The sequence below is a fragment of the Pseudomonas sp. HS6 genome (assembly GCF_023375815.1).
Taxonomy (GTDB): Bacteria; Pseudomonadota; Gammaproteobacteria; order Pseudomonadales; family Pseudomonadaceae; genus Aquipseudomonas.
This window is the reverse complement of record NZ_CP067412.1, coordinates 2796914-2910115: the sequence shown is the minus strand read 5'-3', so window position 1 is coordinate 2910115 and position 113202 is coordinate 2796914. Positions and strand designations below refer to the sequence as shown.

The window sequence follows — 113202 nt, the reverse complement described above, 5'->3', positions numbered from 1 at the left end:
ATGGTCTGCATGCCGTAGCAGATACCGAAAACCGGTACGCCCAGGTCGAACACCGCTTGCGGGCAGCGCGGGCTGTTGGCTTCGTGCACGGACTCGGGGCCGCCGGCGAGGATCACGCCTTTTGGCGCGAATTGGCGAATGGCTTCCTCGTCCATGTCGAACGGATGCAGTTCGCAGTACACGCCGATCTCGCGCACGCGGCGGGCGATCAGTTGTGTGTATTGCGAACCGAAGTCGAGGATCAGGATGCGGTGAGCGTGAATGTCGAGGGCCATGATTCAGTCTCGTCTAAGTAATTCAGAAACAGTCTTGATTCAGAAACGACTCGGGGCTGAATAAAACAGCCCCGGTCATTTAACGTTTTGCTTGAAGCCTCAACCTACGCGGTAGTTTGGCGCTTCTTTGGTGATCTGCACGTCGTGAACGTGGGATTCGGCCATACCGGCACCGGTGATCCGCACGAACTCAGGCTTGGTGCGCATTTCTTCGATGTTGGCGCTGCCGGTGTAACCCATCGAGGAACGCAGACCGCCCATCAACTGGTGAATGATCGCGCTCAGGGTGCCCTTGTAAGGAACACGGCCTTCGATACCTTCCGGAACCAGTTTCTCGGCGCCTGCCGAGGAGTCCTGGAAGTAACGGTCGGAGGAGCCTTGAGCCTGGGACATGGCGCCCAGCGAACCCATGCCGCGATAAGCCTTGTACGAACGGCCCTGGAACAGTTCGATCTCGCCCGGCGCTTCTTCGGTACCGGCGAACATCGAGCCCATCATCACGCAGGAAGCACCGGCAACGATGGCCTTGGACAGGTCACCGGAGAAACGGATGCCGCCGTCGGCGATCAACGGAACGCCGGTGCCTTCGAGGGCAGCGGCAACGTTGGCGATGGCACTGATTTGCGGAACGCCGACACCGGCGACGATACGGGTGGTGCAGATCGAGCCAGGGCCGATACCGACCTTGACGGCGTCGGCGCCGGCTTCGGCCAGGGCCTTGGCGGCTGCGCCGGTGGCGATGTTGCCGCCGATCACCTGCACTTCAGGGAAATTCTCTTTGACCCAGCGAACGCGGTCGATCACGCCTTTGGAGTGACCGTGAGCGGTGTCGACCACCACCACGTCCACACCAGCGTTAACCAGAGCGGCAACGCGGTCACCGGTGTCTTTACCGGTACCGACTGCAGCACCAACACGCAGACGACCTTGGTCGTCCTTGCTGGCCAGCGGGTAGGCCTTGGCTTTTTCGATGTCTTTGACGGTCATCATGCCTTTGAGGGCAAACTTGTCGTCGACGATCAGGACTTTTTCCAGACGGTGCTTGTGCAGCAACTCGCGGACTTCGTTCTTGTTGGCGCCTTCGCGAACAGTGACCAGACGCTCTTTCGGCGTCATCACTTCACGAACGGTGGCTTCCAGACGAGTTTCGAAACGCACGTCACGGGAAGTGACGATGCCGACCAGGTCGCCATCGTGCAGCACCGGAACGCCGGAAATGTTGTGCATGCGGGTCAGTTCGAACAGATCACGTACCGTGGCGTCAGCCTCGATGGTGATTGGGTCCTTGACCACACCGGCTTCGAACTTCTTGACCTTGCGGACTTCGGCAGCTTGCTGCTCGATGGTCATGTTCTTGTGGATAATGCCGATGCCACCTTCCTGAGCCATGGCGATTGCCAGACGGGCTTCAGTGACGGTGTCCATGGCGGCAGAAACCAGAGGAATATTCAGTTCGATGCCACGGGTGAGGCGGGTCTTGAGACTGACTTCGTTAGGAAGCACCTCGGAATAACCAGGCACTAAAAGAATGTCGTCGAAGGTCAGAGCTTCTTGGCTGATACGCAGCATCGCGGGGGCTCCCGAGCGGGAAAATGGAAGCGCGCCATTATAGTCAGACACCCCTTCGGGTTCAATGTAAAACTTGTCTTATATCAATGTTGCTGATGTACGGGAAAAGCAGCCCCTACAACTCGACCTTGACCCAGCTCACCGGTTGATCCAGCCAGTCGGCGAATTCGTCGATGAAACTCTGCTTGAACCCCGCCTCCAGCCAGTTGTTGAAGATGAAACCGAGGTTGGAAAATCCGCACTCCTGCAAATACAAAAAACCGTTGATGTCGTCTTCATGTCCGCATTCAGGGCAGGTGAAATTATCGGTACGCCCCGGCATCCAGTCCTCCAGGCTTTCGAACAGCACTTCGCCGATCTCCTGGCGACACTCGGCGCAACCGGCCTCTTCGAGAAAGCCTTTGGCCGGCGTGTAAATGCAGCGCTTGGTGACGACCTCCAGACCATTGATCGGCTCACCGAACGGCAGCGCCTCGGGGTGCAGCACTACCGCGCGGGCGCCATCGGCGATCGCGTAGGCCATGCGATTGCCGGTGCGCCCACAGGTGCTCAGCTCTTCCTTGACGATGTTCTTGCGCACCAGCCAGCGCAGGATCGCCCGGGCCCGGGGTTCGTGCACCGGCAGGTTGGAGATTTTCGGGACGATGATGCTTTGGGAGTTCATGGTGCAAGCCTGCTGCGTCAAAGGATGTTCTGCGACGAACGCGGCCGGCAGCTTAATCCCTGAGACAATCCGGTCAAGTGCTTAAATAGCGGCCGATCAGCGCCAGACCGCTCGCCAGCACCAGCCAGGTCACCAGCCGCACGAAGGCCTCGCGGGACAAACGCATGCTCAACCGCCGCCCGACCCACAGTCCCAGCGCCATGGCCGGCAACAGGCACAGTGCAAGCATCAACAAGGGTAGCTCGGCATACACCCCGGCGATGGCGAACAGACTCAAACGCACCACCGTGCTGCAACTGATCAGCGCACTTTGCGTGGCCCGGGCCGCATCCTTGGGCAGTCGGCTGTTGAGGTAGATCGCATAAAGAAAGCCGCCGCTGCCAAACAATGCGCCGAACAGTCCGCCCACCGTGCCCATCGGCAAAGCCCACACGGCAGACAACTGCGCCGGTCGCGCCTTGATCCACAAGCTGTAGACCGCGTAGGCACTGATGAACAGCCCCATCAGCAGCAACAACAGATCGGACTTGAGGTTGAGCAGAAAGATCACCCCCAGCGTGCACCCCACCGCCATGCACGGCAGCAGCCGCAGCAACTCCGGCTTCGCCACATCACGCCGCGACGGCAGCAGATTGCCGAACGCCGCGACGAAATCCATCAGCACCAGCAACGGCACGATCTTCGACAATGGCATGAACAGAATCAGGATCGGCCCCGCCACCAGCGCCGTGCCGAAACCGGCAATGCCGAACACGATGTAGGCCAGCGCGATGGCCAGCCCGATCACCACCCAGCCCTGCGCGCCCCACGACCATTCGCTCAACAACCCCGCCACGCTCATTCGCTCGCTTCCTTTATAAGCCTGCGATGACTTTAGCCAGCGCCGAGGGTTGCGACTAATATCTTCGAAAACGCCAAGCCATCTCGAAAAGGCATGCCTCGTGCTTTCAACCCGTCAACTGCGCTACTTCGTCGAAATCGCCGAGAGCGGCAGCTTTAGTGCTGCGGCCGAACGCCTGTTCATTGCCCAATCGGCACTGAGCCGGCAGATCAAGGACATGGAAGACCGACTGCAAACGCCATTGTTCGAACGCACCGCGCGCCAGCCCCGGCTCACTGCCGCTGGCGAAGCGTTCCTGCCCCGGGCGAGAAACCTGCTCAACGAGTTGAACAAGGCCAGCACCCTGGCCACGGAAATCGGCCAGGGCCAGCGCGGCACCTTGCGCCTGAGCCACTCCAGCACCGTACCGATCAGCGGCCGATTGTTGCGCGACATGAGCGCTTACCTGGAGCAACAGCCCGGTGTTTCGCTGGACATCGGCACGTTGTCTTCGGAGGCACAGCTTGAAGAACTGGCCGAGGGCCGGCTCGATATCGGCCTTCTACGCCTGCCGGTTTTGCGTCAGCGCGAGGGCGTTCAGGTTGTTCCGCTCTACACCGAACGCTTGCTGCTTGCCGTGCCGGCGGAGCATCGACTGGCTTTGGCGGAGGCAGTCGATCTGGCGCAATTGAAGGACGAAGCGTTCATTTCCATTCCGCACCCGCAGCGCGGCGGACTGAGTTATTTGTGCGCGGACCTGTGCATGCGTCACGGCTTCTTCCCTCAGGCTGCGCGAGTGATGTCGCGCAAGACCACACAGCTGCAATTGATCCAGGCCGGTTTCGGCATCGCTCTGCTGCCGGAATCGATGCAGGACATCGCGCCTACCGGTGTGAGATTTCTACCGCTGACGGGCGATTGCCAGAGCACCGTCGCCCTCGCCTATCGGCAGAATCCCACACCCTTGGTGCAACACTTCCTCCAGACATTCACCGGCGAAAGCCTTTAAACTGCGCCCCATGATTAAAGATCCCTTTGCAAGACTCGGCCTCGACCGCGAAGTCCTGACCGTCAGCCAGCTCAACGGCCGCGCGCGGGTGTTGCTCGAAGACGTGTTCAGCAACATCTGGGTCGAAGGCGAAATCTCCAACCTCGCCCGCCCGGCGTCCGGCCACGTGTATTTCACGCTCAAGGACAGCGGTGCGCAGGTACGTTGTGCGCTGTTCCGGCAGAACGCTGCCCGAGTGCGTCAGGCGCTGAAGGATGGCCTGGCGGTCAAGGTGCGTGGCAAGGTCTCGCTGTTCGAAGGGCGTGGCGACTATCAGTTGATCCTCGACACCGTGGAGCCGGCCGGTGACGGCGCCCTGCGTCTGGCCTTCGATGCCTTGAAGGAAAAACTCAGCGCCGAAGGCCTGTTCAGTGCCGAGCGCAAAGTGCCGCTGCCGGCCCATCCGCAGCACGTCGGCATCATCAGCTCGCCGACCGGCGCGGTGATCCGCGACATCATCAGCGTGTTCCGCCGCCGTGCGCCGCAGGTCAAACTGACACTGATCCCCACTGCCGTGCAGGGCCGCGAAGCCACGGCGCAGATCGTCCGCGCTCTGAAACTGGCGGACGCCCGGGGCTTCGACGCGCTGATTCTTGCCCGTGGCGGCGGCTCGCTGGAAGACCTCTGGTGCTTCAACGAAGAGGCCGTGGCACGGGCGGTGGATGCCTGTGTGACGCCGATCGTCAGCGCGGTCGGGCATGAAACCGATGTGTCGATCAGTGATTTTGTGGCCGACGTACGTGCGCCGACGCCATCTGCTGCGGCTGAATTGCTCGCCCCGGATTCCAGCCACCTGATCCGTCAGGTCGAAAGCCTGCATCGCCGACTGGTGATGCGCATGCGCGACCGTTTGATGCGTGATCGTCTGCGACTTGAAGGGATGGCCCGTCGTCTGCGCCATCCCGGCGAACGTCTGCGCCAGCAGGCACAGCGTCTGGATGACCTTGACATGCGCATGCGCCGCGCTTTCGAGCGCCAGCTCAATACTCGCCGCGAACGTCTGATCCGCCTGGAAACCCGCCTCGCCGGGCAGCATCCGGGACGCCAACTGGCCCTGTTGCGCCAGCGCCTCGACAGCCTCGCCGAACGCCTGCCACGCGCCATGAACGAAGGCCTGAAACGGCGCCGTTTACAGTTGCAAAGCCAGATGCAGACCCTGCACGTGGTCAGCCCGCTGGCGACCCTTGGCCGGGGCTACAGCATTCTGCTCGACGAACGCGGCAACGCGATCCGCGATGCGGCGCAAACCCACACCGGCCAGCGTCTGAAGGCCAAACTGGGCGAAGGCGAACTGCAAGTGCGCGTCGAGGACAATCACCTGACGCCTGTCACCCTCTCTTTACTGGACTGATCCATGCCGCGTTTTCTCGCTCCGCTGCTGTTGCTGTGCCTGACCTTCAACGCCCACGCCGACAGTTACATCACCCGGCTGCTGAACAAACCGGTGCCAGGCGGCGTCGCGGTCGTCGATCTGGGGACCGCTGTGCAAGCGCCGAAGGCCACGTATCAGGGCAAACCGGTGCTAGTAGTCAAGGAACAGAACAACTGGCTGGCGATTGTCGGCGTTCCGTTGACCGTCAAACCCGGCACCCAGCAGATCAGCAGTGGCGGCAAGAATCTGAACTTCGCCGTCGGCAACAAGAAATACCCGGAACAGCACATCACGCTGAAGAATACTCAGCAGGTCAATCCGAACCCGGCGAACCTGAAGCGCATCGAGGGCGAACTGGCCGAGCAGATCAAGGCCTATCGCAGCTTCAGCCCGAACACGCCGAGCAACCTGCTGCTGGACAAACCGGTCAACGGGCCGTTGTCGAGCAAATTTGGCGTGCGCCGTTTCTTCAACGGTGAAGAGCGCAATCCTCACGCAGGCCTCGACTTCGCAGTACCGGCCGGCACACCGATCAAGACCCCGGCGGCGGGCAAGGTGATCCTGATCGGCAACTACTTCTTCAATGGCAACACCGTGTTCGTCGATCACGGCCAGGGCTTCATAAGCATGTTCTGCCACATGTCGAAGATCGATGTGCAGAACGGTCAGCAACTGGCCCGCGGCGCGGTTGTGGGCAAGGTCGGCGCTACAGGGCGCGCGACCGGGCCACACATGCACTGGAACGTCAGCTTGAATGATGCGCGGGTGGATCCGGCGATCTTTATCGGCGCATTTCAGCCTTGATTCCAGGCTGACCCCCAGCCAGCAGGGATTGCGCACGACCAATGGTCTGCGCAATCTCCGCCAACAATTACCGCCATCTCAAGAATAAAATCTCGGAAAAACCCGCTTTCCGGGTATTCCTCTCAATTTTTTTCGACTGCTTGCCATACTCAGCCCCCGCGGTTAGGGTTGAAGGCATGAAAACCTCTCACACCCTTATTCAGCTTCGCCAGCACCGCAGCCTGTGCCTCGTCAGCGCACGACTGCCGGGCTGAATCGCTGCGCCTCGTCCCAAGCTTTTCCCCGAACATTCGTTCCACCGGCAGGCCGCCTCTTTTCGGCCCAGACAATAAGGAATTTCCCGATGAGCATGCTCAAAGACCCGTCTTCGAAATACCGCGCGTTTCCTGTGATCAACCTGCCGGATCGCACCTGGCCGTCGAAAACCATCGATGCCGCGCCGATCTGGTGCAGCTCCGACCTGCGTGACGGCAACCAGTCGCTGATCGAGCCGATGGACGCGGTGAAAAAGCTGCGCTTCTGGAAAACCCTGGTGCAAGTGGGCGTGAAAGAAATCGAAGCGTCGTTCCCGGCCGCATCGCAAACCGACTTCGACTTTGTACGTACCCTGATCGAAGAAGGCCACATCCCGGACGACACCACCATCCAGGTGCTGACCCAGGGCCGTGAAGACCTGATCGAACGCACTTTCGAATCGCTGCGCGGGGCGAAGAAGGCGATTGTTCACCTGTACAACGCCACCTCCCCTTCTTTCCGTCGCATCGTGTTCAACCAGGACAAGGACGGGATCAAGGCCATCGCCGTGAACGCCGCCAAGCTGTTCGTCAAATATGCCGCGATGCAACCGAACACCGAGTGGACCTTCGAGTACTCGCCGGAAACCTTCAGCGCCACCGAGCTGGAGTTCGCGAAGGAAGTCTGTGACGCCGTGATCGAGGTCTGGAACCCGACGCCTGAGCACAAGATCATCCTCAACCTGCCGGCCACCGTTGAATGCGCGACCCCGAACGTCTACGCCGACCAGATCGAGTGGTTCCACCGCAACATCAACCGTCGTGACAGCGTGATCATCAGCCTGCACACCCACAACGACCGTGGCACTGGCGTGGCCGCCACCGAGCTGGGCCTGATGGCCGGCGCCGACCGCGTCGAAGGTTGCCTGTTCGGCAACGGCGAGCGTACCGGTAACGTCGACCTCGTCACCGTGGCACTGAACATGTACACCCAGGGCCTCGACCCGCAACTGGACTTCTCCGACATCGACGGCGTGCGCAAAGTCGTCGAAGAGTGCAACCAGATTCAAGTTCACCCGCGTCACCCATACGTTGGCGACCTGGTACACACCGCGTTCTCCGGCTCCCACCAGGACGCAATCCGCAAGGGTTTCTCCCAGCAGAAACCGGACACCCTGTGGGAAGTACCGTACCTGCCGATCGACCCGGCCGACATCGGTCGCAGCTACGAGGCGGTGATCCGCGTCAACAGCCAGTCGGGCAAGGGCGGCATCGCCTACTTGCTGGAACAGGAATACGGCATCAGCCTGCCACGTCGCATGCAGATCGAATTCAGCCAGGTCGTGCAGCGTGAAACCGATCGCCTGGGCCTGGAGATGACCGCCAAGCAGATTCACTCGCTGTTGATCAGCGAGTACCTGCAAGCCAACACCCCGTACGCACTGGTCAGCCATCGCCTGCAGGAAGAAAACGGCAACAGCGCCGTCGAAGTGGAAGTGGCGAGCAAAGGTCAGGGCGAAACCAACCTGCACTGGCGCGGCAAGGGCAACGGCGCGCTGGAAGCACTGGTGGCCGGTCTGCCGATTCCGGTGGAGATCATGGACTACAACGAACACGCCATCGGCGCGGGCACCAACGCCAAGGCAGCGGCTTATATCGAGCTGCGTGTGAATGGCGAACGTGCCGTACACGGCGTGGGCATCGATGAAAACATCACCACGGCCAGCTTCAAGGCACTGTTCAGCGCGCTGAACCGCTCGCTGAGCCAGCCGGAAGCGAAAGCGGCGTAACTCACCGCTGAAATACAAAAGGCCCCGGGGTTTGCACCTCGGGGCCTTTTTCGTTCTGATCGCGATTATCAGGTGAATTCGAAGGTGTCTGCGTCCAGATTCGCCGGGAACCGCTCTCGGTAAGCAGCAAGCGATGCCGCCTCCAGCACCACCTTGAACACCCCGTCCGCCTCCCCCGCTGCAAGCAACGTTTCGCCCTGGAAGTCCAGCACCTGACTGTCGCCGGTGTAGGCAAAGCCCTTGCCGTCGGTACCGACCCGGTTGACCGCCGCCACATAGCAAAGATTTTCGATCGCCCGGGCCGGCAGCAGCCGGTTCCAGTGCTGACGCCGCGCACCCGGCCAGTTGGCGGTGTACAGCAACAGGTCGGTGTCTTGCGCATCACGGCTCCACACCGGAAAGCGCAAGTCGTAACAGATCAGCGGACGCACCCGCCAGCCCTTGAGTTCGAACTGCACCTGGCGCTCGCCGGGCGTGTAGTGATTATGCTCGCCGGCCATGCGGAACAGATGACGCTTGTCGTAATGCAGTACTTCGCCGTCCGGTCGCGCCCACAGCAAGCGGTTGCGGTGGCTGCCGTCGGCGGCCTGGATGATCACGCTGCCAGTGACGACCGCATTCAGTTTCGCCGCCTGGACCCGCAGCCATTTACTGGTCGGGCCGTTTTCGGCTTCGGCCAGGGTTTCGGATTCCATGGAGAATCCGGTGGTGAACATTTCCGGCAGGATGATCAGATCCGCACCGCGCGCCTGCTCCAGCAAAGCGTCGAAATGCTCAAGGTTGGCCTGACGATCATGCCAGGCCAGGCTGGTCTGGATCAGCGCCAGATTGAGATCGGGTAAAGCACTCAGATCACGCATAGTTTTGCCGCCGCTTCCCGCAGCGTCTCCTCGCGTTTGGCGAAGCACAGGCGCACCAGGCGCTGGCCTTCGGGTGGATTCTGGTAGAACACCGACACAGGAATACTGGCCACGCCGTGCTCGCGGGTCATCCACATCGCCATCTCGACATCGTTCAGGTCAGGACGGATCTGCGAGTAATCGACCAGTTGGAAATAGGTGCCGGTGACTCTGGTGAAGCTGAATCGCGACGACTCCAGCAAATCGCAGAACAGATCGCGCTTGGCCTGATAGAAACCCGGCAGTTCTTCGACGTGTTCCGGATGCTCGGCCATGTAATCGGCCAGGGCGTACTGCAGCGGTGTCACACCACAGAAGCTCACATACTGGTGCACTTTGCGCAGCTCCGCCGTCAGGGCCGGAGGTGCCACGACGTAACCGGTTTTCCAGCCGGTGACGTGATAGGTCTTGCCGAACGAACTGACGACGAACGCGCGCTGATAAAGCTCTTCATGGGCCAGGACGCTGACGTGCGGCACACCGTCGAACACCAGGTGTTCGTAGACTTCGTCGCTGATCACATAGATATCACGGTCACGGATCAACGCCGCCAACTGGTCGAGCTCGGCACGACTGATCAGCGCGCCACTCGGGTTGTGCGGGGTGTTGAGGATGATCATCCGCGTGCGCGGGCTCAGGGCTGCACTGAGCTTGTCGAAGTCGATGGAGAAATCATTCAGGCCCAACTGCACATGCACGCAGCGCCCACCGGCCAGTTCCACCGACGGCTCGTAGCTGTCGTAGGCCGGGTCGAACACGATGACTTCATCGCCGCTGTGGATAACCGCCTGGATTGCACAGAAGATCGCCTGGGTCGCGCCGGGGGTCACGGTCACTTCAGTGTCGGCATTGACGCTTGCGCCATAGCTGCGAGCGATTTTGGCCGCGATCTGCTGACGCAACGCCGGCAAACCGGTCATTGGCGAATACTGGTTATGGCCACTGGCAATGTGCCGACCGACCGAATCGCGCAGCGACTGCGGGCCGTCGAAATCGGGAAAACCCTGGGACAGGTTGATGGCTCCGGTCTGTGCCGCGAGCTGAGACATCTGCGTGAAAATAGTGATGCCGACATTCGGCAGCTTGCTGGTAATCATCGGGGTTCCCTGCTCTGCCCCGGCACTGACGACGGCGCGGGAGAGCCCGAGGATAGCCCATCCGGCGCCCATAAAAAAAGGGCGCCAAACGGCGCCCCTTCTCTCTCGATGATCGTTCCTGTGCTCTGCATGGAAACGATCAACGGGCAGCGACCTTACTTCTTGTCGCGGCGCTTCTTGCTGGCCTTCTTGTTGTGCGACATCAAACGACGCTTCTTGTTGACCTGACGGTCGGTCAGCGTGTTCTTGTTGCCTTCGTACGGGTTCTCGCCACCCTTGAACTCGATACGGATCGGCGTACCGACCAGTTTGAGCACACGGCGGTAAGTGTTTTCCAGATAGCGCACGTACGACTTCGGCACTTTCTCGATCTGGTTACCGTGGATCACGATGATCGGCGGGTTCGCGCCACCCAGGTGAGCGTAACGCAGCTTGATCCGGCGGCTGTTGACCATCGGCGGCTGGTGCTCGCTGACTGCGTCTTCGAGGATCTGGGTCAGGCGGCTGGTTGGCCAGCGAGTGACCGCGGACTTGAACGAGTTCTGCACCGAAGCGTAGAGGTTGCCCACGCCAGTACCGTGCAGTGCCGAGATGAAGTGGATGTCGGCGAACTCGACGAAGAACAAGCGACGTTGCAGCTCGATCTTCACGAAGTCGCGCTCGCTCGGCGTCATGCCGTCCCACTTGTTGATCGCGATCACCAGCGCACGACCCGCTTCAAGGGCGAAGCCCAGCAGGTTGAGGTCGTGATCGACCACGCCTTCGCGAGCGTCCATCACGAAGATCACGACGTTGGCGTCTTTGATCGCCTGCAGGGTTTTGACCACGGAGAACTTTTCGACTTCTTCGTGAATCTTGCCGCGCTTGCGCACACCAGCGGTGTCGATCAGCGTGTACTTTTCTTCGTTACGCTCGAACGGGATGTAGATACTGTCGCGAGTCGTGCCGGGTTGGTCATAGACGATTACCCGATCTTCACCGAGCATGCGGTTGACCAAGGTCGACTTGCCGACGTTCGGACGGCCGATGATGGCAATCTTGATGCCGTCTTTTTCGCTCGGGCCAGGAATGCGCTTGGCTTCCTCGCCTTCGGCAACGATCTCTTCCTCTTCGCCTTCCGCAGGTTCGTCATCATCGCGCGGGAAATCGCTCAGAGCGGCTTCCAGCAATTGAGTGATGCCGCGACCGTGGGCGCCAGCGATCGGAATCGCGTGACCCATGCCCAGCGGGGCGAATTCGGCGCGGGCCATTTCCGGGTCGATGTTGTCGACCTTGTTGGCGACCACGTGGGAACGCTTGTTACGTTTGCGCAAGTGTTCGGCGATCATCTGGTCGGCGGCGGTGAAACCGGCCTTGGCATCTACCAGGAACAGAACGACATCCGCTTCTTCAATGGCCAGCAGCGACTGCTCGGCCATTTTTTCGTCCATACCATGCTCGTCACCGGAGATACCGCCGGTGTCGATCAGAATGTAGGAACGCCCTTGCCACTTGGCCTCACCGTACTGGCGATCACGGGTCAGACCGGACAAGTCGCCGACGATGGCGTCGCGAGTCCTGGTCAGGCGGTTGAACAAGGTGGACTTGCCGACGTTCGGTCGGCCCACCAGGGCGATTACGGGAACCATGCGGCTCTCCACTTCGTTATTTCAGAAAATACAAAAGCCGCTGCGAGGCAGCGGCTGGTGCTCGGGGCAACGCCCAAAAGCGCTGCAAGCCCTGCAAATGCAAGGCCGCTTGGGGATTAACCCCAAGCATAGTTGTTACTTGATGGTCAGGGCTTCCAGTTTGCCGCTGTTGCCATACACATAAATCGTGTCACCCACCACCAGCGGACGGGCACGCAGGCCGTCGCTGTCGATGCGCTCGCGGCCGACGAAACGACCGTCCACCTGACTCAGCAGATGCAGGTAACCTTCCAGGTCACCGACTGCAACGTAGCTGGAGAACACTTCCGGCGCCGACAGTTGACGGCGGGCCAGCGAATCATTGGTCCACAGTGCAGTGGTCGAACGCTCGTCGACGCCTTCAACGGTGCCCGAAGACAGGCTCACGTAGACGTTGCCGAAGCCCTGGGCGATACCGGCGTAGCTCGACGCATCGCGCTGCCACAGTTGACGGCCGCTTTCCAGGTCCAGTGCCGCAACGCGACCCTGATAGCTGGCGACGTACAATGTGCCACCGGACAGCAGCAGACCGCCGTCGATGTCGACCACACGCTCCAGCTCCGAACGACCTTGCGGAATCGCGATCCGTTGTTCCCAGACCGGCACGCCGTTGGAAATGTCCAGAGCGATCACTTTACCGGTCGACAGGCCAGCCACCGCGAGGCGGTTGGTCACGAGCGGTGCGCTGGTGCCGCGCAGGGTCAGCACCGCTGGCGTGCTGTCGTACACCCAACGCTGTTGACCAGTGGAGGCATCCAGACCGATCAGGCGATCGTCCTGGGTCTGCACGACCACGATGTCGCCGTTGTTGGCAGGTGGCGCCAGCACTTCACTGGTCACGCGAGCGCGCCACTTCTCTTCACCGTTGATGGTGTCGAGTGCAATGACTTCGCCTCGCAGGGTGCCGACCAGCACCAGACCGTAACCCACGCCGACGGCGCCGGAGACAGGCAGGTCAAGTTCCTTTTTCCACTTCACGTCGCCGTTGCTGCGATCCATGGCCATCACGATGCCGGTAACGTCGGCCGCGTAGATGGTGTCGCCATCTACTGCCGGTACCAGCATGTTGTAGGTTTCGCCCTGACCGTCACCGATCGAGCGGCTCCACTGCTTGTGCAGAACCACTTCTTCCTTGAAATCGGTCAGTTCGGCCGGTGGCAGTTCTTTTTTGCTGTTGCTGCTGCAACCCGCGGCCAGAAGGGCCAGAGCCAGCAATGCTGCATGCTTCCAACGGATCACGTCACGCATCCCCTTTGGCCAGGTCGTCCAGCTTGATTTGAAGGCCACCGACCGCCGCTTCATCCGACAGTGCCGCCTTGGCTTTTTGATACGCCGTGTTCGCTTCATCAGTGCGGCCCAGCTGTACCAGCAGGTCGCCCTTGAGTTCTTCGCGAGTGGCCAGGAACGACTTGTCGGCATCGCCTTCAAGCAGTTTCAGAGCTTCATCAGCCTTGTTTTGTGCACCCAGCACCTGCGCCAGACGCTGACGGGCGATTTCGCCCAGTGCTGCGTTGGCCGGTTTGGCAACGATGGCTTTCAGCTCGGTCGCCGCGTCGTCCAGCTTGCCGCTGTCGACCGCTACCTTGGCCACGAACAGGCTGCCGTACTGCGCGTAGGCAGAACCACCGAATTCGCTGTTGAGCTTGCCGGCCAGATCCGCAACGCGCGCGGCATCAGGCTTGCCATCCGGGGTCAGCGTGGTTTCCAGCAATTGCTGATAGAGCACCGAGGCGCCTTGCGACTGGTTGCTCTGATATTTGTGAAAAGCCTGCCAGCCGAACACGATGACCAGCGCCAACAGGCCGCCAGTGACCAGAGGTTTGCCGTTGCGTGTCCACCAGTCCTTCAAATCCGCCAACTGTTCGTCTTCGGTACTCGACACCCCAATACTCCTTAATCGCTAAATCGGCTGTTTAGACAGCTTCAACCCTGCACGACGCAGGTGGCCAGGTGTGCAGCGAGCGCATCCCAGGCAATGCTTTGTTGTTCGCCCTGGCCACGCAGGGGTTTGAAACCTACCACTTGCTGGGCCATTTCGTCGTCACCGAGGATCAGTGCGTACAGCGCACCGCTCTTGTCGGCTTTCTTGAACTGGCTCTTGAAGCTGCCGGCGCCGGCATTGACTTGCAGGCGCAGGTTGGGCAGTTGGTCGCGTACACGCTCGGCCAGGGCCAGACCGGCCAGCTCTGCTTCTTCCCCGAAGGCACAGAGATAGACGTCGACCTGACGGGAGATTTCTTCCGGGATCTGCTCCAGGGTTTCCAGCAGCAACACCAGACGCTCGATACCCATGGCAAAACCGACGCCCGGGGTCGGCTTGCCCCCCATCTGCTCGACCAGACCATCGTAACGGCCGCCCGCGCACACGGTGCCTTGGGCGCCGAGCTTGTCGGTGACCCATTCGAATACGGTTTTGCTGTAGTAATCGAGGCCGCGTACCAGCTTCGGGTTGAGTACGTAAGGAATGCCGACGGCATCCAGACGGGCCTTCAGGCCTTCGAAGTGGGCACGGGACTCGTCATCCAGGTAGTCGGCCATCTTCGGCGCATCAACCAGGACGGCTTGTGTGTCGGCGTTCTTGGTGTCGAGCACACGCAGCGGGTTGGTCTTCAGGCGACGCTGGCTGTCTTCGTCCAGTTTGTCGTGGTGCGCCGAGAGATACTCGACCAGCGCTTCACGATAACGGCCACGGGACTCGCTGGTGCCCAGGCTGTTGAGTTCGAGCTTGACCGCATCGCGGATGCCCAGCTCGCCCCACAGACGCCAGGTCAGCACGATCAGTTCGGCGTCGATGTCCGGGCCGTCGAGGTTGAAGACTTCCAGACCGATCTGGTGGAACTGGCGATAACGGCCTTTCTGCGGACGCTCGTGACGGAACATCGGGCCGATGTACCACAGTTTCTGCACCTGGCCACCGCCGGTGATGCCGTGTTCGAGTACTGCACGCACGCACGCGGCGGTGCCTTCCGGGCGCAGGGTCAGGGAGTCGCCGTTGCGGTCGTCGAAGGTGTACATCTCTTTTTCGACGATGTCGGTCACTTCACCGATGGAGCGTTTGAACAGCTCGGTGAACTCGACGATCGGCATACGGATCTGCTTGTAACCGTAGTTATCCAGCAAACGCGAAACAGTGCCTTCGAAGTAGCGCCATACCGGCGTCTGTTCCGGCAGGATGTCGTTCATGCCACGAATGGCTTGTAGAGACTTGCTCACAGAAATTCCTTAATTCGTTCGATCAGCCGCGCGCGATAACCGCTGCGTCAGCTTCGACCTTCTCGGCCGCTTTCTGGCGGATCAGCCTTTCGAGCTCGTCCACCAGATTGTCATTCGTCAGTTTCTGCGACGGCTTGCCGTCGATGTAAATCAGGTTCGGCGTGCCGCCGGTCAAGCCGATATGGGCTTCCTTGGCTTCGCCGGGGCCGTTGACCACGCAACCGATCACCGCGACATCCAGCGGCACCAGCAGATCTTCAAGGCGCCCTTCCAGCTCGTTCATGGTCTTGACCACATCGAAGTTCTGCCGCGAGCAGCTCGGGCAGGCGATGAAGTTGATACCACGGGAACGCAGATGCAAAGACTTGAGAATGTCGTAACCGACCTTCACTTCCTCGACCGGATCGGCCGCCAGCGAGATGCGGATAGTATCGCCAATCCCCTCGGCGAGCAGCATACCTAGGCCCACGGCGGATTTCACTGTACCGGAGCGCAATCCACCGGCTTCGGTGATGCCCAGGTGCAGCGGCTGGACGATTTCCTTGGCCAGCAGACGGTAGGCTTCGACGGCCATGAACACGTCGGAGGCCTTCACGCTGACCTTGAAGTCCTGGAAATTCAGGCGTTCGAGGTGCTCGACATGGCGCAACGCGGACTCGACCAGTGCGGCCGGGGTCGGTTCGCCGTATTTCTTTTGCAGGTCTTTTTCCAGGGAACCGGCGTTGACGCCGATGCGGATCGGAATCCCCCGATCACGAGCGGCATCGACCACCGCACGCACGCGGTCTTCACGACCAATGTTGCCCGGGTTGATGCGCAGGCAATCGACACCCAACTCAGCCACGCGCAAAGCGATCCGGTAATCGAAGTGGATGTCGGCAACCAACGGCACCTTGACCAGTTGCTTGATCTTGCCGAATGCCTCGGCGGCGTCCATGTCCGGCACCGAAACCCGCACGATGTCGACACCGGCGGCTTCAAGGCGATTGATCTGGGCGACGGTGGCAGCGACGTCATTGGTGTCGCTGTTGGTCATGCTCTGCACAGCGATAGGCGCATCGCCGCCGACAGGCACGTTACCGACCCAGATCTTGCGTGATTCGCGACGTTTGATTGGAGATTCGCCGTGCATGACTTATTGACCCAACTTCAGGCGAGCAGTCTCGCCACTGGTGAACGGAGCGATATCGACCGGCTGGCCGTTGTAGCTGACTTGCGCGGCACGGGCAACGCCCAGACGAACAGCCAGCGGTGGCTTGCCAGCCACGGAGACGCTGTCGCCCTTGTGCTTGAGACCGCTGAACAACACTTTACCGCTGCCGTCAGTGACCTGAGCCCAGCAATCGGCGGTGAATTGCAATTGAACCTGGCCTTGACCGGCAACCGGAGCTACCGGGGCCACTGGCGCAGGAGCCGGCGCAACAACAACCGGCGCGACCGGAGCCGTGACGACAGGTGCTGGTGTAGCCGGAACGTTTGGCGCAGGCGTGGCCGGAGCAGCCACCACCGGAGCCGGCGTGTGAACCGGTGCAGCAGCGGTTACAGCTGGAGCAGGCGTCACCGGAGCTGTTGCTGGAGCAGCAGCCTCGGCACCGGTCGACTCGGCAGCGGTTTCCGCTTGTGGCAGTGCCAGAGCGGTTGCGCCCTCGGCCTCGCCTTCCGCGACGGCCTGGTCTTCCGGCTCGTCCAGTGGATGAATCTGGGTGGTGCCGTCAGCGCCTTCGACTTCGACGTGCTCAGGCGCCAATGTGGTCAGATCCTTGGTCCGCTGTGAAGTCTGATCCTGCCACCAGACGAAACCGCCGCCGATGACCGCGATCAGCAACAGCAGGCTGACGATCCGCAAAATGGTGTGGGAAACCCGGACCGGCTCTTCGATCCGACCCAGGGCGTGGACGTTGCTGCCCTGGGAATCGGTGCCGGTGGACTGGTCGAACTGCTGGACCAGAACCGCCTGATCCATGCCGAGCAATTTGGCATAGGCGCGAATATAACCGCGGGCGAAGGTATGCCCCGGCAGCTTGTCGAACGCACCGGCTTCGAGGTTGGTCAGGGAAGTCACGGTGAGGTTGAGCTTGAGGGCCACTTCGGCCAGCGACCAGCCATTGCTTTCGCGGGCCTGGCGCAAGGTCTCACCGGGGTTAACGCGATTCGCTGCTACAACTTCGGGATGCGCCGCTTTCATCATTGCTCCGACAGGTATTGCTGATATTCCGGCGTACCGGGATAGAGTCGTTTTAATTGCAGGCCCGCACTGGCGGCCTTGTCGCGATCTTCAAACACTTTTGCCAGCCGAACCGCGAGCAACAGACTACGTGCATTTTGCTCGGACAGCTGGCTGAAACGGTCGTAATAGTCACGCGCGGGCACATAATGCCTGTCTTCGAATGACAACTCAGCCATTTCGAGCAATGCCCGTGGTTGCTGACGGTTCAAACGCAATGCTTTTTCCAGTTGCTGCTGGGCAAGATCACGCTGGCCAAGCTTGAACGCCGTCATGCCGAGGTTCTCGAACACACGCGAACGCTCAGGATACAGGGTATCGGCGGCGGCCTGTTCAAAACGCTCGTAGGCTTCCTTGTAACGCTGTTCTTCGTAGAGAAAACTGCCGTAATTGTTGAGGATGCGGGCATCGGCGGGACGGGAGGACAGCGCCTTGCGAAAGTGCTCATCCGCCAGTGCAGGTTCCACTTCGGACTGGAAAACCAGTCCGAGGGCCGCGTTGGCGTCAGGATCCGAACTGTCCAGCTCCAAGGCCTTTTTCAACGGCACCTTGGCCCGCTCGGTCATGCCTTGCTGCAAGTATCCCAATCCCAGCTGCACGTAGGCAGCCCGCGCTTCATCACGGCCCTTGCTGGTCTTCATCGGGTTGTAATCACCCGAAAGGACACAGCCAGCACACAGGCTGGCCAACAGCAACAGCAGCGCAAAGCGCAGGGACATAGAGATCCTCTCTTAATTAGTGTTCGCGGCGTTCTGTGCCAGATCGCTGTCGGCGCTCAATTCGCGCACGGCGATGTAACGTTCGCTGCGACGGGTGCGATCCAGCACCTGCCCTACCAATTGACCGCAAGCCGCGTCGATGTCTTCACCACGGGTGGTGCGCACAGTCACGTTATAGCCTGCCTGGTGAAGCTGATCCTGGAACCGGCGGATAGCGTTGTTGCTCGGCCGCTCGTACCCGGAATGCGGGAACGGGTTGAACGGAATCAGGTTGATCTTGCAGGGAATATCCTTGAGCAGCTCGATCATTTCCACAGCGTGCTCAAGCTTGTCGTTGACGTCCTTGAGCAAGGTGTACTCGATGGTCAGCACGCGCTTCTCGCCCAGTTCGGACATGTAGCGCTGGCACGACTCGAGGAGCATCTTAAGCGGATATTTCTTGTTGATCGGCACCAATTGGTTACGCAATGCGTCATTCGGTGCGTGCAGGGACAACGCCAGGGATACGTCGATGTGCTTGGCCAGCTCATCGATCATCGGCACCACACCCGACGTGGACAGGGTCACGCGGCGCTTGGAGATCCCGTAGCCCAGGTCATCCATCATCAGATGCATGGCCGCCACGACGTTGTCGAAGTTCAGCAGCGGTTCGCCCATGCCCATCATCACCACGTTGGTGATGGCGCGGTCGATGGTAGCCGGAACACTGCCGAAGGATTTGTTGGCAATCCACACCTGACCGATGACTTCGGCGGCGGTGAGGTTGCTGTTGAAGCCTTGCTTGCCGGTGGAGCAGAAACTGCAGTCCAGGGCACAGCCTGCCTGGGACGAAACGCACAAAGTGCCGCGTTTGCCCTGGGGAATGTAAACGGTCTCGACACAGCTGCCGGACGCCACGCGCACCACCCACTTACGGGTGCCGTCGCTGGAGATATCCTCGCTGACCACTTCGGGACCACGGACTTCAGCAATAGCCTTGAGCTTGTCGCGCAAGGCCTTGCTGACGTTCGTCATGGCGTCGAAATCATCCACGCCAAAGTGGTGAATCCATTTCATTACCTGACCGGCACGGAAACGCTTCTCCCCGATTGAGTCGAAGAATTTTTCCATTTCCGGCTGGGTCAGACCCAGCAGGTTGGTTTTAACAGTCGATGTAGTCATGGATTCACCTTCACTCATAAGCCAATGCTTAGCGAGTGGTTACTTCAGTAGCTGCGAAGAAGTACGAGATTTCACGAGCAGCAGCGGCTTCGGAGTCCGAACCGTGTACAGCGTTGGCGTCGATGGAATCAGCGAAGTCAGCACGGATGGTGCCGGCAGCAGCTTCTTTAGGGTTGGTAGCGCCCATCAGCTCACGGTTCAGAGCGATAGCGTTTTCGCCTTCCAGAACCTGAACAACAACAGGACCGGAGATCATGAAGGCAACCAGGTCGCCGAAGAAGCCACGAGCGCTGTGCTCAGCGTAGAAGCCTTCAGCTTCGGCTTTGGACAGTTGCTTCAGTTTCGAAGCTACAACGCGCAGGCCGGCTTTTTCGAAACGAGTGGTGATTTCGCCGATGACGTTTTTTGCAACAGCGTCAGGCTTGATGATGGAGAAAGTGCGTTGAACAGCCATGGTGTAACTCCAGAAACAGTAATTTGCGAAAAATTAAACCCGCGAATTATACGCGGGTTCTTGGGTATTGCCTAACCTGCAAGGACGATCAGTCTACTTCTTCGATCCAGAGAGCCTGGACCGCTTCCAACACCTTCTCGCCGACACGGCCAGAGGTGTTGTCGAAATCCGGCAGTTCCATGATCCATCGCTGCAAGTCGACGAAATTGACAGAGAGCGGATCGACGTCCGGCTTGGCTTCGGCCAGCTCTTCTGCAATACGTTGAACATCATTCCAACCGTAGCTCATGACAGTCTTACCAGTCAGTGCGGCGCTTCGGCCGCATGGTTAAGCGAATATTTCGGAATTTCGACGGTGATGTCTTCGTCACCCACGATCGCCTGACAGGCCAGGCGCGACTGCGCCTCCAGACCCCAGGCACGATCAAGGAAATCCTCCTCCAACTCGTCAGCTTCTTCCAGCGAGTCAAAACCCTCGCGAATGATGCAGTGACAAGTGGTGCAAGCGCAGACACCGCCGCACGCGCTTTCCATCTCGATATGGTGTTCGTGAGCCAGTTCGAGGATCGACGTGCCAGGTGCAGCGTCAACAACCATGCCTTCAGGGCAGAACTTCTCGTGTGGCAGAAAAATGACCTGCGGCATCAGATATCCTCGATTTCATTCAGGTTGCGCCCGGACAGAGCGGCTTTCACCGTCTGATCCATACGACGGGCAGCAAAAGCATCGGTCACTTGCGACAGACGCTTGGTCTGCTGCTCGATGGCGTAACCATCGGTGCCTTTCATCAGTTCGGTCAGTTCCTGTACCTGCAGATCGATGACCATGCGCTCTTCGGCGTCGAGCAAACGCTCGCCATCCGCCTCCAGAGCGCCCTGCACCGCTTCGATCAGACGCTGGGCATCGACTTGCTGCTCGCGAAGTACGCGGGCGACCTTGTCGTCATTGGCGTGCTGGAACGAATCTTTCAGCATCTTGGCGATTTCGCCGTCGGTCAAACCATAGGACGGCTTGACCTGGATGCTGGCTTCAACGCCCGAACCCAATTCACGGGCGGAAACGCTGAGCAGGCCGTCGGCGTCGACCTGGAAGGTCACGCGAATTTTCGCCGCGCCCGCCACCATCGCCGGAATGCCGCGTAATTCAAAGCGCGCCAGTGAGCGGCAATCGCTGATCAATTCGCGCTCGCCCTGCAACACGTGGATCGCCATGGCCGACTGGCCGTCTTTATAAGTCGTGAAGTCCTGGGCGCGAGCAACGGGAATGGTGGTATTGCGCGGAATCACCTTCTCCATCAGTCCGCCCATGGTTTCCAGCCCCAGGGACAATGGAATCACGTCGAGCAGCAGCAGTTCGCCGCCATCACGCTTGTTGCCAGCCAGTGTATCTGCCTGGATCGCGGCCCCGATGGCCACCACTTGATCCGGGTCGATTTCAGTCAGCGGCTGACGACCGAAGGCTTCGGCGACAGCTTCGCGAACGCGTGGAACGCGAGTCGAACCACCCACCATGACCACCGCGTGCACGTCTTCCAGCTCGACGCCGGAATCGCGGACGGCGCGGCGGCAGGCTTTCAGGCTGCGGGCGACCATTGGTTCGATCAGTGCATCGAAAGCTTCGCGGGTCAGTTGTGCTTTCCAGTCGCCGTAGGCCACTTCAACACTGTCGGCATCCGTCAGGGCTTCTTTGGCTGCGCAAGCGGCTTGTAGCAAGCTTCGTTGCGCGCCCGGATCGAGGTCGGCAGACAAACCGGCGCTCTCGATAATCCAGCCAGCAATCGCGTGATCGAAGTCATCGCCACCCAGCGCGCTGTCGCCGCCGGTTGCCAAGACTTCGAAGACACCGCCGGTCAGGCGCAGAATCGAAATATCGAATGTGCCGCCACCCAGGTCGTAAATGGCGACCAGGCCTTCGGCATGCTGATCCAGACCGTACGCCACCGCCGCCGCAGTCGGCTCGTTAAGTAGACGCAGCACGTTCAGACCGGCGAGTTTCGCCGCATCTTTAGTGGCCTGGCGCTGAGCGTCGTCGAAATATGCTGGAACGGTGATCACCGCGCCCACCAGCTCACCGCCAAGGGTCGCTTCAGCACGCTGACGCAACACCTTGAGGATATCGGCAGACACTTCGACCGGGCTTTTCGGCCCCTGCACGGTGTCGATGAACGGCATGTGCGATTCACCGCCGACAAAGCGGTACGGCAGTTGATCGCCCAATTGCTTGACGTCGGACAGACCACGACCCATCAGGCGTTTGACCGACAGCACGGTATTCAGGGGATCTGAGGACGCAGCCAGCTTGGCCGACTCGCCAACTTCGACGCGATCGGCGTGATAACGCACGGCGGAAGGCAGGATGACCCGCCCTTCGGCGTCGGCCAGCGGCTCGGAAAGACCACTGCGCAACGCAGCGACCAGCGAATTGGTAGTACCCAAGTCGATCCCCACAGCCAGACGACGCTGGTGCGGTTGAGGACTTTGGCCGGGTTCGGCGATCTGCAGTAGGGCCATCGTGATCAGGACTTATCTGTATATCAGGCGTGCGACCGGAGCGGCACTGGGTTAATCGTCGAGGCGCTCTTCTAACTGGCGCACTTCGTAGGTGAGCTTGTCGAGGAACTGCATGCGCCGCATCAGGCGTTCGGCCTGCTCGCGTTGCGCTGCATCATCCCAACAGGCTGCGAAGCTTTCGTTGAGCTCTTCCTGGGCGGTTTTCAGGCGACGCTTGAAGGCCGCGACACCGTCCAGGTCGGCACTGTCCTGCAGATCTTCGAGCTCTTCGCGCCATTGCATCTGCTGCAGAAGAAACTCGGGATCGTGGACGGTGACTTCCATCGGCACTTCATGCCCGCTGATGGTCAGCAGGTAGCGCGCACGCTGGGCTGGACTCTTGAGCGTCTGATAGGCGTCGTTGAGCCGTGCAGACTGCTCAAGCGCCGAACGCTGCTCGCGCTCGGAGGCGTCGGCGAAGCGATCAGGATGAACGCCGCGCGCCAGCTCGCGATAGCGCGTGGCCAACTGTTCAAGATCCAGACGAAAGCCTGGTTGCAGCTCGAATAAAGCGAAATGACAAGGAATACCCACGACAAGCCTCAGATGTTGAAGCTTTCGCCGCAGCCACATTCACCGCGCACGTTGGGGTTGTTGAACTTGAAGCCTTCGTTCAACCCTTCCTTGACGAAATCGAGCTCGGTGCCGTCGAGGTAGGCCAGGCTTTTCGGATCGATAATCACTTTTTCGCCGTGACTTTCGAACACCTGATCTTCTGCAACCACCTCGTCGACAAACTCCAGCACGTAGGCAAGGCCGGAACAGCCCGTGGTGCGAACACCCAGACGAATCCCTTCACCCTTGCCGCGCCCGTCGAGGGAGCGTCGCACGTGTCGAGCAGCCGCTTCTGTCATGCTGATAGCCATCGGTGACTCCTTACTCGTCGCCAAATCTTGAAAGTCAGATCAAGCCTTTCTTCTGCTTGTAATCGCGAACGGCCGCCTTGATGGCGTCTTCAGCGAGCACGGAGCAGTGAATTTTCACTGGCGGCAGGGCCAGTTCTTCGGCCAGCTGAGTGTTCTTGATGGTTTCCGCTTCATCCAGGGTCTTGCCCTTCATCCACTCGGTGGCGAGGGAGCTGGAGGCGATAGCCGAACCGCAGCCGTAGGTCTTGAACTTGGCGTCTTCGATAACGCCCTGATCGTTGACCTTGATCTGCAGACGCATCACGTCGCCGCATGCCGGGGCGCCGACCATGCCGGTGCCGACGTCCGGGTCTTCGGCATTCATCTTGCCGACGTTACGCGGGTTTTCGTAGTGGTCGATGACCTTTTCGCTATAAGCCATGATTCTCAATCCTCACTCATCAGGGCCGCTCTTGAGACCCTGCAACTGCGCTGCGTAAACCGCCGCGTCGCTACAGGATCTGTATCCGGCGGCTTCTATATTTAGTGTGCCGCCCACTCGATCTTCGAGATATCGACGCCGTCTTTGTACATGTCCCACAGCGGCGACAGAGCGCGCAGCTTGGTAACGGCCTCGCAGACTTTCTGCGCGGCGTAGTCGATTTCTTCTTCGGTGGTGAAACGGCCGAAGGTGAAACGGATCGAGCTGTGTGCCAGCTCGTCGTTGCGGCCCAGGGCGCGCAATACGTACGAAGGCTCAAGCGACGCCGAGGTGCACGCCGAACCGGACGAAACCGCCAGATCCTTGAGCGCCATGATCAGCGACTCGCCTTCAACGTAGTTGAAGCTCAGGTTCAGGTTATGCGGAACGCGGGCGGTCAGGCTGCCGTTGACGTACAGCTCTTCCAGATGCTCGACTTGCTTGTAGAAACGGTCGCTCAACGCTTTGATACGAACGTTTTCGGCAGCCATGTCTTCTTTGGCCACACGGAACGCTTCGCCCATGCCGACGATCTGGTGGGTCGCCAGGGTGCCGGAACGCATGCCACGCTCGTGACCGCCGCCGTGCATGGTCGCTTCGATGCGCACACGCGGCTTGCGGCTGACGTACAGCGCGCCGATGCCTTTAGGGCCGTAGGTCTTGTGAGCAGAGAACGACATCATGTCGACTTTCAGCTTCTGCAGGTCGATCTCGACCTTGCCGGTGGACTGAGCGGCGTCGACGTGGAACAGGATGCCTTTCGAACGAAGCATCTCGCCGATGGCGGCGATGTCGTTGACGGTGCCGATTTCGTTGTTCACATGCATCACCGACACCAGGATGGTGTCTTCGCGCAGCGCGGCTTCGATCATGGCCGGCGTGATCAGACCGTCTTCGGTCGGCTCAAGGTAGGTCACTTCGAAACCTTCGCGCTCCAGTTGGCGCATGGTGTCGAGGACAGCCTTGTGCTCAATCTTGGAGGTGATCAGGTGCTTGCCCTTGGAGGCGTAGAAATGTGCCGCACCCTTGATTGCCAGGTTGTCGGACTCGGTGGCACCGGAGGTCCAGACGATTTCGCGCGGGTCGGCGTTGACCAGATCGGCCACCTGACGACGGGCGTTTTCGACGGACTCTTCGGCCTTCCAGCCGAACACGTGGGAACGGGACGCCGGGTTACCGAAGTTTCCGTCGACCAGCAGGCATTCACTCATTTTTTGCGCAACGCGCGGATCGACCGGGGTGGTCGCAGAGTAATCAAGGTAAATCGGCAATTTCATGGACTATCTCCTAAATCAGGCTGGCTGGCGTGCCGCTAGCTCTCTGGCTGTCATTCGACGGCGGACGCTTCAATCTTGTCCAGGCGCGGCGCCTTGCCATTGCAACGACGCTGATCCTGACGCTGGGCCACTTCCTGCACCTCACGGCGAGTTACAAGGTCGGCCAAGCTGATACCGCTGAGAAATTCGTGAATCTGCAGGCTCAGGTCGCACCACAGGTGATGGGTCAGGCAGGTGTCGCCGGAATGGCAGTCGCCCTGGCCCTGGCATTTTGTTGCATCGACCGATTCGTTCACCGCATCGATCACCTGAGCGACCTGGATGCCCTGCATGTCGCGGGACAACTGGTAGCCACCGCCCGGACCGCGAACACTGGAAACCAGGTTACTACGGCGCAGCTTGGCGAAAAGCTGTTCGAGATAGGACAGGGAGATGCCTTGGCGCTCGGAGATATCGGCCAGGGACACCGGCCCGTGCTGCGCGTGCAACGCCAGGTCAAGCATGGCGGTCACGGCGTATCGGCCTTTTGTAGTCAGTCGCATGGACAATTACCACGGAGTTCGGAATGGGCGGGAGTATGCAATTCCCGAGCATTTAAGTCAACTATAAGACCTAGTGCTTTAGTCGGGTTTACCCGCAAAAGAGCGCGCGAATGATAGCAGGGTCTGCGGCTTAATGGCACACCGGTCGGCAGCAGCCCTGCAAGGGCGTCAGTGAAGCTTGGATTCGTCTTTGCCTTTGACACAGGCGAAGTCTTCTTCACGCAGCTCGGGCAGATCTTTCGCACAATAATTGCTGCCCAGATCCTTCAATGCACCGCACATGCCTTCCAGTCGACCATCGACCGCCTGCAGGTGATCGAGCAGTTGACCAATGGCACGCGCAACAGGGTCCGGCATATCTTCGCTCACACCGTAGGCATCGAAACCGATCTTCTCGGCCATCGCCTTGCGCTTGGCGTCGGCCTCATCATCGGACTTGACGATTATCCGGCCCGGAATCCCCACTACGGTGGCGCCCGGAGGCACTTCCTTGGTGACCACGGCATTGGAACCGACCTTGGCGCCGGCACCAACAGTGAACGGACCTAGCACCTTCGCACCCGCCCCCACTACTACGCCATCACCCAGCGTCGGGTGGCGCTTGCCTTTGTTCCAGCTGGTGCCGCCGAGGGTCACCCCTTGATAGATCGTGACGTCATCACCAATTTCAGCGGTTTCGCCAATCACGATGCCCATGCCATGGTCGATGAAGAAGCGTCGACCGACCTTGGCGCCCGGATGAATTTCGATACCGGTCAACCAGCGACCGAAGTTCGACACCAGTCGCGCCAGCCATTTCAGATCGTTGCGCCAGAGCATGCCGGCCAGTCGATGAATCCAGATTGCATGCATGCCGGGGTAGCAAGTCAGGACTTCAAAAGCGTTACGCGCCGCCGGGTCTCGGTGGAATACGCTCTGGATATCTTCACGCAAACGCTCGAACATCATTAATCCTTCCGCTTAAGGAGCTCGCCACGGGCCGCTTTCTGGGTTTCCGTGAGGATGCCACGCAAAATATTCATTTCCGCCCGGCTGACCGAGCTGCGTCCGTACAACCGGCGCAGGCGCGCCATCAAGTGCCGCGGCTTTTCCGGATCGAGGAATTCGATGGCCACCAGGGTTTGCTCCAGGTGCTCATAGAACCGCTCCAGCTCATCCATGGTCGCCAGCTCTGCGCTTTTCACGGAGGCCACTTCTTCTTTCTCGATCTTGGTCGGCTGCCCTTGGGCGGCCAGCCAGGCCATGCGCACTTCATAACTCAACACCTGCACCGCCGCCCCGAGATTCAGCGAACTGAATTCAGGATCGGAGGGGATGTGCACGTGATAGTGACATCGCTGCAGCTCGTCATTGGTCAGGCCGGAGTCTTCACGACCGAACACCAGCGCGATTTCCGCGCCCTGCCCGGCCTCCTCGACCACTTTGGTTCCGCAATCGCGCGGATCCAGCAGCGGCCAGGGGATGCGTCGGTCACGGGCACTGGTGCCGAGCACCAGATTGCAGCCGACCAGGGCGTCTTCCAAGGTGGCGACGACTTGTGCGTTTTCAAGGATGTCACCGGCACCCGAAGCGCGGGCGTCGGCTTCGTGATGCGGGAAGACTCGCGGATCAACCAGCACCAGACGCGACAGGCCCATGTTTTTCATGGCGCGCGCGGTCCCGCCGATGTTTCCCGGATGGCTGGTATTGACCAGGACGACACGAATATTTTGCAGCACGGCGGGCGCTCTCGGACTCGGCAAAGGGGTGCAAATCTTACAGAACAGCCTACCGTTAAGCTATGAAAGCGAACAGCGACCTTCACCTGAAGAAAAGTTCTGATAGAATGCGCGGCTTTCTTTAACAACCTTAGGTGACACATCCATGCAGCCCATGCTGAATATCGCGCTGCGCGCCGCCCGCAGCGCCAGTGAACTGATCTTCCGCTCCATCGAGCGCCTGGATACCATCAAGGTCGACGAAAAAGACGCCAAGGATTATGTATCCGAGGTCGATCGCGCCGCCGAACAGAAAATCATCGATGCTCTGCGCAAGGCTTACCCGAATCACTCGATCATGGGTGAAGAGACCGGCATGCACGCCGGTAGCGGTATCGAAGGCGAAGAATACCTGTGGATCATCGACCCACTGGATGGCACCACCAACTTCCTGCGCGGCATTCCTCACTTCGCTGTCAGCATTGCCTGCAAATACCGTGGTCGTCTGGAACACGCCGTTGTTCTGGATCCGGTTCGCCAGGAAGAATTCACCGCCAGCCGTGGTCGCGGCGCTCAACTGAACGGTCGTCGCCTGCGTGTCAGCGGTCGCACCAGCCTGGACGGCGCTCTGCTCGGCACCGGTTTCCCGTTCCGCGACGACCAGATGGACAACCTCGACAACTACCTGGGCATGTTCCGCGCCCTGGTTGGCCAGACTGCCGGCATCCGCCGCGCCGGTTCGGCGAGCCTGGACCTGGCCTACGTTGCTGCCGGTCGTTTCGATGCATTCTGGGAATCGGGCCTGTCCGAGTGGGATATGGCTGCCGGCGCCCTGCTGATTCAGGAAGCAGGCGGCCTGGTGAGCGACTTCACCGGCGGTCACGACTTCCTTGAGAAAGGCCACGTAGTTGCCGGCAACACCAAATGCTTCAAGGCAGTTCTGACGGCGATCCAGCCGCACCTGCCGGCTTCGCTGAAGCGCTAAGCGTTTCGCGAAACCCAAAAAAGCACCCTTCAGGGTGCTTTTTTTATGCCTGCAATCTGATCATAGGCACCCGCCACCTGAATCGCGCGCATTAAAAAGCACCCCTAAGGGTGCTCCTTTTCAGCATTCAACAGGTCACTGCCCCGGCTGGGCCTGAGACAGGATGAGCTTGCCTTCCTTGTCGACCGGAATCTGGTTGCCCGGATCACGATCCATCCGCACTTTGCCTTCCTTGCCGTCCAGCGAGTAGCGGACGTCATAGCCTACGACCTTGTCGCTGATGTCATTCACTGTATTACAGCGAGTCTGGGTGGTGGTGTAGGTATCGCGATTCTGCATGCCTTCCTGCACCTTGTTACCGGCATAACCGCCACCGACCGCACCGGCCACCGTGGCAATCTTCTTGCCGGTGCCGCCGCCGATCTGATTACCCAGCAAACCACCTGCCACGGCACCAATGGCGGTACCGAGAATCTGGTGTTGATCCTTGACCGGCGCCTGCCGGGTCACAGCGACGTCCTTGCACACTTCACGTGGAGTCTTGATCTGTGTCTTGACCGGTTCGACGGCCAACACTTGCGCATACTCAGGGCCGCTTTTAACCAGGCTGTAGGTGGCAACAGCACCCCCGGCAGTCACACCGACAGCACCCAATACCGCACCAACCAGCAACGACTTGTTCACATGAACCTCCTGACCATCACATGCGGGACGCGCCCGCGCTTCTCCCAGCCTTGGAGCAAAAAAAAAGACGCGAGTTCAACTCGCGTCTTTTTTGTCTTGTACCGCCGGGAGAATGCTCTGGAAGCAGAGCCTCAAGGACGGTCGTCGACTTCCTTCTCGGTGTTGGCCGGAGGAATCAGGTCTTCCGTGGACAGGTTCAGCCAGATCAGTACCACGTTGGCGATGTAGATCGACGAGTAGGTACCCGCCAGAACACCCACCAGCAGCGCCAGGGAGAAGCCGTACAGGTTGTCACCGCCGAAGAACAGCAGCGCCGCGATGGCCAGCAAGGTCGAAACCGAAGTCGCAATGGTCCGCAGCAGGGTCTGAGTGGTCGAGATGTTGATGTTCTCGATCAGCGAAGCCTTGCGCAGTACGCGGAAGTTCTCACGCACCCGGTCGAATACGACGATGGTGTCGTTCAGCGAGTAACCGATGATCGCCAGTACCGCCGCCAGCACCGTCAAGTCGAAGGTGATCTGAAAGAACGACAGGATACCGACAGTCACGATCACGTCGTGAATCAGCGAAACGATGGCGCCGACCGCGAATTTCCACTGAAAGCGGAAAGCCAGGTAGATCAGGATGCCGCCGAGTGCCAGCAGCATGCCGAGGCCGCCCTGGTCACGCAGCTCTTCACCGACCTGCGGCCCGACGAACTCGACGCGCTTGACCGTCGCCGGGTTGTCGCCACCGACCTTCTGCAGCGCTTGCGCTACCTGATGGCCCAACTGTGGATCTTCACCCGGCATGCGCACCAGAAGATCGGTGGTCGCACCGAAGTTCTGCACGATGGCTTCGTGATAGCCGGCGGTAGTCAGCTGATCACGCACCTTGGTGACATCGGCCGGACGCTCGTAGGTCAGCTCGATGAGCGTACCGCCGGTGAAGTCCAGACCCCAGTTCATGCCCTTGTGGAATACGCTGAAAACAGCCAGCAAGGTCAGGAACACTGTGACGCCGAACGCGAAGTTGCGGACGCCCATGAAGTTGATTGTACGTAACATGGCAGCCCCTTAAATCCACAACTTCTTGAAGTCACGACCGCCGAAGATCAGGTTGACCATCGCGCGGGTGACCATGATGGCCGTGAACATCGAAGTCAGAACCCCGAGGGACATGGTTACTGCGAAGCCCTTCACCGGGCCGGTGCCCATGGCGAAGAGAATGCCGCCGACCAGCAATGTGGTCAGGTTGGCGTCGAGAATCGCAGTGAATGCCCGACCAAAGCCTTCGTTGATTGCACGCTGCACGGTCATGCCGGCGGCGATCTCTTCACGGATCCGCGAGAAGATCAGCACGTTAGCGTCGACCGCCATACCCATGGTCAACACGATACCGGCGATACCCGGCAGGGTCAGCGTTGCACCCAGCAGCGACATCAGTGCCAGCAGCAGCACCATGTTCACCGACAGCGCGACGGTCGCGATCAGGCCGAAGAAACGGTAGATGGCGATGATGAACAGCGAGACGAACAGCATGCCCCACAGCGATGCATCGATACCCTTGGTGATGTTGTCCGCACCCAGGCTCGGGCCGATGGTACGTTCTTCAGCGAAGTACATCGGAGCGGCCAGGCCACCGGCACGTAGCAGCAGCGCCAGTTCGGACGACTCACCCTGGCCGTTCAGGCCGGTGATACGGAATTGCGCACCCAGCGGCGACTGAATGGTCGCCAGGCTGATGATCTTCTTCTCTTCCTTGAACGACTGTACGGCAACGTCTTTCTCGACGCCGTCGACCATCTGCTTGACGTAGGTGGTCACCGGACGCTGTTCGATGAAGATCACCGCCATGCTGCGACCGACGTTGCTGCGGGTTGCGCGGCTCATCAGTTCGCCACCGTGGCCATCCAGACGGATGTTCACTTCAGGGGTGCCGTGCTCGCCGAAACCGGCCTTGGCGTCAGTCACCTGGTCACCGGTGATGATCAGGCCACGCTCGATCTGTGCTGGAGGACGCTTGCCTTCGCGGAACTCGAACGTCTCGGAAGTGGCTTTCGAAGCACCCGGCTCTGCAGCCAGACGGAACTCGAGGTTGGCTGTCTTGCCGAGGATACGCTTGGCTTCGGCAGTGTCCTGCACGCCCGGCAGCTCAACCACGATACGGTTGGCGCCCTGACGCTGAACGATCGGCTCGGCAACACCCAGCTCGTTGACGCGGTTACGTACCGTGGTCAAGTTCTGCTTGATGGAGTATTCACGGATTTCCGCCAGCTTGGCCGGGGTCATCGCCAGACGCAGCACCGGTTGGCCATTGAGGTCGGCCGGAACAATGTCGAAATCGTTGAAATTCTTGCGGATCAGCACACGGGCCTGTTCGCGGGAATCTTCATCGCTGAAGCCCAACTGAATGGCACCGCCCAGTTGCGGCAGGCTGCGATAGCGCAGTTTTTCTTTGCGCAGCAGGCTCTTGACGTCGCCTTCATAGACTTTCAGGCGTGCATCGAGGGCTTTTTCCATGTCCACTTCCAGAAGGAAGTGCACACCACCGGACAAGTCCAGACCCAGCTTCATCGGATGCGCGGCCACGCTGCGCAGCCATTGCGGGGTGGTCTGTGCCAGGTTCAGTGCGACGACGTAGTCATCACCCAATGCCTTGCGTACAACGTCCTTGGCCGGCAGCTGGTCTTCAGCCTTGGTCAGACGGATCAGACCGCCCTTGCCGTTTGCAGCCAGACTCGACGCCTTGACGTTGATCCCGGATTCCTTGAGCGCGGTGCTCACGCGATCCAGATCGGCCTGATTGACCTGCAGGGCCGTGCTGGCGCCGCTGATCTGAATGGCCGGGTCATCGGGGTATAGATTCGGAGCGGAATAAATCAGACCGATCGCCAGCACCGCCAGGATCAGAATGTATTTCCACAGAGGATATTTGTTCAGCATCACGCCGCCCGTTATGAACGCGGGGCGCCTTGCGCGCCCCGTCGATTGAGTAGAAGTTGGAACCTTAGATCGCTTTCAGCGTGCCTTTTGGCAGCGTGGCGGCGATGGCGCCCTTCTGGAACTTCATTTCCACGGTGTCGGAAACTTCCAGAACCACGAAGTCGTCGGCCACTTTGGTGATCTTGCCGGCGATGCCGCCGGTGGTAACCACTTCGTCACCCTTCGCCAGGCTGCTCAGCAGGTTCTTCTGCTCTTTGGCGCGCTTGGCCTGTGGACGCCAGATCATCAGGTAGAAGATGACCAGGAAGCCGACCAGGAAAATCCACTCGAAGCCGCCGCCCATTGGGCCGGCTGCTGCCGGTGCAGCCGCGTCAGCCATGGCATTAGAGATAAAAAAGCTCATTTAGCACTCCAGTTGCAAATGTTGAATCTTGGGGTCAGAAAACTCAGTCCAAAGGCGGAACGGGAAGCCCGCGTTTGGCGTAGAAGGCATCGACAAAGGCGGCCAATGTACCCTGTTGAATAGCCTCGCGCAAACCAGCCATCAGCACCTGATAATGGCGCAAATTGTGGATGGTATTGAGCATGCTGCCGAGCATTTCGCCGCACTTGTCCAGATGATGCAGATAAGCGCGCGAGAAGTTCTGGCAGGTATAGCAATCGCAGGTCGGATCCAGCGGCGAATCATCATGGCGATGGAACGCGTTACGGATCTTCAGCACGCCAGTATCAATGAACAGATGCCCATTGCGGGCATTACGGGTTGGCATCACGCAATCGAACATGTCCACACCGCGGCGCACACCCTCAACCAGATCTTCCGGTTTGCCAACGCCCATAAGGTAACGAGGTTTGTCAGCCGGCATCATGCCTGGCAGATAATCCAGCACCTTGATCATTTCATGTTTGGGCTCGCCCACCGACAGGCCGCCGATGGCCAGACCGTCGAAGCCGATCTTGTCCAGGCCTTCCAGCGAGCGCATACGCAGGTCCTGATGCATGCCACCCTGAACGATGCCGAACAACGCCGCCGTGTTGTCGCCATGGGCATTTTTCGAACGCTGAGCCCAGCGCAACGACAGCTCCATGGAAACACGGGCAACGTCTTCGTCGGCCGGGTACGGGGTGCATTCGTCGAAGATCATCACGATGTCCGAGCCCAGATCACGCTGGACCTGCATCGACTCTTCCGGGCCCATGAACACTTTCGAGCCGTCGACCGGGGAGGCGAAGGTCACGCCCTCCTCCTTGATCTTGCGCATGGCGCCGAGGCTGAACACCTGGAAGCCGCCGGAGTCGGTGAGGATCGGACCTTTCCACTGCATGAAATCGTGCAGGTCGCCGTGTTCCTTGATCACTTCGGTGCCAGGACGCAGCCACAGGTGAAAGGTGTTGCCCAGAATGATCTCAGCGCCCGTGGCGACGATGTCACGCGGCAACATGCCCTTGACCGTGCCGTAGGTGCCCACCGGCATGAAGGCCGGGGTCTCGACGGTGCCACGGGGGAAGGTCAGGCGACCACGACGAGCCTTGCCGTCGGTGGCCAGAAGCTCGAAGGACATGCGGCATTGGCGACTCATTCTGTTTCCTCGGGGCCTGTTTCTTTAGGGGCAGTAGGTGCGGGGTTACGGGTGATGAACATCGCATCACCGTAGCTGAAAAAGCGGTATCCGTTATCGACCGCGGCCTTGTAGGCAGCCATGGTCTCGGGATAACCGGCGAACGCCGAGACCAGCATCAACAACGTGGACTCAGGCAAATGGAAATTGGTGACCAGGGCGTCGACCACATGGAACGGCCGGCCCGGGAAGATAAAGATATCGGTGTCACCACTGAAGGGCTTGAGCACGCCATCGCGAGCGGCGCTCTCTAGCGAACGTACGCTGGTGGTGCCCACGGCAATCACCCGACCGCCACGCGCACGGCAGGCAGCGACTGCATCGACCACGTCCTGGCCGACTTCCAGCCATTCGCTGTGCATGTGGTGATCTTCAAGTTTTTCGACACGCACCGGCTGGAACGTCCCCGCACCGACGTGCAACGTAACGAACGCGGTCTCGACGCCCTTGGCGGCGATCGCTTCCATCAGCGTCTGGTCGAAGTGCAGCCCGGCGGTCGGCGCAGCGACAGCACCCAACTTCTCGGCATACACAGTCTGATAACGCTCGCGATCCGAACCTTCGTCCGGGCGGTCGATATAAGGAGGCAGCGGCATGTGCCCCACGCGGTCGAGGAGCGGCAGCACTTCTTCGGCGAAACCCAACTCGAACAGGGCATCGTGGCGCGCCAGCATCTCGGCTTCGCCTCCACCGTCGATGAGGATCTTCGAACCCGGTTTCGGCGACTTGCTTGAGCGCACATGGGCCAGCACGCGGTGCGTGTCAAGCACTCGCTCGATGAGGATTTCCAGCTTGCCGCCGGACGCCTTCTGACCGAACAGCCGTGCCGGAATCACCCGGGTATTGTTGAACACCATCAAATCGCCCGGGCGCAGGTGCTCGAGCAGATCAGTGAATTGACGGTGTGCCAAGGCGCCGCTGACCCCATCCAGGGTCAACAGGCGACTACCGCGACGCTCGGCCAAAGGGTGGCGGGCGATCAGCGAATCAGGAAGCTCGAAGGTAAAGTCAGCAACGCGCATGATGGAGTTCGTCTAGCAGGGCCGGAAAGTCTAGCGGAAATATCGAAAATTGACCATGAAACGTGATTGACCAACGGTAGGTACCTCTCTATACTTCGCCGCCATTGAGCCCTGATGGCGGAATTGGTAGACGCGGCGGATTCAAAATCCGTTTTCGAAAGGAGTGGGAGTTCGAGTCTCCCTCGGGGCACCAAAATTAAGAAAGGTCTTGCTTAGCAAGGCCTTTTTTTTCGCCTGCCGGAAAGCGGCTGCTGTTGTCGGAGCTGCCGAAGGCTGCGATCTTTTGATCTTCCCTGTCACAACAACAGGACACCTCAAAGGATTCACTGCATGGAAACGTCACTGGAAACCATCGCCCTGTTCTCCCTCAAACTCGCGTACGAGGAAGAAGGCCTGAGCCCGATTCTGCGGGATGACATGGTCATGGGCGACTATCAGAAAGACGTTTTCGAGTTGCTGGTGCGACGTGGGGATGTCGAAACCATCCAGCTCAAGATGAACGAGTGCCTGGCGCTGGCGATGGATGCGTTGGGGGGCGTCGAGAAACCGTTGGGGCGGGAACTGCACAAGTTGACGACCAACTTCAGTCAGGCTCAGTCGCTGGAGCAACTGGATCAGCCGCTCCTCGCCCTCAAGGGTTATTTAAAGGACGTTCTGTAATCAGACGCGGGATCTGAAGTAACACCCCTCGGATTACTTGCGAACTTTTACCACTTGAATGTCGATAGGGAACCCTCCTGCCCCTTCCAGCTTCTTCCATCCCACGTATTGAAAAATCGCGTCTCGATCGATGGCCTCGCCCCGCTCCACCATTTTTCCACCCAGCACCGCGACCTCTCTATAGATTGCGCAGCTGCCCTCATCGGGATGGGCGGTGTAGATCACATAGGGTTTGTCGTATCGGACGGCACGGAAATGTCGGCCGCAGCCCCAGTCGACCGTGATCATCAATGTCTTCAGTAACGCTTCGCCATCCGTTTCCGAATCCTCGGCGATCTCGTGGAGCTTGCCGAGTTTGCCGACGTCGCTAAAGCCCAGAGCCCGGGCGCGCTTGTATTCCGGAGACTCCAGATGCTCGGCCTCAGCCTTTAGGGCTTGCTGCAGAATCTCTTTGTCCTGGACGTTATGTTCGTTGTTCGAGATCTCGGTCGCTTGGGCAATGACGTTTTCGCAACGGGCATAATCGGGAGAGGCAAGGCTTGCTTGGGTGAGGTGCCGGCGATGGATGAAAACAGGTCGCATCAAGCTATCGACGCGGAACATCGCTTCCCTGGCGGTAATAGTCCCGCTTTGAACGTGGTTCACCACTTGCTGAAAACGCTCACAATCGGAGAGGTATCCCTTCCAGGCGACCTCCGGGGTTTGGGCGGCAAGTGCCGGGGTCATTCCGATGGCGAGGAGGAAAGCGCCGAGCAGGCGCGAGACAGAAGAAATGCCAGGCATGTGTAGTCCGTTACGCAGATGAAGAAAGTGGCGCGAAGCTACTATTTTGATATCTTGCCGTCCACTCTCGCTGGAGGCCTATCAACCGCCTCTGTTATCACGCACTCGGGAATAAACCAATGGATGCTTTGCTGTGCTTGATGGTGATGGCCGGAACCTGGTGGTGGGTGGTGAAGCAACGGGGTGAGTGGAACTTGTTACTTGGCAACCTTGCTGGCGCCGGAAGTAGCGTGATAACCGGCATTGTGTTCACGCTGATTTACGACAGTGTCATTGGCACGACGATGGCGACACCAAACCTGGATCGCAGTCTGGTGGTGTTCATCACAAGCGCGGGCGTTCTGGCGGGGGTATGGTTGTGGATTGCCAATCGCCGTCAACCGGAACATCCGCTTGCACGCCAGCTGCTGGGCGCGATGTGTGGGTTGGCCGCCGGCATGGCGACCCTGCTGTTTCTTGCTGTGAATTATTTCCCCAACATGTGATCGGACGGCGTGACTGTTTTGCTGTCTAGCCGCCCATCGTTAGCGTTCACTTCGCAGAAAATGAATCAGCCCCAGTTTTCCCTCAAACTCGCTTATGAGGAAGAAGGCCTGAGCCCGCCCCGGCGGGATGATCTGGTCATGGGTGATTACCAGCGGGCTTTTGCTGTTTGGGATAATGTCCCTATCTATTCAAGATAGCGCCACCCTCACCTGTCGAGACAGTCTCAACTGCAGCTTATCGATTTCTTGTTGCCACGCCACTAGCAGCTTGGCGGCATCATCGTTGAATGCAAACCATAGCGATACATCCGGCACCGACAAGGCGAGAGAGCGCTACAGCCAGCCTCCAATGCCACTCCATTCAAACAAGCCTCACAAGGTAGCCCCAGCTCCTCAAGGGCACCTGAAGGGCATCTCACGAGACGCTTACACTCCCCCGCCAATCGCACTGGTAGACAGCTCTTGCATTCGCAGACGCCTTAGCTCAGCAGATTGCCTGATATAAATGACAGTTTTTAATACTTGTTTAGAACAACAAAAATTCTAAATGACTATAAAAAATACAGAGGGGAAACTCATTTAACTCATCCCCTCCCCGAACCAACCAATCCATCTCCATTTCGCCCCACACCCACCACCCCCAACTGGATATCCCCCCAATCCCAATTATGCTCAAAGTACCCCCGCCCTCACGTGGGGCGGTGATTCTGTGCACGCTCCACGAACCACTTGCTCCAGCACCACCCAAAGGCCCCGAGTACGCGACGTTGATGAAGTGCTCCGGCCTACAACAACAAGCACGACGGAGAACACCCATGGCAGTACTCGACAGCATGTCCACCGGCAGTGCGCCGCACCCGCACCACAGTGTCAGCAAGGAGGAGCGCAAGGTCATCTTCGCGTCGTCCCTCGGCACGGTGTTCGAGTGGTATGACTTTTACCTTTACGGTTCGCTCGCCGCGATCATCGCCAAGCACTTCTTCGCCGGGGTCAATGAGACCACGTCGTTCATCTTCGCCCTGCTCGCCTTCGCTGCCGGTTTTGCGGTGCGGCCGTTCGGGGCGATTGTGTTTGGGCGGTTGGGGGACATGATCGGGCGCAAGCACACGTTTCTGATCACGATTGTGATCATGGGTGTGTCGACGGCGATTGTGGGATTCCTGCCGGGTTACGCGACCATCGGGGTCGCGGCGCCGATCATTCTGATTACCCTGCGGCTGCTGCAAGGTCTGGCGCTGGGTGGTGAATACGGTGGCGCGGCGACGTATGTGGCCGAGCATGCGCCGAAGGGTAAACGCGGGTATTTCACGTCGTGGATTCAGACCACCGCGACGCTGGGGCTGTTTCTGTCGCTGCTGGTGATTCTGGCCTGCCGCACGGCGCTGGGCACCGAGGCGTTCGAGGCCTGGGGCTGGCGGATTCCGTTTCTGCTGTCGATCCTGCTGCTGGCGGTGTCGGTGTACATCCGTCTGCAACTGAACGAGTCACCGGTGTTCATGAAGATGAAGGCCGAAGGCAAATCTTCTAAAGCGCCGCTGACCGAATCCTTCGCCCGTTGGGACAACTTGAAAATCGTCATCATGGCCCTGCTCGGCGGCACCGCCGGCCAAGCGGTGGTCTGGTACACCGGGCAGTTCTATGCGCTGTTTTTCCTGCTGCAAACACTGAAGATCGACCCGCAAACCGCCAACCTGCTGATTGCCGGTTCACTGCTGATCGGTACGCCGTTCTTCGTGATTTTCGGCAGCCTGTCCGACCGCATTGGGCGCAAGGGCATCATCATGGCCGGGTGCATTCTGGCAGCGGTGACCTACTTCCCGATCTTCCACGCGCTGACCCAGTACGGGAACCCCGACGTGTTCATCGCCCAAGAGAAGAACCCGGTCAAAGTGGTCGCCAACCCTGACCAGTGCTCGTTCCAGTTCGATCCGGTGGGCAAGGCCAAATTCACCAGTTCCTGCGATCTGGCGAAGACCATCCTGGCCAAACGGGCGATTCCGTACGAAAACGTGGTAGCGGAACCGGGCACCGTAGCCCAGGTGCGTATCGGCGACAAAGTCATCGAGAGTTTCGAAGGCACCGCCATGCCAGCCGCTGACTTCAAGACCCGCAACGACGCCTTCACCGCCGGGCTCACTACTGCGCTGAAAGAGGCCGGTTACCCGGAAAAAGCCGACCCGGCCAAGACCAATTACCCGATGGTGCTGCTGATGCTGACCATCCTGGTGATCTACGTGACCATGGTTTACGGCCCGATTGCGGCATGGCTGGTCGAGTTGTTCCCGGCGCGCATCCGCTACACCTCGATGTCGCTGCCGTATCACATCGGCAACGGCTGGTTCGGCGGGTTCCTGCCGACGGTGGCGTTCGCGATGGTCGCGGCCACCGGGGATATCTACTACGGCTTGTGGTACCCGATTGTCATCGCGGTGATGACGGCAATTCTCGGCATCTTCTTCATGCCGGAAACCAAGGATCGAGACATCAATCACACATAAGTCGGGTGCGCCGCCCGCAAGGATGGGGGCGGCTCAGCGTTCATGGCATGGATGACTCGAGTACTTCTTCGATGACAAAGACCCGCGAGCAGAGCGGGCGGATCAGCGCCAGATCCATAAAATCCCACACCACCCAGGCTCGCGTTCGCACCGAATAAGATCGCGGCGCGTCGGTGGGCAACAGCCGATAGGGTTGACTGGACACAACAGGCCTTTGCACTTGCACGGCTTGCTTGTCGAAAGAACGGTAAATTCCCAGATCTGCCGACGACATTCCAACCAGCAACTCCCCTTCCTCCTCGGGCAGTTGCAGCTCTTGTGTTTCGCCCGTCGCCAGTCGAGTGATCAACTGCCCGTTGAAATACACCGACAGCGGAAGACGCGAGCCAAAGGCATTTTTGAAAAAGCCGTTACGGCGGGTGATAGAAATATCCAAAAGACGCCTGCCCGATTCATGTCCATTGAAATCCTGCTTGCGCTCAGATTAGTAGACGTTCACGTACTTGCGCCGGTGCTGTCATCGCACGTTGCGATACAGCATCAGCCGTGCGCTTTCGTGCAGCCCCCGCGTCAGCTCGACCAGTCGTTGAAACTCCTCAGGATGCGCATCGGCAACATTATCCAGCGGTGTCGCCGACTTCAGGTCATGCAACGTCGGTCCAGTACCATCGTGTTGCATTTGCAGCAGATGATCCTTGGTCACCCCGCCAATCAGCGGGAACGTCCCCTCGCGCAACACCAGCGGCACCACCCGCTCACCTTCGGGTGCCGGTTGCTGCAAGTCGCGCCCCATGGCGCGGTTCTCGAAAGCCACGCCGGCCATACCCGCCACGGTTGGCAGCAGATCGGCGAGCCCCACCGCTTCTTCAATCACCTTCGGCTTAAGCAGCCCCGGCGCATGGATCAGCATCGGCACATGGTTGCTTTCCAGCCCCAGCTTTTCGAAGGCCGGCGGCATGTGCGGGATGCGGCTGATGCGCGTGTTGTGGTCGCCGAAGAACACGAAAATCGTGTTGTCGTAGTAGCCGCCAGCCTTGGCCAGTTCCATCAGGCGACCGATGTTGAAGTCCAGCAGCCGCACCGCGTTGTATTGCTCGACGCTGCGTGAGCCGGCGTTTTGCACCTGTTCCAGCGACAGGTTGCTGACTTCAAATCCGTCTTTGTCTTTAGGGATAGTGAACGGCCGGTGATTGCCCGAGGTTTGCACGTAGGCGAAGAACGGTTTGTCCTTGGGCAGTGCGCGCAGAATCTCATCGCCTTCCTTGAACAGATCCAGATCGGAAATCCCCCAGACATCGACCCGTGGCGAACGCCAATCACGTTCTTCGTACAGGCGCACATCGTCAATGCTTTGCTGGATCAGCGCGTTGATGTTGGCCCAACCGGCGTTGCCGCCAATCATGTAGAGCTTCTGGTAGTCGGTGAAGGCATTGATCAAGGTGTGTTGATTGGTGATCAGCGGATGGCGGGTGGCGGTCTCCTGACGAGTCACGTCGGGGACGCCGGTGATGCTCGCCCACACGGTTTTCGCGGTGCCGGTGACCGGGACGTAGAAGTGTTTGAAGAACCAGCTCTCGTTCGCCAAGCGATCAAGGTTGGGCGTCGGGTTCAACGGGTTGCCATACGCGCCCACCGCACTGGTGCCCAAAGATTCAAGCATCACGAACATCACGTTCGGCGCACGCTCGGCCACGACGCTGTAGGGCTGCACGGATTGCCGGCGCTCGAACGCGAGGTTTTGCACATCCGGCCGATCCACCCCCAGATAACGGGAAATCACCGGGTAATGCGCCCGTACCTGCGCCTCGTCGAACTGCGCCTGCCCGGCCTTGAGCGTGTCGTAGAGGAACAGCACCGGGTTCAGGCCCACTGCGGCGATCTGCCCGTTGCCGGAAAAGAACGCATCACTCCAGCGCAGCGGCACCGGGTTTTCCAGGTTGAGCTTGTCGACCCGGCCCAACAGCGCCAGCAGGACGGCCACCAACCCGAGCCCCGCGCCCACGGCAACTGAGCTGCGGCGGATCACTTGAGGTTCACGGGCCAGCGTCAGCCGTTCAAGGCGCATAAAACCGTAGAACCACAACGCCAGAACGGCGAGCCAACCCAGCGCAATCCACAGCACCGGATAGGTCTCCCAAACCATCTGCTGCGAGATCTGCGCATCCTCCAGATAACGCAGCACCGTGGCGTTGATCCGCACGCCGAGGTAGGCGTAATGGCCGAAGTCGATGATGTACACCAGCCCGATCAGCCCCAATGCCAGCAGCAGATAAACCCGGGCCACGCCGCGCAACAGCGGCAGCGTGGTCAGATTCCAGCGCGGCAGCCACGCCAGCACCGCCAGCGGCAACACCAGCAACAGCGCCAGCCTCAGATCGAAACGAAAACCGATGCTCAGGGTTTGCAGCCACTGCGGATCGACAAAGAACTGCGCGACATCCACCCCGGAAAACCCGAACAGAAACACCAGCCGCAGCAAGGCAAACAGCAGAAACGCCAGACCTGTCGCGCCCACGCCGTAGCGCAGGCGACGCGATTGCAACCACCCCATTGTTTACCTCTGTGTTGTTCGTTGAGATGGCAGGAATTGCCACGCTGCCTTAATGCAAAGTCCGAATCCGGCGATCAGGCAATAACCCGCCAGCAGCGGATCGATCAGGTAATCCCAGTAGTTTTCCGAAGGCTTGAGGCGCAGCGCGAACGCCAGCGTCGCCAGCGCCAGCATCGCCACGCCCAGCGAGTTACGCAGCCACAGCAGCGCCAATGTCGCCATCCCGATGACCACGATCATTGGCCGTGGATTGAAGCCCCAACGGTAAGGGTCGACATAGGTCAGGCCCATCGTCGCCGGGTACAACAGCGCAGCCAGCACCACGAACAGCCCCAGCACTTGCGCCCGCGTCAGCGGTTTCAAGGGTTGAACCACGCCGAGGCGCAACAACGCGGCCCAGCCAAGAAACACCAGCGTGGTGATCGCCAGGTCATCGGTAAAACTGCGCACATACGCCGCCAGCGGCAGGCCGTTGAGCGGGATGAAGCTGACCAGCGCCAGCGCCGGCAACAGCCACGGACGCCAGCGTTGGGTGAATTGAAAGGAACCCAGCAAAACAAAACCGAGCAGGATGAAACTCAAATGGGCTTGCCAGAGAAACAGCATCACAGGCGCTCCGCCAGCCAGGCATCGTTGAAGCTGACATGTTTGATGAAGGTGTTGTTCCAGGAATAAACCAGGTGATACAGGCCATCGCTGCCACGGCTGAAGTACGGGTATTCGTACTCGAACTCACAGCCTTCGGGCTTGCAAACGCGGTAGTCGAGGTTGCTCAGGAAACGCTGTTCCAGCGGCAAACGCTGAGCGCCGCTTGAGGCGCGAAAACCTTCGCCGATGATTGCCTTGTAGGCCTCGGGCGAAAACGGTTGGCCGAGGGGATCGGGCGACTGGTCGAGTTCGATCACGTTGCGCCAGTCGTTGAGGTTGGCGTCGGTGCCGTACAGGCTGAGCTTGAAACGGCCGTCGCGCAGGTCATTGAGCGCCACCAGCAAACCGTCATCAGCCGTACCCACCGCCGCCAGCGACGAGTTGGGGTTGGCCGGCTCCAGCGGATACGGTTCGCTCCAGGTCTGCCCGGCGTCTTCGGTGCGGCTGGCCAGCACCTTGTGATGGGTTTCACCGGCGTAACGCAGCATCGCCACGGCGCGGCGCTCGTCCTGCGGCACGATGGTCGGTTGCAGCGAATGCTTGCCCCGGCTGATGCGGAATTTGTCGATCACGGCGCCGTCCGCGCTCAGGTACAGGTACTCGGCGAACTTGCCCATGAACTCGTGATACACCGGCAGCCCGATCGAGCCATCGGCATGGAACACCGGCGCGGCGCGCACCAGGGTGCTGATGTTGAAGAATGGCGAAGTGATGAGCTGTCGCGGCGCCGTCCAGTTGCGCCCCAGATCATCGGAGACCATCACGTTGATCGCACTGGTGGCCCAGCCGCCGACGGACACCGACACGTAGAACATCCACAAACGCTGATCCGGCGCGAGGGCGATCACCGGATTACCGAGTTTGCGGATGTAGCGCTGCGTGCCGGCGACGGTTGACTCACGGGTGGCCAGCACCTGTTCGGCGCCCCACTCTGCGGTTTTGGCGTTGAAACGCGCGGTGCGGATCTGCACGTCGGCGGCGCCTTCGCGGGAGCCGGCAAACCACACGGCCATCAGGTCGCCGCCGGGCAACGCAGTGACCGAGGACGAGTGCACGAAATCATCCAGTTCGGAGGACACGAAACGGCTGCTGTACATCGGTTCCGCAGCGTTCGCCGAAGCTTGGGTAGCAGGCGTTTCAACCGCGAACGGCGCCAGCACATGCTCCGGGTGACTGCGCCACGCCGCGATAAAAATCAGGCTCACGGCAAGCGCGGCAATAACGAATCTCAAGCGAAAGAACAAGGCACGCATAGGCAGCTCATGGCAGTTACGAGATGGCAATCCATCGAAAGAACATCCCTGTCACTGGCCCGGATCGTCCGGCAGACGACGCCGGCGCCCGGTGAGCATCGACAACGGCAGGTTGTCGCGCACCTGAACACTTTCAATCAGCGCGGCCGCGATGTGCACGATGACCAATGCCAGCAACACATCGGCGGCGGTTTCGTGGACTTGCAGCGGCCAGTCGGCGCCCCACAGGGCATCGACTTCTTCCATGGCCCAGCCACTGATGCCGACGGTCAGCATCGCCAGCTGCATCGCGATCATCACCAGTGCACCAATCGGCGAATGCCCGAGGCGATGTTCAGGCCGCCCGGCGATCAGCGACCGGACATGGGCCGCCAGTCGTGACGGCGTCGGCCAATAGTCCGACCAACGCGCACTGCGCGGCCCGACGAATCCCCACGCCAGACGCACCAGCAGCCAGCCCATGGCGTAATAACCGAGCCAGACATGCCAGTCGTCACCGGCTTCATTGAAGAAGTAATTGGCCGCAAAGACCCCGGCGATGGACAGGTGAAACACCCGCACCACCGGATCCCAGAGGCGCAGGGACTCGCGTGGCATCAGCCCTTGATCTCGGTTTTCACCGCTTTGCCGCTGACCGGATCGTGGTAGATCTCGACCTTGCGCTTGTCCTTGTCGAAGCCGTAGATCTCGTAGCAGTTGCCGTCGGTGACCTTGAACTTGCTGATTTCGTAGCCCTGGGATTTCAGTTGTTCCTGAAACACCTTCTGGTCCTGCCACTGCGAACGTTCGGCCGTGGTGCATTGCGGGCCGGCGATGGCCAGGGGGCTAGCGACAATCAGGGACAACAGCACAAGTTTGCGCATGGAAGCACTCTCGCTGGATGGAAAGGCTTCACTGTGCAAAACCAACCTTAACGAAAGCTTAGTTGGCAACGAGTCGTAACATCTTCGCCGCCTCAGGGACTGCCACGGCAGCAACGCGAGCGGCATGATGCCGCCGATCACGCGCCCGATTTCCTACAGAGAAAATGCCATGCGCCTACTTCTGGTCGAAGATGACCGCGCCCTCGGCCAGGGCATCCGCGTCGCCCTGAGCAACGAGGGCTACACCCTCGACTGGCTGCAGGATGGCGTCAGTGCGCTGCACGCGTTGCGCAGCGAAAGCTTTGATCTGCTGCTGCTCGACCTCGGCCTGCCAAGGCTCGACGGTCTTGCGCTGCTGCAACAATTGCGCGCCACCCAGCATGATTTGCCAGTGCTGATCCTTACCGCCCGCGACGGCACCGCCGAACGCATCGCCGGGCTGGATGCCGGCGCCGACGATTACCTGGTCAAGCCGTTCGATGTCGACGAACTCAAGGCGCGCATCCGCGCTTTGCTGCGGCGCAGTCAGGGCCGCGCACAACCGGTGCTGGAACATGCCGGCGTCTGCCTCGACCCGGTCAGCCAGCAAGTCACCTGGCGAGGCAACACGGTGGTGGTCACGCCGATGGAATATCAGCTGTTGCATCAATTGATGGCCCGCCCCGGCAAGGTCGTCACCCGCGAACGCCTGTCGCGCACCTTGTACGGCTGGCAGGAACGGGTGGAAAGCAACACCCTGGAAGTGCTGATCCACAACCTGCGCAAGAAGCTTTCCGCCGAGCTGATCCGCACGGTGCGTGGAGTCGGTTACGTCGTGGAGCTCAAGCCATGAACTCGATACGCGCGCGGATTCTGCTGCCGGTGCTGATGATCGTGCTGCTCGGCGATGTGCTGATCAGTTGGGCAGTGTTGCGCTACAGCCACCATGAAATCGAAGAAATCTACGACGCCCAACTGGCGCAAAGTGCCCGCCTGCTGCAAGGCGTGCTGGCCCAGCGTGCGCCCGGTGACAACGACTGGGAGCGCCTGCATCAGGCCTTCGACGAAGCGATGAGCCGGGTCGGCGATGGCGAAGCGGCGCATCCCTACGAGACGCGGCTGACGTTTCAGGTCTGGCGCAACGACGGTCAGTTGCTGATGCGTTCGGCCGAGGCGCCGATTCTGGATGCACCACCCACCACCCTCGGGGCCCATGACCTGATGGAAAACGGCCGCGACTGGTGCGCCTTCCTGCTCCAGGATCCACGACAAGGCCTGTTGATCTGGGTCGGCGAGCGCGACGACATCCGCCAGGACCTGATCACCCGAATCGTCGGCCATACCCTGTGGCCGAGCCTGATCGGCGTGCCGCTGCTGACCATTTTGATCTGGTTGACCATCGGCTGGGGTTTGCAACCACTGCGGGCCATGGCCCGGTCGATTCGCGGCCGCGACACCGACACTCTGAAACCGCTGCACCTGAGCCCCCTGCCCCAGGACCTTGAGCCGATGCAGACCGCGCTCAACCGCCTGCTGCAACAGATCGACAACCTGCTGGCCCGGGAGCGACGCTTTATCGCCGACGCCGCGCATGAGTTGCGTACACCGCTGGCGATCCTGCGGATTCATGCGCAGAACGCGCAGTTGGCCAACACTCCGCAACAACGCGAAGAAGCGCTGGATTTTCTGGTCAGCGCCGTGGACCGCGCCACGCGCATCGCCAGCCAGTTGCTGACCATGGCGCGCATCGAGCCGCGTCTGGCGTCCCCGGAAAACTCTCGCGTCGAACTGACCGCGCTGGTGCGCGAGGAACTGGCCGAGCTGACGCCGCTGGCATTGGAAAAAGACGTCGAGCTGATCCTCGACAGCGATCATCACTGCCCGGTCGATACCGATCCGGTGGCGTTGGCCATCGCTCTGCAAAATCTGGTAACCAATGCGCTGAACTTCGCCCCGCCCGGCAGCGAGGTGCGTGTACAGGTGCAACCACAGGCCTGTGGAGCGGTGTCGATCAGCGTCGAAGATGCCGGCCCCGGCATCGATGAGCAGCAATATGCGCGGTTGTTCGAACGCTTCTACAGCGAGGGCCACGCCAATGGCGCGGGTCTGGGGCTGGCGATTGTGCAGATGATCGTGAGCAAGATCGGCAGCACCCTGCAGCTGTACAACCGGCCTGAAGGCGGGTTGTGCGCCGAGCTGCGATTCCCTCCGGGATCAACCGAACCTGCGCCGGGCATTTAACGAAATTTTCATGTTTGCCTACCTATGATCCCGGACCTCGTTGGGGAGTAACCTGCTTCCGAGCCCCTCGGAAGCGTTCGTATCAACATATTCGGCAACATGCCGTGGTGCGAACACCTTCTGGTTGGTGAGACCGACGACACATCCATGCCGAAAGTCGGGCGTGTGGTTGTGTCGTTGACTCATAGCCCGACTGGAAGTATTGCCCGTGAATCCTGTTTCCCTGATCTTCCTCGCACTCGCCATGTCCACGGATGCCTTCGCGGCCGCCATCGGCAAGGGCTCCAGCCTGCACAAACCGCGCCTCACCGAAGCCCTGCGCACCGGCCTGATCTTCGGCGTCATCGAAGCGATTACCCCGATCATCGGCTGGCTGATCGGCCAGGCCGCCACCCGTTGGGTGGAAGACTGGGACCACTGGATCGCCTTCACCCTGCTGGTCGCGCTGGGCCTGCACATGATCTACAACGGCCTCAAGCATGAGGAAGCGGAAGAGGAAAAACCCGGGCAGCACTCGTTCTTCATTCTCGCGGTCACTGCCTTCGCCACCAGCATCGACGCACTGGCCGTCGGCGTCGGCCTGGCGTTTGTCGATGTAAACATCTGGGTGGCTGCCGCTGCCATCGGCCTGGCGACCATGACCATGGTCACCATCGGCGTGATGCTGGGTCGGGTGCTGGGCACCGTGGTCGGCAAGCGTGCGGAAATCGTTGGTGGCGTGGTGCTGATGATCGTCGGTGCGACGATCCTCTACGAACACCTTTCGGCCTGATCACGCATACCGGTTTCAGGGTGTTTGCAAACGCCCCGGCACCGATGAAGAGGTCGGCGCGCCGCTCGAGGGCGCGTCGATTTCCTCCAGGCTCAAGTGCGCGGTCTCCTTGAGGAAGAACGAGCAGACCGCCACGATCCCCAACGCCACCGCCCCGTAAATCGCCACGCCCAACGCGTTGTGGTTGTTGGCGATCAGAATGGCCGTGGCCGCACTCGACGCCGTCCCGCCTCCCAGCGCGGCACCGATCTGGTACGCCGCCGACATCCCTGAATAGCGCATATCCCGAGGGAACTGCTCGGCCAGAAACGCCGGGATCGGTCCCTGCGTTGCGCCCATGAATGCACCGATCACGGTGTAGGCGATAGTGGAAATAAACAGACTTTTCAGCCCCACCAACGGGAAGAACATGAAGAACCCGGCCGCCATGATAAACGCCCCGAGGATCATCACTTTGCGCCGGCCGATGCGGTCAGAAAGCAAGGCAAACAGCGGCGCGGTGATGACGATGGCGACGGACAACGCGATGTCGAAAATCAGTGCATCGGTGCTGCCGTAGCCCAACTGTGTGGCGTAAGACAGGAAAAATGTGCTGCCGATATAGGCGATGGTCACGTAACCAAACGCAATGCCGGTGCACAGCAATATGGCCCGAGGGCGAGCACGCAATGCCTCGATCAATGGCATGCGCCCGTGGACGTTCGGCTCATTGAGCGACTGCGCCGGCTTCTGCAACCGCGCATAGAGCCCGACCAGCACCAGCACACCGCCCAGCCAGAACGGAATGCGCCAGGCAAACCCGGCAAGGTCATCGTTTGCCGCCACGCTGACCACGGCGAACACCGCCGAGCCGAGAATCCCGCCAATGCCGATGCCCATGCTGGTGAAACTACCCCACAACCCTCGACGCCCCACAGGTGCCGACTCGATGCCGAACAGCGCAGCCCCGCCCCACTCGCCCCCGGCGGCAAAACCCTGGACCAGTCGCAACAGCACCAGCAACGCCGGCGCACCCGCACCGAGGGTGGCGTACCCCGGCAAGCAGCCGATCAGAAAGGTGCTGAGCCCCATCAACAGCAGCGTGATCACCAGCATTTTTTGCCGGCCGAGTTTGTCGCCGTAATGCCCGAACACCATGCCACCCAACGGTCGGGCGAAAAACCCCGCGCCGAATGCACCAAAGGCAACGAGGGTTGCGGTGAGCGGGTCCATCTGCGGGAAAAACACTTTGGGAAAGACCAGCGCGGCGGCGGTCCCGTAAATCACGAAGTCATAAAACTCCAGGGCGGTGCCCATGCCGGAGACGAAGAAGGCTCTCAGCGCCGACGGTGAACCCGTCGTGCGTGCAGGGTGACTGGCCATGTGGGGTGCTCCTCTTGTTGTTGTTTTTCGGGGCGTTGCTTTGGGTTTTTCAGAAACGCTGGTACCCGTTGCGGGCCAACTGTTTCGGGTTGCCGGCGGCGTATTCGAGCACGCATTGTTCAGTGTCGATGCCGATGGTCAGCAAGGTTTCCCAGCGCTCGGTGGCCGGCATGCTCAGGTCGGGGTGGAAGCAGATCGGCGCCTCTTCACCAGCCGCGCCGCACATGGCATCGGCCCGGCGTATCAGGTCGCCCTCGGTCATGCCGCTCAGCAAAGCATTCACGTGGTCGATGCGGACGTAGGTGGTCGAGGCGTCCGGCGTGCGTTCGCCAGTGCTCAGGTTCGGGTCGAGGAAATGGTTGGTGTGAGTAATCCAACCCTTCGCGTTCGGTAGCACCACGGCGGTGGCAGCGGGCGACATTTCGATGCTGCAGGCTCGGATTTTCGAGTCTTCGCGAGCGAACACCGTCAGCACCGTGGACGCACTGACCCGTGCCGTACGCGCCAACTCAATGGCCTCTTCGACGCTGCGCGCCTGCTCCAGAATCCGCCGCGCAATCGCATGCACCGGCACCCCACCGCTGCCGTTGTCGCTGGCATGGTGAAGAATGTTGAAGTGCAACCCGAGCCCGGCACTGTTCACGCCGATCTTGCCGAGCATGCCGAACTCGGTGAACAGCTTGACGGTCATCCCGGCGTCGGTGGTGAGTTGCAGGATCAGGCCGTTGGGCACCAGCGTGTCGTGCCAGTCCCAGGTCTGAATGGTTTTTGGCGCCTGCGGGCCATGAGGCGCGAACACCGCTGTCGAGCATTCGCCTTCGGTGGACGGCATCACCGCGAGGATTTCGGTGCGGGCATTCAGCGCCGCGAGTTGCCAAAGCGGCAGATCCGCGCCTTCGGCCATGGCGACGATTTCCTCGGCCAGCGCCGGGCTCCAGTCTTCTAGCGCTTGCAGGCTGGCGTCGCTGATGGCGCGCACTTGCTGCGGCGGGATGTCGAGCTGGTTGAAGAAGTCCAGATACAGCGCAACGGTCTGGCGAATCTGCGCGCTGAACGCATCACCGATCTGGTGCCCACGGGTTTGCGGGTTACGGGTGTCGGTGACGAAGCAATGAAGGTTCACGAACGGTTTTCCTTTTTTGGCGTTGTAATCGGAGTGCGGCTTACGGCTGGCGGCGATAGATTTCGCGGCCGGCGAACCAGGTGCTGAGCACCTGGGTGTCGCGCAGGGCTTCGGGGGCGACCGTGAACACATCGCGGTCGAGCACGATCAAGTCGGCCTGTTTGCCGGGTTTTAGTGAGCCGATCTGGTCTTCCAGACGCAGGACCTTGGCTGCATTGAGGGTGTAGGCCTGGAACATGGTCTGGCGGTCGATGTCTTCGGCGGCGTTGAGCACGCCTTTCGGGCCTTTGCGGCTGACGGCCTGGTAAATGGCTTTCCACGGCTCGGGCGTGGTGATCGGCCAGTCGCTGGCGCCGGCGAGGGTGGCGCCCTGTTTGAGCAGCGAGCGCGCCGGATAGCTGTACATGAAGGCCATGGCGCTGACGTAGGGCTTGACCAGATCCATGCTCGACTCATCGGCGCTGGCCCAGTACATCTGCATCGACGCGATGACGTTCAGCGCCTTGAATCGGGCGAACTCTTTCGGGTTGACCATCTGCAGGTGAGTGATCGAATGGGCGATACCGCTCTGGCGATCCTTGCGCGCCTGCTCGATGCCATTGAGTGACTCACGCACCGCACGGTCGCCGATAGCGTGGATGTGCACCAGCCAGCCACGGGCGTCGGCGGCACTCACCAACTCGCCAAAGTGCGCCGGATCGATCAGCAACTCGCCGGACTTTTTCGAGTTCTTGTAAGGCTCCAGCATCGCTGCACTCTGTGCGGGCGATTCGGCCACGCCGTCGGCGAAAACCTTGATGCCCGGCAGCGTCAGGTTGTGCACGCCGAGGAACTGCCGGCGCACCTTGTCCAATTCATCGAGATCCGCTGGCGTAGCCTTCGAATCCGCCATCAGCAATGCGGCGACATGAGCGGTGAGTTCGCCGTTTTCCGAAAGCTTCTTGTACGTCGGCAGTACGCCCAGCGAATCGTTTTTCACATCGGCGCCGGGCAGTTCGTTGGCCAGCGGGTCCATCCACCCGGTGATGCCCAGGCTTTTGTAGTAATCCAGCGCGGCGCGACCGCCCGCCAGCAACGCTTCATCGGTCGGCGGCGGCAACAGGGCCTGCACCGGATAGAGCCCGGCATCCACCATGAATCCGTTTGGTTCCCCGTTTGGGTGATGACCGAGGGTGTCTTTCTCTTCGGGTTTGAGCGTTTGGATGCGCGCCGCATCGATACCGGCGCGTTTGAGCATCGCCTGATTGGCCCAGCCGGTGTGCAGGTCCCAGCCCAGCAGCAACAGCGGCTGATCGGCCCATTCGCCCTGATTGAAACGCTGCTCCAGCGCGTCGGTCTTGCTCCAGTAGGTCGAGGGCAAGCCGCCGACGCTGAGGAACTCGCCGCGCCGGGCCTTGCCGTCCTCACGCCATTGGCGCAAGCGCGATTCCAGTTCATCGAGCGGCAGCATCTGCCCATCGAGATTGGCCTGAAGCAGTTGTAAACCACCCTTGATGGTGTGGGAGTGAGAGTCGATGAAACCGGGCATCACCACTTTTCCGCCCAGATCGATCAGTCGAGTGCCAGAGGTCTTGAGGCGCAGCACCTGTGCATCCGAACCTACCGCCACCACCTTGTCACCTTCGATGGCGACGGCCTGCTGCAACGGCTGGCCGGGTTCGGCGGTGTAGATTTTCGCGTTGTGCAGGATCAGGTCGGTGGCCGCCAGACTTTCCAGCGAGGCACAGGCCAGTGCGGACGACACCATCAGGGTCAGGATCTGCTTCATGAGCATTCTCGTTATTTTTGTTAGGCTGAGGCCAGATTATCCAAGCCGGCCGGATAACTGAATGCCGTCTCACGCACAACTTCTGTGCCCATCAGGAATAGATCAATGGACAAAATGAGCGCCCTGACCATGTTCGTTGCCACCGCCGAACACGGTAATTTCAGCCGTGCCGCCGAGGTGCTCGGCAACACGCCGTCGGCCCTGACCAAGGCTGTGGCGCAACTGGAAGAAGAACTCGGCAGCCGCTTGTTCGACCGCACGACACGACGCATGGCGCTGACCGAGGCCGGGCGGATCTATCTGGAAGGGGCGCGCCAGGCGCTGTTGCAACTGCAACTGGCCAGCGAAGGCGTCGAACAGCTCAAGCACGAATTGCGCGGCGAGTTGCGCATCATCGCCCCGCCCTCCTTCGCCCCGGCCTTTCTCAATCAGGTGTGCTGCCGCTTTCTGAATGAGCATCCACAGGTGAATCTGGAAGTGGATCTGAGCGACAGCTACGACGACCCGGTCGATGGCAGCTACGATCTGGCGCTGCGTGACGGACCAATCGACCTGCCGGGGGTGATCGCCCAGCCGCTGGTGGAAAACCGCGTGCAGCTCTGCGCCAGCCCGACCTACCTGGCGCGCAAGGGCAGCGATGTGTCACTGGACAACTATCACCAGCACGACTGGCTGATCTTCCGCCACCCGCTGCTCAACCGGCATTTCTGGTGGGTCAAGCAAGGCGAACGACGCTTGCGCATGACCCAGCCGACCCCGCGCATCGCCAGTGACAATTACGATTTTCTGCTGGCCTGCCTGCTGGACGGCCAAGGCCTGCAATTTCTCCCGCAGTGGAGCGCCGCACCGTATCTCGCCCGGGGCGAGCTGGTGGAATTGATGCCCGAATACTGGCGTGAACCCAGTGCTTTCGGCCCGTGGATTTATGTGCTGTATCAGGCCCACCGGCGCAATACCCGCAAGGTGAAGGTGTTCATCGACTTCCTGAAGGCGCATTGGCAAGCAACGTAATCCGTTTGTGTCATGTCGCTGTCATTCTCGGTTGCTAACGTCCTCGCGCCTCTTTGTCCCGACTGCCAAGGTGACCCTCCCGGTGTATTCAAGCCCGACGCGCCAGACCATCATCCTCAGATCCGCCGATATGTCCTGCGACGACTTCGGCGCGTTGTTCTCCCGTATGTTCGGCAATCGTTACGGCGACACACCGCCGCCGCCCAAGGACATTATCATCGGCGGCGTCTACGGGCGGCACGACGGGGTCAGCTTTCGGCGCATGCATTACCGGGGCGATTTCACCGTGGCGTTCCCCGAGCCCTACGATGAAATCACCTTCGTGATTCCCACCGCCGGCCGGATCATCTTCAACGACTCGGCCGATTCGCTGGGCCTGCCGCACATCGGGCTGGCCATCGACAAGGCGGATCTGCACTCGATGCGCTTCGTCGACAATCACGCCCAGCACGGCATGTCGATCAGCCGCGCGGCGCTCACCGAACGCCTGTCGTCGCTGTTGGGCAGACCGATCGTGCACAAGCTGCATTTTGAGCCGAGGGTGGACCTCAACAGCCCGGCGTTTCAGGGCATTCGCGCGCTGATCGATCTGGCCACTGGCACCGAATTTGATTTGCTGTTGAACGCCGGCTCACTGATGCCGTCGCGCCTGCGGGAGATGCTGGTGGACGCGGTGCTGGAAGCCTGGCCGCACAATTTCAGCGAGGCCTTGCGCCGCCCCGAAGCATCGATTGCACCTCGGCATGTGAAACAGGCCATCGAATACATTCAGGCTCATCCCGAGCAATTGGTCAGCGGGACGGATCTGGCAGGGCTGGTGAACGTCAGCCTGCGGGCCTTGCAGGAAGGCTTCCGGCGGTTTGTCGGCACCTCGATTGTGGCGTACCAACGCCAGGTCAGGTTGGAGCGTGCCTGCGAAGCGCTGAAGCGAGGTCCATCGTCATCGGTAACCGACGTGGCCCTGCAATACGGATTCAGCAACGTCGGCCGATTCTGCCAGTACTTTCAGGATGCCTACGGCGTGAGTCCTGCAGAAATGCGAAAAGGACTGCGCTGAGGCAGTCCTTTTTCTGCACCTTCAAGTTTTTCAGAACTGATAACTGGCCTTGAGCCCGCCGCTGAAGCCGTGGCTGTCGCCACCACCGCTGGCACCGACTTCGGCGCCAAGGCTCAGGGCACCAAGGTTGGCCATCAGGTTGACGCCGCCGCTGAACTGATCGCGGTTGTCGAACGCCGCGCGCTGCTCGATATCCAGCCCCAGCAGATGCCCTTCGCTGTCGACCTGATGATCGCCGAGCGTACGCTCGTAGCCGACCCGCACACCCGGCACCAGTTGCCACGCGCCCATCGGCATCGGGGTAAACGAGACGTCGAGATTGGCCACGGCGCTGCGGCGGGTTTGCTGGATGTCGTCAACGTCGAGGGCCAGTTCGCTGCCCTTCTCCTGGAAGCCCGACAGGTCCAGACGACTGACGCGCACGCCGAGGCTTGGCTCCAGAATCACACTGTCCACTGGCAAACGATAACCCAGCGCCAGCGTCGCGCCGCTGAGATTGCCGTGGGTGTCACCCTTCGCCGAGCCGAGGCCGCCGCCGAGGTCGCGCTTGCTGTCGTAGTCGACGTAACCGACGCTGAGGTTGGCATCGACAAACAGGCCACGTTCCAGGCTGGTGAAGCCATAACGGGCGCCAAGGTCGAAGAAGGTGAAATCGGTATCGGCCTCACCACCCGCACCGCCGACAGTGCCTTTGCTATAACCGATCCCGCCGCGCGCGCTGAGCTGTTCGGAGAATCGCTGCGTGACGCCAACCATCAGGCCCTGACTGTGTTCGTTGCTGCTCTGGGCATGGGCCGAACCGTCGGTGCCGAGGTAACCGGCGAGCGCGGTGCTCCACAAACGGTATTGGCCGACCTTGAGGTCAGTGCCGCTGGCGAATGGCGCGGCGGCTTGTTCGATCATCGCGTTCTGACGCAGCAAGTAACTGGCCGCATCGGCGTGCACCTGACCGCCCACGGTTGATTCGACGCCGCCAAGTGTGCCGGCGTCGATGGCCGATTGCAGGTAGTAGTTGTAAGCGCTGTAGGTGCCCGAGAGTTTGCTGTTCTGCAATTCCTGCAACAGTTGCGCACCGGCGGCGGCGTTGCCGATCAGCCCTGCCTGACCCGGCAGGCTGTTGTACTCGACCATTTTGCCGCGCAGCACGTAGAGGGTTTCCTGGGACAGGCCCAGCCCCTGTTTGAGGTAGTTGTCCATGCTGCCGTATTGCGCGGCCACCTGATCCAGACCCGCTTGCAGGTAACTGGCCTCGACGCCCAGCAGCGGCGCATAGATCGCGGCCATGCTCGGCGGCATCATCGCCAGAGTCTTGGCAACACGAGCGGCGGTGTAATCGTTGGTCGCCAGGTAATTGTTCATGATCGTGGCGTTGTCGACTCCGGCGATGCTTTGCAGTACCGCCGCCGTCCAGCCCGTGCGGTCCTTGCCGGCAGTGCAATGAAACAGCGCGGCGCCGTCGACGCCGGCCAGATCGTTGAACAACACCCTGAGCTGACCGCGCATGCCCGCGTCGCTGACAAACGCACGGTTGGTTTCCTGCATCATCGCAGTCGCATCGGCCGCGCTTTTGAACGAAACCGTCGTGATGTTTGCGCCCGAGGTGGTGGCGCCGATAATGTCGATGTTCTGGTAAGTCGCGCCGCTGATCATCGTGTCCGGTGTGCCGGCGATTTCGCTGGGGGTGCGCAAGTCAAAAACGGCCTTGATGCCCAGCCCGTTGAGAGTCGCCAGGTCCGACGCCGTCGGCGTCAGCGCATTCGAGCGATAAAACACACCGGCGCGCATCGTGCCGTCATGGGTCGTGGAGTAAGCGGTGGTGATACCGGCGATATCGCGGAAGTTGTCGATACCCTTCAGGCGCGGGGTATCAAGGTCGGCCGCGTGGGCGGCGGCGATGGACAGACTCAACACGGACAGCGAACACAGAAGACGTGGAAACACGATGCAGCCTCATTGGAAACCGGTTGGGCTGCCCACTATCTACAACGAATTGTGACTGAATATGGCAAAACTTCGAAAAGCGTAAATGGCGGCGCGATCTGTCCGGCGGGCGCGTGTTCTGTCCGTGGCTGTCGACTAAATCCTCACCGTGCTTTGACGTTTTTTTTGCAAGCACCCACGTAAACTGCTGTCTTCGGCCATCCTGGAACCCGTCAATGAACGACGCAGACGATGAAATCCTGACGCAAGCGGCGCACTGGTGCCTGCGCTTACAAGACGATACCTGCACGCCTGACGAGCGCCTGGAATTCCAGCAATGGATTCAGATCGACCCGCGTCACGCCTTCGAATACGCGAAAATGCTTGAGGTCTGGGAGCTGAGCGAGCAGCTGCCGGACGAGCGCGAAAAGTCGAAAAAACGCAAAGCCACAACCCTGCCCTGCAGCTTCGAAGAGTTTCAACGCAACCTGGCGCAACGCAACTAGTGCGCCGCGCCCGGGTCGGCTAAGCCAGCGGTTTGCCCGCGGTTTCCCTGACCCTCGCCAGACCTGCCAGGGTCAGGCACAGACACGCCATCACATACAGCGCGGGCGCATTGTTGTTGCCCGTAAGGCCAATCAGCCCGGTGGCAAAGAACTGGGCGAATCCGCCAAACACCGAGACACCCAGACAATAGATGATCGACAGTCCCGACGCGCGAATCGCACGCGGGAACAGTTCCGTCACCAGCACCAGCGTCGGCACCGTGATCAGTACCAGAAACAGCGTGGTGATCGTCGAAACGCCCAATAGCGTGCCCAAGGTCGGAAACCGGTTCATCAACATGAACGCCGGGTAGATCAGCAACAGCATCGGGATGCAGCCCAGCGCGATGGTGCGGCGGCGGCCAATGCGGTCGCTCAGGCGCCCGGCCCAGATCGACAGGCTGATTTGCACCAGCGCTCCCAGACACGCGGCCGTCGTACCCATGGTCATCGGCAGGTGCAGCACGCTGACGGTGTAGTTGGTCATGTAATCGAGCACGATGTAGCTGGACGCCGTGCTGCCGATCACCAGCAGCACGCCGGTCAGCAGGACTTTTCGATAGTCACGGAAAATCAGTTGCAGGCCGGACGTGGCGGCATTGCCTGCTGGTTCCTGCTCGGCGGTTTCATTGAGGTGACGGCGGATGTACAACCCCACCGGAATCACCAACATCCCCAACACAAACGGCAGTCGCCAACCCCAGCTCTCCAGGGATTCGCCCGACAGGGTTGAGCTCAGTCCCAGCGCTACCAACGCGCCAAACATGAAGCTCAGGCCCTGACTGAACAGTTGCCAGCTCCCGTAGAAACCACGGCTTTTGTCGTCGGCATACTCCATCAGCATCGCCGTGGAGGCGCCCACTTCCCCGCCAATCGCAAACCCCTGAACCAGCCGCGCCAGCACAATCAGCACCGGCGCCGCGAGGCCGATCTGCGCATAAGTGGGCGCGATGGCAAACAGCAGCGAACCGAGCGCCATCAGCCACAGGGTCAGCATCATCGCCGGTTTGCGGCCAACCCTATCGGCATAGGCACCGAGCACGATCCCGCCAATCGGACGCATGCCGAAGCCGACGCCGAACGTGGCCAGGGACAGCAGCAATTGCCCCAGCGTGCTCTCCACCGGGAAAAACTGCCGGCCGATGAGCGTGGCGAAAAAGCTGTAAACGGAAAAATCATAGAACTCGAGGCCGGAGCCGATGGTAATCGCGGCAATGGCCCGCGCACCAATGGGCTTGCGCGTTGCGGTTGCAGTGGCCGCGGCGCTGGTAATGACGGTGGACATGGGACGAACTCCTGAAATTGTCGAAACGGATCAGGCCAAAAAGGCTTCCACCAGTCGCACCCAGTAACTGGCGCCGGTCGCCAGGCAGTCGTCGTTGAAGTCGTAACCGGGGTTATGCACCATGCAGCCGCCCTCCCCGTCGCCATTGCCGATCAGCAGATAACAGCCGGGGCAGCGTTGCAGCATGACCGCGAAATCTTCGCTGCCGGTCAGCGGTTTCATGTTCGGGATCAACCCTTCCTCGCCCACCCAATCGACCGCTACTTGCCGCGCAAAAGCGGTCTTGGCCTCATCGTTGAACAGCGCCGGGAAGCGTTGTGCTTCGTCCACATCCACCGTTGCCCGCGCCCCGAAACTGCTGGCCTGGGCCTGGGCGATGCGGGTGATGCGCTCGATCAGCTCATCACGCACCGACGCCTTGAGCGCGCGCACGCTCAGCTGCAACTCGGCGTGATCGGGAATCACGTTGGCGGCGATCCCGGCGTGAAAGGCACCGACCGTCACCACCGCTGTGTCGAGCGGATCGACAGTACGCGAGACGATGCTCTGCAACGCCATGACGATCGCCGCCCCGGCCAGCACCGGGTCGACCGCCTTGTGCGGCATTGCGCCGTGGCCGCCAACGCCGTCGACGCGGATCGTCACGGTGTCGGTGGAAGCCATGAACGGGCCTTCGAGGAAACCCAGTTTGCCCACCGGCAACCCCGGCATGTTGTGCATGGCGAACACCGCGTCGCACGGGAACAGCTCGAACAAACCGTCATCGAGCATGCGTTGCGCACCGCCGTCACCCTCTTCGGCGGGCTGGAAGATCACCACCAGCGAACCGTCGAAGTTGCGGCTTTCCGCCAGATAACGCGCCGCCGCCAGCAGCATCGCCGTGTGCCCGTCGTGCCCGCAGGCGTGCATCACGCCTTCGTGGCGACTGGAATACGACAGCCCGGTCTGTTCGATGATCGGCAGCGCATCCATGTCGGCGCGCAGGCCGATCATCTTGCCGCCACTGCCCTGGCGCAGCAGGCCGACCACGCCGGTGCCGCCCAGCCCGCGATGCACCTCATAGCCCCATTCACTCAGCTTGCCCGCCACCAGATCGGCGGTGGCGAACTCTTCGAAGCTCAGTTCAGGGAAGGCGTGAATGTGTTGGCGCAGCGCGATCATTTCTTCTTCGATCGCACGGATACCGGGCAGCGCAGGCAGATCGGTCATCAGCAGGTTCCTTGTTTTTATGGGGGCGTTTTCGGGTGTTCGACTGATACCCTGCGATCCTAATGACTTGCCGAAAGCCGCGGCAGTCTCAAAAAACGGGGGCTGAAAACCGTGGGTTTACACCGCCACAACGGGAGAAAAGGATGAAGCTGCATCAACTGCGAGCGCTGGTGATGATTGCCGACTGCGGCAGCATTCGTGCGGCGGCGCGGCAACTGGGGGTTTCGCAGACCGCCGTGGCCAAGGCCCTGCGCGAACTGGAAGAACACCTGCAATTGCCGCTGCTGGTGCGCAATGCCAGCGGCGTGGTGCTGACCGCTTACGGTCAATCGCTGCTCCAGCATGCGCGGCAGATGCTCAGCCAATTGGAGCGCGCACAACTGGAGCTGACGCACCTGAGCGATCAGGCCCAGGGTCAGTTGCGCCTGGGTATTTCGCCGTGGATGGGCATGACCCTGCTGCCAGAGGTGGTCACCCTGTTCCGCCAGCGCATGCCGCAGGTGCGCCTGGAAATCTTCGAAGGTTTGATGGCCGTGGCCCTGCCAAAATTGCGCGACGGCACCATGGAATTCGCGGTGGGCCTGGTCTCGTCATTGCTGCCGCGCCCGGAATTCGTCAGCGAACCGATTTTTTCCTACCGGATGGCAGTGGTCGCCCGTAATGATCATCCGCTGCGCGGGGCCAATTCCATCCACCAACTGCTCGATCAGGACTGGGTGGTCAATTACCCGGACGCCAGCCACGAAGGCTTGATGACCGAGCTGTTCTGGCAACACGGCGCGCAGATCGACCTGCAACACATCCACCGCGCGCACTCGCCGCAACTGACGCTGTCGCTGATCGAGCAAACCGACATGCTCAGCTACTTTCCCGAACCCATGCTGACAGTGCCCGGCTACCGCGAACGCGTGGCCCGACTCGATCTGGCCGAGACGTTCGCCAACGATGTCATCGGCATCGTCACCCCGCGCAACGCGCCGCTGGGCGCAGCGGCGCAGTGTTTTGTCGATTGTCTGCTGCACGTGATTCGCCGCCGCGCGCGCTCGGCGAGGCCGGAGGATGTCGAGTTGTTCGATACGCTGAGTTTGCTGATCTGACGTAAGATTCACGCCGTTTCGCTAACCGTTTAAGGATGACCCCGGCATGTCCACCCTCGACACCTCCCTGCAAGACACCGCCGCCCCCGACGGCGTCTGCTTCGGCTGCGGCAGCAGCAACCCGCACGGCTTGCACATCAAGAGTTTCTGGCACGAAGACGGCGTGCACGTCATGGCCGAACACATCCCAGAAGCCAAATACTGCGGCTGGCCGGAGCTGGTCTACGGCGGCCTGATCGCGATGCTGGTGGACTGCCATTCCAACTGGACGGCGATGGCTTACCACTACCGCGCGGAAAATCGCGAAGCCGAAAGCCTGCCTCGGATCAACTGCGTCACCGGCAACCTCGGCATCAAGTTCATCAAACCGACACCGATGGGCGTGCCGCTGACGTTGAAAGCGAAAGTCGAAGGAGAGGTCGGGCGCAAGAGCCGGGTGATCTGCGAGGTGTACGCCGGGGATGTGCTGACGGCGGTGGGTGATTCGGTGTTCGTTCGGGTGGATACCGAACAGTTGGCGGCCGCCGCTCATGGGCGGAATGAAGACCAATGAGCACCCGAGCAATAAACATGGCGCTGATTGTCGTCATCAGCCTGATGGTGGTTGGCGGGCTGAATTGGCTGATGAACGAATCCTGGCTGATCGCCACACAAGCAAGCGGCGAAGATGCTTACTCATATCTGATAATCGAGATTTTGCAGGCGGTGGCCATCCACTCGGTGGCGGTGGCGTTCATCCCGCTGCTGTTGGCGCTCTTTAGACAGATACTCGCCAGTTATGTCGTGCTGATACTGATGCTGTCGCTCTACATGCTGCTCATTACCGGCCTCAATGCGGTCGGCCCGGCCATCGCCGGACTGATGATCGCAGCAGTGGTTTATGCGGTATTCACAAAATCGGTCAACCTGATCCGGTACTTTCGCGCGAAGTGACCCGATTCAACGTTTGCCAGGAGCCCCAGCCATGCCCGATCGCGAAATCATCGTCCCCGAATCCATGAAAGCCATCGTCGAACGCGCCGGTTACGCCCCGGCGGTTCTGGTCGGCGACACGCTTTACTGCGCCGGTCAGGTGGGCCGCACGGCTGACTTAAAGGTCATCGAAGATCCCGAGCAGCAATTCATCCGTGCCTGGGAAAACCTCGACGAAGTGTTGAAAGCCGGTGGTTGCAGCTTCGACGATGTGGTGGAGATGACCACCTATCATGTCGACATGAGCCAGCACATGCCGGTGTTTCGCGAAGTGAAAAACCGCCTGTTCCCCAAAGGATTGTGCGCCTGGACCTGCATCGGCGTCAGCGAACTGGCCCATCCGGGGCTGCTGGTGGAAATCAAATGCGTGGCCGTGCGCAGGCGCGCTATACCTGTGTAGTGCTTTTCACCACCAACGCGAGGCGTTGAACCATGGACTTGACCCTCTATTACCACCCGTTGTCGTCCTACTGCCACAAGGTGCTGATCGCCCTTTACGAACACGGCACCGCATTCGACAAGCGCGTCATCGACCTGTCCAGCGAAGCCGAGCGAGCCGAACTGCGAGCCCTGTGGCCGCTGGTCAAATTCCCGGTCCTGCATGATCGGGCCCGCCCGTGCAGCGTGCCGGAGTCGAGCGTGATCATCGAGTATCTGGATCGCTACCACGCTGGCGCCGGCCGACTGATCCCCGACGATTGGGACACCGCCCTGCAAGTGCGCCTGTGGGACCGGTTTTTCGACAACTACGTGATGACACCCATGTCGCAGATCGTCGCCGACCGCATTCACGACAGACAGGGCGACCTGACCAGCCAGCGCACCCTGCTGAACACCGCGTATGGAATGATTGAGCATCAGCTGGCGACCCGTCAGTGGATCGCCAGCCCGGACTTCAGCCTGGCCGATTGCTCCGCCAGTCCGGCCCTGTTTTACGCCAGCACACTGGTGCCGTTCCCCGGCGACCATGGCCACTTGAACGCCTACTTCGAACGACTGGTCCAGCGCTCCGCCTTCAAACAGGTCCTTGAAGAAGCCAAACCCTGGTTTGAGTTCTATCCGTTTGCCGAGGCGATTCCCCAACGATTTCGCTGAGGGTAAGTGGCCGTAAGCCCATTTTTTCAAGCATCGGCCACAAGAGCGTCTAGGCTGTCGAAGGGTTAATCAGGGAAGGCACCCAGCATGCGACTGAGTTTTTCCGACGCAACGGAGTTGATCGAGATCGGTGACCGGGTCGACCTCGGCCCGCTCCCTTCCGGGTCCGATGAAACCACCAGCCATTGGGTTCCGCAGGAAACGTGGCAGGTCGAGCGCTTCGTCCGCTGGCACTTTTGCAAGGCGCAAGACATTCAACGACTGCGCGCGCTTCTGTCCACTCAGCACGCTCTGATTCACCGTCTTGATGACCAAGAGGTTCTGCGTCAAGTTTCTCAAAAGCTGCTCAATGGCAGCCTGTTTGCCCGCACGGTCAAACGTACCCGAACCGGCACACCCGAAACCACAGCATCCACCCCATTGCGAAGCAATGATCGTCCGTCCGCCGCCCCCGCACCGGTTGCGGTAAAACCCCTTGTTCAACGTAAATCGCCGACCTTTCAACCATTGAAAGCCGACCCGGCGTTGACCATCAGCGCCAGAGTCGCCCAGGACTTGCAAGCACAACGACTGGAAGAAGCCGCAGTGCAGGCGATACCTTTTTGCGAACTCTGTCGTCGCAACGGGATGGAGAACGCATGAGCGCCGGGGTGCTTGAGACATTGCTGGAAACGCTCTGGTCGAATGCAGACGAACAAGTCTACTGGCTGGTCGACGGCGCGCAGGATCCTGCGATTTCACATCGGATCCGCCATGGTTCACTCAAGTTCTGGAGTCTTTATTCAGGCCAACTCACCCCGCGCCTGAGGGCTGCCGCCCCGTATCTCGTACAACTTGTCCCCGGTCATCCGCAGACCCTGGAGTTGCTGGCCAGGGGCTGGGGACGCGCCTGGGGAATTCTGTTGAGCGTGCCGGTTTCACTGACGATGGCGAAGTTAAGGCGACACCTCAAGAAGCATCTTCAGGTACGAACCGAGGATGGAACGTTATTGATGTTCCGTTTTTATGATCCGCGGGTCCTGTCCATTTACCTGCCAACGTGTACGCAAAAAGAACTGGCGGCCTTCTTCGGGCCCATTCACCGTGCGTTCTATGAACTGAACAACGGCAGCCAGTGGAAATGCTGGAAGACCGCCGCGTTCATGATCGACGCACGTGACACGTCACCTCACGCGGGCTGGTGACTGGTCACGCAGTGAATCCCGCCACCACCGGCCGCGATGGCATCGATGTTGATTTGCACCACGTCGCGCCCGGGGTACAGCTGCTTGAGCAAATCCAAGGCCTTTTTGTCAGCGTCTTTATCGCCGAACTCCGGCGCAATCACCGCGCCGTTGATCACGAAATAGTTGATGTAGCCGGCGGCGAAGTCGTCATTGTTCTTGTTGAACTTGGTTTTGCGCGGCTTCAGCGGCGGCGACAGGGTGTGAATCTGCAGCGGGCGACCGTCGGCATCGGTGGCCTTTTTCAGGATCTCCAGGTGCGCCAGCGTGACCTTGTTGTCGTAGGATTTCGGGTCGGTGTCGAGGTTGGCAATGACCACGCCGGGTTTGACGAAGCGTGCGTAGAAATCGACGTGAGCGTCAGTGATGTCCTTGTCCTTGATGCCCGGTAGCCAGATGATTTTGCGCAGGCCCAGGCGTGCCTTCAGTTCCGCCTCGACGTCAGCCTTGCTCCAGCCGGGGTTGCGGTTGGCGTTGACCCAGCAGCTTTCGGTCATGATCCCGGTGCCGTGGCCATCGACTTCGATGCCGCCGCCCTCGCCCACCAGCTCGCTGCGGATGTAAGTCGCTTGCGCATCTTGCGCCACTCGTTTGGCGATTTTCGCGTCTTTGCTGTGCTGCTGTTTGTTGCCCCAGCCACTGAAGTTGAAGTCCACCGCACCGAGGCCGCTTTTGTCATCAATGACGAAGTTGGCGCTGATGTCACGCATCCAGATGTCGTCGAGGTTAGCGATCTGGTAGGTGATGTTGGAGGTGCCGCAAATCTCTTCGGCCAGGCTGCGTTCGCCGCTGCGGCAGTAAATGGTCAGCGGTTCGTAGCGGGCGATGGCGCGGGCGATCCGGCCCAGGGCTTCCTGGACGTCTTCGGTGAAGTCTTCCCAGATTGCGTCCTGCGCGCCGAAGGCCATGTAGGCGCGTTCGTGTTTGTCGCCCTCGTCGGGCATGAACCAGTGACCTTCGCTGGCCGCCAGCACCCGCGCCGGCGAAAGGCCGAGGCCCATGACGGCAGCGCCTACGCCGGCGGCGACTGAAACCTGTTTGATGAACTCGCGACGAGTCGGCATGTGTACGTTCCTGATGTGTTGGGGCCGCCGAAGCGGCCCGGAAAAATCACTTTGCAGTGGCGGTCTTGAACTTGGTCCAGGTGCGCATGCGGGCGCGCATGTCGGCCTGGGGAATGTCCTTGCCCGGTATCAGACGAGCATAGGTCGCTTCGTCGAGGTAGATGTCCGGGTTGTTGCGCATCGCCTCGTCCACGTTTGGCCGAGCCTTGGCGTTGGAGGTCGGGTAACCGGTGAAATTGCTGATCGCAGCCATGTTCTCCGGGCGCATCACGAAGTTGATGAAGGCATAGGCGTATTCCGGGTGTTTGGCATCGACCGGAATGGCCATGGTGTCCATCCACACCGTGGTGCCTTCACGGGGCACGCGGTACTGGAAGCGGGTCTGCTTGCCGGCGCTGTCCGAAGTGCGCTGGGCTTGGGTCATGTCGCCGCTGTAGCCGAGCGACAGACACAGGTTGCCGTTGACCAGATCGGTCACCGGTTGCGACTGGAACTTGCGGATATACGGCCGCAACTTCATCAGCAGATCACTGGCCGCTGCCAGATCCGCAGGCTTGGCGCTGCGCGGGTCGCGGCCCAAATAATTGAGCACCACGGCCAGCACTTCGTCCGGCGAGTCGATCATCGAAATCCCGCAATCGGCAAACTTGGCGGCCAGCTCCGGTTTGAACAGCATGTCGAGGCTGTTGACCGGAGCATCGGCCATACGCTGTTTGACCTGCTCGGCGTTGTAGGTCAGGCCGATGGTGCCCCAGGTGTACGGCACCGTGGCCTTGTTCGAATGCTCGTAATGGCTGCGCAGTTTTTGCAGGCCCGGTTCGATGTCGTTCATCGCCGTGATTTTCGACGGATCCAGCGGCAACAGGCTGCCGGCGCGCATCAGGCGTTCGGCCACAGTGTCGCCGGGGAAGATCAGGTCGTAACCGCTGCCACCGGACAGCATCTTGGCTTCCAGGGTTTCGCTGCCGTCCATCACGTCGTAGATCACCTTGATCCCGGTTTCGGCGGTGAACTTTGTCAGCGTGTCTTCGGCGAAATAATCCGCCCAGTTGTACAGCCGCAGGGTCTTGTCTTCGGCGTGCACGGCGGGCATCAAACCGGCCAGCGCCAGGCCCAGAGCGCCCAGCAACCACTTGTGTGAGGTGTGCATATCAGACTCCTTGAGGATTCCAGCGGGCATGAAGGTGACGGCCATCCTGGCTCAACAAGGCGCCGTACATTTCCGGGCGACGGTCGCGGTAGATGCCCCAGCTCAAGCGATCTTCACGCATGGCTGCCAGATCGAGGCTTTGCACCAGCACACCAGTGCTGGCGCGGTCGGCTTCGGCGAGCATTTTTCCCTTGTGGTTGCAGATGAACGACGAGCCGTAGAAATTCATTTGCAACGCCGCATCCGTGCCCGCCACTTCACGGCCCACGCGGTTGGAAGCGATCACCGGCAGCAGATTGGCAGCGGCGTGGCCACGCATGGTCATCTGCCAGTGGTCCCGCGAATCCAGATCCGCGCAGCCCGGTTCCGAGCCGATGGCGGTCGGGAACAACAGCACTTCAGCGCCCATCAAGGCCAGACAGCGTGCGGTTTCCGGGAACCACTGATCCCAGCAAATGCCCACGCCGAGGCGGCCGAACGCGGTGTCCCAGACTTTGAAACCGGTGTCGCCGGGGCTGAAATATTCCTTCTCCTGATAGCCGATGGCGTTGGGGATGTGAGTCTTGCGGTACACGCCCAGCAGACGCCCGTCTGCATCGGCCACGCTAAGGGAGTTGAAATAGGCATTGCCGGCCTTCTCATACCAGCTCAGCGGCAGCACCACGCCGAGCTCCCGGGCCAGCGCGGCGAAACGCGACAGCACCTGACTGTCGCGGAACTCCTCGGCCAGCCCCATATGGTGGTGGCTCTGCTCGATGCAGAAATACGGCGTGGCGAACAGCTCCTGCAACAGAATCACTTGCGCACCCTGCCCGGCCGCTTCACGCACCAACTGCTCGGCGCGATCGAGGTTGCTTTTCAGGTCCCAGGTGCACGGCATCTGGGTGGTGGCGACTTTCAGCATCGTCATCGATCAACCCTCCACCGGCCAGGCTGGCTGTTGCTGGGTGATGCAGTGCACACCGCCGCCACCATGGGCCAGGTGATTGATCTGCACGGGCACCACTTCACGGCCCGGGAACGCCTTGGCCAGGGTTTCTGCCGCCACATGGTCGGCCTCGATGCCGTACGCCGGCATGATGATCGCGCCGTTGGCGATGTAGAAGTTGGTGTACGAGGCGCAGAACACTTCGGCTTCGGTGTCCACCGCGTCGGTGGCTTCATACAGCTCGATCAGCTCGAACTTGCGACCCTGGGCGTCGGTGGCCAGCTCCAGTGCGCGACGGTTTTCCCGCACGACTTCGGCGTACACCGAGCTGCGATCGTGAGTCGCGTCCACCAGCAACACGCCGGGACGGGCGAAGGCGCAGACGCCATCGACGTGGCCGTCGGTCATGTCGCCGGTGACGTAATCCGGATCGCCCGGCAGCCAGATGGTTTTCTTCACGCCGAGCAGGCGACTGAAGATTTCTTCCATCTCGGCTTTGCTCACGCCGGGGTTGCGATTGGGGTTGAGCAGCACCGATTCGGTGGTGATCAACGTGCCCTCGCCGTCGACATGGATCGCGCCGCCCTCGTTGCTCAGCGCCGTGCCGAAGCACTCGCCGCCCAGGTGATTAAGCACGCGACGGGCCAGACTTTCGTCCAGGTCGTGTGCCGACTTGCCGCCCCAGGCGTTGAAGCGCCAGCTCACTCCGGCCAGACCTTGTTCCGGGTGAACGACGAAGCTTGGGCCGGAGTCGCGGCACCAGCTGTCGTTGACTGCCAGCGGAATCAGTTCGATGTTCGGCCCGCACAAGGCTTTGGCGCTGGCGATGGCCGACGGATCGACAACCATTTTCACCGGTTCGAACCGGGCGATGGCATTGGCGACGCGGGCGAAATCTTCCTGCACCAACGGCAAGGTCACGCGCCAGCCCGACTCCCACAAGGCCTGATTGTGTGGCCAGACCATCCAGGTCGCCGCGTGTGTCACCCACTCTGCCGGCATCATCCAACCGCTGTTGTTGTTTTTGTTCTGCTGCATGGTAAAAAGCCCTTTGAGTTAAGCCATTGTGTTCAATGAAAACAGCCTTGGCGGCGTTGACGTGCATGCTAATGGCGGCCTGAAGGGCAAACAAACGATGGATTTAGCGGAAAACTGATTAGAGGAACTTATCGATCATGCTGAAACACTGGCCACCCCTCAGCTCGTTGCGCGGTTTCGAAGCCGCCGCAAGGCTGGGCAGTTTTCACAAGGCCGCCGAGGAACTGAGCCTCACGCAATCGGCCATCAGCCAGCAGATCCGCAGCCTTGAGGCGTACCTGGAGCAGCCGCTGTTTTTCCGCAGCGGGCGCAGCGTCAGCCTGACCGACGCAGGTCACGATCTGCTCAGCACCACCCAGGCGATGCTGCAGCAACTGTCGGTGGGGATCCGGCGGCTGGGGCAGTACCAGAAACCCAATCAACTGGTGCTCAACACCACGCCAGCGTTTGCCCGGCACTGGTTGCTGCCGCGTCTGGGGGATTTCCGCCGTAAGTACCCGAATGTGGATCTGTGGATTTACAGCACCGATGAAGTGCCGGACATGGCGACACAAACCATCGATATCGCCGTGCGCGACGACATCAGTTCCCAGGCTGAATGCAGCTTCAAGGTGCTGCTTGCCGACCGCCTATATCCGGCGTGCCATCCGAGCGTGTTGGCGCAGCCCGCAGCGCAGCGGACAACCCTGCACGGCGAGCGGGAAATGGACTGGAGCCATTGGGCGGTGGAATCGGGGATCGATGTCGGCCAGCAGGATCAGGGGTTGAACTTCTCTGATCCGGGCCTGTTGCTGGACGCGGCGTGCTCAGGTCTGGGGATTGCGCTGGTCAGTCAGTTGCTCAGCCGCCAGGCGCAGCAAAACGGGCTGTTGCAGCCACTGGTGGAGCAAACCATTCGTGGCCCGAACTGGGCCTTGCTGACGCATCGCGACAGCGAGAACGACCCGATGGCGCGATGCTTCAGTCAATGGCTGTCAACTCAACTGGCAGAACCCGACCCGCTGGCTCAGACGACTGAGTATTGACCTGCGCCGAGCCGGCCTTCCAGTCGACCGAACATTACGTAATGCTGATAACCGCTGGTAAAAGCCCCGGTGGAAATCGCGTTCTTGACGTCCTGATTCATATGCAGGTATTGCGCTTCGTCGAAGTTCTCGGCACTGACTTCGCCATTGCGCCCAAGCCTTTCGCCGTCGACCGGCAAGCCGTTGATCGAGCGCTGGTGGAAATCGACAATCCGGTTGATGGCGTGACTTTTCAGCGATCCCGTGTTGGGGGACATAGCGTAGATGTGCAATCCGTTGTTCGCGCAGCGATTGCACATGTCGACGCAGTTCGACTGAGTGGACTTGCGTTCGGTCAGTTGCGCCAGCGGCATGTCCAGGTATTTGCCGACTTGATATTCGGTCTGATTGAAAATGGAACAACACAAGACGGTATTGCCATTGCAGTCAAGCACCAGCCAGTCATCCTTGAGTGTGCATGCCTGCTTGGGGTACTGGCGGACCAGATTGACCAGGTCGTCATAAGGCGGCAGCGCGAGTCGCTGCAGGGTCTTGCGATCGGTATCGGTCACCGACGGGTCGCGCTCGATCAGCGCCAGCGTCTTCTCCAGCGGCATCATCACTGAAAAGCCGCTCGAGAACTCGAAGCCCAGGGCCTGGCTGAATTCGCGCATCAGCTCTTCTTCTTCGATGTTGTCCAGGTAGCGGTGGTAATAGACCTCGATCATCGTGGTCAAGCCATGTTTCTGCTTGAGCTCATGCAGTTTGATCATGTTGGCCTTGACGACTTCAATGTCACCGCCCACGTGCCCTTGTTCATACGTCTGCTGAAAGAAGCCGGACAGCGAGATGCGGAAGAACCATGGATTGGCGAGCATCGCCGCCTCCATGTTTTTCGCCAGATTCAGATTGGAACTGATACCGCTGCGCATACCGGCCGCGTTGATGATCTCGACAAATTCGCCGATTCGCGGGTGGATCAACGGCTCGGTCCAGTTGTACAGAAAAATCGACTCGACCCCTTCGCCACGGGCCTTCTCTACGATCTTCCTGAACATATCGAGTTGCATGGCTTTCTTGAAATTGGCGTTTTCCGAGTTACCCATCGGACACGAAGGGCAGCTCAAATTGCAGGCGCCGACAATATCGATGTACATATTCATTACGAGTGATCCTTGATTGAATAGCGGTGCAACCTGACCTGCCGACTTTCGAGATCGCCGTTATTCGCTATTTATTTGACAGTCCCAGAGCGCGACCAGCAAGTTCCGGGCCATTGGCACGCTCAGTCATCAACTCCACGACCCAATCGATAAATACCCGCAGCTTTCGGCTGATATGCCGGTTCGGCGGGTAGGCGACGTACAGCGGCATCGGATCAAGCTCCCACCCCTCGAACAGTGCCACCAACTCACCCCGGGCCTCATGCTCTGCCGACATGTAGCGGGGCAGCCAGAGCACACCCAGACCGGCCAGGCCTGCCGCCAGATAGGCGTTGCCATCATCGACCGCCAGCACATGCCGGCCCTTGATCAGCAGATTCTCTCTCGCGTTGCGCAAGGCATAAGGCACCGGTTTGCCGGTGCGTGCCCAAAGAAAACCGACCACCCGATGATGGCTGTCTTCCAGCTCTCGGGGATGCGCCGGGGTGCCGGCGCGGGCGAGATACCCTGGCGCGGCATACACCCCCAGGTGCAGATCGGCGACCCGTCGCGCCATCAGCGACTGGTCCAGCAACTCGCCGCCGCGCACTACGCAATCGACGTTTTCATCGATGATATCGACGATCCGGTCGCTGACGCCCATGTCGATCTGAATATCCGGATAACGCCGGTGAAAGTCTGGCAACGCCGGTATCAGAATCAGGCGCGCCAGCGGGCTCGGCACATCCACCCGCAGCCGCCCGCGGGGCGCCGCCGAAGCCTGGCCGAGACCGGTTTCGACATCGTCCAGATCCGCCAGCAACCGGAGCACCCGTTCGTAGTAAATCGCCCCATCGGCGGTGACGTTGACCTTGCGTGTGGTGCGGTTGAGCAGTTTCACCCGCAGGCGTGCCTCCAGTTGCTGGACGAGCTGGGTCACAGTGGTCTTGCTCATGTGCAGAGTCTCGGCGGCCTTGGTGAAGCTACCCGCCTCCACCACCCGGGCGAACGCCTGCATCGCGTCAAAACGGTCCATATCCCACCTCTGATAGCGGCTCGATTGTTTGGGATTACCAAACAGTGAACGCCAAGGTTGCGCGTTTATCACAGCGACGCAAGTCCCTAGAGTTTCTCCATCGCAGGCTTACAACCCATTGAAGGAGACACCCCATGACCAACGCCCAGCCAAAACGCGACGTGGTTTTCCCGCCCGGACGCCACGCCCTTTACGAGCGCAACCGGTATTCGCCGGCCGTTCGTTCCAACGGCTTTCTGTTCGTCTCCGGGCAGGTCGGGAGCCTTGAGGACGGCTCTCCGGAACCGGATCTGAAAAAACAGGTGCGACTGGCCTTCACCCACCTCAATGCCATTCTCGGCGCGGCCGGCGGCAGCTTCGATGATGTGGTGGACGTGACGGTGTTCATGGTCGATCCGCAATCGACCTTCGAAACCATCTGGGAAGTGGTGCCCGAGTTCTGGGGCGAGGCGCCGCATCCGACCATTACCGCGGTTGGCGTGACGTGGCTGTATGGTTTTCAGTTCGAGATCAAGGTGATTGCCAAAGTGTCGGAATGACCTGATATCGCGTCGATTTGCAGCACGGGCCGACAGTCTTCAGACTGTCGGCCCGCATTCCTTTTGCGATCCATCGCCATGCCCGACACCTTGTTGAAGCCCAGCCTGCCCGGCATCGCTCTGCGCCGCTGGCGAGTGCTGCATCGCGTCAAGCAGAGCCATGCCGCCGAGTTGTTCAAGGTCACCCAGTCGACGATTTCCCGTTGGGAAAGCGGTGTGCAGGCAATGGACCCGGACGCGCATCGGCAACTCGAAACGTTACTCGCGGCGCGACTCGACAGCGCGGCCGATCAGGCCCTCGCACGACTGGTCACTGACAGCGCGCGCCCGGTTCACCTCGTCTGCGACCTGACCCATCGCCTGCTGGCCTGCTCCCCGGCCCGCGCCGCGCAATTCAGCAGTCCTCTGAGCGATCTGATTGGGCAGTCGCTTTGGCGTTTTGCGACGGCCGAAATCCAGCACAAGGAGTCCTTGCTGGATGACGCCGGTTGGCGAGAAATCCAGGCGCCACCGGCACTGGAGTTCATCACCGGCCACAACGATTCAACCCTCGTTCCCATCCGCGAAAGTCTTTGCCGCTGGACGCGGATCGCACTTTCGGACGGCACCGCCGCACGGCTGGTGGAAACGCTATAGGCCGCGCGCCGCATATTTTATGCGTGGACGATGATCTGGGCCGGGCCTAGGCTTTGAGCCCTGCTCTCTCTATCCCGGCCACTGTATGAACCTCAAAAAAATCAAGGGACGCCTCGACTTTCTGCGCGAAGCAGAACGGCTCAAGGACGTCCTCAGAAGCGCTCACACCTCTTCCGGACGCAGCGAAAGCACGGCCGAACACAGCTGGCGTCTATGCCTGATGGTGATCGTGTTCGCCGACGACCTGTCCGGGCTCGACCTGCTGAAAGTCCTGAAAATGTGCGTCATCCACGACCTCGGCGAAGCCATCAACGGTGACATCCCGGCGGTCGATCAAGCCGACTTTCCCGACAAGGGCGAACAGGAGCGCAACGACTTGCTGCTGCTCACCCGCGCCCTGGACGATGCGCTGAGAAATGAAATCCTCACACTCTGGGACGATTACGAAAACGCGAGCTCCCCTGAAGCCAAGGCGGTGAAGGCGCTGGACAAGCTGGAAACACTTTTACAACACACTCAAGGGAAGAATCCGCCAGACTTCGACTATGGCTTCAACCTGGCCTACGGCAAGCAATACACCAACGCCGATCCGCTGTTCGAAACCCTTCGAACCCTGATCGACCGGGATACCCAAGCACGCATGAATACAAACATCACAATCCGCAACGAACGCCCCGAAGACATCGACGCCATCGCCCGAATCACCGAGGCGGCGTTCCAGCACGAAGAACACTCCAGCCACACCGAACAATTCATCGTCAACGCTCTGCGCCGCGCCGGTCAGCTCAGCGTTTCGCTGGTGGCCGTTGACAACGACACGGTGGTTGGCCATGTGGCCATTTCCCCCGTGACGATTTCCTCCGGCGCTCAAGGTTGGTATGGCCTGGGCCCGATCTCCGTGTGCCCGACCCGCCATCAGCAAGGCATCGGTTCGGCGCTGATGAAGGCCTCGCTGGCGGAGTTACAGCGGATTGGCGCAGTGGGTTGCGTGGTGCTTGGCGATCCGGGCTACTACGGCCGCTTCGGCTTCAAGGCTCAGGCAGACCTGGAGTTGCCGGGAATTCCGGCGGAGTACTTTCAGGCGTTGGCGTTTGGCGGTGAGTTGCCGGTGGGCGTGGTGAAGTATCACGAGGGTTTCGACGCGACCGCGTAACCGTTCGCTGCCGTTGAAAGCGGCAGCGAGCAACTTGAATTGCTCACAATTCGTGTTCAACCGCTTCACCAAAGCGCTCTTGATGCCGTTTCGGCGATCAATATTCTGTCAGTAGCCGTTTTTGCCCCTGACGAAACAGAGCCCACGCCATGCCCAGCCCTAGAACCCTGTACCAGAAACACATCGACAGTCACACGGTCTGCACCCTCGACGATCAGGGCCACGTGCTGCTTTACATCGACCGCCAGGTCGCCAACGAATACACCAGCCCGCAAGCTTTCAGCGGTTTACGCGACGCCGGACGCAAGGTCTGGCGCCCCGCTGCCACGCTGGCGGTGGTCGATCATGTGAACCCTACGGCACCGACCCGCACCGCGACCATGCCCGACGCTGGGGGGGCGCGGCAGGTGTCGTATTTCGAAGAGAACTGCCGCGACTTCGGTATCGAGCTGTTCGATGTGCTGGACAAGCGCCAGGGCATCGAACACGTCGTGGCGCCGGAACAGGGTTTCATTCTGCCGGGCATGGTGGTCGCGGCCGGTGACAGCCACACCACCACCTACGGCGCGCTGGGTGCGTTCGGTTTCGGCATCGGCACCTCGGAAATCGAACACCTGCTGGCGACACAAACCCTGGTCTACAAACGCCTGAAAACCCTGCGCGTGACGGTCAATGGCGAGCTAGGCGCGGGTGTCACTTCGAAAGACATCATCATGGCGCTGATCGAAAAGATTGGCGCTTCGGGGGCCACCGGTTATGCGATCGAGTTCGCCGGCCCGGCGATCAGCGACCTCAGCGTCGAAGCGCGCATGACCATCTGCAACATGGCCGTGGAGGCCGGCGCCCGAGGGGCGTTCATGGCGCCGGACGACAAGGTCTTCGCCTACCTGCAACTCAAGCCGCGCGCGCCCAAAGGCGAAATCTGGGAGCAGGCCGTCGAGCGCTGGAAAACCCTGCACAGCGATCATGGCGCAGTGTTCGATCGAGAAGTCAGCCTTGATGTCTCGGCGCTTGAACCGATGGTCACCTGGGGCACCAGCCCGGATCAGGCCGCCCCGGTCGGCGGACGAGTGCCCGACCCGGCCAGCCAGCCCGACCCGATTTTGCGTCAGGGTTTGCAGCGCGCCCTCGATTATATGGGCCTGACACCCGACATGCTGCTGAGCGAGATAGTGATCAGCCACGCCTTCATCGGCTCCTGCACCAATGCGCGGATCGAAGATTTGCGTGACGTTGCCCGCGTGGTGCGCGGCAAACGCGTCGCGGCTCACGTGCGAGCGATGATCGTGCCAGGCTCGACGCTGGTACGCGATCAAGCCGAAGACGAAGGACTGGCGCAGATCTTTCTCGATGCCGGATTCGAGTGGCGGCAATCGGGCTGTTCGATGTGCCTCGCGATGAACGACGACGTACTGGCGCCAGGTGATCGCTGTGCGTCCAGCACCAATCGCAACTTCGAAGGCCGTCAGGGCGCTGGAGCGCGCACTCACCTGATGAGCCCGGCGATGGTCGCCGCAGCCGCCATCACCGGACATTTGACTGACGTTCGCGCCTTCGCGCCGGGAGTTTGAGCCATGCAACCGTTCACCACTATCAGCGGCAGCGCCGCGCCGTTCCTGGCGTCCAACATCGACACTGATGTGATCATGCCCAAGCAATTCCTCAAGGGCATTGATCGTCAGGGGCTCGATAAAGGCCTGTTCTTCGATTTGCGCTTGCTCGCCTCGGGCGAACCCAACCCTGACTTCGTGCTCAATCAACCGGCCTGGCAGGACGCGGCGTTTCTGGTAACTGGCCCCAACTTCGGTTGCGGCTCAAGCCGTGAGCACGCGGTGTGGGGCTTGAAGCAAGTGGGGATCCGGGCGCTGATCGGCACCACGTTTGCCGGGATTTTCTACGACAACTGTCAGCGCAACGGTGTGTTGGCGATTCAGCTCGACGCCGCGCGGTTCAAGCAAGTCGCCGACGTCGTCAGCGCTCCCGCGACGGCGCATATCCGCGTTAACCTGCCCGAGCAAACCATCGAACTGGCGGACGGCACATTGATCGCTTTCGAGATTGATGAGCTGCGCAAACAGTCACTGTTGCTGGGTCTGGACGCCATCGGCACGACGCTGCAACGCACCGAGCAGATTCGCACCTTTGAAGCACGGCATCTCGCGGAGAATCCCTGGTTGGGCTGAAAACAAAAAACCGGGTGGTTCACAGAACCACCCGGTTTCATTCAACCGACAAGTCGCGAAAATACTCTTCGAGAAATTCCACGCACACCCGCAACTTGGCCGACTCGCTGAGCCGTGTCGGGTACACCGCCCAGACGTCGGCGCTCTGGGTGTAATCCTCAAGCACCTGCACCAGCCGCCCCTGTTCGAGCATCGGTTTGACGTCCCACATCGAGCGCAACAGAATCCCGCCGCCGCTCAAGGCCCACTCCATGACGATTTCGCCACTATTGGAAGACAACGGCCCGCTGACCCGCACCGATTCATCTCGCCCGTCGCGGGTCAGGTTCCAGATGCCGAACGAATTGTTGCGCTCCTTGAGCACCAGGCAATCGTGATCCTTCAGATCCTCAAGTGATTGCGGCGTACCCCGCCGTTCAAGGTACTCCGGCGTGGCGCACAGCACTCGCCGGTTGCTGACCAGTTTGCGCGCCAGATGCTGGCCCGGCAGGTCATCGCCGACGAGGATTTCCAGATCGAAGCCCTCGCCCACCAGATCGACCACGCGGTCGAACACGTCCAGGCGAATATCGAGCTTCGGACACGTTCGCGACAGTTCACTGATCGCCGGCGCAACGTGATTGCGGCCGAAACCGAAGCTGCTGCAAATGTGCAGCGAACCTGCCGGCTGATGCCGGGCCTGGGCGATCTCGCCGAGAAAATCATCAAAATCCCCCAGGAGTTTTTCCGCCCAGATCCGCACCCGTTCACCATCGTCGGTCAGCGCAATGCGCCGGGTCGTGCGGTGCAGCAACTTTGTCGAGAGCGTGGTTTCGAGCACCGAGATGCGTTTGCTGACGTAGGCCGGCGAATAGCCCAACTCATCGGCGGCGCTGGCGAAGCTGTTCTTGCGAATGACGGTGAGGAAAACCTTGAGGTCTTCGGGCAAGGGAAATTGGTCACGATTCGTGTTCATAGGCCGAATTTTTCCACTATTTATCTCGCAATTTGCGAAGGATAGCAGTGGCCATGACCGTTCGGCGCTTTTTCTGGCAGCCCCGCACAAACAGGACTAGGGTTGCGTGGCTGGCGATATGCTGGCCACTTGGCAAACGTTTCTCGACGAGCGCCATCAGCAGCACTGGAAGATAAATCAGGGATGGTTTTTTGTGCTTGCCCGGGTTGGCACTCTCGAAGAGTGAACAACCTATCCCTGTGTTTCGTTGCTTTCTATCAAGGACAGAAAGATGACCAACGTACCGGTGAACATCCCCCCTTTGCCTTTCCGGCAAACCTCTTTACTGACGCCCGCCGCCAGACCTGATGGTTTTGGCTGACGACGCCTGCGCGTGAGTCGAGGCAGACACCTCGAACCCGCGCGAATCAACTGACTCGCTCCACCGGATCCGGACGGATCAGGCGTTACCTCGCCAGTGGTTCCTGGTGCTGGCTGTCGCCTGCCTGTCAGGAAAGACTCCCCTCAGCTGAAGGGGACGTTTGCCAACAACCACGAGGAAACCCTCGATATGACTGGCTCAAAACACAACATGCCGCCTTACGGCGTCGCCATCCAGAGCGCCATCACCGGAGGCGATCTGCAACAGATGAAGACTTTGTTGAAACAGCGCGATTCGACGAAGCCGGAAGCGAAAGAGCTGCAAACCGCGTACGAAAAACTGGCCAAGGAAGTTTCCCGTCTGGAAAAACCCTAGGTCATTTCCCACATTGCAATGGAGGCAATCACTATGTCAGCTACTCAGCAAAATGTCGGCTTGTTCCCGGTGAGTTACCGCATCGGTACGGGGCTGCCCGGCGCGCAAAGCCTGTTGCTCAACCTGCTGGTGTCCACGCCGCAGCATGAGGTCAGCGGCGGCGCCACCGTCACTCAAGCGACCAACCCACCGCTCGACATCCACTCGGATGTCTGGGGCGAGTACACCTATCTGACCGTCATGAAACCCGGCGTCAGCAAAATCCTGATTACCGCCGAAGGCAATCATGGTGGCCACGGTTCCAACTCCATCATCAACTTCAAGATTCGCCTGGTAGTCGGCACTGACTGGAAAGAAGGCGTCGCCAACTACCAGTACCTCAATGGCACGCACTGGGTAGAGGTCAACAACGTCCCTGTGCACTTGGCGGAAGTGCAGTCGAAGGTCTTCCCACCGTTTGAGCCAGGCCCGGTGATCATCCACCACAACCCACCGATCCTGCCCCTTTATGCCGCGCCCATCCAGAGCGCCATTGCCAGCGGTGATCTGGCGCAAATGAAAAACCTGGCGAAGCTGGCCAAGCAGCAATTGGATCAGCAACCGCAATTGCAGAGCGCACTGGAAGCCGCGAAGAAGGAAATCAGCCGGTTGCAGGCACGCTGAGCCGGCCACTGAATCCATCACTTACTTTAGGGAGTAGCACCATGTCGATCGGACTTTTTCATACCCGCCTCATCGCCAGCAATTCCTTGCTCGGCGCCCCGGTTCTGACCCTCGATCTGCTGGTCAATACCGTCAGTAAAAAAGTCAGCGGGGTTGCCAGTGTCTTTCAGAGTACCTGGCCAACAGTCAATTTTCGCGCGCGGGTCTGGGGCGACTATAGCGAGGCCAAACTGACCTCCTCGGTCGAAAATCACATTGTCCTCGTTCTCGACGGCAACCCGAGCGGCCCAATCAGTCAGATCGCCGAGACTTTTCATCTCAAAGGCATTCTGGACGGCACCTGGGAGAGCGGCTTTGTCGATTACAGCTACGACGGGCAACAGGTGAAACACGTAGCGGTGCATCAGGCGCCGATCGTTGAACCACAACCACAACCACATCACAACCTGCCGTTGTATGCCGTGGCCGTGCAGCAAGCGCAAACCAGCGGTGATCTGGCGCAGCTGAAAACCGTGGTGCAACAGGGCGAACAGCAGGTGGCTCACCAAGGCGCCTTGCGCAGTGCCCTTGAGCATCTGAACGCCGAGATCGCGCGTCTGGAAGCACGCTAAACCGCACGCCCCGGGCGAGGTCACTGCAGGCCTCGCTCGGTCTTGCGGCGAATCGAGATCAGTCCAATCGTGCCGCGCACAGGACCGTGCGCAAGGATCTCCCATGACAGACATCCGCCCTGCCCGCTACCTCAGCGACACCGATCTCAAACGCTACGTGCCGGTGCACGTGGTCTGGGAAATCACCCTGGCCTGCGACCTCAAATGCCTGCATTGCGGCTCGCGCGCGGGGCATCGACGCCCCGATGAACTAAACACCCGTGAATGCCTCGATGTAATCGATTCCCTTGCTGCACTCGGCACCCGCGAGATCACGTTGATCGGCGGCGAAGCCTATCTGCGCAAGGACTGGACGCAGCTGATCCAGGCCATTCACGACCACGGCATGTACTGCGCGATCCAGACCGGCGGACGCAATCTGACACCGGCGAAGATGCAGGCCGCAGTCGATGCGGGTCTCAACGGGGTCGGGATTTCACTGGATGGGCTCGCACCGTTGCACGACCAGGTGCGCAACGTCCCCGGCTCGTTCGACAAGGCTGTCGATACCCTGCGTCGGGCCAAGGCGTCCGGGCTGGCCGTCAGCGTCAACACCCAGATCGGCGCGGCCACGTTGCCTGATTTGCCGGAGCTGATGGACACGATCATTGAACTGGGCGCCACCCATTGGCAGATCCAGATCACCGTGGCCATGGGCAATGCGGTGGATCACCCGGAACTGCTCCTGCAACCCTATCAACTGCTGGAAGTGATGCCGCTGCTCGCGCGCTTGTACCGCGAAGGCGTGGATCGCGGCCTGCTGATGAACGTCGGCAACAACATCGGCTATTACGGCCCTTACGAACATTTGTGGCGTGGCTTCGGTGACGAGCGCGTGCACTGGAGCGGCTGCGCGGCCGGTCAGACCGTACTGGCCCTCGAAGCCGACGGCACGGTGAAAGGCTGCCCGTCACTGGCGACCGTCGGTTTCTCCGGCGGCAACGTGCGCAATATGAGCCTGCACGATATCTGGCATTACAGCGAAGGCATCCACTTCGGCCGTCTGCGCTCGGTCGACGACCTGTGGGGTTACTGCCGCAGCTGCTATTACAACGATGTCTGCCGGGGCGGCTGCACCTGGACCTCTCACTCATTGCTGGGCAAACCCGGTAATAACCCGTACTGCCATTACCGCACCCTGGAACTGCAAAAACGCGGATTGCGCGAGCGCATCGTCAAGATCGAAGACGCGGCGCAGCGTTCCTTCGCCGTCGGACGCTTCGACCTGATCACCGAGCGCATCGACACCGGCGAGCACGTCAGCAGCGTCAGTGATAGCGGCCAGGTGATCAAACTCGCCTGGATCAATCAGGGCCAGAAATCCCCGGAGGAAGGACGCATCCCCGTGCAACTGGCGCTGTGCCGCAGCTGCCTGCAATACATCCACCCACATGAATCGATCTGCCCGCACTGCCACGCCGACGTCGCCGCCGCCGAAGCCAGGCACCAGACAGATCGCGCCCGTCAGCAGGCGATCATGAACACGTTGACGGGTTTGCTGGGGGTGGCGCCGAGCACATTGGGTTGAAATACAGGGATGAATAAAAAACTCGAACTCGCCACATCGCTGCGTATCCAATGATTACGCCACTGGAGGCCTGCGATATGAACAGCGAAGAGAACCAACCCACCCTTACCTCAAATGCCCCGCCCACCGACAGCTCCGGCAAACCGGTCAATGTGGTCGAACGGGATCTTCGGGACAGCGACCACGACACACAAGCCGTGGATGAAACCATCACGCCTTCTTCCATTCGAACCAAGGAACAGGACGCCGAAGAACTCAAAAGGAAAACCGACGAGATCGAACGCAAGGTAGCCGATGGCAACTAGCACAGGTCAGGTCCAGGTAACTCGGGAGGACCTGGACCTGCCTTTCATCCAGAAAATCCGCCTGTTTTCTCCTTTCCGGGAAATAAGTAGCTGTTTTCCATGAAATTTATTTGCCTCAGGGGTTCCCAGAACGCAAGAGCGCTGGTAAAGTGCCGCCCACTGTTGCAGAGGTCCTCTCGGGACTGAAACCAATAGCTACAGGGGCGTCGCCAAGCGGTAAGGCAGCAGGTTTTGATCCTGCCATGCGTTGGTTCGAATCCAGCCGCCCCTGCCATTTTCTTCCTCGTTTCACCCTCCTCCGCTTCACCTCTGCCTTCAACGGCAAATCATTTTTTTGAATTCAACGTAATCGCCGAACGCACCAGCGCTTTCAGTGCCTTTGCATCTATTTTGTCGTCTTCGTGAACATCAATCGCCCGCCGGGTATTGCCTTCCAGACTGGCATTGAACAGCCCCGACGGATCCTCCAGCGCCGCGCCTTTGGCAAACGTCATTTTCACCACGGCCTTGTAAGTTTCCCCGGTGCAGATGATGCCGTTGTGTGACCAGACCGGAACGCCCCGCCACTTCCACTCCTCGACGACTTCAGGGTCCGCCTCATGAATGATTGCGCGAATCTCGGCCAGCTTCTGGCCGCGCCAGTCGTTCAATTCCTTGATTCTTGCGTCGATCAGTGCAGAGGGATTCTCCGTCGCCGCGACGCTGCTGTCCTTCTTCATATCCTGTTTCTCCCGAAAAACCTTGTCCGCTATCCAGCGTAGCGCCGACTGCGCCAAACGATAGGCAAAAAAAGCCCCGCAAAATGCGGGGCAAAGGAATTGGTTGGTTGCGGCCAACCAAAGGAGCATCGTCAAAAGCGTTAACCGTCAGGCGTTACAGGCACTCCTGGGCAGCCTGTTCAAAACTCGACGGTGTGAAACTTGAAGCCAGCAAGTGGCGCTCGTACAAGAACACCTTGCCGCCGTCCTGCGCCTTGTAGGCTTCCAGCACGTTGTCCGCCGACACCTTGCTCGGCACCACGATCCGGTAGCTGCGCTGGGTCTGCGAGACCGTCGGGCGCATCGCACCGTGCTGCAATTTCGGTACGACGCATTCGGCGTATTGGGCGGGCGTCTTGTGCGTCTGCAGGGTCAACGTCGGGTCGTTCGGCGCGGAGGCGCAAGCAGTCAGCAACAACGTGGCAGAGGCCATGGCAGGGATAAAAAAAACACGCATGGATAAAATCCTGAAAATAAAGGGTTCGGTTCTCAAGCAACGTTCAGCGTCACGGGCGCTGCCGTTGCAGTTTTAATAAGTGTGTTCAGCCAGCCGTCACCAAGGCCTTGAGCGAATCGTCGAACTGCTTCAGGGCGCTGAATTGCAGGTCCCGTTGCTGCTCGATCTGCGCTGCGATCTCTGGCGCTGCCTTGTTGTGGACCCACACCGAAGGCATCTGCTTTTGCACAGCCCCTTCGGCCTTGCCGATGTATTGCAGGTTGGCGTCGTAGAAGCGTGCGACGAACCGCGCTTCAACCTGGCTGTTGCGCTGGGTCAGCAAACGGTTGTGGGTGTCGAGCATCACCACCACGTCCGGATGCGCCTGCACCAGTGAATCCAGGTTGTCGTAGACCGTCACCGAGAGAAATTGCTGTTGCAGCGAGCTCATCAACCAGTCGATGGCCAGTTCCGGATCGGAGCTGTTGACGAAGGCGTCGCGGATCCGCGCATCGAGCGCATCCTTGGCACCATTCACCGCCACGTCGTGGTAACGCTCCAGGTATTGCTGGTTCTCCAGCGTGTTTTCGCTGTAAAGCACACCCACGGTTTGCGAATGCTGCAGCCCGCTGCTGGCACCAACGATGGGCAGAAAATGGCACGTACCGGCGTCGCTTGCGTAAGTCGGTGCGGTCACGGCCACCCCGCCCATCAGCAGGGCGACTACAGCCAGTCGGGTCAAAGTCTTCATCGCGCAAATTCCTTCAGCAGCGTGTTCGATGGAGGCGATTTTCCGCCTATCGGCCACAAAGCAGAACTTGCGTTTCTTGATGGTCACTATTACTTGAACCAATAGTTGTGCAGCGTGCAGACTGCTGCACACTCGATCACAACGAAAACAAATGAGGATTATCCGTGCGAACCTTTGATCTGATCCGCGATGCCGTCCTGCCCGAATTCCGCGACCGGGTAGCCGAATACCTCGTCGAATACGAAACCGTGCTGGGCCAGTCAGCGGACGATTCTGAGTCGGTACGGGCCGTTGCCAATCAATTGCGCGGCTATCTGCGCGGGCTCAATACCACGCGAGTGCTGGGCATGGCGGACTGGGAAGAACTCGACCGACGCGTGCTGGACACCTGGCTCTAGCGATCCCCCGATGACCCGCTAGACTCTTCAGGCTGCGCCCGCAGCGCCAGACCTGGAGGTGTCCTGTGAGCAATAACACCGAACCGACGACGTTTACCGGATGGGCCGCCACATCGGCCGGCGCACCACTGGAGCGCTACAGCTACGATCCCGGTCCGCTGGGGGATGAAGAAGTCGAAGTCGCCGTGGAGTATTGCGGCGTCTGTCACTCTGACCAGTCGCTGATCGACAACGACTGGGGCATCAGCCAGTACCCGTTCATTCCTGGTCACGAAGTAGTCGGCCGCATCGTGCGTGCAGGCCCGCAGGTCCGCGGCCTCGAAGTCGGCCAGCGGGTCGGCATCGGCTGGTACAAGAGCAGTTGCATGCATTGTTCGTCCTGCATCGGCGGCTCCCATCACCTTTGCGCCACCGCCAAACCCACGATCATCGGCAGTCACGGCGGTTTTGCCGACCGACTGCGCACTCATTGGGCCTGGGCCCTGAAGCTCCCGGACAACCTCGACCCGGCCCTGGCCGGCCCATTGTTCTGCGCAGGCTCCACGGTATTCAACCCGCTGGTGGAATTTGGCATCAAACCCACTGACCGAGTCGGTGTCGTCGGGATCGGCGGCCTCGGCCACCTGGCGCTGCGCTTTCTCAATGCCTGGGGCTGCGACGTCACGGCGTTCACCTCGTCACTGAGCAAACAAGACGAAGCCAAACGCCTCGGTGCCCACAAGGTCGTTGCCTCCACCGACAGCGATGCATTGAAAGCGATCGCCGGCACACTGGATTTCCTGCTGATCACGGCCAACGCCAACCTCGACTGGACGGCCATGCTCGGCACCCTGCGCGGCAAGGGCCGGCTGCATTTCGTCGGCATCGTGCCTGACGCGATTCCGGTGCACGTCTTCAATCTGATTCCCCAACAGAAGTCTCTGTCTGCTTCACCGGTTGGCTCGCCTGCCACGGCGGCGACCATGCTTGAGTTCTGCGCACGGCATCAGATCCTGCCGCAGGTCGAGGAATTTCCGATGAGCAAGGTCAATGAAGCCGTCGAACATCTGCGCAGCGGCAAGGCGCGCTATCGGATTGTGTTGAACGCCAGCAAATGAACAAGGACGCGTGAGCCAAATACTCACGCGTCTTTTTTTTGCCTTGCGAAATACCTATCAATATTTTTATACCTGCACGTCTAAAACAGAATTTCATTTATGGCTTATTACGCCCTAGCCTCTCGCCATCTTCCACTTGCGAGAGGCTCCCATGCCATTTGTCATCTATATCTTCACCCTCAGCGCTTTTGCCCTTGGGCTCGCTGAATTTGTGCCGATCGGCCTGACCGGAGTCATAGCGCAAAGCCTGGGTGTCAGCGTCGAAGCGACCGGCGCGACCATCACTGCGTATGCATTGGGCGCAACCGTTGCCGCACCGATCTTCAGTGCACTGACCGCCAGTTGGTCGCGCAAGAATGTGATGTTGGCTACGGCGCTGGTGTTCAGTGCAGGTAGTCTTGCCGCTGCGTTTGCCAGCACGCTGACACCGATGCTTGTTGCCCGTTTCATCGCCGGCATGGGCCACGGCCTGTTCCTGGCCGTGGCGTCGAGTACGGCTGCGCGCCTGGCGGGCCCCGGTCGGGCAGGCAGCGCCGTCGCCGTTGTATTCGGTGGTTTCACGCTGGCCATGGCCATTGGCGTGCCCATCAGCACGTATCTGGGAGGCGTGATGTCGTGGCGTCTGGTGCTGGCCGCCATCGCGGTATTCGGTGCGATCGGCTTCTTCGGGCTGCTGTTCGGTATGCGCGATCCGCTGCCGACCGCGACCAGCAGCGGTTCGGCAGTCGACAGCCTCAAAGCATTGGTCAACCGCAAACTGCTGGCCGGCGCGCTGGTCACCGTGCTCGGTTACGCGGGTTCGTTTGTTGCCTACACCTACATCGCTCCAGTGCTGACTGAGGTCACCGGCACCACCGCCACCACCGTCGGCGTGTTCATGTTGCTGTACGGCGTGATGGCCGCCATTGGCAACATGCTCGGCGGCAAGCTCACCGATGCCTGGGGCGTTGACCGTGCCAGCGCCACGCTGATCGCCGGGATCGCACTGGTCACCGCCGGCATGTGGGCGTTCTCCGGTTCGCCAGTGCTGATGGGAGTGTTGGTGGCTTTGCTCGGGATGTTCAGCTTCGCCGCTGTGCCGGCCTTGCAAGCACGACTGATCGGGATTGCCGAACAGCACGCACCTCATGCCCACGGCGTCGCCGCAGGCTTGAACATTGCCGGTTTCAACTCCGGGATTGCCCTCGGCTCGGTGGCCGGTGGCGTGACCATCAGCCAGGTCGGACTGAGCTACGTCGGCCTTACCGGTGCAGTGGTTTCGGCACTCGGTCTGCTGCTGATTCTCGGCCAGATGTCGACGAACTCCTCGCCGCGTTATCGCCCAGTCGATAACGCCTGATCGGCCTCGTCTCGGGAAACGCCGCAACGGCGATTTCCCGAGGCGAGCACATCGGTCGCCTGCCATGGTAAAAACCAGATTCAGCCCCCGGACGTCGTCAATCCATGAGCCACCTCACTCACCTGCGAACCTTCCTCGAAGCCTACCGCGCCAAATCCTTTTCCAAAGCCGCCGAGCAGCTGGGCATCACCCAGCCCGCGGCTTCGATGCATGTCCAGGCCGTGGAAGCATTGGTGGGCAAACCGCTGTTCCACCGCATGCCGAGAGGCGTCGAACCGACCGAGGCCGCCGATGAACTGGCCCGCTCGGTCGCGCCTTTTCTGGACGGTCTGGAAAACAAGATCGCCTCGCTGCGCCCCGGGCGGCTCAAAGGCGGCACGATTCATCTGGTCGGGCCTTCGGACTTCATTCACTCGCAGGTCGCCGCCCGGCTGGCGCCGCTGATGGATGAGGGTTTCCTGCTGCGCTTTCACACCGGCGCGAAAAAACGCATCTACGAGATGCTCGAATCAAAGCACATCGATTTTGCGATCACCGCCTCCCTGCCCGACGAGCAGACCCACGGTTTTGCCCATCTGCTGACCGAACGCATGCTGCTGGTCTACGCACCCAGCCTGCTGGATCGACTGGGGAAACACCCGACTCAAGAACAACTGACCCAGGTGCCGCTGATTGCCTTCGACGAAGACCTGGCCCTGGTGCGTCCGCTGTGGTCGTCAATGTTCCAGATCGCCCCGCAACTGCAAGCGGCGCTGACCATTCCGGACCTGCGGATCATCAAGGACCTGGTGCTCGGCGGCCACGGTTGGACGGTCCTGCCGGATTATCAATGTGTCGAGGCGATTGCCGACGGCCGATTGATATCCCCAACCGCGCCCGGCGAAGCCCCCGTCAACGTGCTGTATCTAGTGTGGCGCAAGAACGCGTTGCAGAGTCCGAGCCTGGTGTATGTACGCGATTATCTGCTGAGTGCGTTCTCCTCCAGCGCCTGACTCAGGCCCGGACAGGACTGCCGCGCGCTGACAGCCATGTTAATATGCCATCACTTTTTCCTGACGATGCGTGCCCGCATGGATGCCTTGATTCACCGTATCAGTTGCTTGACCGTGCTTGCCGTTGCCGTGGGGCTGAGTGGATGCCAAAACACTTCTTACGAGGCTCCCCGGACCACGCCCAAGAAACAGACCGCTACTGATTTTGACGCCATGGGCCGAATGGAATTTGATGCCGCCATGAGCGGTCAGCCCGATCCGGATTCCATTGTGCGCGACGGTGACTATGTGTCCTACCTTGTGATCTCGGCCCAGGAGCGGACCATACTTCATCTGGCGCGTTTCGATACCCATTGCAAATTGCCGGACGCACAGATGGCGCACCTGACCACGGGCGGGATGATGCGTTTCGCGGTGAATCGCCAAAGCGACACGCCTGAGGGCAGACAAATGCCCGCCGAACAGAAAAGGCAGTTTCTGCAGAGCGCCCAGTTGAAGCAGGTTTGCGCTGAGACTGCAGCCCCTCAATGGCAGGTGATTGCGGCCCCCGAGCAGGGCGATTGGCAGATGATCGATCGCGTCAGTTTGAAGCAGAAGGACGGCCAGACAGCCTTCTGGTCGGCCCGGGTACCCGCCGCAGAAGCGCTGATGCCATCCGATAACAGTCTGTATGCGCAGGAGCGTCAACGCTGGAGCGCCGATTGCACTCAGCAACGGCTGACGTCCCTCAGCACTTTTTACCTCGACAAGCAGAATCGCCTTCTCGGTGGATCGGTGACCCGGGATCCGGTTGCCAGGCCCAAACTCGATGTCGATGAGAAACAGTTGCTGACACTGGTCTGCGGCCCTCGGCAGGCGCTGGATCATTACAAACCGTTCCAGGGACGAGAGCAGGCGGCCTTTGTATTGCCTGATCCGCTGCTTCCCGCTTCAGTGGTGAAGGCCATCGAAGGGCTGAAACTGCCGGCCCCGGAAAAGGACATTCGACACTTGCGCCTGTCGTTCAAGGAACTCAACGAGGTACGTGAGAAAAAGAACCTCACGGGGCCCGACCTGTCGTTCATCGATGACCTCAAGCGACGTCCACTGGGGCGATTGGGGCGTGATACCACTTACCTCGCCTACCAGCCGGGCAAACAGTTGACTGAGCGATTCGACCGAAAAATCCATCAATCGGTGGAGATCAGTTTTCGCGGGCTGACCGAACTGGCCAAGGTTAAATACACCAGTGAGCTCAACAGGATCAGGGTGACAAGGGACGCCATCATTGATCTTCGATTCGAAGGTGATTGGGCGAACATGCCTGTGGGGTCCCGCTTGAGCTACACCGTGCAGAGATCCAGCCCCCGATACCAGAAAGCGCCCGCGCTGGTCGACAGCAAAATCGAATGCACCGTGCAATCGCAAAAGCCTGCCAGCGAGTTTTATTCGACATTGACGGGCAGTGCCAAGGTCGTCAGTTGCATGGGCGAGGATTACCACCTCGGCCAAAGCACCGCCCTGTACGCCTATCTGTCGACCTACGGGATGTTTGTACCAATTGATCTCAAGCAAGGCCGTTACTACGGCCAGTTCAAAATCGAGGTGGCTGAGTGAGGCGGCAGAAGCTTTAAATCGTCGTCAATCACAAAGAACAAAAAAGAATTAATAAATACAAAATCAGTATTTATCGTTATAAAAATATCGGCGTACTCTCAGCTCATCCCGTCATTGATCACAGTGAAGTGCGCCATGAATCCAACCGACAACCTGATCGACTTCGCCGCCTACCGCAAACGCCGTCAAGCCCAGCAACGGGCCCGCGCGATGTGGGAAATGTATGCGCGCAACGCCGGCTACCAGGCTTTTCAGTGGGTGCAGGCCGCTCGTTCCGACGAGCCTCGTCAAGCGTGAACGCACGTGAACCCTCGCGCTTTCTGGCGAGCGCCGACGAACCCGTGCTGGATCTGAACAACCTCGAATCACTGGAAGAAGACCCGATCTGCGAACGTGTCGCGCAGAACCTGCAACGCCTGCGTGGCAAGCGGCACTTGTCACTGGATGCCCTCGCCCGCCAGTGCGGCGTGAGCCGGGCGATGCTGGCGCAGATCGAGTCCGGCCGCAGCGTGCCCTCGATCAAGGTGCTGTGCAAAATCGCCAAGGGTTTGAAAGTGTCGGTGGCAGCGTTTCTGGAACACCGCGCGTTTGAAGGGGTAGCCGTGTTGTCGGCGAGTCAGAGCAAACGGCTGGTGAGTGCCAGCGGTGCGTTCGTCAGTCGGGCGTTGTTTCCGTTCGATGTGGCGCGCCAATCGGAATTCTATGAATTACGCCTGAGCCCCCTGGGCGAGGATCACTCCGAGGGCCACGGCCCCGGCGTTCAGGAGAATCTGGTGGTGTCCCAGGGCGTGCTGGAGATCAGCGTCAACGACGAGCGTTACCTGCTGTCGACCGGAGACTCGATCCTGTTCTACGCCGACCAGCCCCACCGTTATCGCAATCCGGCCGACAGCGAGGCTGTGGCCTATCTAGTCGTGACCTACCCGGAACGTCTGGACTGAAAACCGCCTTCACCGAATTCCAGAAATGCAAAAGCCCCCGCAGCATCAAGCTGCGGGGGCTTTTTTATGCGCTACCCGGAATCAGCAGGTGCAGCACATCATCGGCATGCCGTTGCAGCTCATCATCATCGGCATGCTGCAGTCGTTCATCATCTTCATCATCAGGTTGCAGCAGTTCTTCATCATGTCCATGTTCATGCCTGGCATCGGCATGATTTTGCACATCATGCAGTCGGCCATCATGGTGCATTCCATCACGCACTTCATCGATGGCATCGGCATGCCCATCATCGGCATCGGCATCATCATGTTCATCATCGGCATGGCCATCGCCGCCTGGGACATGCACATCATGCTCATGTTGCCGCAATGCATCATCATCGGCATGCCGCAGTCCATCATCATCTGCATCATTTCGCAGCTGTTCTTGAACATGGCCATGTCCATGCCAGCGGCCGGCATCATCTTGCACATCATGCCGTCGTCCATCATTTCGCAGGACATGGTCGCCATCATCATCGGCATGCCTGTCATCGGCATCATCGGCATGTTGGCGTTCATCGGCATTTGCATCTGCATGGCGTTCATCATGGTGAAGCTCCCTGAGGATTTAAGAACTGGATGAGAAGTTGATGGGGCTGATTCTAAGGATTGGAGAATCCGCAACAAGCTGTCCATCGAGCAGCAAAAAGTGCTGTTCAAACGTTTCAAGTGCAGCGTTCCGTGCGCCCTGAACTGTTGCGACAGCAGATTAGACGCGATCACGGAAAGATCAAACGTAAGCACATGTATTCAGAAGCGATGGATATGCACTTCAATACCAAGCAAATAACTTAAAGAAATAATCGATCTAACCGATGGCGATTATTTTCACACTCACTGCTTATTCCATTATTTAACTGGCAAACCACTTTTTAATCTTTTATTGCTATTACCACCTCCTCCTATAATTCGGGACAGTTCTTAACAATAAGGAAGTTCCATGCCGCAACGTTTCCTGATGGCCGCACTGTTCCTGGCGATCGCCGGTTGTGCCAGCCCTCCTCCTGTTTCCGTGCATACCAAAGATCCCGCGAGTTCAACCTTGCAAGGCGATGCCACACGTCCGGCGCAGGCGCAGTGGGTTCGCACCGAGTTGTACTTCTCGGTGGGGCCGATTGACGGCAAGGAAGGTGTGGTGAGCCCGGCGCGCTGGCGCGAGTTTCTCGATCAGGAAGTGACGACGCGGTTCCCGGACGGGTTCAGCGTGTTCGATGCGTATGGGCAGTGGAAAGACCACGACGCGAAAGTGCCGGAGCGACTGGCGACCAAGGTGATTGTGATCCTGCACGAAAGTGGGCCGAAACGTGAGAGCGACATCGAGGCGATTCGTTTGGCTTACAAGCGGATTACGGGGGATTTGTCGGTGCTTCGTTTGTCTCAGCCGGCTGTGGTGTCCTTTTGATCGCTTGCCCTAGCCCTCTCCCGGAGGGAGAGGGAACTGACCGCGGGATGCTTCAGTACTACGTCGACCTGAACCTGCTCTTCTGAATCCATAATCGACTCGCTCTCTCAGGTCGATGTATCTCGCAAGACACTTCGGTCGGCCCCCTCTCCCTCCGGGAGAGGGCTGGGGTGAGGGCCTGGCGTCAGATGATTCACCGCAGCCAGCAACAGCGCCCCAACCACCAACACCCCAATCCCCAAAAACGCCCCCAACCCCACCACCGTCACACTGGAATACAGCATGTAAACGCACAACCCAAAAAACAGCAGCGGCAAAATCGGATAAAGCGGCACCCTGACCGGCCGTGGCACGTTCGGAAAGCGCTTGCGCAGGATAATCAAAGCCAGACTGCTCAAACTCAAAAACAACCAATACACCGGCGTCAGGTACTCAACCATGGTGTTGAAGCCACTCTGAGTAAAACTGCCAAACAACACCAACAACAACGCCACCGCGCCCTCGGCCAGCAAGGCCTTGCGCGGTACGCCGTCGCGTTCGTCCCACTCACCGAAGCGACGCAGTTGCGGCACGTCCCGGGCGGCGGCGTAGGTGGTGCGGGCACCGACCAACAGCGTTGAATTGATAGTGGCGATGGCCGCGATGCCGACCATCAACAGGATCAGCATCACCCCCGGCGCACCGAACGCACGGTTCAACAATTCCACCGCCGGCGCGTTGCTCGCGGCCAGACCTTCAAACCCCAGGCCTTGAACGAATGCCCAGTTCAACGCCAGATAGATCGCCATCAACACCGTCAGCGCACCCAGCATGGCGATGAAGATTCCGCGCCGGCCATCGCGCACTTCGGCGGACAGCGTCGCCGCATCACTCCAGCCGCCGAAGGCCAGAAACACGAAGATCATCGCGGCAGAAAATCCTGCCGCACCCGTGTGCTCAGGCGTGACCGGCGCACTCGGCGCAAGCGGTTCGACGCCCTGCCACACCAGCCACACGCCGGCGCTGGCAATGCTCAGAAAGCCCACGGCAAGCAGCCCGACCAGCACGGTCTGGGTGATGAAACCGATGTGCTTGCCCGTCAGATTCAGCAGCACCAGTGCGGCAATGATCGCGCCGGCAAACAGCCCCGACCCGTACTGTCCCAGCGGAAAAACCGCGTTGAAATAATCGGCGAACATGAACGCCGACAACGCGATCCACCCCGTGTGCATCACCGAGAAGCGCGACCAGGCGAACAGGAAACCCATGCGCTCGCCATACGCGGTGCGCAGGAAATGATAGTCACCGCCCGGGTGCGGAAACGCGGTGGCCATCTCGGCGAAGCACAAGGCCCCGGCCATCGACGCCAATCCGCCGAGGACCCAGACCCAATAGAAATGTTCCGGCCCGACGTTCAAGGCAACGGTCGGCGCGGTTTTGAGAATATCGGTGGTGATGACCATGCCCAGCGTGATCAGCAATGCCTGGAACACCGGCAGATGCCGCTTGGGGCCATTGGTTTGAGTCATGAAGGTTCCCGCTGATGATCCGCCATCCATGGCGGAAAAGGCTCAGAAGCCGTAGGTGGCGGTGGCGTAGTAGTACGCGCCGTTGGTGCCGATCGGCGAGAGTACGTCGTACGGCAGGTTGCCGCCGTAGTTGATGGCCGAGCCGGAGCGTTCCGGGTAGTTGTCGGTCAGGTTGTTGCCGCCCAGGGCGATGCTGAATTTCGGGGTGAACTTGTAGGTCACCTCGGCATCCAGTTGCCACACCGCGCCGTAGGTTTGCTCAGGCTGAGAGTCACCGAAATCGAACACCCGGGTGGTCTCGCCCTGACGAGTCAGACGGCCGAGAAGGCCCCAGTGTTCGCTGGCCCAGTTGGCGGAAAACACGAAGCGATCCTTCGGCGCCGCATCGGTGAGGGTGTTGGTTTCCTCGACGCCGACCAGCGCATCGTTGCCGATCCCCAGCGCGGTCAGTTGCGACGGCGTGCCTTTGGTGCTGGTGACTTTGGTGTGGTTGTAGGTGTACGCGGTGGTCAGGCCCAGTTGCCCTTCGTAGAACGGCTGGTGATAGTTGAGCACCAGTTCCGCGCCGTGGGTGCTGGTGTCGGCGGCGTTGGTGAAGAAGTTGACATCGTGTACGCCCGCCACGCCGAAGTTGTCATTGATGTAGCTTTCCAGCGCGTCACTGCCGATGCGTTGCGACAGCGTGATGCGATCCTTGACGTCGATGCGGAAAACGTCGAGCGAGGCGTCAAAGCGTTCGTTCAACTGGAACGTCAGGCCGAGGCTGTAGTTCTTCGAAGTTTCCGGATCGAGCTTCTGCGCACCGAGAGCACGGGCGATCGGGTCGTTGACCGACAGCACGCGAATGTCGGTGAGCGTGCCGCCGTCGCCGAAGTTGCTGGTGGTGCTCTGGAAGCCACTTTGCGCCAGCGAGGGCGCGCGGAAGTTGTTCGATACCGCGCCGCGCAACGCCCACTGCTCAGTCAACTTGTAGCGACCGCTGAGCTTGCCGGTGAGCTTGCTGCCGGCGGCGTCGTAATGTTCCCAGCGTGTGGCAGCGTCGACGAAGAAACGGTCGGTGAGATCACCGGACAACTCGGCGTAAGTGCCGAACACGTTGCGGTCCAGGTCCGACTCTTCACTCGGGCGCAAACCGTTGGCGCCGTCCGCGCCGGAGCCGATGTAAGAGGCCTCGTCACCGGCGTAAGTCAGGTAGTTTTCGTAGCGGTATTCACTGCCGAGCGCAAGGACGAAGGAGCGTCCGCCCAGCCGCAGTTCACGGCTGAAATCGAGGTTGGCGGTGGTCTGGCGCAACTCGTAGTCGCCGGTGTCGAATCGGGTCGGCGAGTCCTCGCCGAGGCTGACGTTGAGGGTGCGCCGGGTGGCCCCGTCGAAACGGTTGCGACCGTGGGTGACGCTGCTGTCGAAATCCCAGTCGTCACCGATCAGGCCTTTGAAACCGGCCGTCGCGGAGATGTCCTTGTTGTCGCCGATCGACTGCGGCAAATAACCGTTGGGGTAGAACTGCGGCTGCTCGGACGGATAGCGATAAAACTCGGCGCCCGTGGTGTGCCGCTGGTTGTAGGTGCCAAACGAATAGGCCTTACCGCCGGCCAGCGGCAATTCGCTGTTGAACCAGAGGTTCACGTCCCGCGCGATACCGTCGCCCATCACGTAGTTGCGCTGGTTCGGCGTGTCGGCAAAACCGTCGTAACCGGCGCGGTTGGTCGGGTTGCGATTCTTGTACTCGGTACCGCCACGAATGAAGCCGCCCTCCTCACCCAGTCGCGTGCCGATCTTGGCTGTGGTCACACTGTTCTGGCCGTCTGTGGTGGTTTTACCAATGGCGTCCTGATGGGTGTGGTAGGCGCCGTAGCTGGTGGACACTTCACCGCCCTCGGGGGCGTCGTCGAGGATGATGTTGATCACCCCGGCAATCGCGTCGGAGCCGTACTGCGCACCCGCGCCGTCACGCAGCACTTCGATGCGTTTGATTGCGCTGATCGGGATCGAGTTGAAATCCACCGGCGCCGTGCCGCGGCCGATTTTCGACGAGTCGTTGACCACCGCCGACGTGTGTCGGCGCTTGCCGTTGACCAGCACCAGCACCTGGTCCGGGCTCATGCCACGCAGCTGCGCAGCACGCACATGGTCGGCACCGCCGGAGTTGGACTGGCGCGGAAAACTGAACGACGGCAACAGCGTCTGCAACGCCTGGCCGAGTTCGCCATCACTGGCGCCGGCAGTTTTCAGGTCTTCGGCAGTCAGCACATCCACCGGCACCGGCGAATCCAGCACTGTGCGGGCGGTGCCACGGGTGCCGGTGACCAGCACGGTACCCAGCCGTGTGTCATCGTCGGCGCGCGTGGAAGTCTCTTCAGCTTGCGCAGGAAGTTGCCAGATTGCACTGACAACAGCGATGGCGAGTAATGAACGCGAACGGTGAATCATGCGACAGCTCCTTGAATCGCAGTTAATAACCGGCCGCTGCCGAATCATTAAGCGTCGGCAATCAGTGCACGGTAATTTCTGCTGTAGTTTTGATGTTCAGAAAGGCAGCGAAGTGTGTTGAACAACTATCGACTGTTAGAGCGCAAGAACCCCAAAGTTAGTAGAACCCCCTGTTTACCGATCCTAGACGAGCAGTCGCCTGCCGCAAAAGAACCAATAACGCTTAGGTTATGCCCGACGAACGGAGTGTTGCCTGAGCAACACTAGTGCTTACAAAACAACATGAACACCAAACTAACGAGCAACTAATCGCGCACATTAACGCACTCCACACTGTTGTAGAGCACGTTCTTAATCTGTGTTTTTTTTCGGCGCGAAGTTAAATGCCGTCAGTCGAAATCCTTTTCCCGCCAGGCATCTTCGGCAATGTCCAGCGCATCGCCGCTGAAACGCTGCTCAATGAAAGGATCGGCGTGCAAATGAAAGCCGTTGCGCTCCCAGAAGCCCGGTTGTTCCTGATCGGTGAATTCGAGCCCGCGCAGCCATTTCGCGCTCTTCCAGAAGTACCGCCCCGCCACCACCAGACGTAGCGGCCAACCATGTTGCGCAGTCAGCGGCTGACCGTCGTAATGGGTGGCCAGCAGGCTGTCCGGGTGCAGCAGGTCATCGAGGTGCAGATTGGTCTGGTAATCGTGATCGGCGTGGGCCATGACGAAGGACGAGGTCGGACGAATGTCCAGCGCCTGCAACAGGTCCTGCAGGTGCACCCCGCTCCAGCGGGTGTCGAACTTCGACCAACGGGTGACGCAATGGATGTCACACCGCAGCTCTCGTTGCGGCAGCGCCTGCAGATCGGCGTAAGTCAACTCGACCGGGTTAGCCAAGGTGCCGAACAGGCGCAGCGACCACGTCGCCAGGTCATACGTCGGCACCTCGCCCTCGTGCAGGATCGGGAAACGCTCCGTCAGCACCTGCCCCCGAGGCAGCCGTTCGCCCAGCGCCACATCGGCTTTCGGCGAACGGCTTTTGCGCAGACGCGCAGCCTTGTCGTGCATGTCTGCCCCTCAGTTCGCCACGGGAATCCAAGGTGCCCGCGCCACATTGGCGGAATCACCGAAGGACGGCAGTTTCTGCCCCAGATCCCGCACGTTCTTCACGTCCAGATCCAGCAGTTGCTGGCGAGTGATCAGGGTCGGTGGAACCAGCACCTTTTGCCCCGGATTTTCCCCCGCGATCAGCAGCGCCAGACTGCGCACACTGATCGCACCGGCGACTTGCGGATTGACCGCCGCCGTTGCGGCCCAGGCACTGCCCGGTTCTTTCATGATCTGGATATCGGCGGTGGAAATGTCGGCGCTGTAGATCTTCACCTTGCTGCTCAGACCGGCCTCGTCCACGGCGATTTTCGCGCCTTTGGCGAACTCGTCGAACGGTGCGAAAATCACGCTGATTCCCGGATTGGCCCGCAGCACGGCGCTCGCCTGATCAGCCACCGAGTTGGCAATCGGCGGATTGAGCGTGCCGAATCGCGCCTTCTCGATGATCCCCGGATTGCTCGCTTTGACCTGGCTCCAGATTTCGTCGCGCCGCTCCATCGGTGTGAAGCCGCTGATGTAGACATACCCGGCGTCGAAGCGGGTGCCGTTGTCCTTCACCGCTTGATCGAGCGCCAGACGCGCCAGCGCGTGGTGATCCTGTTCGACCTGAGTCACTTGCGGCGTGTTCAGGTCGACATCGAACGCGACGACCTTGATGCCTTTGGCCAGGGCCCGGTCGATCGGCCCCTTGAGGGTTTCCGCCAGGCCCAGTTGCACGATGATGCCATCGACACCGAGGTCGGCTGCCTGATCGATCATCTCGCCCTGACTGGCCGCCTGCTGCCGGGCATCAAACACGCGCAGATTGGCGCCCAGCGCTTCGGTCTGTTTCTCGACGCCGCGCAGGTAGGCTTCGGGGAAATCCCCGGAGAACAGATAGCCCACCAGCGCGATCTGTACCTGACCTTTATCGAACGGCGCCGGTGCACCGGGCAAGGCCTTGGCCTGCGCATTAAGCGCCAGCGCCGAGAGCAACGCCCCGGCGAGGCAATGACGTGCGAACTGCTTGATTGAACCGTGCATGGGTCTTTCCTTGAAGCATCAATGAACCGGCTCAGCGCGCCCGATGCGCGAGGCCGAAGGTGAACATCAGGGCCAGCACCAGCACCAGTCCCTTGACGAAATCCTGTGCGTAATACGGCGCGTTGAGCATGGTCAGGCCATTGAGCAACGAAGCCACTAGCAGCGCACCGACCAGCGTGCCGAACGCGTTGGGCTTCTTCGCCCCGAGCACGGCAAAACCGATCAGCGCGGCGCCCAGCGCATCGAGCACCAGACCGTTGCCGGAGCTGACGTCACCGCGCCCCAACCGCGCCGCCAACAACAATCCGCCGAGCGAGGCCAGCAGCGCCGAAAGCACATAAGCCAGCAACTTGAAGCGCTGCACCGGGGCACCGGCCAGACGCGCCGCCTGCTCGTTGCCGCCAATCGCATAGAACAACCGGCCGATGCGCGTGCGTTCGAGAAACAGCCACACCGCCACCGCGACCACCGTCGTGATCACCACCGGAATCGGCACGAGGTCCCACAGCCGCCCGCGCCCAAACGCAAGAAACAGCGCACTGAACGCGCCTTCGGCTTCATCGCCATTGGGCAGGGTCATGCCCACCGCAATCGAGCGTCCGCCCGTGGGGATCAACTGCACGCCAATCACCAGGAACATGCTGCCGAGCGTCGCGAGAATGTCCGGCACGCGCATCTTCACGATCAGCCAGCCGTTGAGCAGCCCGACCAATGCGCCACCGGCCAGACTGATCAGCACCGCCGACACCGCGCCCCAACCGAGCACCACCATCACGTAACTGGCGATCATCAGGCTCATGGCCGCCACCGCGCCGATCGACAGATCCAACCCGCCGACCGCCATGGTCAGGGTCACGCCGAGCGCCAGCAGCGCGACAATCGACACCGACTGCAAGATGCTGAACAGGTTGCCGACCCGCAGAAACGCCGGTTCCGCGACACTGAAAAACACCACGATCAATGCCAGCACCCACAGCAGGCCGTAGCGGATCAGCGCTTGCACAAAACGCTCGGACGTCACTGGGGCGGAGGACAACAGGGAACTCGAATCAGGCACTCGCTCTACTCCTTGGCGCGGCTTGAACAAAAGAATTTTCCAGTTCAGTGCCGGCCAGCGCGGCGACCAACGTCGCGCGATCCAGGCCGGCACGCGGATACTCGGCCACCACGGCGTGATCGCGTACCAGCAGGATCCGGTCGGCGATTTCCAGCGCTTCATCGACATCCGAACAGATCACCAGCGTGGCGCGGCCATCGGCGCTGTCGCGCAGCAGTTGACCGATCTCGCGTCGGGCGCGCACATCAACGCCCTGAAACGGCTCATCGAGGATCAACACCCTGCCCTCGCCGAGTAGCCAGCGACCGAGCACGACCTTCTGTTGATTGCCGCCGGACAGCGCACTCATCGGCACATCAATGCCAGCGGTCTTGATCCCCAACGCCGCGACTTGCGCCTCGACCGCTGCCGCTTCCGCACGGTTGCGGATGAAACCGCCACGGGTGAAGCGTTCGAGAAACGGCAAGGTCAGCGTGCGGCGCAGGGAGAAATCCGGGACCAGCGATTGGCTGGCCCGGTCTTCGGCGGCGAGGTACACACCGCTCTGGATCGCCTGTCGGGGCGAGCCTGGTTGCCAGTCGACGCCGTCCAGTTGCAATGATCCGGACAGCGGTTTTCGCAGCCCGAACAGCACTTCGGCGATTTCGCTTTTGCCGGCGCCGAGCAACCCGGTCAGCACCACCACTTCGCCTTCGTGCAGGGTCAGGTCAAAGGCTCGGGTGCGTGGCAGCAGTTTTACGTCGTGCAGCTTCAGCACTTCGCGCCCCGCCGCTCGCGGCGTGTAGACATGCGCCTCCAGCGCCTGACCGAGCATGGCTTCCAGCGCCTGAGGCAATTGCCGGGCACTGAATTCGCCGGCCAGTTGCCCGTCACGCAGGACGATGGCCCGATCCGCCACCCGTTGCAGATCCGATAGGCGATGGGAGATATAAACGATCGCCACGCCACGGCTGCGCAGCGTGTCGATCAGACCGAACAGGCGCTGCGCTTCGGCATCCGAGAGCGCGGCTGTCGGCTCGTCGAGAATCAGCAACCGTGGCTGCAGAGCAAAGGCGCGGGCCAGCACCACCAATTGCCGTTCAGCCTGGCCGAGGTGTTCGATCGGTTGCTCCAGCGGCAGCACCAGACCGAGCCCGGCGGCGATGTTCGCAGCGCGTTCCAGCAGGCGCTTGCGATTGAGCCAGAAATCGCCGTCCGGGCGGCACAGTTCATCGAGCAGCAGGTTTTCCGCCACGCTCAATCCGGGCGCGATGCCCTCGTTGATCTGCTGATGAACCGCAACGATGCCGACCCGGCGCGCCGACAGCGGCGAGTTGAAATGCCGGGGCTGACCGTCGACCTGAATCTCGCCACTGTCGGCCGACTGACTGCCGGCGAGGACCTTTACCAGCGTCGACTTGCCCGCCCCATTCGCGCCGAGCAGCGCCACGACTTCGGCAGGAAATATCTCCAGGCTGACCCGATCCAGCGCGCGGTTCGAGCCGAAGGCCTTGCTCAGTTCACGTACACGAATCAGCGGCTCGGAGGCCACGGCGACAGGCGCACTCATAAAATTCCTTAACGTCGATGAGCCAGCGATCGCACCAGTCGATCGCCCAGGCTCTGCACGCCCTGGACGAGGATGACCAGCACCACGACGGTGGCGACCATCACTTCATTGTTAAACCGTTGATAACCGTAGCGGATCGCCAGATCGCCCAATCCCCCGCCACCGATAACCCCGGCCATGGAGGAAAAGCCGATCAGCATCACCAGCGTCAGGGTGATGCCTGCTAGCAAGGCTGGCAGCGCTTCGGGCAACAGCACTTTGAAAACCACGTGGCGGATGTCACCGCCCATGGCGAGGATCGCTTCGATCCGGCCCTTTTCGACTTCGTCCAGGGCGTTCTCGACGATCCGCGCAAAAAACGGAAAGGCACCGATGGTAATCGGCACCACGGCGGCCGTGCTGCCCAGCGTGGTGCCGACCACCAGCCGGGTCAGCGGAATCAGGGCAATCAGCATCACCACAAACGGCAGCGACCGACCGAGGTTGATCACTGCGCCCAGTGCCTGATTGAGCCGTGGCAATGGGTACAGACCCTGACGACGACTGATGAACAGCAACACCCCCAGCGGCAGGCCGATCAACAGCGTGAAAAGCCCGGCGAGCAACACCATGTACAAGGTCTCGCCGGTGGCGTTTAGCACCAGTTGCAGGATTTCATTCCAGTCGACGGTGCGGTTCATGAGTGAGCCGCCCGTACACCGTATTGCCGCAGAAAACTCAGCCCCGGTGCGTCATGCCCCAGCGGCAAGCCGCAACTGGGTCGCAGCAAAGCACCGAGCGCGGAATCCGGAGTGGCCAGCAATCTGGCGACCGGCCCCGACTCCACCAGTTTTCCGTTGGCCATGGACGCGGCGTGATCGCAGATCGACTTGACCACGTCCAGCTCGTGGGTGATCAGCACAATGGTCAAACCCAGCTGCCGGTTGATGTCGCGCAACAGCTCCAGAATCGACGCGGTGGTTTCCGGATCGAGGGCGCTGGTAGCTTCGTCCGACAGCAGATACGCCGGACGCGCCGCCAAGGCCCGAGCGATCCCGACCCGTTGTTTCTGACCGCCCGACAATTGCGAAGGAAAGGCTTCGGCCTTGTCGCTCAAACCCACCAGATCCAGCAGTTCCCGAACCCGTTCATGACGCTGTGGTTTGGCGACTTTGGCGATTTCCAGCGGTACTGCGATGTTGTCGAACACGTTGCGCGAATGCAGCAGATTGAAGCCCTGAAAGATCATGCCGATGCGCTGGCGCTGGCGGCGCAGTTCGCTATCGGACAACGCTGTGAGGTCCTCGCCGTCCAGCAGAATCCGCCCGGAGTCCGGGCGTTCGAGCAGATTGAGACAGCGCAGCAACGTCGATTTGCCCGCGCCGCTGCGCCCGAGAATTCCGTAGATGGCGCCATCAGGAATGCTCAGCGATACCTGATCCAGCGCCGGGGTCGACGCTGACGGGTAAGTCTTGCTCAACCGCTCGACGAAAATCATGGCTTGGCGTCCGCCACCGGGATCACCGAACCCTTGAAGTTCTCGGCGATGTACTTGGCGACCTGCGGCGACGTCAGGTCCTTGGCCAGTTGCTGAATGCGCGGATCATTTTCCAGTTTGGGCGTGGTTACCAGAATGTTGGCGTAAGGGTTGTGCTCGGCTTTTTCCAGGCCCAGTGCATCCTTGGCTGGTACGAGACCGGCCTCCAGCGCGTAGTTGCCGTTGATCACGGCCAGGTCCACGTCGTCCAGTGCGCGGGGAAGCTGCGGCGATTCGATTTCGAGGATCTTCAGGTGTTTCGGGTTTTCGGCGATGTCCTTGGGCGTTGCCTGATCGGCTGCCGGATCATTGAAACCGGGCTTGAGCTTGATCAGGCCGTTGTCCTGCAACAGGTACAGCGCGCGGCTCAGGTTGGTGACGTTGTTCGGCACGGCGACCGTGCCTTTGTCCGGCACCTGGGCGAAGGTTTTGTGGCGATGAGAGTAAATGCCCAGCGGCTCGATGTGCACCGTTGCGGCCACTGCGAGTTTTTCGCCGAGGGCCTTTTCCTGGGATTGCAGGTACGGCAGATGCTGGAAGTAGTTGGCGTCCACATCGCCGTGCACCAGCAGCTCGTTGGAGTTCACGCCTTGAGGGATTTCGATCACCTTGAGGTTCAGTTGCGGATCGATTTTCTGGATGTACGCGAGGATCTGCGCGTGGGGCACCGGGTCGGCCGCGACCCGTAATGGCTCCAGCGCTTGAGCGCCGAACGAAGTCACCAGCGCGCCGAGGACGGCCAGAGTCAAGCCTGCTTTTTTCAACACTGCTTTTTTCAACATGGGAAGAATCCTTTTGCGAGTGATGGATCAGGCGTTGGCAGTCTTGCGAAGCGGTGTCTGAGTATTCGACGCATCGGCATAGAAGCGCTGAGCGACATCGGGATGGGAGCGCAGTCGGCCCTTCAGATAATTCCAGCCGACATCGCGAAACAGCGGATTGAGCGGATCACTCGCTGGCCCCCGTGCTTCGCGCAGCAACACTGCCGGCAGCGGGTACAGCGGCACCACCGCGTCGAGTTGCGCACCTAGGAAAAACGCGATGGACAAGCGCTCACTGCCTGCCGGCGGCGAGACCACGCGATGCACCGTGGCGCGCAGGTAACCGTTGGTGGCCAGTTCCAGCAACTCGCCGATGTTGACCACCAAGGTGTTGTCCCGTGGCAGCGCGTCGATCCAGCGACCCTCTTCGATTTCCACTTGCAGGCCGGCGTGCTGGTCTTGCAGCAGGAAGCTGAGGAACCCCGAATCCTTGTGCGCGCCGACGCCCTGATTGCTCGCCGTCGAGGGCTGCCCGGGATAGCGAATCAGCTTGATGTGTTCGTTGGGTTTATCGCCGTACAACTGGTCGAAAGCGTTTTCCGGCAATGCGAGTGCCTTGGCAAAGGCGCGCAACAGGCGCAAGGACATTTGGGTCATTGCTTGCTGCCAATCGAGCAGCAACGGCTTGAGTTGCGGCAACGCTTCGGGCCATTGATTGGGGCCTTGCAGGCGCGCCCACAGCGGACTGTCCGGCGTCAACGGCAAGACTTCACGTTCGGCGCCCAGATCGAACTGTTCACGCTGATCGGGCTGACCGCGAGTGATCTCCGAAGCGGCGCGGTTGTAACCGCGAAAGTGCGGGGAATTGACCATGCCGACGGCGGTTTTCTCGCTGTCAGGCAAGGCGAAGAATTGGCGCGCGTGGTCTTGTACTTGCTGGAGCAGTCCAGCGTCGATGCCATGGCCGGTCAGGTAGAAAAAACCGACGTCGCGTGCGGCATGGCGCAAGTCATCGAGAAAGGTCTGGCGCTGCTGCGGCGTACCGTCGAGCTGCGACAGATCAAGGGTTGGTAATGCGGTGATATCTGAGGTATGCGGCATGATTCACTCCCGTGTGAATCAAACCTGAAGAGCCTGTGATCGATTCAGCGTGTGCCGTCATGGCAATCGGGGGTCTGTCGGTTTGATGCTTTGATTCGTCTGTGAACCAAAACTAAACGATATTAAAAACGACGAACAAATACCTTTTTTGCATTAGCTTAGGTCTGTCTATCGAGGGGGTTCAACTGACCTCAGGACCGACAGCGGCAATCGGCTTGCCGTTACCGTCGGCCCTGAATCAGCTGACGGCTACAGACCGACGCGCTTCAACCCTTCACGCATGCCTTGATCGGCCTGTTCGCACCATTGTTTGAGGGTGAGGTTCGGCGGCAGGTTGCTTGCCAGGCTCTTGTATTCCCCATCCGTGAACACATCGCCTTTACGGCCAGACTGTTCGCTCTTGTCGCCGTCACGCTTGTCGAAATCACCCGGCATGTTGCCAACGAATGCGACCATCTTGTTGGCGTTCTCGGTGCTATCTGCTTTCAGGAACCCCTTGTCGACACAGCTTTTGATCAGGCCTGACATGTTGCGGCCGTTGTCGTATATCCCTTTCAGGGTGGCGGCGTCTTGCCCTTCGGCGTGGACGAGCGTGCAGGTGCCGAAAGCGGCTGCCATGGCGAGAATCAAAGAAGCGGTCTTCATATTTATTCCTTTAAATGTTGGAGCGTTTTGAGCTTTTTTTGGGGTGAAGCCTGTTTTGGTTGAAGCATGTCTTTTTCAAACAACGCGCCGAAAAGGCCGCGTCATGGGAAATGCACGGGTATGGATTCAGCTGACCACAGCCCCTTTGGGTCCACTGGCGATCAACGCTGCACCGCAGGCGGTTTTCATGCCGTCAAGCGCGATGGGCACGCCATCGACGGTGTAGGTGCTGCTGCCCTCGGCAATCGGAAAAATCCCCTTGCACAAAGGGCAACTGACCTTGTGACCGACTCCGGCTATAGGCTTGCCATTGAGGTCGGTCCGGGAGAAGGCTTCGAGGACTTTGCCACCGTGGGTGGTGGAGTCGCCGAGGCGGATTGCGTCTTTCATTACGTCACTCCATTGACCTGAAATTGGGCTGCTGTGATCGACTGGCGGATCAGCAAGCAGACTTTTCTTTTTTACTCAACCGGCTTGGTTATAAAGCTCGTCGCGGACACTGCTCAAGAGCGCCGAGCGCGTTAAAGGTGGCAGATTTATATAGTGCAAAAAATTGTGCACGAACAAATCCGTCCCCCGATTATCCAACTCCACAACATTATCAATGTGTCATGAACGGAACCGTGGCGAGCGACAGACACTCTTCAAGACGAACCGATGCTATACCCGGGTGTTGTAAGCATGCGTCTTCATATGCAATATTCTCTCCATCAGATATTGCCGAAAGATACTCATCAACGCGTAAAAAAACACAAGAAACTGGAATATCAACTGAAAAAAATGAAAATTTATTAGACACGCAGGACGCACCTAGATTTTTAAGATTATCGATAATTTCTGATTTTTTTTCAGGATCATTTGCATACACCCTGATGGTTGAGTGCCCACCTTGCTTTATTACATACGTCACAACTAATTCGCCATCACTCTGACGGACTAGCACACTATCCCCCTTGCTTACGCCATATGTGTAATAAGGCGTATTGTCTAGGACATAGACGTTATCCCCCTGGTAAACGCCCCATACCGATTCCGCTGAAACCGGCGGATAATCATCTTCATCAGGTGTCAACTCAAAAATAATTTTGTGAAAAACATCGCTCATAATAGATCCGCTCACACCGTTAAATGTGACCACGAGGCGACAGATTTATATAATGCAAAAGTGATTCAAAAACAAAACCACCCCCAACAAATCTCGCTAACTCCTGACACAGTAACGGCTGCACCCATCATTATTTCTTAAAAAACTTTTCGACTAACCTAGCTGGAGAAAAAACCTACCACACCCGGCTCCTTTTTTTCCTGCAAACTCATCATCCAGGAAAAGATAGCCCATACCATCAGATAGTATGCCTTTGTTATTGGGGAGAGAAACATCTACATCCCCACCATAAATAGACAGCCGTCTGCGGCCTACACTTGATGATATAGGTGCCTGTAACCAAGCATCTACACCATCAAGTTTAGACGCCAAATTTTCATCATCATCAGAATCGGGATTCGACGAAAGCAGGATTTTTCCGCAATCCATTATTTTATTAGACGCTTCATTCCGCTCTTCGTTTGATCGAAAATACCCTATAACAACGGCTTCGGACACCCCATTGATGGCTCTCAGCTTTCTGTAATGCCCAACCTCTCCCGGTAGGTACGGTATAAATACCGAGACCCAATAAGTTTCATCCACTAGCGCATCTGAAAACCATGCACCGGGAAAAGAGATAAAATGTGTAAGTGGCTGTCCCTCTGTCGATTGAGGCCAAACCACATCACTCGGCAGATAGACGCCTCCGCCTGCATAGGCATCAGCGTTCGTAGGCGACTCTTGGGTAAAAACCAACTCATTAAACACTGTATTTCTCTATTAAAGGGGACAGATTTATATAGACCACAATCAATATCTATCAGAGGCGAATAGCGCTATTCAATTGGCAACTCCGACCTGCATCCTTTAAACCCTTCGAATCCCAGACCAGACAACTGTTTCCAATGGAGTGAACTCAACGCCCTTTAAATCGATCGCCAAATCCTTGAACGACTGAGAGCAAATCAGACTATCGCTACCTGAAACGAGTCTCCTGTACTTGAAAATATCTAGATCCCATTCATCGGGGAGAATTAATTTCTTGAACCTGACGGGTCTACCATTTTCCTCGACGAACGTAGAAGCTGGATCACAGTTCTTCCGAACATCCATTTCATCGAACAGTACAGCATTGTAATTTTTTGAAGAAATACGCTCCCCTGCCTCGGAAACCACTTCAATTCTGACGCTATCAACTATATTCACATTAACCTTATTACATATAGCTAAAAACTCATCACTCACCACATAAAAAAACTTCGAAACACTACGAATATCGAAGTCATAGTGCTTATCTTTGGAAATTAAAACCATTCCTTCTGGAAAAGGTGTACGTGGCCCGGGCTTACCCTTTTCCGCATACCATGGAAAAAAGCCGAATTCAACCCCCTTCGTGTTGGGATAGTACTTATCAAAGAGATCGGCAAAAAGAATCCCTATAGGGCAACCAACATCTTTCTTTTGAGAAAGCACGTAATAATTCATTCGGCACATCTCCTGCTTCATCGAACTCGACGTTGTTTTGTTCCAGGGACAGACAAACTCGCTCTTAGTCTCGATTGGATTGCTGAAATCTGAGCGCGGGCCTGTGCCTTATCAATATCGCCAGAATCGTAATCATCACGAACTTTTTCAACCATATTTTCAACCATTGGCGTATAGACCTTACCATGCGACCCACAATGGTAAAAAACACGCTTGGTTTTCTTGGCCTGATCGGCACTGTCGGGCATCAACAATCCGTTTTCCTTTTTATCGCGTTCTCCACCCATCCCGATATCCGAGAAGAAGCTGGCCTGCCGTCCCCATACTTCCTCGGGAATCAGGTGATGGGCCTGCATCTTGTCATGGGTTTTTCCGCCCAGTGCCCGATTGAGTGCAGTGCTGCAAAGACCGTTCGGATCGACCCACTGGGTCGGACTGATTGCATATTGATAGAAGTTGATACCACCTGCGTACCCGATCGGATCACGAGAAACGAAGCGACCGACGTCTGGATCGTAGTACCGGTGACGGTTGTAATGCAGGCCGGTCTCATGGTCGTGATACTGACCCTGGAAGCGAATTGGGTTTTTCAACCCTTGCTGCAGCGCTGATGATGAGCGCTGTTCAATCGCCCGCCCCCACACTTTGTAATGAGCGCTCCAAGCCACATTCCCTTGCTGATCGGTCATTTCCTGGGGTGTACCGAGGTGATCACACTGATACCAGGAAATCGCATCAAACGGGTGCGGAACCGGAGCGTGATTCCAAAGTGGATCCTCGTCCGCCGCGTAAACGTCACCGTATTCGGGTTGAGGCACCAGACGAACAGGCTCCTGACTCAGCGCCTGTGCCACGGGGTTGTAGGTACCCGGTTCGTAAATGTAATGAACCGTGCGTCCGGTATCGCCATCCAGCTGCGGGGGACTGCTCTCCCACGCCAAATTGTCACCATCCCAACCGAACATAGTGAAGCCACAGTCATGCTCACGTTGTTTACGTGCATGTTCATTGCGGTTCCACAGAGAGCCTGCCTCTGGACGATGCTTGTAGTGCGCTCGAGAGTTCTTGTGCAGGCGGCGACCTAACGGGTCGTATGCATAATCCACCGACAGACGATCATCTTCGAAATGCACCAGGCGATCGAACAGGTCCCATCGCATTTCGCAGACGCTGCCGTTACTCCAACGCTTGATCTGATTACCGCGCTCGTCGTACTCATAATTCGTGCCCGCGTATTCACGCAACACGTTATCCAGCAGTTTGCTTCGCGCAGGCTCTTGGTCCAGAGGCCGGCGGATTTCAAAGGCTCGCTCATCCAGGAGATTCCCGGCAGGATCGAACGCAAAGGTTTCGACCCCTATACGCGTAACCGCATTGATCAAACGACCGACAGGGTCATAACGATAGGAAAGCGGGCCCCGACGACTGTCATTGATATCCGTCAGTTGACCAGCGGCATCGTATTGGTAGTCACGCTTGAGCAGCACCGATTTGTCGGCACTGCGCTCCAGCACCTGAGCTTGCAGGCGCCCGGCCGGGTCCCATTTCTGCGTTTGCAACAGATGATTTCCCTGATGGCGAGCGACTTCACGGTGCAAATCGTCACGCTCGAATCCGGCCAGTTCATGGTCATCCAGACGCAATCCCAGCAGGTGGCCGCTGCCGTAGGTCAGCCAACTGACTCGATGACCATCGGGACGCAGGGTTGCAACGCGTTGATTGAGTGCATCGTACTCATGCTGCCATATGGCGACCATCGGGCTTTCCAGGCCCAGATAGTGTTGATGCTCACGCAGGATGTTGCCCGCCGGATCATGGAACCACTGCAAGCGGCTATCAGCATTGCAAGCCATGATCAGTTTGCTGTTGCCGTCGTAATCGAAGGTTTCGCTTTGCTGCTGATCACCCAGAATTGCTCTGCGTTCGATCAAACGATTCATTGAGTCAAAACGCACCTCGACGCAATGTTCACCGTTGTAGATTTTCGCAAGCCGCCCGGTTTCGCGCTCGTACGAATAGCGAGTTGAACGCCCGTCAAAAGCTGTTTCTTCCAACAAACGACCGACCGGATCGTAGTTGAAGTGAGCACGACGTTCGTTCTCGTTCTCCAGTGCAATCAGTCGACCGAGCTTATCCCAGCGATAACGAACGGCATGCTCCAGCGCATCCACCCGCTCGGCGATCAACCCCGCCGCGCTGTACTTCCACGTTGTGCAACGGTCCAGACCATCGACATGGGCCAGCAATCGGCCCTCGGCATCACGCTCGAAGCGCTCCTCGGTCTTGTCCGGGTGCATGATCAACGTCAACTGCCCGGCACTGTATCGGTATTCGGTACTGTGCCCGGCAGCGTCCGTGAAGCAAATCATCTGGCCGCGCTCGTTATACTCCCAGGCACTGGTCTTGCCTGAACAATCGACGTACTCCACCAATTGCCCGGAAGCGTTGTACGCCAGTTTCTTTTCATTGCCGTTGGCATCTTTGACCGAGACTGGCATCCCGGCCGGGTTGTAAGCGTATTCGGTCTTGTTGCCCAGTGGGTCGACGCTCTCGACAAGGTTGCCACCGTCGTCATAGGCCCTTGTCCATTGCCCACCCTCGGCATCGCTGATCTTGATCAGTTGGCCGATATCGTCGTAAGCGAAGTGGACCACCGTGTCATCGGTGCGAATGTGTTCGAGAAGATTGCTTCGTTCATCATAGCTGTAGCGATCCGAGCGCCCATCGGCACGGACGTGGCGGACCACGTTTTTTGCGGTATCACGGAAGAACCAGTCAGAGCGATCGTCGGCGTGCCGAATACGGTAGGTGTAACCCAGACTGTCAAAGTAATGCCAGGTCTCATGACCGAGCGCATCGGTGACGTACACCAGTCGAATGTTTTCATCCCATTCCAGGCGGGTATCGAAACTGCCGTCATCCGCCCACTCACGAACTGCCTTGGCGTCTGCACCGTGACCCAGCCATTGCAGGTTCATGCCGCGCCCGGTGCGATCGGTATAACGGGTGATCAAGTGATGCTGGTACTGATAACGCCATGCAGCACCGTTTTCATCCTGTGCCTGAACCAGATCGCCCGCCGAATCGTAAACATAGGAACAAAGCTGACGCAGAGGCTCACCGTCACGGATTTCCCAGAGTCCGGCCAAACGCCCTTGTCCATCAATCATCGTGCCGAGGTGCAGATGCACCTTGCCCGGATCCCCCTCGTACGTAATCAGGTCGGACAGTACTGTCCGGTCACCGTAGCGGTGCTCGTAATGCAGCATGATGCCGGCGCCGCTGCGCAACTCCACACCGACCAGCAGAAACTGCTGGCCACGGCGGACATAGGTTTCCTTGCGTTCGAAACCACGGCAGAGCAACAGCTTGTCGTCACTGACGCGGACAACTGTGAGGTTTTCGATCGCGTCGTAATGGAACAGATCGACTTTAGGCAATGGATAGTCGTGGCTGCGGCCATCCGCATCATGGAACTGCAAGGCACCGTCAACGAGGTCGAATCGTGTGGTGAACGAAGTGATCCATCGTGCACCCAAATCGCCTTGATCATAGGAATCCAGATCCGAGCTGTAGATACGCGTCCACTCGATCGGGAACGGGCCGGTCAGATTGAAATCCGTGTGAGCAATACTTTCGGAGCCCACTGCAAAGCTGATGCTGTCGCAGGTACCCGGGCAGGTACCGTTTTTTTCGGCATTGGGTTTCTTCTTCGCCGGTACTTCCGTCTTCCTGACTTCGGTTCTGCCCTCACCTGCCCTGTGTTTGGCCTGGCTCGTTCCGCCGACTTTCACGTGACCAGCGACACCACGCCTGTTACGCAGGTTCCAGGCCTCGACAGCCTTTGTCAGTACGATCAGCAGCGCGCCAATGGAAAACGGCATGTTCGGATTACTGAGCTTTTTCAGCTGAGCCTTTAACTCCGGCCCCATGGCAACCAGTATCTTGGTTTGATCGTGAACGAGCTTCTTGGCTTCCCGAGGCAACAGATGCTTTGCAGCGCTATTGACTACGCCCTTTCCCGCGGCCTTGTAGACATCGAAGGCTGCGTCAAAAATATTGCTGATGGCCTTGCCGGGATCGTGCAGGAGTTGCCCCCCCACACCGTCCATTTTTTTCCCTGCTCGCTTGAGGTCAGCACCGGCATCAAGTTCAGCATCGACAACAGCGTTCAATCCCGTGGCAATCTGCTTGAGGAACTCTTCACCCTTTTGCCCGGCTTTATCCAGCAGATCAGGCAAGGCGGATTGCGCGGTCTTAACGAAGTGATCAATCTCGCCGACAATCGTCGCGTTCAAGTGACCGGCAATCACGTTGATCAATGCATCGCCCAATAGAGCCTTGCCAGCCACCTTCATTTCCTGTCGAACCAGATAAAGCGTCGGTCGAAGGCTCATGCGTGCGGCAGCCATATTCGCAGGCACTGGTATTACACCGATCAGGTCGATGCCCAGACTGACCCAATCCAGCGGATCGCGCTTTTCACTACGGGATAAAACAGCGATGTCATTCAAGACATCGACCAGCGCCATGATATTGCCGACTACCGGCAGAGCCCCGGCGAAATACTTGATCCGTTCAAGCGTTACGTAGCCACCACTGACTTCCTGCAGCCACGCATCGAACTTGGCTGCATCGCGTCCGACATCCGCTACTTGAATCTGATTCAGCGGCACGACAGCAACTTGAGACTCTCGGCTTTGTGTTGCGCTTGCGGTAGTCATGACAGCATCTCACTTGCAATCAGCCCAGGGGTTTTAAGCGAGGATTTCGGTAACGCCGGCGTTGGCAGACTAGGCAACTTGCCCGCCTTGCTCGCCGCCCCGAGAAGGCTTGAAGCACTCGGCATCGCCGCACTCGCCAGTTTCGGCAACCCGGCCGCTCCGCCCTGCATCACACCCTTCACCTGCTGCGCCGTTTGCATCGCACCTTGCGCGGTCTGCATCGCGCCCATCCCTGTCTGCGCCAATTCCTTGCCCTTCTCCAACATGTCCCAGTTCTTGCTCGGCAACGCCTGCGCGACCATGGCCTGCACCTGGCTCGGAATGTCTTCGGCCCCCGGCGGGTTCAACGGCCACTCCGGTTTGCCGATGTAGCTGCCCTCGCTCCAGGTGTCCGCCGGATCCTTGCCGAACAGCACGCGTGCCGGGCCCGGGGCCGCACCGGCAACGCTGGCGAAACCCTTGCCGTCGAGCTTGCCCTTGATGCTTTTGCCCAGCGCATCGATGACTTCGTAATCGCCGTCCTTGATGCCCTGACGCCCGGCGTACTGGTTGAACAATTCGAGATTGCCCTTGCCCGGTTTCGGCGGTTCCGGGAACACGCCGGCCAGGGATTTCGCACCGGTGTAGGCGAAGTTCGCCGCGTGGGCGGTGTACGGGCCGCTGGTGGCGTGGGTGATGCCGCCGGCGTTGTAGGTCGTGGCGCTGCCGCCGCCCTGGATCACCAGTTCGGTTTTGGCGGTGATGGTGATGCGGTCGGCGTTGGCGGTGATGTTGAGTTTGGCCAGCAGGTTGATGCTGTCCTTGAGCGCCTTGACGTCGATGTCGCCGGACGCCGCCACCAGCCGCCAACCCATGCTCTGCACGAACAGACGCATGCCGCGACTGGCACTGGCGAGCAGGCGTTTGCCGACGGAAAAACTGGTGTGCCCGGTACTGCTCAGCGCCAGATGTTCGCCGGTGGCGATGTGGCTGGAGCGCGGCGTGGTCAGGGCGATGCCGGCGGGACTGGCGAGTACCAGATGCGGCTCGGTGAATTCGGGGAATTCGTTGGCGGTGAGGTTCGCCGGTCCCGAGCCGAGCACGCCCTGGTGCTGCGCGTGCAAGGCCTTGGCCACGTCGTCCTGATCGCCGGCCTCTTGAGCCTGAAGCTCTTTGGCCTGCGTGGCGAAACCGTCCTGTTGATCGCTGGCCGTGGCGAGGCGTTCGGCGGTTTCCGGCAGATCCTTGTGGTGTTTGGATTCGTTCGGACGCGGTTCTGTGGTGATCAGCAGACCGGCGCCCGCACGCACGGCGCCGTGGCGGTCGGTTCTTAACTCAAAACCTTCGCCGCGTGGCTGCCCACCTGAAGGACGTGGATGAGTCAGGTAACCGAGGTTGATCGCACTCGCCCCGTGATCACTGCGCAGCGCGATGCTGATCTCGCTGGTGGTGTCGTCGATGCGCAGTTCGTTGGCGCGGCTGCCCTTGTATTCCTTGCTCTTGACCGTGGCGAGGGTCTTGAAGTCCGGCAGTTTGTACGGCGGCAGGTTGGCGCCGTGGTACAGGCAACCGGTGATCAGCGGCTGGTCGGGATCACCTTCGAGGAAGGTGATCAGCACTTCCATGCCGACCCGCGGAATGTTGATCGAGCCAAAGGTTTCAGCCGCCCAACTGGAGGCTACGCGCATCCAGCAGGTGGTCTTGTCGTCGTGCTGGCCTTCGCGGTCCCAGAAGAACTGCACCTTCACCCGGCCGTACTGGTCGCAGAAGATTTCTTCGCCTTCCGGGCCGGTGACCACGGCGCTTTGCGAACCGAGGACTTTCGGTTTCGGATGGTCCAGCGGCGGACGGTACGGCACGTCCCACGGGATCGCGTTGAAACGGTTGCGATAGCCCTGATGGAAATCGTCTTTGTTGTCGGTGGTGTCGCTGGTCACCGACTCTTCCAGCACTTGTGGCTGCTTGCCTTCGTGGAAGATTTCAGTGAGCAGCCAGAGGTCGTTCCACGTCGGGTTGGCGTGGTCGGTCAGGGCCAGAAAATGCCCGGTGACCAGGATCGGCTGGTCGCTGTTGCCCTCGGCCAGGCGATAGTCGCTGCGGTGGCGTTCGAGGTTGCGGTTGGCCAGGTGCTTGCCGCGCTCGCGGTCCACGAAACGGCCCGGGTAATCGTAATCTTCCAGGTCCGGCTGGGCGCTGCTCTTGGCATCGCTTTCCAGCTCGATCTTCGGTTTGACGAAGTCGTAATCACGCCGTGTAGTGCGGCTGGTGCGGGTGGCCAGGCGCAGGCCGAAACGCTTGACCACCGGTTTGTCCGCCACCAGCCCGGAGTCCTGCTGATAGGCCACCGGCGCCAGTTTCGGGAACACCGTCTGGTCATCGCCGAAGGTGAGTTTGTGGCCGCTGGCGGTGTGCTGGAAGTGGTAGTGAATCCCCTCCTCCTCACACAGGCGCTGGACGAAATGCAGGTCACTCTCGTCGTACTGCGTGCAGTAGATCCGCTCCGGGTAGATCGCGCTGAGCTGGAAGTGGTAATCGCTGGCGAGGATGCCGTGTTCTTCCAGCACCTGGCTGATGATTTGCTGCACGGTCATCTGCTGGAAGATGCGCTGATTGAAACGGTGCGCGAGGTACGAAAGCTGCGGACGCAGGGAGATCTTGTAGCGGGTCAGGCGCTTGCCCGCCTCGCCCTGGGCGATGCTGTAGATAAGCCCGTGGATCCCGCTGCCGCTCGGCGAAAGCTGAAGAAACGCCAGTTTGTGCAGCAGGCTTTCGAGGTTGATCGAAGCCTTTTCGCTGACCAGTTCCAGCTCGAATTCAAAGGGGGTATTGAGGGCCTCCCGACCGGTGAACGACAGCACCTGGAAATCGCTGTCCGCGCCATCGATGGTCAGGTTGAAATGAGCCTGGTTGGCCGGTGAGAACATTCCCTTGTCCCTCGCACAGTGCTGCGATGCCGCCAGATCGATGAGGATCGGGCAGCAAAAATTCTTTATGTGATGGAGATGCCTCGACCGGCGAAACCGGCCGAGGCGGTACAACCATCAGCCGTAATTAAACGACTGGAGCACGCCAGTCATCGGAACCCGAAGTACCGGAGACTTCGTGGGTCCAGGTGATTTTGCGGTAGGTGAACTGCACTTCTTCCAGGTGGGTAAAGTGCGCGTTGCCTGGATCCTGGCAGTTGTGCATTTTGTTGTTGATGGCGACGATGATCGCGTCTTCCAGTTTGGTGGTGTAGTAGTGCTCTTGGGTGCCTTGCGCCGAAGTGCGGTACCACTGGATAACGATTTCGCTCATGCGCTCGCCGGAGGTCAGAGCCGCTTGCAGCAGAGGCGAAGCCTTGTCGTAGACCTTGGTGATCACAACGGGCTTGTGCACGCGCTGACCGGTTGGCTGACCGGATTGTGGGTCACGCGGGATGATCACGTCGTGGGTGAAAGCCTGAACCATAACCTGGTCTTCGTGGCCTTCCTGGTAGGTGTTGCCAACGGAGTCGGCGGTGAAGGCGCCGGCAGTGATCAGGCCTTGTTTTTCGCCGGTAACCGACATGTACGCGGGTGTTGCCATGGGGTGTGCTCCTTGCTCAAAAGACAGGACCGGACGGCGTGATTGCCTGTCCAGGTGGCAAAGGAGTTATCAAAAGTCGTGCCAGCTATCACATGGCCATTACGCATCAAGGGTTTGCGAAGTTCACGCGGGATTTTTTCAATTTTTTCTGTAGGAAACAGCGAAAAAGTGCGCAAG

The 113202-nt window shown here is 59.8% G+C and carries 113 protein-coding genes, 2 tRNA genes, 1 pseudogene and 1 riboswitch (1 of these 117 running past the window's edge); of the genes and pseudogenes, 43 read left to right on the top strand and 73 right to left on the bottom strand.

Going from position 1 to position 113202, the window contains the following annotated elements; all coding sequences use genetic code 11:
* From guaA to JJN09_RS13210, 4 genes are all read right to left on the bottom strand, one after another.
* Window positions 1-275, bottom strand: the start of a protein-coding gene (gene guaA / locus JJN09_RS13225) for a glutamine-hydrolyzing GMP synthase (protein WP_249490518.1). It extends 1303 nt beyond the left edge of the window; 275 of the gene's 1578 nt are visible here — the first part of the coding sequence; it begins with the start codon at window positions 273-275; its stop codon lies beyond the left edge, outside the window.
* A 99-nt stretch (window positions 276-374) separates the two neighbouring features.
* Window positions 375-1844, bottom strand: a complete 1470-nt coding sequence (gene guaB, locus JJN09_RS13220; RefSeq protein WP_085709413.1) for an IMP dehydrogenase — start codon at window positions 1842-1844, stop codon at window positions 375-377.
* A 115-nt stretch (window positions 1845-1959) separates the two neighbouring features.
* Window positions 1960-2508: a sugar ABC transporter ATPase gene (locus tag JJN09_RS13215; RefSeq protein ID WP_249490517.1), complete on the bottom strand. Its 549-nt coding sequence runs from the start codon at window positions 2506-2508 to the stop codon at window positions 1960-1962.
* Between the two features lie 73 nt (window positions 2509-2581).
* Complete coding sequence (locus JJN09_RS13210) at window positions 2582-3349, bottom strand: sulfite exporter TauE/SafE family protein (RefSeq protein WP_249490516.1); 768 nt, start codon at window positions 3347-3349, stop codon at window positions 2582-2584.
* A 100-nt stretch (window positions 3350-3449) separates the two neighbouring features.
* On the opposite strand from JJN09_RS13210, the gene JJN09_RS13205 reads away from it, so the two are divergent.
* The 4 genes from JJN09_RS13205 to leuA all read left to right on the top strand — a co-directional run bounded on the left by JJN09_RS13205 (window position 3450) and on the right by leuA (window position 8575).
* A complete protein-coding gene (locus JJN09_RS13205) occupies window positions 3450-4337 on the top strand; it encodes a LysR family transcriptional regulator (protein ID WP_249490515.1) in 888 nt (295 codons plus the stop codon).
* Between the two features lie 10 nt (window positions 4338-4347).
* Window positions 4348-5727, top strand: a complete 1380-nt coding sequence (gene xseA, locus JJN09_RS13200; RefSeq protein WP_249490514.1) for an exodeoxyribonuclease VII large subunit — start codon at window positions 4348-4350, stop codon at window positions 5725-5727.
* Between the two features lie 3 nt (window positions 5728-5730).
* Entirely contained in the window at window positions 5731-6552 is an 822-nt protein-coding gene (locus tag JJN09_RS13195; protein ID WP_249490513.1) for a peptidoglycan DD-metalloendopeptidase family protein, read from the top strand.
* Between the two features lie 343 nt (window positions 6553-6895).
* On the top strand, window positions 6896-8575 hold the full coding sequence (gene leuA, locus JJN09_RS13190) for a 2-isopropylmalate synthase (protein WP_249490512.1): 1680 nt from the start codon (window positions 6896-6898) through the stop codon (window positions 8573-8575).
* Window positions 8576-8643: 68 nt separating this feature from the next.
* On the opposite strand, the gene JJN09_RS13185 is transcribed toward leuA, so the two are convergent.
* From JJN09_RS13185 to trmJ, 21 genes are all read right to left on the bottom strand, one after another.
* Entirely contained in the window at window positions 8644-9435 is a 792-nt protein-coding gene (locus JJN09_RS13185; protein WP_249490511.1) for an amidohydrolase, read from the bottom strand.
* On the bottom strand, window positions 9423-10571 hold the full coding sequence (locus tag JJN09_RS13180) for a pyridoxal phosphate-dependent aminotransferase (protein ID WP_249490510.1): 1149 nt from the start codon (window positions 10569-10571) through the stop codon (window positions 9423-9425). Before JJN09_RS13180 ends, JJN09_RS13185 begins: the two co-directional genes overlap by 13 nt.
* Window positions 10572-10726: 155 nt before the next feature.
* Window positions 10727-12199: a ribosome biogenesis GTPase Der gene (gene der, locus JJN09_RS13175; protein ID WP_249490509.1), complete on the bottom strand. Its 1473-nt coding sequence runs from the start codon at window positions 12197-12199 to the stop codon at window positions 10727-10729.
* Between the two features lie 135 nt (window positions 12200-12334).
* Window positions 12335-13486, bottom strand: coding sequence for an outer membrane protein assembly factor BamB (bamB, locus tag JJN09_RS13170; RefSeq protein ID WP_249490508.1), 1152 nt, complete (start codon window positions 13484-13486; stop codon window positions 12335-12337).
* Window positions 13479-14120, bottom strand: a complete 642-nt coding sequence (locus JJN09_RS13165; protein WP_249490507.1) for a tetratricopeptide repeat protein — start codon at window positions 14118-14120, stop codon at window positions 13479-13481. Before JJN09_RS13165 ends, bamB begins: the two co-directional genes overlap by 8 nt.
* A 41-nt stretch (window positions 14121-14161) precedes the next feature.
* Window positions 14162-15451: a histidine--tRNA ligase gene (gene hisS / locus JJN09_RS13160; protein ID WP_192558927.1), complete on the bottom strand. Its 1290-nt coding sequence runs from the start codon at window positions 15449-15451 to the stop codon at window positions 14162-14164.
* Window positions 15452-15473: 22 nt separating this feature from the next.
* Complete coding sequence (gene ispG, locus JJN09_RS13155; RefSeq protein WP_003185136.1) at window positions 15474-16583, bottom strand: flavodoxin-dependent (E)-4-hydroxy-3-methylbut-2-enyl-diphosphate synthase; 1110 nt, start codon at window positions 16581-16583, stop codon at window positions 15474-15476.
* 3 nt (window positions 16584-16586) lie between these two features.
* Complete coding sequence (locus JJN09_RS13150; protein ID WP_249490506.1) at window positions 16587-17636, bottom strand: RodZ family helix-turn-helix domain-containing protein; 1050 nt, start codon at window positions 17634-17636, stop codon at window positions 16587-16589.
* Window positions 17636-18394, bottom strand: coding sequence for a type IV pilus biogenesis/stability protein PilW (gene pilW, locus JJN09_RS13145; protein WP_249490505.1), 759 nt, complete (start codon window positions 18392-18394; stop codon window positions 17636-17638). Before pilW ends, JJN09_RS13150 begins: the two co-directional genes overlap by 1 nt.
* Window positions 18395-18406: 12 nt before the next feature.
* A complete protein-coding gene (rlmN, locus tag JJN09_RS13140; protein WP_096818602.1) occupies window positions 18407-19555 on the bottom strand; it encodes a 23S rRNA (adenine(2503)-C(2))-methyltransferase RlmN in 1149 nt (382 codons plus the stop codon).
* A 28-nt stretch (window positions 19556-19583) separates the two neighbouring features.
* Window positions 19584-20009: a nucleoside-diphosphate kinase gene (gene ndk / locus JJN09_RS13135; RefSeq protein ID WP_007916882.1), complete on the bottom strand. Its 426-nt coding sequence runs from the start codon at window positions 20007-20009 to the stop codon at window positions 19584-19586.
* Between the two features lie 88 nt (window positions 20010-20097).
* Complete coding sequence (gene iscX / locus JJN09_RS13130; RefSeq protein ID WP_027619659.1) at window positions 20098-20298, bottom strand: Fe-S cluster assembly protein IscX; 201 nt, start codon at window positions 20296-20298, stop codon at window positions 20098-20100.
* A gap of 14 nt (window positions 20299-20312) precedes the next feature.
* The gene (gene fdx / locus JJN09_RS13125; protein ID WP_249490504.1) at window positions 20313-20654 is read right to left on the bottom strand and encodes an ISC system 2Fe-2S type ferredoxin; all 342 of its coding nucleotides are present in this window, start codon (window positions 20652-20654) and stop codon (window positions 20313-20315) included.
* The gene (gene hscA / locus JJN09_RS13120) at window positions 20654-22519 is read right to left on the bottom strand and encodes a Fe-S protein assembly chaperone HscA (RefSeq protein ID WP_007956686.1); all 1866 of its coding nucleotides are present in this window, start codon (window positions 22517-22519) and stop codon (window positions 20654-20656) included. Before hscA ends, fdx begins: the two co-directional genes overlap by 1 nt.
* 51 nt (window positions 22520-22570) lie before the next feature.
* Window positions 22571-23092 carry a co-chaperone HscB gene (gene hscB, locus JJN09_RS13115; protein ID WP_007956687.1) on the bottom strand — a complete coding sequence of 174 codons (522 nt, stop codon included), beginning with the start codon at window positions 23090-23092 and terminating at the stop codon, window positions 22571-22573.
* A gap of 8 nt (window positions 23093-23100) precedes the next feature.
* Complete coding sequence (gene iscA / locus JJN09_RS13110; RefSeq protein ID WP_003227904.1) at window positions 23101-23424, bottom strand: iron-sulfur cluster assembly protein IscA; 324 nt, start codon at window positions 23422-23424, stop codon at window positions 23101-23103.
* Between the two features lie 34 nt (window positions 23425-23458).
* Window positions 23459-23845, bottom strand: a complete 387-nt coding sequence (iscU, locus tag JJN09_RS13105; protein ID WP_003227907.1) for a Fe-S cluster assembly scaffold IscU — start codon at window positions 23843-23845, stop codon at window positions 23459-23461.
* A gap of 101 nt (window positions 23846-23946) precedes the next feature.
* Window positions 23947-25161 carry an IscS subfamily cysteine desulfurase gene (locus tag JJN09_RS13100; protein WP_249490503.1) on the bottom strand — a complete coding sequence of 405 codons (1215 nt, stop codon included), beginning with the start codon at window positions 25159-25161 and terminating at the stop codon, window positions 23947-23949.
* A gap of 50 nt (window positions 25162-25211) precedes the next feature.
* Window positions 25212-25703, bottom strand: a complete 492-nt coding sequence (gene iscR, locus JJN09_RS13095; RefSeq protein WP_007956690.1) for a Fe-S cluster assembly transcriptional regulator IscR — start codon at window positions 25701-25703, stop codon at window positions 25212-25214.
* A 168-nt stretch (window positions 25704-25871) separates the two neighbouring features.
* On the bottom strand, window positions 25872-26648 hold the full coding sequence (gene cysE / locus JJN09_RS13090) for a serine O-acetyltransferase (protein ID WP_007956691.1): 777 nt from the start codon (window positions 26646-26648) through the stop codon (window positions 25872-25874).
* 2 nt (window positions 26649-26650) lie between these two features.
* Window positions 26651-27421: a tRNA (cytosine(32)/uridine(32)-2'-O)-methyltransferase TrmJ gene (gene trmJ / locus JJN09_RS13085; RefSeq protein WP_249490502.1), complete on the bottom strand. Its 771-nt coding sequence runs from the start codon at window positions 27419-27421 to the stop codon at window positions 26651-26653.
* Between the two features lie 145 nt (window positions 27422-27566).
* On the opposite strand from trmJ, the gene suhB reads away from it, so the two are divergent.
* Window positions 27567-28385, top strand: a complete 819-nt coding sequence (suhB, locus tag JJN09_RS13080) for an inositol-phosphate phosphatase (protein WP_085709393.1) — start codon at window positions 27567-27569, stop codon at window positions 28383-28385.
* A gap of 135 nt (window positions 28386-28520) precedes the next feature.
* Here suhB and JJN09_RS13075 read toward each other — a convergent pair whose 3' ends face one another.
* The 6 genes from JJN09_RS13075 to queA form a co-directional block, all read right to left on the bottom strand.
* Window positions 28521-29069 carry a glycine zipper 2TM domain-containing protein gene (locus tag JJN09_RS13075; protein WP_085709392.1) on the bottom strand — a complete coding sequence of 183 codons (549 nt, stop codon included), beginning with the start codon at window positions 29067-29069 and terminating at the stop codon, window positions 28521-28523.
* 131 nt (window positions 29070-29200) lie between these two features.
* Entirely contained in the window at window positions 29201-30115 is a 915-nt protein-coding gene (gene secF, locus JJN09_RS13070; protein ID WP_249490501.1) for a protein translocase subunit SecF, read from the bottom strand.
* Between the two features lie 9 nt (window positions 30116-30124).
* Window positions 30125-31993, bottom strand: coding sequence for a protein translocase subunit SecD (gene secD, locus JJN09_RS13065; protein ID WP_249490500.1), 1869 nt, complete (start codon window positions 31991-31993; stop codon window positions 30125-30127).
* 64 nt (window positions 31994-32057) lie between these two features.
* The gene (gene yajC / locus JJN09_RS13060) at window positions 32058-32396 is read right to left on the bottom strand and encodes a preprotein translocase subunit YajC (protein ID WP_003227923.1); all 339 of its coding nucleotides are present in this window, start codon (window positions 32394-32396) and stop codon (window positions 32058-32060) included.
* A 43-nt stretch (window positions 32397-32439) separates the two neighbouring features.
* Complete coding sequence (gene tgt / locus JJN09_RS13055; protein WP_161794909.1) at window positions 32440-33555, bottom strand: tRNA guanosine(34) transglycosylase Tgt; 1116 nt, start codon at window positions 33553-33555, stop codon at window positions 32440-32442.
* A gap of 14 nt (window positions 33556-33569) precedes the next feature.
* The gene (queA, locus tag JJN09_RS13050) at window positions 33570-34634 is read right to left on the bottom strand and encodes a tRNA preQ1(34) S-adenosylmethionine ribosyltransferase-isomerase QueA (RefSeq protein ID WP_249490499.1); all 1065 of its coding nucleotides are present in this window, start codon (window positions 34632-34634) and stop codon (window positions 33570-33572) included.
* Window positions 34635-34742: 108 nt separating this feature from the next.
* On the opposite strand from queA, the gene JJN09_RS13045 reads away from it, so the two are divergent.
* Window positions 34743-34827 (top strand) — tRNA-Leu (locus JJN09_RS13045).
* A gap of 137 nt (window positions 34828-34964) precedes the next feature.
* Complete coding sequence (locus JJN09_RS13040; protein ID WP_249490498.1) at window positions 34965-35294, top strand: hypothetical protein; 330 nt, start codon at window positions 34965-34967, stop codon at window positions 35292-35294.
* Between the two features lie 33 nt (window positions 35295-35327).
* Here the strand turns inward: JJN09_RS13040 and JJN09_RS13035 are convergent, their stop codons facing one another.
* A complete protein-coding gene (locus tag JJN09_RS13035; protein WP_249490497.1) occupies window positions 35328-36077 on the bottom strand; it encodes a hypothetical protein in 750 nt (249 codons plus the stop codon).
* A 119-nt stretch (window positions 36078-36196) separates the two neighbouring features.
* Here JJN09_RS13035 and JJN09_RS13030 point away from each other — a divergent pair, with 119 nt between their 5' ends.
* Together JJN09_RS13030 and JJN09_RS13025 are read left to right on the top strand one after the other, a co-directional pair.
* Complete coding sequence (locus tag JJN09_RS13030; RefSeq protein ID WP_249490496.1) at window positions 36197-36562, top strand: hypothetical protein; 366 nt, start codon at window positions 36197-36199, stop codon at window positions 36560-36562.
* Between the two features lie 815 nt (window positions 36563-37377).
* Window positions 37378-39060, top strand: a complete 1683-nt coding sequence (locus JJN09_RS13025; protein WP_249490495.1) for an MFS transporter — start codon at window positions 37378-37380, stop codon at window positions 39058-39060.
* A gap of 40 nt (window positions 39061-39100) precedes the next feature.
* Here JJN09_RS13025 and JJN09_RS13020 read toward each other — a convergent pair whose 3' ends face one another.
* The 6 genes from JJN09_RS13020 to JJN09_RS12995 form a co-directional block, all read right to left on the bottom strand.
* Complete coding sequence (locus JJN09_RS13020) at window positions 39101-39496, bottom strand: hypothetical protein (protein WP_249490494.1); 396 nt, start codon at window positions 39494-39496, stop codon at window positions 39101-39103.
* Between the two features lie 81 nt (window positions 39497-39577).
* Window positions 39578-41611, bottom strand: coding sequence for an LTA synthase family protein (locus tag JJN09_RS13015; protein ID WP_249490493.1), 2034 nt, complete (start codon window positions 41609-41611; stop codon window positions 39578-39580).
* Between the two features lie 3 nt (window positions 41612-41614).
* Window positions 41615-42217: a hypothetical protein gene (locus tag JJN09_RS13010; RefSeq protein ID WP_249490492.1), complete on the bottom strand. Its 603-nt coding sequence runs from the start codon at window positions 42215-42217 to the stop codon at window positions 41615-41617.
* Complete coding sequence (locus tag JJN09_RS13005; protein ID WP_249490491.1) at window positions 42217-43512, bottom strand: exo-alpha-sialidase; 1296 nt, start codon at window positions 43510-43512, stop codon at window positions 42217-42219. Before JJN09_RS13005 ends, JJN09_RS13010 begins: the two co-directional genes overlap by 1 nt.
* A gap of 51 nt (window positions 43513-43563) precedes the next feature.
* Entirely contained in the window at window positions 43564-44109 is a 546-nt protein-coding gene (locus JJN09_RS13000; protein WP_249490490.1) for a cytochrome b/b6 domain-containing protein, read from the bottom strand.
* Window positions 44109-44375, bottom strand: coding sequence for a PepSY domain-containing protein (locus JJN09_RS12995; RefSeq protein WP_249490489.1), 267 nt, complete (start codon window positions 44373-44375; stop codon window positions 44109-44111). Before JJN09_RS12995 ends, JJN09_RS13000 begins: the two co-directional genes overlap by 1 nt.
* 169 nt (window positions 44376-44544) lie before the next feature.
* On the opposite strand from JJN09_RS12995, the gene JJN09_RS12990 reads away from it, so the two are divergent.
* The 3 genes from JJN09_RS12990 to mntP all read left to right on the top strand — a co-directional run bounded on the left by JJN09_RS12990 (window position 44545) and on the right by mntP (window position 47367).
* Window positions 44545-45207 (top strand): response regulator, encoded by a 663-nt coding sequence (locus tag JJN09_RS12990; RefSeq protein ID WP_249490488.1) that lies wholly within the window; start codon window positions 44545-44547, stop codon window positions 45205-45207.
* Window positions 45204-46595: an ATP-binding protein gene (locus JJN09_RS12985; protein ID WP_249490487.1), complete on the top strand. Its 1392-nt coding sequence runs from the start codon at window positions 45204-45206 to the stop codon at window positions 46593-46595. Before JJN09_RS12990 ends, JJN09_RS12985 begins: the two co-directional genes overlap by 4 nt.
* Window positions 46596-46625: 30 nt before the next feature.
* Window positions 46626-46795: riboswitch (yybP-ykoY riboswitch) on the top strand.
* 8 nt (window positions 46796-46803) lie between these two features.
* Window positions 46804-47367 carry a manganese efflux pump MntP gene (gene mntP / locus JJN09_RS12980; protein ID WP_179695318.1) on the top strand — a complete coding sequence of 188 codons (564 nt, stop codon included), beginning with the start codon at window positions 46804-46806 and terminating at the stop codon, window positions 47365-47367.
* A 15-nt stretch (window positions 47368-47382) separates the two neighbouring features.
* Here mntP and JJN09_RS12975 read toward each other — a convergent pair whose 3' ends face one another.
* Genes JJN09_RS12975 through JJN09_RS12965 form a run of 3 tightly spaced genes read right to left on the bottom strand, consistent with a single transcriptional unit; the run spans window position 47383 to window position 51620 of the window.
* Window positions 47383-48729 carry an MFS transporter gene (locus tag JJN09_RS12975; protein ID WP_249490486.1) on the bottom strand — a complete coding sequence of 449 codons (1347 nt, stop codon included), beginning with the start codon at window positions 48727-48729 and terminating at the stop codon, window positions 47383-47385.
* A gap of 49 nt (window positions 48730-48778) precedes the next feature.
* Window positions 48779-49852, bottom strand: a complete 1074-nt coding sequence (locus tag JJN09_RS12970) for a C45 family peptidase (protein WP_249490485.1) — start codon at window positions 49850-49852, stop codon at window positions 48779-48781.
* Window positions 49853-49892: 40 nt separating this feature from the next.
* Window positions 49893-51620 carry an amidohydrolase gene (locus JJN09_RS12965; protein ID WP_249490484.1) on the bottom strand — a complete coding sequence of 576 codons (1728 nt, stop codon included), beginning with the start codon at window positions 51618-51620 and terminating at the stop codon, window positions 49893-49895.
* A 105-nt stretch (window positions 51621-51725) separates the two neighbouring features.
* On the opposite strand from JJN09_RS12965, the gene JJN09_RS12960 reads away from it, so the two are divergent.
* On the top strand, window positions 51726-52631 hold the full coding sequence (locus JJN09_RS12960) for a LysR family transcriptional regulator (RefSeq protein WP_249490483.1): 906 nt from the start codon (window positions 51726-51728) through the stop codon (window positions 52629-52631).
* A gap of 82 nt (window positions 52632-52713) precedes the next feature.
* On the top strand, window positions 52714-53688 hold the full coding sequence (locus JJN09_RS12955) for an AraC family transcriptional regulator (RefSeq protein WP_249490482.1): 975 nt from the start codon (window positions 52714-52716) through the stop codon (window positions 53686-53688).
* Between the two features lie 30 nt (window positions 53689-53718).
* Here the strand turns inward: JJN09_RS12955 and JJN09_RS12950 are convergent, their stop codons facing one another.
* Window positions 53719-55629 (bottom strand): tyrosine-protein phosphatase, encoded by a 1911-nt coding sequence (locus JJN09_RS12950; RefSeq protein WP_249490481.1) that lies wholly within the window; start codon window positions 55627-55629, stop codon window positions 53719-53721.
* 215 nt (window positions 55630-55844) lie between these two features.
* On the opposite strand from JJN09_RS12950, the gene JJN09_RS12945 reads away from it, so the two are divergent.
* Complete coding sequence (locus JJN09_RS12945; protein WP_249490480.1) at window positions 55845-56114, top strand: DUF4880 domain-containing protein; 270 nt, start codon at window positions 55845-55847, stop codon at window positions 56112-56114.
* Window positions 56115-56133: 19 nt separating this feature from the next.
* Here JJN09_RS12945 and JJN09_RS12940 read toward each other — a convergent pair whose 3' ends face one another.
* Window positions 56134-57438 (bottom strand): MFS transporter, encoded by a 1305-nt coding sequence (locus tag JJN09_RS12940; protein ID WP_249490479.1) that lies wholly within the window; start codon window positions 57436-57438, stop codon window positions 56134-56136.
* Window positions 57439-57468: 30 nt separating this feature from the next.
* A complete protein-coding gene (locus tag JJN09_RS12935) occupies window positions 57469-58647 on the bottom strand; it encodes a M20 aminoacylase family protein (protein WP_249490478.1) in 1179 nt (392 codons plus the stop codon).
* A 143-nt stretch (window positions 58648-58790) separates the two neighbouring features.
* Here JJN09_RS12935 and JJN09_RS12930 point away from each other — a divergent pair, with 143 nt between their 5' ends.
* The 7 genes from JJN09_RS12930 (at window position 58791) to JJN09_RS12900 (ending at window position 62995) form a co-directional block, all read left to right on the top strand.
* Window positions 58791-59744, top strand: coding sequence for a LysR family transcriptional regulator (locus JJN09_RS12930; RefSeq protein WP_249490477.1), 954 nt, complete (start codon window positions 58791-58793; stop codon window positions 59742-59744).
* 46 nt (window positions 59745-59790) lie between these two features.
* Window positions 59791-60297: a PaaI family thioesterase gene (locus JJN09_RS12925; RefSeq protein ID WP_249490476.1), complete on the top strand. Its 507-nt coding sequence runs from the start codon at window positions 59791-59793 to the stop codon at window positions 60295-60297.
* 17 nt (window positions 60298-60314) lie between these two features.
* Window positions 60315-60677, top strand: a complete 363-nt coding sequence (locus JJN09_RS12920) for a hypothetical protein (RefSeq protein WP_249490475.1) — start codon at window positions 60315-60317, stop codon at window positions 60675-60677.
* A 31-nt stretch (window positions 60678-60708) separates the two neighbouring features.
* Window positions 60709-61116 carry a RidA family protein gene (locus JJN09_RS12915; protein WP_249490474.1) on the top strand — a complete coding sequence of 136 codons (408 nt, stop codon included), beginning with the start codon at window positions 60709-60711 and terminating at the stop codon, window positions 61114-61116.
* Between the two features lie 32 nt (window positions 61117-61148).
* Complete coding sequence (locus JJN09_RS12910; RefSeq protein WP_249490473.1) at window positions 61149-61811, top strand: glutathione S-transferase family protein; 663 nt, start codon at window positions 61149-61151, stop codon at window positions 61809-61811.
* A gap of 87 nt (window positions 61812-61898) precedes the next feature.
* The gene (locus JJN09_RS12905; protein ID WP_249490472.1) at window positions 61899-62453 is read left to right on the top strand and encodes a hypothetical protein; all 555 of its coding nucleotides are present in this window, start codon (window positions 61899-61901) and stop codon (window positions 62451-62453) included.
* Window positions 62450-62995, top strand: a complete 546-nt coding sequence (locus tag JJN09_RS12900; protein WP_249490471.1) for a DUF4123 domain-containing protein — start codon at window positions 62450-62452, stop codon at window positions 62993-62995. Before JJN09_RS12905 ends, JJN09_RS12900 begins: the two co-directional genes overlap by 4 nt.
* Here JJN09_RS12900 and JJN09_RS12895 read toward each other — a convergent pair.
* From JJN09_RS12895 to JJN09_RS12880, 4 genes are read right to left on the bottom strand one after another with little or no spacing between them, the layout of a single operon-like run.
* Window positions 62980-64098 carry an agmatine/peptidylarginine deiminase gene (locus JJN09_RS12895; protein ID WP_249490470.1) on the bottom strand — a complete coding sequence of 373 codons (1119 nt, stop codon included), beginning with the start codon at window positions 64096-64098 and terminating at the stop codon, window positions 62980-62982. The genes JJN09_RS12900 and JJN09_RS12895 overlap by 16 nt on opposite strands.
* Before the next feature lie 46 nt (window positions 64099-64144).
* Window positions 64145-65248, bottom strand: coding sequence for an extracellular solute-binding protein (locus JJN09_RS12890; protein ID WP_249490469.1), 1104 nt, complete (start codon window positions 65246-65248; stop codon window positions 64145-64147).
* Between the two features lies 1 nt (window position 65249).
* A complete protein-coding gene (aguB, locus tag JJN09_RS12885; protein WP_249490468.1) occupies window positions 65250-66158 on the bottom strand; it encodes an N-carbamoylputrescine amidase in 909 nt (302 codons plus the stop codon).
* Between the two features lie 3 nt (window positions 66159-66161).
* Window positions 66162-67214 carry an agmatine/peptidylarginine deiminase gene (locus tag JJN09_RS12880; RefSeq protein ID WP_096821657.1) on the bottom strand — a complete coding sequence of 351 codons (1053 nt, stop codon included), beginning with the start codon at window positions 67212-67214 and terminating at the stop codon, window positions 66162-66164.
* A 137-nt stretch (window positions 67215-67351) separates the two neighbouring features.
* On the opposite strand from JJN09_RS12880, the gene JJN09_RS12875 reads away from it, so the two are divergent.
* On the top strand, window positions 67352-68239 hold the full coding sequence (locus tag JJN09_RS12875; protein ID WP_249490467.1) for a LysR substrate-binding domain-containing protein: 888 nt from the start codon (window positions 67352-67354) through the stop codon (window positions 68237-68239).
* Here the strand turns inward: JJN09_RS12875 and JJN09_RS12870 are convergent.
* Together JJN09_RS12870 and JJN09_RS12865 are read right to left on the bottom strand one after the other, a co-directional pair.
* Window positions 68221-69381: a radical SAM protein gene (locus JJN09_RS12870; RefSeq protein ID WP_249490466.1), complete on the bottom strand. Its 1161-nt coding sequence runs from the start codon at window positions 69379-69381 to the stop codon at window positions 68221-68223. The genes JJN09_RS12875 and JJN09_RS12870 overlap by 19 nt on opposite strands.
* Before the next feature lie 67 nt (window positions 69382-69448).
* A complete protein-coding gene (locus JJN09_RS12865; protein WP_249490465.1) occupies window positions 69449-70396 on the bottom strand; it encodes a LysR family transcriptional regulator in 948 nt (315 codons plus the stop codon).
* Window positions 70397-70530: 134 nt separating this feature from the next.
* Between JJN09_RS12865 and JJN09_RS12860 the strand changes: the two genes are divergently transcribed.
* The 6 genes and pseudogenes from JJN09_RS12860 to leuD all read left to right on the top strand — a co-directional run bounded on the left by JJN09_RS12860 (window position 70531) and on the right by leuD (window position 74907).
* Window positions 70531-70935 carry a RidA family protein gene (locus tag JJN09_RS12860; protein WP_249490464.1) on the top strand — a complete coding sequence of 135 codons (405 nt, stop codon included), beginning with the start codon at window positions 70531-70533 and terminating at the stop codon, window positions 70933-70935.
* 78 nt (window positions 70936-71013) lie between these two features.
* Window positions 71014-71571 carry a helix-turn-helix transcriptional regulator gene (locus JJN09_RS12855; protein WP_249490463.1) on the top strand — a complete coding sequence of 186 codons (558 nt, stop codon included), beginning with the start codon at window positions 71014-71016 and terminating at the stop codon, window positions 71569-71571.
* 85 nt (window positions 71572-71656) lie between these two features.
* A pseudogene (locus JJN09_RS12850) lies at window positions 71657-72214 on the top strand (HD domain-containing protein); the annotation flags it as partial.
* Window positions 72212-72724 (top strand): GNAT family N-acetyltransferase, encoded by a 513-nt coding sequence (locus JJN09_RS12845; protein ID WP_249490801.1) that lies wholly within the window; start codon window positions 72212-72214, stop codon window positions 72722-72724. The pseudogene JJN09_RS12850 and the gene JJN09_RS12845, both read left to right, overlap by 3 nt.
* Before the next feature lie 149 nt (window positions 72725-72873).
* The gene (leuC, locus tag JJN09_RS12840) at window positions 72874-74295 is read left to right on the top strand and encodes a 3-isopropylmalate dehydratase large subunit (RefSeq protein ID WP_249490462.1); all 1422 of its coding nucleotides are present in this window, start codon (window positions 72874-72876) and stop codon (window positions 74293-74295) included.
* A gap of 3 nt (window positions 74296-74298) precedes the next feature.
* Window positions 74299-74907 carry a 3-isopropylmalate dehydratase small subunit gene (gene leuD / locus JJN09_RS12835; RefSeq protein ID WP_249490461.1) on the top strand — a complete coding sequence of 203 codons (609 nt, stop codon included), beginning with the start codon at window positions 74299-74301 and terminating at the stop codon, window positions 74905-74907.
* Between the two features lie 37 nt (window positions 74908-74944).
* Here leuD and JJN09_RS12830 read toward each other — a convergent pair whose 3' ends face one another.
* Window positions 74945-75862 carry a LysR substrate-binding domain-containing protein gene (locus tag JJN09_RS12830; protein ID WP_249490460.1) on the bottom strand — a complete coding sequence of 306 codons (918 nt, stop codon included), beginning with the start codon at window positions 75860-75862 and terminating at the stop codon, window positions 74945-74947.
* A gap of 550 nt (window positions 75863-76412) precedes the next feature.
* Between JJN09_RS12830 and JJN09_RS12825 the strand changes: the two genes are divergently transcribed.
* The 6 genes from JJN09_RS12825 to JJN09_RS12800 all read left to right on the top strand — a co-directional run bounded on the left by JJN09_RS12825 (window position 76413) and on the right by JJN09_RS12800 (window position 80018).
* Window positions 76413-76598, top strand: coding sequence for a DUF1843 domain-containing protein (locus JJN09_RS12825; RefSeq protein WP_114886659.1), 186 nt, complete (start codon window positions 76413-76415; stop codon window positions 76596-76598).
* A 33-nt stretch (window positions 76599-76631) separates the two neighbouring features.
* Window positions 76632-77261: a DUF1842 domain-containing protein gene (locus JJN09_RS12820; protein ID WP_249490459.1), complete on the top strand. Its 630-nt coding sequence runs from the start codon at window positions 76632-76634 to the stop codon at window positions 77259-77261.
* 41 nt (window positions 77262-77302) lie between these two features.
* Window positions 77303-77872 carry a DUF1842 domain-containing protein gene (locus JJN09_RS12815; RefSeq protein ID WP_249490458.1) on the top strand — a complete coding sequence of 190 codons (570 nt, stop codon included), beginning with the start codon at window positions 77303-77305 and terminating at the stop codon, window positions 77870-77872.
* Window positions 77873-77975: 103 nt separating this feature from the next.
* A complete protein-coding gene (locus JJN09_RS12810; protein WP_249490457.1) occupies window positions 77976-79439 on the top strand; it encodes a GDL motif peptide-associated radical SAM/SPASM maturase in 1464 nt (487 codons plus the stop codon).
* A 77-nt stretch (window positions 79440-79516) separates the two neighbouring features.
* Window positions 79517-79744, top strand: coding sequence for a hypothetical protein (locus JJN09_RS12805; RefSeq protein WP_249490456.1), 228 nt, complete (start codon window positions 79517-79519; stop codon window positions 79742-79744).
* 199 nt (window positions 79745-79943) lie between these two features.
* Window positions 79944-80018: transfer RNA gene (locus tag JJN09_RS12800), tRNA-Gln, on the top strand.
* Window positions 80019-80070: 52 nt separating this feature from the next.
* Here the strand turns inward: JJN09_RS12800 and JJN09_RS12795 are convergent.
* From JJN09_RS12795 to JJN09_RS12785, 3 genes are all read right to left on the bottom strand, one after another.
* Window positions 80071-80463 (bottom strand): DUF1801 domain-containing protein, encoded by a 393-nt coding sequence (locus JJN09_RS12795; RefSeq protein ID WP_249490800.1) that lies wholly within the window; start codon window positions 80461-80463, stop codon window positions 80071-80073.
* Window positions 80464-80617: 154 nt separating this feature from the next.
* The gene (locus JJN09_RS12790) at window positions 80618-80959 is read right to left on the bottom strand and encodes a hypothetical protein (protein ID WP_249490455.1); all 342 of its coding nucleotides are present in this window, start codon (window positions 80957-80959) and stop codon (window positions 80618-80620) included.
* An 85-nt stretch (window positions 80960-81044) separates the two neighbouring features.
* Window positions 81045-81689: an ATPase gene (locus tag JJN09_RS12785; protein ID WP_249490454.1), complete on the bottom strand. Its 645-nt coding sequence runs from the start codon at window positions 81687-81689 to the stop codon at window positions 81045-81047.
* A 164-nt stretch (window positions 81690-81853) separates the two neighbouring features.
* Here JJN09_RS12785 and JJN09_RS12780 point away from each other — a divergent pair, with 164 nt between their 5' ends.
* From JJN09_RS12780 to JJN09_RS12750, 7 genes are all read left to right on the top strand, one after another.
* Window positions 81854-82087, top strand: a complete 234-nt coding sequence (locus JJN09_RS12780; RefSeq protein WP_096821642.1) for a hypothetical protein — start codon at window positions 81854-81856, stop codon at window positions 82085-82087.
* A gap of 65 nt (window positions 82088-82152) precedes the next feature.
* Window positions 82153-83184: an NAD(P)-dependent alcohol dehydrogenase gene (locus JJN09_RS12775; RefSeq protein WP_249490453.1), complete on the top strand. Its 1032-nt coding sequence runs from the start codon at window positions 82153-82155 to the stop codon at window positions 83182-83184.
* A 151-nt stretch (window positions 83185-83335) separates the two neighbouring features.
* The gene (locus JJN09_RS12770; RefSeq protein WP_249490452.1) at window positions 83336-84523 is read left to right on the top strand and encodes an MFS transporter; all 1188 of its coding nucleotides are present in this window, start codon (window positions 83336-83338) and stop codon (window positions 84521-84523) included.
* A gap of 104 nt (window positions 84524-84627) precedes the next feature.
* Entirely contained in the window at window positions 84628-85515 is an 888-nt protein-coding gene (locus tag JJN09_RS12765) for a LysR family transcriptional regulator (RefSeq protein WP_249490451.1), read from the top strand.
* Between the two features lie 78 nt (window positions 85516-85593).
* Complete coding sequence (locus JJN09_RS12760; protein ID WP_249490450.1) at window positions 85594-87111, top strand: hypothetical protein; 1518 nt, start codon at window positions 85594-85596, stop codon at window positions 87109-87111.
* A 135-nt stretch (window positions 87112-87246) separates the two neighbouring features.
* Window positions 87247-87408: a hypothetical protein gene (locus JJN09_RS12755; RefSeq protein ID WP_170929559.1), complete on the top strand. Its 162-nt coding sequence runs from the start codon at window positions 87247-87249 to the stop codon at window positions 87406-87408.
* A gap of 53 nt (window positions 87409-87461) precedes the next feature.
* The gene (locus JJN09_RS12750; protein WP_173861382.1) at window positions 87462-88052 is read left to right on the top strand and encodes a helix-turn-helix domain-containing protein; all 591 of its coding nucleotides are present in this window, start codon (window positions 87462-87464) and stop codon (window positions 88050-88052) included.
* Window positions 88053-88133: 81 nt separating this feature from the next.
* Here the strand turns inward: JJN09_RS12750 and JJN09_RS12745 are convergent, their stop codons facing one another.
* Window positions 88134-88643 carry a hypothetical protein gene (locus JJN09_RS12745; RefSeq protein WP_249490449.1) on the bottom strand — a complete coding sequence of 170 codons (510 nt, stop codon included), beginning with the start codon at window positions 88641-88643 and terminating at the stop codon, window positions 88134-88136.
* A 391-nt stretch (window positions 88644-89034) separates the two neighbouring features.
* On the opposite strand from JJN09_RS12745, the gene JJN09_RS12740 reads away from it, so the two are divergent.
* The gene (locus JJN09_RS12740) at window positions 89035-89496 is read left to right on the top strand and encodes a DUF3574 domain-containing protein (RefSeq protein ID WP_249490448.1); all 462 of its coding nucleotides are present in this window, start codon (window positions 89035-89037) and stop codon (window positions 89494-89496) included.
* Between the two features lie 107 nt (window positions 89497-89603).
* On the opposite strand, the gene JJN09_RS12735 is transcribed toward JJN09_RS12740, so the two are convergent.
* The 18 genes from JJN09_RS12735 to JJN09_RS12650 all read right to left on the bottom strand — a co-directional run bounded on the left by JJN09_RS12735 (window position 89604) and on the right by JJN09_RS12650 (window position 113025).
* A complete protein-coding gene (locus tag JJN09_RS12735) occupies window positions 89604-91004 on the bottom strand; it encodes an APC family permease (RefSeq protein WP_249490447.1) in 1401 nt (466 codons plus the stop codon).
* Between the two features lie 42 nt (window positions 91005-91046).
* Window positions 91047-93434: a TonB-dependent siderophore receptor gene (locus JJN09_RS12730; protein WP_249490446.1), complete on the bottom strand. Its 2388-nt coding sequence runs from the start codon at window positions 93432-93434 to the stop codon at window positions 91047-91049.
* 389 nt (window positions 93435-93823) lie between these two features.
* Window positions 93824-94489 carry a sulfite oxidase-like oxidoreductase gene (locus tag JJN09_RS12725; protein ID WP_249490445.1) on the bottom strand — a complete coding sequence of 222 codons (666 nt, stop codon included), beginning with the start codon at window positions 94487-94489 and terminating at the stop codon, window positions 93824-93826.
* Between the two features lie 9 nt (window positions 94490-94498).
* Window positions 94499-95554, bottom strand: a complete 1056-nt coding sequence (locus tag JJN09_RS12720; protein ID WP_249490444.1) for a substrate-binding domain-containing protein — start codon at window positions 95552-95554, stop codon at window positions 94499-94501.
* A gap of 31 nt (window positions 95555-95585) precedes the next feature.
* Window positions 95586-96611: an ABC transporter permease gene (locus JJN09_RS12715; RefSeq protein ID WP_249490443.1), complete on the bottom strand. Its 1026-nt coding sequence runs from the start codon at window positions 96609-96611 to the stop codon at window positions 95586-95588.
* The gene (locus JJN09_RS12710; protein ID WP_249490442.1) at window positions 96604-98160 is read right to left on the bottom strand and encodes a sugar ABC transporter ATP-binding protein; all 1557 of its coding nucleotides are present in this window, start codon (window positions 98158-98160) and stop codon (window positions 96604-96606) included. The genes JJN09_RS12715 and JJN09_RS12710 overlap by 8 nt, the downstream gene beginning before the upstream one ends.
* A gap of 8 nt (window positions 98161-98168) precedes the next feature.
* Window positions 98169-98840, bottom strand: coding sequence for a methionine ABC transporter permease (locus tag JJN09_RS12705; protein ID WP_249490441.1), 672 nt, complete (start codon window positions 98838-98840; stop codon window positions 98169-98171).
* Entirely contained in the window at window positions 98837-99637 is an 801-nt protein-coding gene (locus tag JJN09_RS12700; protein WP_249490440.1) for a methionine ABC transporter ATP-binding protein, read from the bottom strand. Before JJN09_RS12700 ends, JJN09_RS12705 begins: the two co-directional genes overlap by 4 nt.
* Window positions 99634-100443 carry a MetQ/NlpA family ABC transporter substrate-binding protein gene (locus tag JJN09_RS12695; RefSeq protein ID WP_249490799.1) on the bottom strand — a complete coding sequence of 270 codons (810 nt, stop codon included), beginning with the start codon at window positions 100441-100443 and terminating at the stop codon, window positions 99634-99636. Before JJN09_RS12695 ends, JJN09_RS12700 begins: the two co-directional genes overlap by 4 nt.
* A gap of 42 nt (window positions 100444-100485) precedes the next feature.
* Window positions 100486-101538, bottom strand: coding sequence for an isopenicillin N synthase family oxygenase (locus JJN09_RS12690; protein WP_249490439.1), 1053 nt, complete (start codon window positions 101536-101538; stop codon window positions 100486-100488).
* A gap of 249 nt (window positions 101539-101787) precedes the next feature.
* The gene (locus tag JJN09_RS12685; RefSeq protein WP_249490438.1) at window positions 101788-102183 is read right to left on the bottom strand and encodes a hypothetical protein; all 396 of its coding nucleotides are present in this window, start codon (window positions 102181-102183) and stop codon (window positions 101788-101790) included.
* Between the two features lie 126 nt (window positions 102184-102309).
* Window positions 102310-102573: a PAAR domain-containing protein gene (locus tag JJN09_RS12680; protein WP_096821618.1), complete on the bottom strand. Its 264-nt coding sequence runs from the start codon at window positions 102571-102573 to the stop codon at window positions 102310-102312.
* A 211-nt stretch (window positions 102574-102784) separates the two neighbouring features.
* The gene (locus tag JJN09_RS12675) at window positions 102785-103288 is read right to left on the bottom strand and encodes a DUF4265 domain-containing protein (RefSeq protein ID WP_249490437.1); all 504 of its coding nucleotides are present in this window, start codon (window positions 103286-103288) and stop codon (window positions 102785-102787) included.
* A gap of 153 nt (window positions 103289-103441) precedes the next feature.
* Window positions 103442-104038, bottom strand: a complete 597-nt coding sequence (locus JJN09_RS12670; protein WP_249490436.1) for a hypothetical protein — start codon at window positions 104036-104038, stop codon at window positions 103442-103444.
* 99 nt (window positions 104039-104137) lie between these two features.
* Window positions 104138-104755 carry a hypothetical protein gene (locus tag JJN09_RS12665; protein ID WP_249490435.1) on the bottom strand — a complete coding sequence of 206 codons (618 nt, stop codon included), beginning with the start codon at window positions 104753-104755 and terminating at the stop codon, window positions 104138-104140.
* 17 nt (window positions 104756-104772) lie between these two features.
* Window positions 104773-109479, bottom strand: coding sequence for an RHS repeat-associated core domain-containing protein (locus JJN09_RS12660; RefSeq protein ID WP_249490434.1), 4707 nt, complete (start codon window positions 109477-109479; stop codon window positions 104773-104775).
* Window positions 109476-112382 (bottom strand): type VI secretion system tip protein VgrG, encoded by a 2907-nt coding sequence (locus JJN09_RS12655; protein ID WP_249490433.1) that lies wholly within the window; start codon window positions 112380-112382, stop codon window positions 109476-109478. Before JJN09_RS12655 ends, JJN09_RS12660 begins: the two co-directional genes overlap by 4 nt.
* A gap of 127 nt (window positions 112383-112509) precedes the next feature.
* Window positions 112510-113025: an Hcp family type VI secretion system effector gene (locus tag JJN09_RS12650; RefSeq protein WP_007949952.1), complete on the bottom strand. Its 516-nt coding sequence runs from the start codon at window positions 113023-113025 to the stop codon at window positions 112510-112512.
* Window positions 113026-113202: the final 177 nt, after the last annotated feature.

Bases quoted from the DNA above. Each gene is read 5' to 3' on its own strand.
- guaB (WP_085709413.1), bottom strand. From the start codon at position 1,844: ATGCTGCGTATCAGCCAAGAAGCTCTGACCTTCGACGACATTCTTTTA.
- JJN09_RS13215 (WP_249490517.1), bottom strand. From the start codon at position 2,508: ATGAACTCCCAAAGCATCATCGTCCCGAAAATCTCCAACCTGCCGGTG.
- JJN09_RS13210 (WP_249490516.1), bottom strand. From the start codon at position 3,349: ATGAGCGTGGCGGGGTTGTTGAGCGAATGGTCGTGGGGCGCGCAGGGC.
- xseA (WP_249490514.1), top strand. From the start codon at position 4,348: ATGATTAAAGATCCCTTTGCAAGACTCGGCCTCGACCGCGAAGTCCTG.
- JJN09_RS13195 (WP_249490513.1), top strand. From the start codon at position 5,731: ATGCCGCGTTTTCTCGCTCCGCTGCTGTTGCTGTGCCTGACCTTCAAC.
- leuA (WP_249490512.1), top strand. From the start codon at position 6,896: ATGAGCATGCTCAAAGACCCGTCTTCGAAATACCGCGCGTTTCCTGTG.
- JJN09_RS13185 (WP_249490511.1), bottom strand. From the start codon at position 9,435: ATGCGTGATCTGAGTGCTTTACCCGATCTCAATCTGGCGCTGATCCAG.
- JJN09_RS13180 (WP_249490510.1), bottom strand. From the start codon at position 10,571: ATGATTACCAGCAAGCTGCCGAATGTCGGCATCACTATTTTCACGCAG.
- der (WP_249490509.1), bottom strand. From the start codon at position 12,199: ATGGTTCCCGTAATCGCCCTGGTGGGCCGACCGAACGTCGGCAAGTCC.
- bamB (WP_249490508.1), bottom strand. From the start codon at position 13,486: ATGCGTGACGTGATCCGTTGGAAGCATGCAGCATTGCTGGCTCTGGCC.
- ispG (WP_003185136.1), bottom strand. From the start codon at position 16,583: ATGCACGGCGAATCTCCAATCAAACGTCGCGAATCACGCAAGATCTGG.
- JJN09_RS13150 (WP_249490506.1), bottom strand. From the start codon at position 17,636: ATGAAAGCGGCGCATCCCGAAGTTGTAGCAGCGAATCGCGTTAACCCC.
- pilW (WP_249490505.1), bottom strand. From the start codon at position 18,394: ATGTCCCTGCGCTTTGCGCTGCTGTTGCTGTTGGCCAGCCTGTGTGCT.
- rlmN (WP_096818602.1), bottom strand. From the start codon at position 19,555: ATGACTACATCGACTGTTAAAACCAACCTGCTGGGTCTGACCCAGCCG.
- ndk (WP_007916882.1), bottom strand. From the start codon at position 20,009: ATGGCTGTTCAACGCACTTTCTCCATCATCAAGCCTGACGCTGTTGCA.
- iscX (WP_027619659.1), bottom strand. From the start codon at position 20,298: ATGAGCTACGGTTGGAATGATGTTCAACGTATTGCAGAAGAGCTGGCC.
- fdx (WP_249490504.1), bottom strand. From the start codon at position 20,654: ATGCCGCAGGTCATTTTTCTGCCACACGAGAAGTTCTGCCCTGAAGGC.
- hscA (WP_007956686.1), bottom strand. From the start codon at position 22,519: ATGGCCCTACTGCAGATCGCCGAACCCGGCCAAAGTCCTCAACCGCAC.
- iscA (WP_003227904.1), bottom strand. From the start codon at position 23,424: ATGGCTATCAGCATGACAGAAGCGGCTGCTCGACACGTGCGACGCTCC.
- iscU (WP_003227907.1), bottom strand. From the start codon at position 23,845: ATGGCTTATAGCGAAAAGGTCATCGACCACTACGAAAACCCGCGTAAC.
- JJN09_RS13100 (WP_249490503.1), bottom strand. From the start codon at position 25,161: ATGAAATTGCCGATTTACCTTGATTACTCTGCGACCACCCCGGTCGAT.
- iscR (WP_007956690.1), bottom strand. From the start codon at position 25,703: ATGCGACTGACTACAAAAGGCCGATACGCCGTGACCGCCATGCTTGAC.
- cysE (WP_007956691.1), bottom strand. From the start codon at position 26,648: ATGTTCGAGCGTTTGCGTGAAGATATCCAGAGCGTATTCCACCGAGAC.
- suhB (WP_085709393.1), top strand. From the start codon at position 27,567: ATGCAGCCCATGCTGAATATCGCGCTGCGCGCCGCCCGCAGCGCCAGT.
- secF (WP_249490501.1), bottom strand. From the start codon at position 30,115: ATGTTACGTACAATCAACTTCATGGGCGTCCGCAACTTCGCGTTCGGC.
- secD (WP_249490500.1), bottom strand. From the start codon at position 31,993: ATGCTGAACAAATATCCTCTGTGGAAATACATTCTGATCCTGGCGGTG.
- yajC (WP_003227923.1), bottom strand. From the start codon at position 32,396: ATGAGCTTTTTTATCTCTAATGCCATGGCTGACGCGGCTGCACCGGCA.
- tgt (WP_161794909.1), bottom strand. From the start codon at position 33,555: ATGTCCTTCGAGCTTCTGGCCACCGACGGCAAGGCTCGTCGTGGTCGC.
- queA (WP_249490499.1), bottom strand. From the start codon at position 34,634: ATGCGCGTTGCTGACTTTACCTTCGAGCTTCCTGATTCGCTGATCGCC.
- JJN09_RS13040 (WP_249490498.1), top strand. From the start codon at position 34,965: ATGGAAACGTCACTGGAAACCATCGCCCTGTTCTCCCTCAAACTCGCG.
- JJN09_RS13035 (WP_249490497.1), bottom strand. From the start codon at position 36,077: ATGCCTGGCATTTCTTCTGTCTCGCGCCTGCTCGGCGCTTTCCTCCTC.
- JJN09_RS13030 (WP_249490496.1), top strand. From the start codon at position 36,197: ATGGATGCTTTGCTGTGCTTGATGGTGATGGCCGGAACCTGGTGGTGG.
- JJN09_RS13025 (WP_249490495.1), top strand. From the start codon at position 37,378: ATGGCAGTACTCGACAGCATGTCCACCGGCAGTGCGCCGCACCCGCAC.
- JJN09_RS13015 (WP_249490493.1), bottom strand. From the start codon at position 41,611: ATGGGGTGGTTGCAATCGCGTCGCCTGCGCTACGGCGTGGGCGCGACA.
- JJN09_RS13010 (WP_249490492.1), bottom strand. From the start codon at position 42,217: ATGCTGTTTCTCTGGCAAGCCCATTTGAGTTTCATCCTGCTCGGTTTT.
- JJN09_RS13005 (WP_249490491.1), bottom strand. From the start codon at position 43,512: ATGCGTGCCTTGTTCTTTCGCTTGAGATTCGTTATTGCCGCGCTTGCC.
- JJN09_RS13000 (WP_249490490.1), bottom strand. From the start codon at position 44,109: ATGCCACGCGAGTCCCTGCGCCTCTGGGATCCGGTGGTGCGGGTGTTT.
- JJN09_RS12995 (WP_249490489.1), bottom strand. From the start codon at position 44,375: ATGCGCAAACTTGTGCTGTTGTCCCTGATTGTCGCTAGCCCCCTGGCC.
- JJN09_RS12990 (WP_249490488.1), top strand. From the start codon at position 44,545: ATGCGCCTACTTCTGGTCGAAGATGACCGCGCCCTCGGCCAGGGCATC.
- JJN09_RS12985 (WP_249490487.1), top strand. From the start codon at position 45,204: ATGAACTCGATACGCGCGCGGATTCTGCTGCCGGTGCTGATGATCGTG.
- JJN09_RS12975 (WP_249490486.1), bottom strand. From the start codon at position 48,729: ATGGCCAGTCACCCTGCACGCACGACGGGTTCACCGTCGGCGCTGAGA.
- JJN09_RS12965 (WP_249490484.1), bottom strand. From the start codon at position 51,620: ATGAAGCAGATCCTGACCCTGATGGTGTCGTCCGCACTGGCCTGTGCC.
- JJN09_RS12960 (WP_249490483.1), top strand. From the start codon at position 51,726: ATGGACAAAATGAGCGCCCTGACCATGTTCGTTGCCACCGCCGAACAC.
- JJN09_RS12945 (WP_249490480.1), top strand. From the start codon at position 55,845: ATGAACGACGCAGACGATGAAATCCTGACGCAAGCGGCGCACTGGTGC.
- JJN09_RS12940 (WP_249490479.1), bottom strand. From the start codon at position 57,438: ATGTCCACCGTCATTACCAGCGCCGCGGCCACTGCAACCGCAACGCGC.
- JJN09_RS12935 (WP_249490478.1), bottom strand. From the start codon at position 58,647: ATGACCGATCTGCCTGCGCTGCCCGGTATCCGTGCGATCGAAGAAGAA.
- JJN09_RS12930 (WP_249490477.1), top strand. From the start codon at position 58,791: ATGAAGCTGCATCAACTGCGAGCGCTGGTGATGATTGCCGACTGCGGC.
- JJN09_RS12925 (WP_249490476.1), top strand. From the start codon at position 59,791: ATGTCCACCCTCGACACCTCCCTGCAAGACACCGCCGCCCCCGACGGC.
- JJN09_RS12920 (WP_249490475.1), top strand. From the start codon at position 60,315: ATGGCGCTGATTGTCGTCATCAGCCTGATGGTGGTTGGCGGGCTGAAT.
- JJN09_RS12915 (WP_249490474.1), top strand. From the start codon at position 60,709: ATGCCCGATCGCGAAATCATCGTCCCCGAATCCATGAAAGCCATCGTC.
- JJN09_RS12910 (WP_249490473.1), top strand. From the start codon at position 61,149: ATGGACTTGACCCTCTATTACCACCCGTTGTCGTCCTACTGCCACAAG.
- JJN09_RS12905 (WP_249490472.1), top strand. From the start codon at position 61,899: ATGCGACTGAGTTTTTCCGACGCAACGGAGTTGATCGAGATCGGTGAC.
- JJN09_RS12900 (WP_249490471.1), top strand. From the start codon at position 62,450: ATGAGCGCCGGGGTGCTTGAGACATTGCTGGAAACGCTCTGGTCGAAT.
- JJN09_RS12895 (WP_249490470.1), bottom strand. From the start codon at position 64,098: ATGCCGACTCGTCGCGAGTTCATCAAACAGGTTTCAGTCGCCGCCGGC.
- JJN09_RS12890 (WP_249490469.1), bottom strand. From the start codon at position 65,248: ATGCACACCTCACACAAGTGGTTGCTGGGCGCTCTGGGCCTGGCGCTG.
- aguB (WP_249490468.1), bottom strand. From the start codon at position 66,158: ATGACGATGCTGAAAGTCGCCACCACCCAGATGCCGTGCACCTGGGAC.
- JJN09_RS12880 (WP_096821657.1), bottom strand. From the start codon at position 67,214: ATGCAGCAGAACAAAAACAACAACAGCGGTTGGATGATGCCGGCAGAG.
- JJN09_RS12875 (WP_249490467.1), top strand. From the start codon at position 67,352: ATGCTGAAACACTGGCCACCCCTCAGCTCGTTGCGCGGTTTCGAAGCC.
- JJN09_RS12870 (WP_249490466.1), bottom strand. From the start codon at position 69,381: ATGAATATGTACATCGATATTGTCGGCGCCTGCAATTTGAGCTGCCCT.
- JJN09_RS12865 (WP_249490465.1), bottom strand. From the start codon at position 70,396: ATGGACCGTTTTGACGCGATGCAGGCGTTCGCCCGGGTGGTGGAGGCG.
- JJN09_RS12860 (WP_249490464.1), top strand. From the start codon at position 70,531: ATGACCAACGCCCAGCCAAAACGCGACGTGGTTTTCCCGCCCGGACGC.
- JJN09_RS12855 (WP_249490463.1), top strand. From the start codon at position 71,014: ATGCCCGACACCTTGTTGAAGCCCAGCCTGCCCGGCATCGCTCTGCGC.
- JJN09_RS12845 (WP_249490801.1), top strand. From the start codon at position 72,212: ATGAATACAAACATCACAATCCGCAACGAACGCCCCGAAGACATCGAC.
- leuC (WP_249490462.1), top strand. From the start codon at position 72,874: ATGCCCAGCCCTAGAACCCTGTACCAGAAACACATCGACAGTCACACG.
- leuD (WP_249490461.1), top strand. From the start codon at position 74,299: ATGCAACCGTTCACCACTATCAGCGGCAGCGCCGCGCCGTTCCTGGCG.
- JJN09_RS12830 (WP_249490460.1), bottom strand. From the start codon at position 75,862: ATGAACACGAATCGTGACCAATTTCCCTTGCCCGAAGACCTCAAGGTT.
- JJN09_RS12825 (WP_114886659.1), top strand. From the start codon at position 76,413: ATGACTGGCTCAAAACACAACATGCCGCCTTACGGCGTCGCCATCCAG.
- JJN09_RS12820 (WP_249490459.1), top strand. From the start codon at position 76,632: ATGTCAGCTACTCAGCAAAATGTCGGCTTGTTCCCGGTGAGTTACCGC.
- JJN09_RS12815 (WP_249490458.1), top strand. From the start codon at position 77,303: ATGTCGATCGGACTTTTTCATACCCGCCTCATCGCCAGCAATTCCTTG.
- JJN09_RS12810 (WP_249490457.1), top strand. From the start codon at position 77,976: ATGACAGACATCCGCCCTGCCCGCTACCTCAGCGACACCGATCTCAAA.
- JJN09_RS12805 (WP_249490456.1), top strand. From the start codon at position 79,517: ATGAACAGCGAAGAGAACCAACCCACCCTTACCTCAAATGCCCCGCCC.
- JJN09_RS12795 (WP_249490800.1), bottom strand. From the start codon at position 80,463: ATGAAGAAGGACAGCAGCGTCGCGGCGACGGAGAATCCCTCTGCACTG.
- JJN09_RS12790 (WP_249490455.1), bottom strand. From the start codon at position 80,959: ATGCGTGTTTTTTTTATCCCTGCCATGGCCTCTGCCACGTTGTTGCTG.
- JJN09_RS12785 (WP_249490454.1), bottom strand. From the start codon at position 81,689: ATGAAGACTTTGACCCGACTGGCTGTAGTCGCCCTGCTGATGGGCGGG.
- JJN09_RS12770 (WP_249490452.1), top strand. From the start codon at position 83,336: ATGCCATTTGTCATCTATATCTTCACCCTCAGCGCTTTTGCCCTTGGG.
- JJN09_RS12765 (WP_249490451.1), top strand. From the start codon at position 84,628: ATGAGCCACCTCACTCACCTGCGAACCTTCCTCGAAGCCTACCGCGCC.
- JJN09_RS12760 (WP_249490450.1), top strand. From the start codon at position 85,594: ATGGATGCCTTGATTCACCGTATCAGTTGCTTGACCGTGCTTGCCGTT.
- JJN09_RS12755 (WP_170929559.1), top strand. From the start codon at position 87,247: ATGAATCCAACCGACAACCTGATCGACTTCGCCGCCTACCGCAAACGC.
- JJN09_RS12745 (WP_249490449.1), bottom strand. From the start codon at position 88,643: ATGATGAACGCCATGCAGATGCAAATGCCGATGAACGCCAACATGCCG.
- JJN09_RS12740 (WP_249490448.1), top strand. From the start codon at position 89,035: ATGCCGCAACGTTTCCTGATGGCCGCACTGTTCCTGGCGATCGCCGGT.
- JJN09_RS12735 (WP_249490447.1), bottom strand. From the start codon at position 91,004: ATGACTCAAACCAATGGCCCCAAGCGGCATCTGCCGGTGTTCCAGGCA.
- JJN09_RS12730 (WP_249490446.1), bottom strand. From the start codon at position 93,434: ATGATTCACCGTTCGCGTTCATTACTCGCCATCGCTGTTGTCAGTGCA.
- JJN09_RS12725 (WP_249490445.1), bottom strand. From the start codon at position 94,489: ATGCACGACAAGGCTGCGCGTCTGCGCAAAAGCCGTTCGCCGAAAGCC.
- JJN09_RS12720 (WP_249490444.1), bottom strand. From the start codon at position 95,554: ATGCACGGTTCAATCAAGCAGTTCGCACGTCATTGCCTCGCCGGGGCG.
- JJN09_RS12710 (WP_249490442.1), bottom strand. From the start codon at position 98,160: ATGAGTGCGCCTGTCGCCGTGGCCTCCGAGCCGCTGATTCGTGTACGT.
- JJN09_RS12705 (WP_249490441.1), bottom strand. From the start codon at position 98,840: ATGAACCGCACCGTCGACTGGAATGAAATCCTGCAACTGGTGCTAAAC.
- JJN09_RS12700 (WP_249490440.1), bottom strand. From the start codon at position 99,637: ATGATTTTCGTCGAGCGGTTGAGCAAGACTTACCCGTCAGCGTCGACC.
- JJN09_RS12690 (WP_249490439.1), bottom strand. From the start codon at position 101,538: ATGCCGCATACCTCAGATATCACCGCATTACCAACCCTTGATCTGTCG.
- JJN09_RS12685 (WP_249490438.1), bottom strand. From the start codon at position 102,183: ATGAAGACCGCTTCTTTGATTCTCGCCATGGCAGCCGCTTTCGGCACC.
- JJN09_RS12680 (WP_096821618.1), bottom strand. From the start codon at position 102,573: ATGAAAGACGCAATCCGCCTCGGCGACTCCACCACCCACGGTGGCAAA.
- JJN09_RS12675 (WP_249490437.1), bottom strand. From the start codon at position 103,288: ATGAGCGATGTTTTTCACAAAATTATTTTTGAGTTGACACCTGATGAA.
- JJN09_RS12665 (WP_249490435.1), bottom strand. From the start codon at position 104,755: ATGAATTATTACGTGCTTTCTCAAAAGAAAGATGTTGGTTGCCCTATA.
- JJN09_RS12660 (WP_249490434.1), bottom strand. From the start codon at position 109,479: ATGACTACCGCAAGCGCAACACAAAGCCGAGAGTCTCAAGTTGCTGTC.
- JJN09_RS12655 (WP_249490433.1), bottom strand. From the start codon at position 112,382: ATGTTCTCACCGGCCAACCAGGCTCATTTCAACCTGACCATCGATGGC.
- JJN09_RS12650 (WP_007949952.1), bottom strand. From the start codon at position 113,025: ATGGCAACACCCGCGTACATGTCGGTTACCGGCGAAAAACAAGGCCTG.